Origin of the sequence: Microbacterium sp. R86528, assembly GCF_044596335.1 — a bacterium.
Taxonomy (GTDB): domain Bacteria; phylum Actinomycetota; class Actinomycetes; order Actinomycetales; family Microbacteriaceae; genus Microbacterium; species Microbacterium marmarense.
Genome location: NZ_CP138996.1, coordinates 399,834 through 514,181, shown reverse-complemented (window position 1 = coordinate 514,181; position 114,348 = coordinate 399,834). Strand labels below are relative to the sequence as shown.

Annotated in this window: 108 protein-coding genes, 6 tRNA genes and 2 pseudogenes (2 of these 116 running past the window's edge); 41 read left to right on the top strand and 75 right to left on the bottom strand. The window is 62.5% G+C overall.

The features are described 5' to 3' along the window. The 6 genes from aceE to SJY18_RS02535 form a co-directional block, all read left to right on the top strand. Positions 1-1,165, top strand: partial view of a pyruvate dehydrogenase (acetyl-transferring), homodimeric type gene (gene aceE / locus SJY18_RS02560; RefSeq protein ID WP_396668290.1) — the 3' end only. The gene continues 1,565 nt to the left of window position 1, outside the view; the window shows 1,165 of its 2,730 coding nt (coding positions 1,566-2,730); the start codon falls outside the window, past its left edge; its stop codon occupies positions 1,163-1,165. An 8-nt stretch (positions 1,166-1,173) separates the two neighbouring features. Beyond that, positions 1,174-2,391: a helix-turn-helix domain-containing protein gene (locus SJY18_RS02555; protein WP_337337978.1), complete on the top strand. Its 1,218-nt coding sequence runs from the start codon at positions 1,174-1,176 to the stop codon at positions 2,389-2,391. A gap of 83 nt (positions 2,392-2,474) precedes the next feature. Then, positions 2,475-3,389, top strand: coding sequence for an ACP S-malonyltransferase (locus SJY18_RS02550; protein WP_396668289.1), 915 nt, complete (start codon positions 2,475-2,477; stop codon positions 3,387-3,389). Positions 3,390-3,403: 14 nt separating this feature from the next. Then, the gene (locus tag SJY18_RS02545) at positions 3,404-4,405 is read left to right on the top strand and encodes a beta-ketoacyl-ACP synthase III (protein WP_396668288.1); all 1,002 of its coding nucleotides are present in this window, start codon (positions 3,404-3,406) and stop codon (positions 4,403-4,405) included. Positions 4,406-4,477: 72 nt separating this feature from the next. After that, complete coding sequence (locus SJY18_RS02540) at positions 4,478-4,726, top strand: acyl carrier protein (RefSeq protein WP_337337981.1); 249 nt, start codon at positions 4,478-4,480, stop codon at positions 4,724-4,726. A 60-nt stretch (positions 4,727-4,786) separates the two neighbouring features. Next, complete coding sequence (locus tag SJY18_RS02535) at positions 4,787-6,025, top strand: beta-ketoacyl-[acyl-carrier-protein] synthase family protein (protein WP_396668287.1); 1,239 nt, start codon at positions 4,787-4,789, stop codon at positions 6,023-6,025. Positions 6,026-6,175: 150 nt separating this feature from the next. Here the strand turns inward: SJY18_RS02535 and SJY18_RS02530 are convergent, their stop codons facing one another. Continuing rightward, positions 6,176-6,679 carry a DUF3145 domain-containing protein gene (locus SJY18_RS02530; RefSeq protein ID WP_337337983.1) on the bottom strand — a complete coding sequence of 168 codons (504 nt, stop codon included), beginning with the start codon at positions 6,677-6,679 and terminating at the stop codon, positions 6,176-6,178. A 199-nt stretch (positions 6,680-6,878) separates the two neighbouring features. Next, positions 6,879-7,652 carry a hypothetical protein gene (locus SJY18_RS02525; RefSeq protein WP_337338413.1) on the bottom strand — a complete coding sequence of 258 codons (774 nt, stop codon included), beginning with the start codon at positions 7,650-7,652 and terminating at the stop codon, positions 6,879-6,881. Positions 7,653-7,822: 170 nt separating this feature from the next. Between SJY18_RS02525 and SJY18_RS02520 the strand changes: the two genes are divergently transcribed. After that, on the top strand, positions 7,823-9,841 hold the full coding sequence (locus tag SJY18_RS02520) for a DUF262 domain-containing protein (protein WP_396668286.1): 2,019 nt from the start codon (positions 7,823-7,825) through the stop codon (positions 9,839-9,841). 43 nt (positions 9,842-9,884) lie between these two features. Here the strand turns inward: SJY18_RS02520 and SJY18_RS02515 are convergent. Then, positions 9,885-9,958: transfer RNA gene (locus SJY18_RS02515), tRNA-Ile, on the bottom strand. A gap of 34 nt (positions 9,959-9,992) precedes the next feature. After that, positions 9,993-11,075, bottom strand: coding sequence for a DMT family transporter (locus tag SJY18_RS02510; RefSeq protein WP_337338414.1), 1,083 nt, complete (start codon positions 11,073-11,075; stop codon positions 9,993-9,995). Between the two features lie 45 nt (positions 11,076-11,120). Between SJY18_RS02510 and def the strand changes: the two genes are divergently transcribed. Further along, positions 11,121-11,687 (top strand): peptide deformylase, encoded by a 567-nt coding sequence (def, locus tag SJY18_RS02505; protein WP_396668285.1) that lies wholly within the window; start codon positions 11,121-11,123, stop codon positions 11,685-11,687. 183 nt (positions 11,688-11,870) lie between these two features. On the opposite strand, the gene SJY18_RS02500 is transcribed toward def, so the two are convergent. The 5 genes from SJY18_RS02500 to dusB all read right to left on the bottom strand — a co-directional run bounded on the left by SJY18_RS02500 (position 11,871) and on the right by dusB (position 17,205). Then, positions 11,871-11,943, bottom strand: a tRNA-Asn gene (locus SJY18_RS02500). 64 nt (positions 11,944-12,007) lie between these two features. Next, positions 12,008-12,796, bottom strand: a complete 789-nt coding sequence (locus SJY18_RS02495) for an ATP-binding cassette domain-containing protein (protein ID WP_396668284.1) — start codon at positions 12,794-12,796, stop codon at positions 12,008-12,010. 41 nt (positions 12,797-12,837) lie between these two features. Continuing rightward, positions 12,838-14,709: a DNA primase gene (dnaG, locus tag SJY18_RS02490; protein ID WP_396668283.1), complete on the bottom strand. Its 1,872-nt coding sequence runs from the start codon at positions 14,707-14,709 to the stop codon at positions 12,838-12,840. After that, positions 14,709-16,049 (bottom strand): deoxyguanosinetriphosphate triphosphohydrolase, encoded by a 1,341-nt coding sequence (locus SJY18_RS02485; RefSeq protein WP_396668870.1) that lies wholly within the window; start codon positions 16,047-16,049, stop codon positions 14,709-14,711. Before SJY18_RS02485 ends, dnaG begins: the two co-directional genes overlap by 1 nt. Next, the gene (dusB, locus tag SJY18_RS02480; protein WP_337337989.1) at positions 16,039-17,205 is read right to left on the bottom strand and encodes a tRNA dihydrouridine synthase DusB; all 1,167 of its coding nucleotides are present in this window, start codon (positions 17,203-17,205) and stop codon (positions 16,039-16,041) included. Before dusB ends, SJY18_RS02485 begins: the two co-directional genes overlap by 11 nt. 60 nt (positions 17,206-17,265) lie before the next feature. Between dusB and SJY18_RS02475 the strand changes: the two genes are divergently transcribed. After that, a complete protein-coding gene (locus tag SJY18_RS02475; protein WP_396668282.1) occupies positions 17,266-17,775 on the top strand; it encodes a glutathione peroxidase in 510 nt (169 codons plus the stop codon). Positions 17,776-17,783: 8 nt separating this feature from the next. Here SJY18_RS02475 and SJY18_RS02470 read toward each other — a convergent pair whose 3' ends face one another. From SJY18_RS02470 to recO, 3 genes are read right to left on the bottom strand one after another with little or no spacing between them, the layout of a single operon-like run. Next, positions 17,784-18,458, bottom strand: a complete 675-nt coding sequence (locus tag SJY18_RS02470) for a DsbA family oxidoreductase (protein ID WP_337337991.1) — start codon at positions 18,456-18,458, stop codon at positions 17,784-17,786. Between the two features lie 43 nt (positions 18,459-18,501). After that, the gene (locus SJY18_RS02465) at positions 18,502-19,332 is read right to left on the bottom strand and encodes an isoprenyl transferase (RefSeq protein WP_337337992.1); all 831 of its coding nucleotides are present in this window, start codon (positions 19,330-19,332) and stop codon (positions 18,502-18,504) included. Further along, entirely contained in the window at positions 19,329-20,072 is a 744-nt protein-coding gene (gene recO / locus SJY18_RS02460) for a DNA repair protein RecO (RefSeq protein ID WP_396668281.1), read from the bottom strand. The genes SJY18_RS02465 and recO overlap by 4 nt, the downstream gene beginning before the upstream one ends. Positions 20,073-20,159: 87 nt before the next feature. Between recO and SJY18_RS02455 the strand changes: the two genes are divergently transcribed. Continuing rightward, positions 20,160-20,846 (top strand): TRIC cation channel family protein, encoded by a 687-nt coding sequence (locus SJY18_RS02455; RefSeq protein ID WP_337337994.1) that lies wholly within the window; start codon positions 20,160-20,162, stop codon positions 20,844-20,846. Between the two features lie 54 nt (positions 20,847-20,900). Here SJY18_RS02455 and leuA read toward each other — a convergent pair whose 3' ends face one another. The 9 genes from leuA to hrcA all read right to left on the bottom strand — a co-directional run bounded on the left by leuA (position 20,901) and on the right by hrcA (position 30,048). Then, positions 20,901-22,661 carry a 2-isopropylmalate synthase gene (gene leuA, locus SJY18_RS02450; protein WP_396668280.1) on the bottom strand — a complete coding sequence of 587 codons (1,761 nt, stop codon included), beginning with the start codon at positions 22,659-22,661 and terminating at the stop codon, positions 20,901-20,903. Positions 22,662-22,842: 181 nt separating this feature from the next. Next, positions 22,843-23,739, bottom strand: a complete 897-nt coding sequence (gene era, locus SJY18_RS02445; protein ID WP_337337996.1) for a GTPase Era — start codon at positions 23,737-23,739, stop codon at positions 22,843-22,845. Continuing rightward, positions 23,736-25,187, bottom strand: coding sequence for a hemolysin family protein (locus tag SJY18_RS02440; protein ID WP_396668279.1), 1,452 nt, complete (start codon positions 25,185-25,187; stop codon positions 23,736-23,738). The genes era and SJY18_RS02440 overlap by 4 nt, the downstream gene beginning before the upstream one ends. Beyond that, positions 25,184-25,651: an rRNA maturation RNase YbeY gene (gene ybeY / locus SJY18_RS02435; RefSeq protein WP_337337998.1), complete on the bottom strand. Its 468-nt coding sequence runs from the start codon at positions 25,649-25,651 to the stop codon at positions 25,184-25,186. Before ybeY ends, SJY18_RS02440 begins: the two co-directional genes overlap by 4 nt. After that, positions 25,648-26,673, bottom strand: coding sequence for a PhoH family protein (locus SJY18_RS02430; RefSeq protein WP_337338415.1), 1,026 nt, complete (start codon positions 26,671-26,673; stop codon positions 25,648-25,650). Before SJY18_RS02430 ends, ybeY begins: the two co-directional genes overlap by 4 nt. A 40-nt stretch (positions 26,674-26,713) precedes the next feature. Next, the gene (locus SJY18_RS02425) at positions 26,714-27,061 is read right to left on the bottom strand and encodes an HIT domain-containing protein (protein ID WP_337337999.1); all 348 of its coding nucleotides are present in this window, start codon (positions 27,059-27,061) and stop codon (positions 26,714-26,716) included. A 46-nt stretch (positions 27,062-27,107) separates the two neighbouring features. Next, on the bottom strand, positions 27,108-27,842 hold the full coding sequence (locus tag SJY18_RS02420; protein WP_396668278.1) for a 16S rRNA (uracil(1498)-N(3))-methyltransferase: 735 nt from the start codon (positions 27,840-27,842) through the stop codon (positions 27,108-27,110). Positions 27,843-27,848: 6 nt separating this feature from the next. Continuing rightward, positions 27,849-28,958 carry a molecular chaperone DnaJ gene (gene dnaJ, locus SJY18_RS02415; protein ID WP_337338001.1) on the bottom strand — a complete coding sequence of 370 codons (1,110 nt, stop codon included), beginning with the start codon at positions 28,956-28,958 and terminating at the stop codon, positions 27,849-27,851. 49 nt (positions 28,959-29,007) lie between these two features. Then, positions 29,008-30,048, bottom strand: coding sequence for a heat-inducible transcriptional repressor HrcA (gene hrcA / locus SJY18_RS02410; protein WP_337338002.1), 1,041 nt, complete (start codon positions 30,046-30,048; stop codon positions 29,008-29,010). A gap of 123 nt (positions 30,049-30,171) precedes the next feature. On the opposite strand from hrcA, the gene SJY18_RS02405 reads away from it, so the two are divergent. Next, on the top strand, positions 30,172-31,614 hold the full coding sequence (locus SJY18_RS02405; RefSeq protein WP_396668277.1) for a carboxylesterase/lipase family protein: 1,443 nt from the start codon (positions 30,172-30,174) through the stop codon (positions 31,612-31,614). Between the two features lie 2 nt (positions 31,615-31,616). On the opposite strand, the gene hemW is transcribed toward SJY18_RS02405, so the two are convergent. The 3 genes from hemW to lepA all read right to left on the bottom strand — a co-directional run bounded on the left by hemW (position 31,617) and on the right by lepA (position 35,411). Then, a complete protein-coding gene (gene hemW / locus SJY18_RS02400; protein ID WP_396668276.1) occupies positions 31,617-32,834 on the bottom strand; it encodes a radical SAM family heme chaperone HemW in 1,218 nt (405 codons plus the stop codon). A 10-nt stretch (positions 32,835-32,844) separates the two neighbouring features. Then, positions 32,845-33,495 carry a DUF1990 family protein gene (locus SJY18_RS02395; RefSeq protein WP_337338005.1) on the bottom strand — a complete coding sequence of 217 codons (651 nt, stop codon included), beginning with the start codon at positions 33,493-33,495 and terminating at the stop codon, positions 32,845-32,847. Between the two features lie 65 nt (positions 33,496-33,560). After that, entirely contained in the window at positions 33,561-35,411 is a 1,851-nt protein-coding gene (gene lepA / locus SJY18_RS02390; protein ID WP_337338006.1) for a translation elongation factor 4, read from the bottom strand. Between the two features lie 105 nt (positions 35,412-35,516). On the opposite strand from lepA, the gene SJY18_RS02385 reads away from it, so the two are divergent. Both SJY18_RS02385 and rpsT read left to right on the top strand, forming a co-directional pair. Further along, on the top strand, positions 35,517-36,236 hold the full coding sequence (locus tag SJY18_RS02385; protein WP_337338007.1) for an alpha/beta hydrolase: 720 nt from the start codon (positions 35,517-35,519) through the stop codon (positions 36,234-36,236). Positions 36,237-36,350: 114 nt separating this feature from the next. Then, positions 36,351-36,611 carry a 30S ribosomal protein S20 gene (gene rpsT / locus SJY18_RS02380; protein WP_337338008.1) on the top strand — a complete coding sequence of 87 codons (261 nt, stop codon included), beginning with the start codon at positions 36,351-36,353 and terminating at the stop codon, positions 36,609-36,611. Positions 36,612-36,713: 102 nt separating this feature from the next. Here rpsT and holA read toward each other — a convergent pair whose 3' ends face one another. The 5 genes from holA to SJY18_RS02355 all read right to left on the bottom strand — a co-directional run bounded on the left by holA (position 36,714) and on the right by SJY18_RS02355 (position 44,825). Beyond that, on the bottom strand, positions 36,714-37,751 hold the full coding sequence (holA, locus tag SJY18_RS02375) for a DNA polymerase III subunit delta (protein ID WP_396668275.1): 1,038 nt from the start codon (positions 37,749-37,751) through the stop codon (positions 36,714-36,716). Positions 37,752-37,801: 50 nt separating this feature from the next. After that, positions 37,802-40,150, bottom strand: a complete 2,349-nt coding sequence (locus SJY18_RS02370) for a ComEC/Rec2 family competence protein (RefSeq protein ID WP_396668274.1) — start codon at positions 40,148-40,150, stop codon at positions 37,802-37,804. Between the two features lie 3 nt (positions 40,151-40,153). Beyond that, on the bottom strand, positions 40,154-40,777 hold the full coding sequence (locus SJY18_RS02365) for a helix-hairpin-helix domain-containing protein (RefSeq protein WP_396668273.1): 624 nt from the start codon (positions 40,775-40,777) through the stop codon (positions 40,154-40,156). Between the two features lie 90 nt (positions 40,778-40,867). After that, positions 40,868-43,438 (bottom strand): leucine--tRNA ligase, encoded by a 2,571-nt coding sequence (gene leuS, locus SJY18_RS02360; protein WP_396668272.1) that lies wholly within the window; start codon positions 43,436-43,438, stop codon positions 40,868-40,870. Between the two features lie 55 nt (positions 43,439-43,493). Next, complete coding sequence (locus SJY18_RS02355) at positions 43,494-44,825, bottom strand: anthranilate synthase component I family protein (RefSeq protein WP_396668271.1); 1,332 nt, start codon at positions 44,823-44,825, stop codon at positions 43,494-43,496. A gap of 42 nt (positions 44,826-44,867) precedes the next feature. On the opposite strand from SJY18_RS02355, the gene SJY18_RS02350 reads away from it, so the two are divergent. After that, a complete protein-coding gene (locus SJY18_RS02350; protein ID WP_396668270.1) occupies positions 44,868-45,530 on the top strand; it encodes a DedA family protein in 663 nt (220 codons plus the stop codon). A 4-nt stretch (positions 45,531-45,534) separates the two neighbouring features. After that, complete coding sequence (locus SJY18_RS02345) at positions 45,535-46,584, top strand: App1 family protein (RefSeq protein ID WP_396668269.1); 1,050 nt, start codon at positions 45,535-45,537, stop codon at positions 46,582-46,584. Here the strand turns inward: SJY18_RS02345 and SJY18_RS02340 are convergent. Then, positions 46,546-47,226 (bottom strand): SOS response-associated peptidase family protein, encoded by a 681-nt coding sequence (locus SJY18_RS02340; RefSeq protein WP_396668268.1) that lies wholly within the window; start codon positions 47,224-47,226, stop codon positions 46,546-46,548. The genes SJY18_RS02345 and SJY18_RS02340 overlap by 39 nt on opposite strands. Before the next feature lie 491 nt (positions 47,227-47,717). On the opposite strand from SJY18_RS02340, the gene SJY18_RS02335 reads away from it, so the two are divergent. Beyond that, positions 47,718-48,185, top strand: coding sequence for a hypothetical protein (locus tag SJY18_RS02335; protein ID WP_396668267.1), 468 nt, complete (start codon positions 47,718-47,720; stop codon positions 48,183-48,185). Here SJY18_RS02335 and SJY18_RS02330 read toward each other — a convergent pair whose 3' ends face one another. Next, entirely contained in the window at positions 48,186-49,397 is a 1,212-nt protein-coding gene (locus tag SJY18_RS02330; protein ID WP_396668266.1) for a glycoside hydrolase family 3 N-terminal domain-containing protein, read from the bottom strand. It abuts the gene before it with no gap. 156 nt (positions 49,398-49,553) lie between these two features. On the opposite strand from SJY18_RS02330, the gene SJY18_RS02325 reads away from it, so the two are divergent. Further along, positions 49,554-50,441 carry a rhodanese-related sulfurtransferase gene (locus tag SJY18_RS02325; protein WP_396668265.1) on the top strand — a complete coding sequence of 296 codons (888 nt, stop codon included), beginning with the start codon at positions 49,554-49,556 and terminating at the stop codon, positions 50,439-50,441. A gap of 27 nt (positions 50,442-50,468) precedes the next feature. Here the strand turns inward: SJY18_RS02325 and SJY18_RS02320 are convergent. From SJY18_RS02320 to SJY18_RS02295, 6 genes and pseudogenes are all read right to left on the bottom strand, one after another. Next, positions 50,469-50,544 (bottom strand) — tRNA-Ala (locus SJY18_RS02320). A 274-nt stretch (positions 50,545-50,818) separates the two neighbouring features. Next, the gene (locus tag SJY18_RS02315; protein ID WP_396668264.1) at positions 50,819-52,117 is read right to left on the bottom strand and encodes an ABC transporter permease; all 1,299 of its coding nucleotides are present in this window, start codon (positions 52,115-52,117) and stop codon (positions 50,819-50,821) included. Continuing rightward, positions 52,114-52,845, bottom strand: coding sequence for an ABC transporter ATP-binding protein (locus SJY18_RS02310; protein ID WP_396668263.1), 732 nt, complete (start codon positions 52,843-52,845; stop codon positions 52,114-52,116). The genes SJY18_RS02315 and SJY18_RS02310 overlap by 4 nt, the downstream gene beginning before the upstream one ends. 74 nt (positions 52,846-52,919) lie before the next feature. Continuing rightward, positions 52,920-53,562: pseudogene (locus SJY18_RS02305) on the bottom strand (response regulator). Then, positions 53,559-53,891: a sensor histidine kinase gene (locus SJY18_RS02300; RefSeq protein WP_396668262.1), complete on the bottom strand. Its 333-nt coding sequence runs from the start codon at positions 53,889-53,891 to the stop codon at positions 53,559-53,561. The pseudogene SJY18_RS02305 and the gene SJY18_RS02300 overlap by 4 nt, the downstream one beginning before the upstream one ends. 35 nt (positions 53,892-53,926) lie before the next feature. After that, a complete protein-coding gene (locus tag SJY18_RS02295) occupies positions 53,927-54,739 on the bottom strand; it encodes a histidine kinase (protein ID WP_396668261.1) in 813 nt (270 codons plus the stop codon). A 191-nt stretch (positions 54,740-54,930) separates the two neighbouring features. Between SJY18_RS02295 and SJY18_RS02290 the strand changes: the two genes are divergently transcribed. The 7 genes and pseudogenes from SJY18_RS02290 to SJY18_RS02260 all read left to right on the top strand — a co-directional run bounded on the left by SJY18_RS02290 (position 54,931) and on the right by SJY18_RS02260 (position 58,647). Then, the gene (locus tag SJY18_RS02290) at positions 54,931-55,299 is read left to right on the top strand and encodes a DoxX family protein (RefSeq protein ID WP_396668260.1); all 369 of its coding nucleotides are present in this window, start codon (positions 54,931-54,933) and stop codon (positions 55,297-55,299) included. After that, positions 55,296-56,195 (top strand): VOC family protein, encoded by a 900-nt coding sequence (locus SJY18_RS02285; protein ID WP_396668259.1) that lies wholly within the window; start codon positions 55,296-55,298, stop codon positions 56,193-56,195. The genes SJY18_RS02290 and SJY18_RS02285 overlap by 4 nt, the downstream gene beginning before the upstream one ends. After that, positions 56,192-56,833: a GTP cyclohydrolase II gene (gene ribA, locus SJY18_RS02280; RefSeq protein WP_396668258.1), complete on the top strand. Its 642-nt coding sequence runs from the start codon at positions 56,192-56,194 to the stop codon at positions 56,831-56,833. Before SJY18_RS02285 ends, ribA begins: the two co-directional genes overlap by 4 nt. Positions 56,834-56,870: 37 nt before the next feature. Further along, positions 56,871-57,377, top strand: coding sequence for a MarR family winged helix-turn-helix transcriptional regulator (locus SJY18_RS02275; protein WP_396668257.1), 507 nt, complete (start codon positions 56,871-56,873; stop codon positions 57,375-57,377). A 148-nt stretch (positions 57,378-57,525) separates the two neighbouring features. After that, on the top strand, positions 57,526-57,825 hold the full coding sequence (locus SJY18_RS02270) for a transposase (protein ID WP_396668256.1): 300 nt from the start codon (positions 57,526-57,528) through the stop codon (positions 57,823-57,825). 87 nt (positions 57,826-57,912) lie between these two features. Beyond that, positions 57,913-58,470, top strand: a pseudogene (locus tag SJY18_RS02265) (IS3 family transposase); the annotation flags it as partial. A 6-nt stretch (positions 58,471-58,476) separates the two neighbouring features. Continuing rightward, positions 58,477-58,647, top strand: a complete 171-nt coding sequence (locus tag SJY18_RS02260; protein WP_396668255.1) for an IS3 family transposase — start codon at positions 58,477-58,479, stop codon at positions 58,645-58,647. A 161-nt stretch (positions 58,648-58,808) separates the two neighbouring features. Here the strand turns inward: SJY18_RS02260 and SJY18_RS02255 are convergent, their stop codons facing one another. After that, positions 58,809-59,861 (bottom strand): LacI family DNA-binding transcriptional regulator, encoded by a 1,053-nt coding sequence (locus SJY18_RS02255; RefSeq protein WP_396668254.1) that lies wholly within the window; start codon positions 59,859-59,861, stop codon positions 58,809-58,811. A gap of 124 nt (positions 59,862-59,985) precedes the next feature. Here SJY18_RS02255 and SJY18_RS02250 point away from each other — a divergent pair, with 124 nt between their 5' ends. The 4 genes from SJY18_RS02250 to SJY18_RS02235 all read left to right on the top strand — a co-directional run bounded on the left by SJY18_RS02250 (position 59,986) and on the right by SJY18_RS02235 (position 62,915). After that, a complete protein-coding gene (locus SJY18_RS02250) occupies positions 59,986-60,909 on the top strand; it encodes an EthD family reductase (protein ID WP_396668253.1) in 924 nt (307 codons plus the stop codon). Next, a complete protein-coding gene (locus SJY18_RS02245) occupies positions 60,906-61,745 on the top strand; it encodes a shikimate 5-dehydrogenase (RefSeq protein ID WP_396668252.1) in 840 nt (279 codons plus the stop codon). The genes SJY18_RS02250 and SJY18_RS02245 overlap by 4 nt, the downstream gene beginning before the upstream one ends. A gap of 49 nt (positions 61,746-61,794) precedes the next feature. Next, positions 61,795-61,932 (top strand): helix-turn-helix domain-containing protein, encoded by a 138-nt coding sequence (locus tag SJY18_RS02240; RefSeq protein WP_396668251.1) that lies wholly within the window; start codon positions 61,795-61,797, stop codon positions 61,930-61,932. 545 nt (positions 61,933-62,477) lie between these two features. Continuing rightward, positions 62,478-62,915 carry a hypothetical protein gene (locus SJY18_RS02235; protein WP_396668250.1) on the top strand — a complete coding sequence of 146 codons (438 nt, stop codon included), beginning with the start codon at positions 62,478-62,480 and terminating at the stop codon, positions 62,913-62,915. A gap of 95 nt (positions 62,916-63,010) precedes the next feature. Here SJY18_RS02235 and xerC read toward each other — a convergent pair whose 3' ends face one another. The 12 genes from xerC to rplU all read right to left on the bottom strand — a co-directional run bounded on the left by xerC (position 63,011) and on the right by rplU (position 71,298). Then, positions 63,011-63,934 (bottom strand): tyrosine recombinase XerC, encoded by a 924-nt coding sequence (gene xerC, locus SJY18_RS02230; RefSeq protein WP_396668249.1) that lies wholly within the window; start codon positions 63,932-63,934, stop codon positions 63,011-63,013. A gap of 86 nt (positions 63,935-64,020) precedes the next feature. Continuing rightward, on the bottom strand, positions 64,021-64,254 hold the full coding sequence (locus tag SJY18_RS02225; RefSeq protein ID WP_396668248.1) for a helix-turn-helix transcriptional regulator: 234 nt from the start codon (positions 64,252-64,254) through the stop codon (positions 64,021-64,023). 157 nt (positions 64,255-64,411) lie between these two features. After that, positions 64,412-64,487: transfer RNA gene (locus tag SJY18_RS02220), tRNA-Ala, on the bottom strand. A 73-nt stretch (positions 64,488-64,560) separates the two neighbouring features. Next, on the bottom strand, positions 64,561-64,911 hold the full coding sequence (gene rsfS / locus SJY18_RS02215) for a ribosome silencing factor (protein WP_337338021.1): 351 nt from the start codon (positions 64,909-64,911) through the stop codon (positions 64,561-64,563). 23 nt (positions 64,912-64,934) lie between these two features. Continuing rightward, the gene (locus SJY18_RS02210) at positions 64,935-66,146 is read right to left on the bottom strand and encodes a hypothetical protein (protein WP_337338022.1); all 1,212 of its coding nucleotides are present in this window, start codon (positions 66,144-66,146) and stop codon (positions 64,935-64,937) included. Then, positions 66,143-66,739, bottom strand: coding sequence for a nicotinate-nucleotide adenylyltransferase (gene nadD / locus SJY18_RS02205; protein ID WP_337338023.1), 597 nt, complete (start codon positions 66,737-66,739; stop codon positions 66,143-66,145). The genes SJY18_RS02210 and nadD overlap by 4 nt, the downstream gene beginning before the upstream one ends. A 9-nt stretch (positions 66,740-66,748) precedes the next feature. Further along, the gene (locus SJY18_RS02200) at positions 66,749-66,973 is read right to left on the bottom strand and encodes a hypothetical protein (protein WP_337338024.1); all 225 of its coding nucleotides are present in this window, start codon (positions 66,971-66,973) and stop codon (positions 66,749-66,751) included. Between the two features lie 54 nt (positions 66,974-67,027). Then, positions 67,028-68,287 carry a glutamate-5-semialdehyde dehydrogenase gene (locus SJY18_RS02195; RefSeq protein ID WP_396668247.1) on the bottom strand — a complete coding sequence of 420 codons (1,260 nt, stop codon included), beginning with the start codon at positions 68,285-68,287 and terminating at the stop codon, positions 67,028-67,030. 36 nt (positions 68,288-68,323) lie between these two features. Next, the gene (proB, locus tag SJY18_RS02190; protein ID WP_396668246.1) at positions 68,324-69,106 is read right to left on the bottom strand and encodes a glutamate 5-kinase; all 783 of its coding nucleotides are present in this window, start codon (positions 69,104-69,106) and stop codon (positions 68,324-68,326) included. Further along, positions 69,103-70,611: a GTPase ObgE gene (gene obgE / locus SJY18_RS02185; protein WP_337338027.1), complete on the bottom strand. Its 1,509-nt coding sequence runs from the start codon at positions 70,609-70,611 to the stop codon at positions 69,103-69,105. The genes proB and obgE overlap by 4 nt, the downstream gene beginning before the upstream one ends. Before the next feature lie 101 nt (positions 70,612-70,712). Then, positions 70,713-70,970: a 50S ribosomal protein L27 gene (gene rpmA / locus SJY18_RS02180; protein WP_337338028.1), complete on the bottom strand. Its 258-nt coding sequence runs from the start codon at positions 70,968-70,970 to the stop codon at positions 70,713-70,715. Positions 70,971-70,989: 19 nt separating this feature from the next. Then, on the bottom strand, positions 70,990-71,298 hold the full coding sequence (rplU, locus tag SJY18_RS02175; RefSeq protein WP_337338029.1) for a 50S ribosomal protein L21: 309 nt from the start codon (positions 71,296-71,298) through the stop codon (positions 70,990-70,992). A gap of 202 nt (positions 71,299-71,500) precedes the next feature. On the opposite strand from rplU, the gene SJY18_RS02170 reads away from it, so the two are divergent. After that, positions 71,501-71,776 carry a DUF4031 domain-containing protein gene (locus SJY18_RS02170; RefSeq protein WP_396668245.1) on the top strand — a complete coding sequence of 92 codons (276 nt, stop codon included), beginning with the start codon at positions 71,501-71,503 and terminating at the stop codon, positions 71,774-71,776. Positions 71,777-71,780: 4 nt separating this feature from the next. Here SJY18_RS02170 and SJY18_RS02165 read toward each other — a convergent pair whose 3' ends face one another. Further along, a complete protein-coding gene (locus SJY18_RS02165) occupies positions 71,781-74,162 on the bottom strand; it encodes an Rne/Rng family ribonuclease (protein WP_396668869.1) in 2,382 nt (793 codons plus the stop codon). A 304-nt stretch (positions 74,163-74,466) separates the two neighbouring features. On the opposite strand from SJY18_RS02165, the gene SJY18_RS02160 reads away from it, so the two are divergent. Next, positions 74,467-75,069 carry a vitamin K epoxide reductase family protein gene (locus SJY18_RS02160; RefSeq protein ID WP_396668244.1) on the top strand — a complete coding sequence of 201 codons (603 nt, stop codon included), beginning with the start codon at positions 74,467-74,469 and terminating at the stop codon, positions 75,067-75,069. A 22-nt stretch (positions 75,070-75,091) separates the two neighbouring features. Here the strand turns inward: SJY18_RS02160 and ndk are convergent, their stop codons facing one another. The 8 genes from ndk to SJY18_RS02120 all read right to left on the bottom strand — a co-directional run bounded on the left by ndk (position 75,092) and on the right by SJY18_RS02120 (position 85,885). Next, positions 75,092-75,505, bottom strand: a complete 414-nt coding sequence (gene ndk / locus SJY18_RS02155) for a nucleoside-diphosphate kinase (protein WP_337338032.1) — start codon at positions 75,503-75,505, stop codon at positions 75,092-75,094. Between the two features lie 23 nt (positions 75,506-75,528). Continuing rightward, positions 75,529-75,927 (bottom strand): DUF4233 domain-containing protein, encoded by a 399-nt coding sequence (locus SJY18_RS02150; protein WP_396668243.1) that lies wholly within the window; start codon positions 75,925-75,927, stop codon positions 75,529-75,531. Positions 75,928-75,947: 20 nt separating this feature from the next. Further along, positions 75,948-77,306: a bifunctional folylpolyglutamate synthase/dihydrofolate synthase gene (locus SJY18_RS02145; RefSeq protein WP_396668242.1), complete on the bottom strand. Its 1,359-nt coding sequence runs from the start codon at positions 77,304-77,306 to the stop codon at positions 75,948-75,950. Beyond that, entirely contained in the window at positions 77,303-80,677 is a 3,375-nt protein-coding gene (gene ileS, locus SJY18_RS02140; protein ID WP_396668241.1) for an isoleucine--tRNA ligase, read from the bottom strand. The genes SJY18_RS02145 and ileS overlap by 4 nt, the downstream gene beginning before the upstream one ends. Positions 80,678-80,924: 247 nt before the next feature. Beyond that, positions 80,925-82,451: a dipeptide ABC transporter ATP-binding protein gene (locus tag SJY18_RS02135; protein WP_396668240.1), complete on the bottom strand. Its 1,527-nt coding sequence runs from the start codon at positions 82,449-82,451 to the stop codon at positions 80,925-80,927. Then, positions 82,448-83,260 (bottom strand): ABC transporter permease, encoded by an 813-nt coding sequence (locus SJY18_RS02130; RefSeq protein WP_396668239.1) that lies wholly within the window; start codon positions 83,258-83,260, stop codon positions 82,448-82,450. The genes SJY18_RS02135 and SJY18_RS02130 overlap by 4 nt, the downstream gene beginning before the upstream one ends. Beyond that, complete coding sequence (locus SJY18_RS02125) at positions 83,257-84,243, bottom strand: ABC transporter permease (protein WP_396668238.1); 987 nt, start codon at positions 84,241-84,243, stop codon at positions 83,257-83,259. Before SJY18_RS02125 ends, SJY18_RS02130 begins: the two co-directional genes overlap by 4 nt. Before the next feature lie 28 nt (positions 84,244-84,271). Further along, entirely contained in the window at positions 84,272-85,885 is a 1,614-nt protein-coding gene (locus SJY18_RS02120; protein ID WP_396668237.1) for an ABC transporter substrate-binding protein, read from the bottom strand. A gap of 167 nt (positions 85,886-86,052) precedes the next feature. Between SJY18_RS02120 and valS the strand changes: the two genes are divergently transcribed. Together valS and SJY18_RS02110 are read left to right on the top strand one after the other, a co-directional pair. After that, positions 86,053-88,632: a valine--tRNA ligase gene (valS, locus tag SJY18_RS02115; protein ID WP_396668236.1), complete on the top strand. Its 2,580-nt coding sequence runs from the start codon at positions 86,053-86,055 to the stop codon at positions 88,630-88,632. Between the two features lies 1 nt (position 88,633). Further along, complete coding sequence (locus SJY18_RS02110) at positions 88,634-88,879, top strand: hypothetical protein (RefSeq protein WP_337338041.1); 246 nt, start codon at positions 88,634-88,636, stop codon at positions 88,877-88,879. A 20-nt stretch (positions 88,880-88,899) separates the two neighbouring features. On the opposite strand, the gene SJY18_RS02105 is transcribed toward SJY18_RS02110, so the two are convergent. Continuing rightward, the gene (locus tag SJY18_RS02105; protein ID WP_396668235.1) at positions 88,900-89,109 is read right to left on the bottom strand and encodes a hypothetical protein; all 210 of its coding nucleotides are present in this window, start codon (positions 89,107-89,109) and stop codon (positions 88,900-88,902) included. Then, a complete protein-coding gene (locus tag SJY18_RS02100; protein ID WP_337338043.1) occupies positions 89,106-89,711 on the bottom strand; it encodes a helix-turn-helix domain-containing protein in 606 nt (201 codons plus the stop codon). Before SJY18_RS02100 ends, SJY18_RS02105 begins: the two co-directional genes overlap by 4 nt. A gap of 83 nt (positions 89,712-89,794) precedes the next feature. Between SJY18_RS02100 and SJY18_RS02095 the strand changes: the two genes are divergently transcribed. Further along, positions 89,795-91,846, top strand: a complete 2,052-nt coding sequence (locus SJY18_RS02095; RefSeq protein WP_396668234.1) for a M3 family metallopeptidase — start codon at positions 89,795-89,797, stop codon at positions 91,844-91,846. Here the strand turns inward: SJY18_RS02095 and clpX are convergent. The 5 genes from clpX to SJY18_RS02070 all read right to left on the bottom strand — a co-directional run bounded on the left by clpX (position 91,843) and on the right by SJY18_RS02070 (position 96,309). Further along, positions 91,843-93,111: an ATP-dependent Clp protease ATP-binding subunit ClpX gene (gene clpX / locus SJY18_RS02090; RefSeq protein WP_396668233.1), complete on the bottom strand. Its 1,269-nt coding sequence runs from the start codon at positions 93,109-93,111 to the stop codon at positions 91,843-91,845. The two genes, SJY18_RS02095 and clpX, sit on opposite strands and share 4 nt — an antisense overlap. A 168-nt stretch (positions 93,112-93,279) precedes the next feature. Then, positions 93,280-93,951 carry an ATP-dependent Clp protease proteolytic subunit gene (locus SJY18_RS02085; protein ID WP_337338046.1) on the bottom strand — a complete coding sequence of 224 codons (672 nt, stop codon included), beginning with the start codon at positions 93,949-93,951 and terminating at the stop codon, positions 93,280-93,282. Positions 93,952-93,980: 29 nt separating this feature from the next. Then, the gene (locus SJY18_RS02080; RefSeq protein ID WP_337338047.1) at positions 93,981-94,577 is read right to left on the bottom strand and encodes an ATP-dependent Clp protease proteolytic subunit; all 597 of its coding nucleotides are present in this window, start codon (positions 94,575-94,577) and stop codon (positions 93,981-93,983) included. Between the two features lie 144 nt (positions 94,578-94,721). Beyond that, positions 94,722-96,167 (bottom strand): trigger factor, encoded by a 1,446-nt coding sequence (gene tig, locus SJY18_RS02075; RefSeq protein ID WP_337338048.1) that lies wholly within the window; start codon positions 96,165-96,167, stop codon positions 94,722-94,724. Positions 96,168-96,235: 68 nt separating this feature from the next. Next, positions 96,236-96,309 (bottom strand) — tRNA-Pro (locus SJY18_RS02070). A 186-nt stretch (positions 96,310-96,495) separates the two neighbouring features. Here SJY18_RS02070 and SJY18_RS02065 point away from each other — a divergent pair. Together SJY18_RS02065 and SJY18_RS02060 are read left to right on the top strand one after the other, a co-directional pair. Continuing rightward, a tRNA-Gly gene (locus SJY18_RS02065) sits at positions 96,496-96,569 on the top strand. A 204-nt stretch (positions 96,570-96,773) separates the two neighbouring features. Next, complete coding sequence (locus tag SJY18_RS02060) at positions 96,774-97,679, top strand: alpha/beta fold hydrolase (RefSeq protein WP_337338049.1); 906 nt, start codon at positions 96,774-96,776, stop codon at positions 97,677-97,679. On the opposite strand, the gene SJY18_RS02055 is transcribed toward SJY18_RS02060, so the two are convergent. Together SJY18_RS02055 and SJY18_RS02050 are read right to left on the bottom strand one after the other, a co-directional pair. Next, on the bottom strand, positions 97,676-98,212 hold the full coding sequence (locus tag SJY18_RS02055; RefSeq protein WP_337338050.1) for a gamma carbonic anhydrase family protein: 537 nt from the start codon (positions 98,210-98,212) through the stop codon (positions 97,676-97,678). The genes SJY18_RS02060 and SJY18_RS02055 overlap by 4 nt on opposite strands. Before the next feature lie 26 nt (positions 98,213-98,238). Continuing rightward, positions 98,239-100,344: an acyltransferase family protein gene (locus SJY18_RS02050; protein ID WP_396668232.1), complete on the bottom strand. Its 2,106-nt coding sequence runs from the start codon at positions 100,342-100,344 to the stop codon at positions 98,239-98,241. A 174-nt stretch (positions 100,345-100,518) separates the two neighbouring features. Here SJY18_RS02050 and SJY18_RS02045 point away from each other — a divergent pair, with 174 nt between their 5' ends. After that, complete coding sequence (locus tag SJY18_RS02045; RefSeq protein WP_396668231.1) at positions 100,519-101,004, top strand: Dps family protein; 486 nt, start codon at positions 100,519-100,521, stop codon at positions 101,002-101,004. A 69-nt stretch (positions 101,005-101,073) separates the two neighbouring features. Here SJY18_RS02045 and SJY18_RS02040 read toward each other — a convergent pair whose 3' ends face one another. From SJY18_RS02040 to SJY18_RS02025, 4 genes are all read right to left on the bottom strand, one after another. Then, positions 101,074-102,579, bottom strand: a complete 1,506-nt coding sequence (locus tag SJY18_RS02040) for an amidohydrolase family protein (protein WP_396668230.1) — start codon at positions 102,577-102,579, stop codon at positions 101,074-101,076. 118 nt (positions 102,580-102,697) lie between these two features. Next, a complete protein-coding gene (locus tag SJY18_RS02035) occupies positions 102,698-103,699 on the bottom strand; it encodes an Fpg/Nei family DNA glycosylase (RefSeq protein ID WP_396668229.1) in 1,002 nt (333 codons plus the stop codon). Between the two features lie 6 nt (positions 103,700-103,705). Continuing rightward, the gene (locus SJY18_RS02030; protein WP_396668228.1) at positions 103,706-104,218 is read right to left on the bottom strand and encodes a ribose-5-phosphate isomerase; all 513 of its coding nucleotides are present in this window, start codon (positions 104,216-104,218) and stop codon (positions 103,706-103,708) included. A gap of 40 nt (positions 104,219-104,258) precedes the next feature. Beyond that, complete coding sequence (locus SJY18_RS02025; RefSeq protein WP_396668868.1) at positions 104,259-105,419, bottom strand: ferrochelatase; 1,161 nt, start codon at positions 105,417-105,419, stop codon at positions 104,259-104,261. 182 nt (positions 105,420-105,601) lie between these two features. Between SJY18_RS02025 and pepN the strand changes: the two genes are divergently transcribed. The 4 genes from pepN (at position 105,602) to SJY18_RS02005 (ending at position 111,508) form a co-directional block, all read left to right on the top strand. After that, positions 105,602-108,148, top strand: coding sequence for an aminopeptidase N (pepN, locus tag SJY18_RS02020; RefSeq protein WP_396668227.1), 2,547 nt, complete (start codon positions 105,602-105,604; stop codon positions 108,146-108,148). A 66-nt stretch (positions 108,149-108,214) separates the two neighbouring features. Next, positions 108,215-109,330, top strand: a complete 1,116-nt coding sequence (locus SJY18_RS02015; RefSeq protein ID WP_396668226.1) for a mechanosensitive ion channel family protein — start codon at positions 108,215-108,217, stop codon at positions 109,328-109,330. Then, positions 109,327-109,806: a globin gene (locus SJY18_RS02010; protein WP_396668225.1), complete on the top strand. Its 480-nt coding sequence runs from the start codon at positions 109,327-109,329 to the stop codon at positions 109,804-109,806. Before SJY18_RS02015 ends, SJY18_RS02010 begins: the two co-directional genes overlap by 4 nt. A gap of 37 nt (positions 109,807-109,843) precedes the next feature. Then, entirely contained in the window at positions 109,844-111,508 is a 1,665-nt protein-coding gene (locus SJY18_RS02005) for an FAD-binding dehydrogenase (RefSeq protein ID WP_396668224.1), read from the top strand. Positions 111,509-111,514: 6 nt separating this feature from the next. On the opposite strand, the gene SJY18_RS02000 is transcribed toward SJY18_RS02005, so the two are convergent. Further along, positions 111,515-112,186 carry a hypothetical protein gene (locus SJY18_RS02000; protein ID WP_337338059.1) on the bottom strand — a complete coding sequence of 224 codons (672 nt, stop codon included), beginning with the start codon at positions 112,184-112,186 and terminating at the stop codon, positions 111,515-111,517. A 134-nt stretch (positions 112,187-112,320) separates the two neighbouring features. On the opposite strand from SJY18_RS02000, the gene SJY18_RS01995 reads away from it, so the two are divergent. Further along, the gene (locus SJY18_RS01995; protein ID WP_337338419.1) at positions 112,321-113,166 is read left to right on the top strand and encodes an acyl-CoA thioesterase II; all 846 of its coding nucleotides are present in this window, start codon (positions 112,321-112,323) and stop codon (positions 113,164-113,166) included. A gap of 7 nt (positions 113,167-113,173) precedes the next feature. On the opposite strand, the gene SJY18_RS01990 is transcribed toward SJY18_RS01995, so the two are convergent. Together SJY18_RS01990 and ettA are read right to left on the bottom strand one after the other, a co-directional pair. Next, on the bottom strand, positions 113,174-113,692 hold the full coding sequence (locus tag SJY18_RS01990) for an acyl-CoA thioesterase (protein ID WP_396668223.1): 519 nt from the start codon (positions 113,690-113,692) through the stop codon (positions 113,174-113,176). Further along, positions 113,685-114,348, bottom strand: partial view of an energy-dependent translational throttle protein EttA gene (gene ettA / locus SJY18_RS01985; protein ID WP_396668222.1) — the 3' end only. The gene runs 1,016 nt beyond the window's last position; the window shows 664 of its 1,680 coding nt (coding positions 1,017-1,680); its start codon lies off the right edge, out of view; the stop codon is at positions 113,685-113,687. Before ettA ends, SJY18_RS01990 begins: the two co-directional genes overlap by 8 nt.

Below are 114,348 nucleotides of genomic sequence, written 5' to 3'. Positions count from 1 at the left end.
GAAGGACTTCGGCCACCGCATCGTGCCGATCATTCCCGACGAAGCACGCACTTTCGGCATCGACGCGTACTTCCCCACGGCGAAGATCTACAACCCGAACGGCCAGAACTACACGTCGGTCAACCGTGAATTGCTGCTTGCCTACAAGGAGAGCCCGCAGGGCCAGATCCTTCACGTCGGCATCAACGAGGCGGGTGCTGTGGCCGCGTTCACCGCCACAGGAACGTCGTACTCAACGCACGGCGAGCCCTTGATCCCGGTCTATGTGTTCTACTCGATGTTCGGATTCCAGCGCACCGGCGACGCTCAGTGGGCCGCTGGCGACCAGATGGCTCGTGGCTTCATCATCGGCGCCACCGCAGGACGCACCACGCTCACGGGTGAAGGCCTTCAGCACGCGGACGGTCACTCGCACCTGCTCGCATCGACTAACCCGGCAACGGTGTCGTACGACCCCGCCTACGGCTACGAAATCGCTCACATCGTGCGCGCCGGCATCGAGCGCATGTACGGCGGCGAGCACTCCGATCCGAACGTCATGTACTACATCACCGTGTACAACGAGCCGCTGGTGCAGCCAGCTGAGCCCGAAGACGTCGATGTCGACGGAATCCTGCGTGGAATCCACCGCATCTCGGTGGGCGAAGGCGAAGGTCCTCGTGCGCAGCTACTCGCTTCGGGAGTGGGCGTGCTTTGGGCAAAGGAAGCGCAGCAGCTGCTTCGCGATGACTGGGGTGTGATTGCTGACATCTGGTCAGTGACCTCCTGGACAGAGTTGCGTCGTGATGGGCTCGCTGCCGATGAGCACAACTTCTTGCACCCCGAGGAAGAGCCGCAGACCGCGTACATCACCAAGAAGCTCGCTGGCGCTGAAGGACCCGTCGTCGCAGTGAGTGACTTCATGCACGCGGTGCAAGACCAGATCCGACCCTGGGTGCAGCACCAGTTCGCCACCTTGGGCGCAGACGGCTTCGGCTTCTCTGACACCCGTGCGGCTGCTCGCCGATTCTTCAAGATCGATGGGCCTTCGCTGGTTGTTCGCACGCTTCAGGCGCTCGCCGCCGAGGGCAAGGTCGATCGCTCGCTATCGGCTCAAGCTATCGAGAAGTACAAGCTGCACGATGTGACCGCTGGCACGAGCGGCAACGCGGGCGGCGAGAGCTGATCGCATAGATGCCCGCCTCGACCGACCCCAAGGCCAAGGCCGAGACCCTCGCCTGGCTCAGGCGGATCTCGGGCGAGATTGCCACCACGACGATCAAACGACTTGACGATACCCTTCCGTGGTACGCCGAGATGCCGCCCGCGCGGCGATCGTCTGTGGGGTTGGTCGCACAGGCGGGCATCGCCGCGTTCATCCAGTGGTACGACGATCCCGGGGGCACACCGTGGATTGCCGCCGATATCTTTGCGGCAGCACCTCGCGAACTGCTGCGTAGTGTGAGCTTGCAGCAGACGCTGCAGCTTATTCGTGTGACAGTCGAAGTCACCGAAGAGCGCGTCCGCGGGCGCGGCGACGATTTGCGCGAGGCGATTCTGCTCTACTCGCGCGAGGTAGCCTTCGCGTCTGCCGATGTGTATGCCCGTGCGGCCGAAGCACGAGGACTTTGGGATGCTCGGCTCGAGGCGCTCGTTGTCGATTCGATTCTTACCGGTGAATCTGACGAAGAACTACCCAGTCGTATCGCGGCGCTTGGCTGGCACGGGCATGGTGAGGTCGCGGTGCTGGTGGGCACCACCCCCTCGCAGTTCGACATCGACCAGTTGCGGCGTACCGCGCGCAAGCTGGGCGTTGATGTGCTGATCGGTGTGCAAGGGTCACGCCTCGTGCTGGTTGTCGGGCGCTCCGACGCGCCTAATTCCTCCGAGGACCCCGAAGGCGAGTTGGCCTTCGTGGAAATCGCGAAACGACTCGAACCCGGCTTCGGCGCTGGCCACCTGGTGCTGGGCCCGACGGTTCCAGCGCTCGTCGACGCGGGTCAGAGTGCCCGAGGCGCGCTCGCGGGTTTCGCGGTCGCACGCGCATGGCGTCATGCACCTCGGCCGGTAGAAGCCGACGACCTGCTGCCTGAACGCGCGCTCGCAGGCGATCCGCTTGCGAAGCAGACTCTCGTAGAGCGCATCTATCGTCCCCTGCAATCGCACAGTGCAGACCTGGTCACCACGCTGTGGAGCTACCTCGACAATGGCCGCTCGCTTGAAGCGACGGCACGTGAGCTGTTCGTTCACCCCAACACGGTGCGTTACCGGCTCAAACGGGTTTCGGATGTCATCGGCTGGGATGCGACCGGTCCGCGGGAGGCGCTGATCTTGCAGACTGCCCTGATTCTGGGCTCGGTAGGGTCAGAAGCACACCGGCGCCGCATGCCGACACGCCGTCAGTCGCACTGACTGTATATCTCGTACAAAGGTTCTGGAGATTCTTGTAAGAGCATCGCCAGAGCGGCCTCGACTGTGCCTGACAGTATGGATAGGTGAAGATCGCCGTATTCCCTGGACAAGGTTCGCAGTCTCCCGGGTTTCTCGCCCCTTGGCTTGAGATCGACTCCGCTCGGGAGCGGCTATCTCGCTACTCCGACTTCGCCGAGATCGATCTCGTCGCGGCCGGAACCGAGTGGGATGCTGATCGAATTCGCGACACACAGGTCGCGCAGCCACTCATCGTCGCCGCGAGCCTGTTGTCGTGGAATCTGCTGACTGATCACTCTGCGATCGGAGCTGTCGCTGGCCACTCGGTTGGCGAGTTCGCAGCCGCGGTCGCCGCCGGAATTCTCACCGACGAAGACGCGCTTCGTCTCGTGGGAATCCGTGGACGAGCCATGGCCGAAGCCGCGTCACAGACCGCGACCGGCATGAGCGCCGTGATTGGCGGAGACGAAACCGCAATACTCACACGTCTTGAAGAACTCGATCTCACGCCCGCCAACTACAACGGTGGTGGACAGCTCGTCGTTGCCGGCGCTGTCGAAGCGCTCGCCAACCTGGCCGCCAGCCCCGTTGCCGGCACGCGGGTCATCTCTCTCCCGGTCGCCGGAGCATTCCACACGCGTTACATGTTGCCCGCAGTCGATGCGCTGCGCGCTGCGGTGACCACAGCAGCGGTGTCAGCACCCGCGCTCATGATCCATACCAACAAAGACGGTTCGGTCGTGACCAGCGGAGAGGAGTTCATCGATCTGCTGGTGGCACAAGTTGCATCTCCGGTTCGGTGGGATCTCTGCATGTCGGCGTTTGCACAGGCCGAGGTTTCGGGCATTGTGGAACTGTCGCCCGCAGGAGCTCTCACCGGCTTGGCGAAGCGTGCACTTCGCGGCGTTCCCACAGTGGCCGTCAAAACCCCCGATGACCTTGAAGCGGCCGAAACGTTGCTCGGCGCCGTCAGCGAATAACAGGAAGCCGTTCCATGAACCCCACCCTGACCCAGCCCACCGGTCCTGCCCACACTCGTATCTACTCATACGGTGCCGCTCGAGGCGAGATCGCAGTGACAAACGACGAACTGGTCGGTCCCATCGACTCAAGCGATGAGTGGATCCGTCAGCGCACCGGCATCGTCACACGCATGCGCGCCGTCGCTGATACCGACGCGATCGATCTGGCCACCGATGCGGCTCGCGAAGCGATCTCTCGATCAGGTGTCGCGGCCGACAAGATTGACGTCGTGATCGTAGCGACGATCAGCAACCCAAAGCAGACACCCTCCGTTTCTGCGATCGTGGCCGATCGGGTGGGCTCGAACCCGGCGGCCGCCTACGACGTGAACGCTGCGTGCGCGGGATTTGCGTACGGACTAGCTCAGGCCGACGCTCTTATTCGCGCGGGAGCCGGTCACTACGCGCTTGTCATCGGCACTGAGAAGCTCAGCGACGTAGTTGACCCCACCGATCGCAGCATCTCGTTCCTCCTGGGAGACGGTGCAGGAGCAGTCGTCGTCGGCCCAAGCGACTTTGCAGGCATCGGCCCCACGGTCTGGGGTTCAGATGGATCAAAGGCAGACGCTGTCGCCATGAATCACACACTTACTGAGTTTCGCGACGGTCTTTCGCCCTGGCCTACTCTCCGACAGGAAGGTCCCACTGTCTTTCGTTGGGCGGTGTGGGAGATGGTGAAGGTCGCGCGACAGGCGCTCGAACAGGCGGGAGTGCACGCGAGCGACCTCGCAGCGTTCGTTCCGCATCAAGCCAATATGCGCATTATCGATGAGTTCGCAAAGCAGCTGAAGCTGCCAGAAAGTGTGATCATCGGGCGAGACATCGAAACCACGGGCAACACCTCTGCGGCATCCATTCCGCTGGCTACCCACCGCTTGCTTGAAGAGCACCCGGAGCTCAGCGGCGGACTGGCTCTGCAGATCGGCTTTGGTGCAGGACTCGTTTTCGGCGCACAGGTCGTCGTGCTGCCATGAGTTGAAGGCGCACGACTCTAGACTGATTCCCGGCCCGTCAGGGCAACCGACCCAAGAAAAACAGGAGAGATCATGGCATTCAGCACAGAAGAAGTTCTCGCAGGGCTCGCCGAGCTCGTCACGGACGAGACAGGAATCTCGGCCGACGAGGTTGCGCTCGAGAAGTCCTTCACCGAAGACCTCGACATCGACTCGATCTCGATGATGACAATCGTCGTCAACGCAGAAGAGAAGTTCGGCGTCACGATTCCGGACGACGAGGTCAAGAACCTCAAGACCGTGGGCGACGCTGTCACCTTCATTACGTCGAACCAGGCGTAGCGCCATCCCGGTGGGGGCGGATGCCCCCACCGGCAAACGATCACGGAGAATCTGCATCTCATGACCATGTCTCGCATCGTTGTTACCGGCATCGGAGCTTCAACGCCGATCGGCGGTACAGCTAGTGACAGTTGGGCCGCACTGCTAGACGGCGCTTCCGGTGTCAGCAGCCTCGAATTCGACTGGGTAGCCCAGAATGATCTTCCCGTCACCTTTGCCGCGCAGGCAGCAGTTCGCCCCGACAGCGTTCTCGAACGTCCGGAGGCGAAACGGCTCGATCCGTCTGCACAGTTCGCTCTGGTAGCCGCGCGTGAAGCATGGGCCGACGCCGGAAGCCCCGAAGTAGAGCCCGAACGGCTGGGCGTCGACTTCGCGACCGGTATTGGTGGACTCTGGACTTTGCTCGACGCATGGGACACGCTTCGAGAGAAGGGGCCGCGGCGCGTCATGCCGATGACGGTGCCGATGCTGATGCCAAATGCTGCGGCTGCGGCTGTATCGATGCATCTGAACGCCCGGGCGTATGCCCGCACGGTAGCTTCGGCATGCGCCTCCAGCACGGAGTCGATTGTGAACGCCGTTGAGCATCTCCGTCTCGGACTTGCCGATGTCGTCATCGCGGGTGGCGCGGAGTCAGCCATTCACCCGTTGACGATGGCCGCGTTCTCGTCGATGCAGGCGCTGTCAAAGCGCAATGACGACCCAGCGACCGCTTCGCGCCCGTACAGCATCGATCGCGATGGCTTTGTCATGGGCGAAGGTGCAGCCGCGGTCGTGCTTGAACGTGAAGATGACGCTCGCGCGCGCGGCGCCAAGATCTACGCCGCCGTCGTCGGCGGCGGGATCACCGCTGATTCATACCACATCACGGCTCCCGAGCCTGAAGGGCTGGGCGCATCCCGCGCTGTGCGGCTCGCGCTCGAAGAGGCTGACGCTTCACCCGATGATGTGACGCACATCAATGCGCACGCCACATCAACGCCAACCGGCGACATCGCCGAGTATCGGGCGCTGCGCAGCGTTTTCGGAGACCGGGTACACGAGATTCCGGTGTCTGCCACCAAGGCCTCCACGGGCCACCTGTTGGGTGGCACAGGCGCGTTGGAAGCGGTGTTCGCTATTCTTGCGATTCGAGACGGGATCGCGCCCCCGACGATCAATATCTCAACTCAGGACCCAGAGATTCCGTTGAGGGTTTCCGGCACGGTGTCTCCGCTCCCGTCGGGCGACCAGCTCGTGATCAGCAACTCCTTTGGATTCGGTGGCCACAACGCGGTAGCCGCTTTCGCTTCCGTCTAGGAAGCAGCCTTTGACGGACGAACGCCCTGCGCTCCTTGCGAGGAGTACAGGGCGTTTGTCGTGTCAGGCGACGATTCGTGTTTCCGTTCCCCAGGACCTGAGTCTTCCGAGTGTCGGTAATAGCGCCTTATCGCCTGAGGCTACGAAGGGCTAGCCCACTTTGTGAAGCCAGACCACGGATGCTTCGTCACTCGCGTGACGGAAAGGTTCGAGTTCTTCGTCCCACGCAGCTCCGAGGGCGACGTCAAGTTCGCGTTGCAGTTCGAAAGCATCGCCTGCCGCAAGTTCGATCGCGTAGCGGATGCGGTCCTCACCGATCACGACGTTGCCAGCGGAGTCGGTCTGGGAATAGTGGATGCCGAGCCCGGGCGTATGCAGCCATCGCCCGCCATCGCTGCGTGGTGTGGGGTCTTCGGTGACTTCGAAGCGCAGATGCTCCCACCCACGAATTGCGGTCGCCAGAGCTGCACCAGTGCCAGCGACGCCCTCCCAGTAGAACTCAGCACGACGACTCCCCGCCAAGACCGGCTGTTCAGCCCAGTCGAAATTGACCGCGCGCCCGAGGGCGCGACCAACAGCCCACTCAAGGTGCGGGCAAAGTGCTCTGGGCGCAGAGTGAACAAAGATCACTCCACGCGCCTGTGGTGTCGTCATCATCATCTCTCCGTTTCATCAGGTGCGTCTTCCCCTACGACCTGCCGAATTGATGCGGTGACTGCTGTTAAGTTCTGCCGCCATTATCGCCCAGTAACCAGCCAAATAACAACAGTGTTATTCGGAAACGCCGCAAACGCGGCAAAACAAAGTGCGGGGCCCCGAGAATCGGGACCCCGCACTCTGTTGGCAGTGGCGATCAGGCTTCGCTCATCGCCTGCACTTCCACCTGTCCTTTGGCCGCATAGTACGCGGCGCGAGCAGCATCCCGCCTGGCCTGTTCAACCTGGCCGGCCTCGAAGACCTCGGGAGAGATCTCGACCTGGTCGGTGTGCGCCTTGCCGTTGTACTTCGCGATGTATGCGTCAAGTTCGGGGCCAGAGGTCCACGAGGTGATCAGGCAGTAACGCGGCTCATCGCCGTTGTGAGTCGCGGCGTGCCAGAGACGCTGGGTATCGACGATCAACTGGGCACCAGCGGGCAGCGCAATGCGGTATTCCAGGCTGGGATCGGTGCGGTTCTCGCGAAGGACGAAGTAGCTGTCCTTGTCGTCGGTCAGATTGAAGAAACCTCGCACGACCCAGCCGGTGCCGTCCGGGTTCAGGCGATTGTTGTCGTCTTGGTGAAGGTTGTAGAGGCATTCGCCGTAAGGAGTCGGCTGCAGCTCGATGATGCGGCAACGCCCCACATTCGCTCCGGGTTCCTGTGCGCGGCGGGCCAGGTTCGGGGCCTTTTCAACCTGCGAATCGATCCAGACACCGTCTTTGTCGGTACGCGGCGGCTTGTGGTTCCAAAAACCATTGCACTCGATGTCGCCGAACGCGCTCGCAAGTGGAGCGAACCGCGTGTCGCCCGACGATTTCCAGTCGTTGTATTCGACGTCGAGCCATTCCTTCGGATCGAGTTCCTGGTTGTAGGAATCGAGCACTACAAAGCCGGTCTCTTCGAGAGCGGCAGACTTGATATAACCCATGAGTGAATCATGCCTTTCGTAGCGGGCCAGCACGTTTTTACAGGCCCTACTTAGGCAAGCGTACCGCTCGCGCAATAGCGGTTGTAGGGCAGGACACACCGTAGACTCGATCGACGGATGAGGTCTCCCTGCTGGGGATTCAGCAGCGCCAGGAGGGACAAAGACACACGATGCTCAACGCGACAAACATTGACGCAACCGCAACCAACACGATCACCTGGTTGGCGACGGGGCATTGGAGCATTGTCGTTCCGGTCTATCAGCGGCAGTACCGCTGGGATATCGGCAGTTGTGAGCGCCTTCTCGTTGACGTGCGCGCCGCAGCGGATTCCCCCGCCAGCCACATGCACTTCATCGGTTCCATACTTTCGAGCCTCAGCGGCGACGCGGGATCAGGCGCCGGTGCGGAACTGGTATTGATCGACGGGCAGCAGCGACTCACCACCCTGATGTTGTTGATCTCGGCGCTTCACCACACCGTGCGTCCCACCGATCCTGAACTGGCTGACGAACTGTTGCAGGTATTGGTCTCCCCCGCAGACGGCCGGCGAACGAAACTGCGTCCGCATAGTGCCTGGGCCGAAGTGTTCGAAGACGTCGTGCTCGATCGGACGCCCGCGCAAGGTGCGCACCGCGAGTCGCGATTCGATGACAACTACGCGTTCTTTCGCAGCCAGATAAGCGTCGAGGAGGCGCCTCGAATTTGGCGGGGCCTGCAGAAGCTCGAACATGTCGCCATCACTCTGGGTGTCGGTGCCAACGCTCAGCAGATCTTCGAGAGTCTCAACTCCACGGGCGAGCCGCTGCGAGACCACGAACTGATTCACAACTACATACTGATGGGCTTGTCTCATACCGAGCAGCGACAGATCGAAGAACAGTACTGGATTCCGATCGAGCGCAACACCGGAGACTCGATCGCCGCATTCTGGCGACAGTATCTGGTGATGGTCACTGGGCGCGAGGTCTCGGTTGCGGGTGGGCGCGGTGTCTACGACACGTTCCGTCAGGTGTTCCCGCGCATCGAAGCTGCCCAGCTGCGCGCGTATGCGCATGAGTGGCGGTCATACTCTGAGGTGTATCGCACACTGATGAATCCCGAAGAGGCTCCCGATTCGGAGCTTTCTCGGCAACTCCACTTTGCCAAGACTTTTGGCTCAAGCATGTACCCGTTGATCATGCGTGACTACGCGGACTTGCTCGATGGAGCGCTTGCGCGCGAGAGCTTCATCTCGCGAATTGAGAATGTGCAGTCGTTGGCGCTGCGACGTGCGGTTGTCGGGTTGAGCAATGATCGACTTGTTGCCCGACTCTGTCGAGCACGAGACAGCGGCGCACAGGCGCTAGAGCGGGCGTTCGAACGCGTCACACCGTCGGATGCGCGGGTGCGCGTCGCGCTGAAGTACTCACCTCTGCCCTACCCTGCGTACGTGCTCGGTCGCCTCGCTGATCTCCACACCACCAACGGCCTGGGCATCGAACACATCGTTCCCGCTGCTCCAGCCGATTCGTGGAGCGGCGATGGAGTACGTACTTGGGCGGAACTCTCCGACGATGAGCAGAATAGCCACCGCGCTCTCGCCGACACCATCGGCAACCTCACCTTGCTCGAAGATGAGCTTGCGCTCAGCGCGCTCGACAAGTCGTACGCGGCAAAGCGCCGCCTCTATGCGCGCAGCACCGTGACCTTGACGGCTGCACTTGACGCTGTTCCTGCCTGGAACACGACAGCGATCGCCGCGCGCTCAACCGCGCTCGTCGAGCGTTTCATCGAAGTCTGGAGGCGTCCTGGTGAGCTGGCGATTGACGACGACGGACTCACTCCGATCCTCGACGCCGTTCGTCGCCGCGGCTGGCCTGCGGGATGGGAACGAGAGTTCGCCTACGTGGAGTATCGAGGCGAGCACTGGGAAGTTCCAGACATCAAGTACCTCTTCAATCGCGTGTTCAAACGGCTCTGGGCTGATTCGCGTGACGCCGTGATCTCGTACAACGCTCGCCGCGGCGGTCCGGTGTACGAAGCCCGGTCATGGAACGGCCAGTGGGACCAACTCGACGATAGCCACCACCTCTACATGGGGTGGGATTCGAGCTATATGTTGACGGCCGTGCAGGGCGTGCTAGACGAAGCCGGCATCGCCGCGGAGGTCTTCCTCAAGTACTCCTACATCGGCGATGCGATGCGCTAGCGAAATGCAGAAGGAGCCGCCCACAGGACGGCTCCTTCATCGGTAGGGCGGGTGGGACTTGAACCCACGATCGTCGGGTTATGAGCCCGCTGCCTTGACCAGCTTGGCCACCGCCCCGTACATCTCCAGCCTAACGGGAGTATGGCCCTGCTCAATGCGAGGACGTACCGTCGCCTTTGTCCTTTATCGGCGGGTCGGGCCAGACCTTCGCTACCGCCTCAGTGACGCGAATCGAACCAGTCTTGGGCTGCCCTGAATCAGAGAAGGGCTCAGACCCGCGTTCGATAGGGAGTTCCGCGCTCGCACTGACCACCTGCGGGTGGTATCGCGCCAACTGGAACACGCCCCACACCGCGACAGCACCCACGACGGCGAATGCGATGTGTACCCACACTGGCGCACCGTCTGCTTCGCCGAGCACAAAAATCCCAATCAGAATCGCCACGATCGGATCAACGACGGTAAGCCCCGCGATCACGAGATCTGGCGGGCCGGATGAATATGCCGTTTGCACAAAGTAGGCGCCCAGGATCGCACCGACTATCAGTGAAGCCAAACACACGAAAGTCAGCCACTCGAAGTCGCCGGTCTGGATCCTGCTGATGACGACTTTGGCCAACGTCGCGACGAAGCCGTAGATCACGCCAGCGGCGACGATGTAGAACAGCGCGCCCATGCGCGAACGCAACCAGACCCAGAGGATCGCGAAAACGATCGTGACCGCTGCGAGCAGGAGCAGAATCGTGATGAGCTGGCGGTCTGTGACAGGGCTCTCTGTGGCGAAAAGCGCTGCGAGGGTAACGAAGACGAAGATGCCGCCCACGCATGCCGCGATTGCAGTGAGCGAGCGACCTGTGGGCTTGTGACCGCTGATGCGCGCGTTGAGCAGAGTCGTGATGACGAGTGCGATCGCCCCGAGGGGCTGAACCACAATCAGCGGCGCATATGACAGCGCAGCGAGCTGGCACACTATCGCAAGACCGAGCATCAGCGAGCCGATCACCCAGGAAGGGCGTGTGAGCAGGCGCGCCATTTGGGCACCGCTCAATCCCTGCGCCGCGGCGGAACCGCTCATCTGCTCGACTTTTGTGACCCCACGGTGTTGGTACTGCGCACCGAACGACATGAAGACAGCACCCAGCAACGCCAACGGAATTCCGATGAGCAAATCCGGACTCGCGAAGACACCGACGAGTTGGTCACCCACGCTGTCGAACCCTTCTGCTGCCCACATCACATGACGACACTAGCCGTTGCCGTTGCTCGGTAGGCTTAAGGCGTGGCAGTTCTTCCGATTCGCATCATGGGCGATCCCGTACTTCATGCACCTGCGTCGCGCGTAGAAGCGATCACCGACGAGGTGAGAAGTCTCGTGGCTGACATGTTCGAGACGATGGATGCTGCACCCGGCGTCGGCCTGGCAGCACCGCAGGTAGGTGCAGGACTGCGCATCTACACGTATAACTATGAAGACGATGACGGCAATCCATGGCGCGGGGTCATCGTCAACCCCGAGTTGTGGATGAAGCCACTTGAGCCCGGGCATCCTGATCCTGACGAGGAGTCAGAGGGATGCTTGTCTTTTCCGGGCGAGCGTTTCGCGCTTCGTCGTTCCGAGTCTGTGATCGTCACCGGCGCCGATCTCGAAGGCGAATCGATTCGCATCGAGGTGGATGGGTGGCGTGCGCGGATCATGCAGCACGAGTTCGACCACCTCGACGGCATTCTGTACATCGATCGACTCGATGATTCCGACTGGAAAACCGTGCAGAAGATCGCGCGAAAGCGAGGATGGGCCAAGCCCGGCGCGGCGTGGACACCCGGCATCGACGACCTCGACGCTTAGAGCGATAGCGCGCCGCGGCATCTCTGTGCCCTTCGCGGCATCTCTGTGCGCTCTGCGTGATCGCTTCGCGATTCCTTGTCCGAAATACGAGCGGTCCACCGAAACCCGTGGGCGAACGAGAAAGACCCGGGGTGGAAGCCCGGGTCTTAGGTGAGGGCCCACGCAGATGACGTGGACTTCTCGCTCCCCCACTTGGACTCGAACCAAGAACCTACCGGTTAACAGCCGATTGCTCTGCCAATTGAGCTATGGAGGATTATGCCTTGCTTGCGCGGTGGCAACCCAACTATCCTAGCAAAGCTCTGAGGGTGCTCGTGACATCAAGGCACCAAAAGTTTCCGTTCGGACTCTTCACCCGGAGTCCACTCCACATGATCCACTCCGGGGCCGAAGCCAATGGTGTGGCCCGCGCGCAACACCATCACGTTCGTCTCCAGCTGGCGCAACACGTCGACGTCATTTGTCACGATGACCGATGACATGCCGTAATCGTGCTGCCGCTGGGCGATCGCATCTATTGCGGTCTTGCGCACCTCGATATCCATGTTCGCGAAAGGGTTGTCTGCGATGAAAACGCGTGGCTGCAACACCAGAGCACGGGCAAACGCAACGCGCTGGCGCATTCCCGCGCTCAGCTCGTATGGATACTTGGTGGCACAGCCGAGGGGCAAGAGCAACTCATCGAGCAGCGTCGCGACCCGCACGGCCAACGCACGCGAGTTGACGTTCCGATCGCGACTCGTGATCGGATCGCTGATCACCTCCGACACGGTTTGACGCGCGGGAAGGCGGGCGCCAGCGGATTGCTGCAGATAGCCGGTGAGGTAGGTGAGAACGCGGTGAGAGCGGCCAGGTCGGCGCACCGAAATTCCCTCGACCTCCGCGTCACCGCCGGCGACCGAGAGCGCTTCTTCTCGTGTTCCAGACAGCACACGGGCGAGTGACGACTTGCCCGAGCCGGTGGGTCCCATCACCGCAATAGCCTGGCCGTGCGGCAACACGAACGAGACACCGTCTATCACGCGTTGGGAGCCTCCGAGGCGGCCGGCGCGTGAAATGGAGAGGTCCATGCAGCGAATCGCTACCTCGGGGTCTTTAGGTCTGCCCATCCACTCATCCTGCCTTGGCTCGGAAGCGATTGCCAGCGGGACTAGGCGTCGTTGTGCAGCCGCTGACGCTCAGCGTCGAGCTCCCGCAGCTGCATGCGAATTGCTCGACCCTCCTCAGAAGAAGGTGCGACTCGCTGAATTGCGCCGAGTAGTTCGCTCTTGTGCCGATCGATGGAGCGAAGCACGAGCCGTCGCGCGAGTGCAATGGTGGACGCAACTGCGGCGGCATCGGTGAGCGCCGGAAAGTCGGCTGCCAACAGTTCACCACCGACAGAACGATACGGCTCGCGCACAGTGCCCACTGCGTCGGCAGCCCATCCAGGCCTGTCTAGATCGTCTGCTGCCGCGATAGCCTTTCGCACGGCATCCAAAGCTGGGTGTGCGAAGTCAATCGCCACCGCGCGAGCCAGGAGTTCGGCATCCATGCGATGCCCAAACTGCAGAAAACCCATGAGAGCGTCTCGCTCGAGAGCCACGTCTGAGGTGCGCGGCAATGATGCGAGCGTGATGCGCGCGACGGGTTCGGCACCGTCAGATGACGAAGCGTCCGCTGAGGCAGTTCTGCGCGTATTGCGCTCCGCGCTGCTGTCACGACCTGCGCGCGATGCGCGTTCGACTTCTCTGCGCACATCTTCGGTGTCGAGGCCCAATCGTCGGGCCAGCACGCGCACGTACTCTGGCTGCAGGAGCTGATCGCGCAATTCGGCGACAACGGGTGCCGCAGAGCGCAATGCTCCGACTCGCCCCTCGACACTCGCGAGATCAAAGCCAGCAATGCGCTGATCGATCACGAACTCAACCATGGGGATTTTCGTTTCTATCACGCTGCGCACAGCGGCATCGCCGCGCTGCAGGCGCAAATCGCACGGGTCCAGACCCTCAGGGCCGGTCGCCACATAGGTCTGCGCATTAAAGCGCTTGGCGTCAGCGAAAGCCCGCAAGGCTGCCTTCTGGCCAGCCGCGTCCGGGTCGAAAGTAAAGACGACTTCGCCCGCTGTAGAGTCATCGCCCATTACTCTGCGCAGCACGCTGATGTGATCTGAACCGAAGGCGGTGCCGCACGTTGCCACCGCCGTGGTGATACCAGCGAGATGGCAAGCCATGACGTCGGTGTACCCCTCGACAACAACGACTCGATGCTGGCGCGAGATGTCACGCTTGGCGAGATCCAGACCGTAGAGCACCTGCGCCTTGTGATAGATCGTCGTCTCAGGAGTGTTCAGATACTTGGGGCCTTTGTCGTCATCGAAAAGGCGGCGTGCACCGAATCCGATGACCTGGCCGGTCACGTCGCGAATCGGCCAGACGAGGCGTCCGCGAAACCGGTCGTATACGCCACGTTGCCCCTGAGAGACCAGGCCAGCGTTGGTGAGCTCTTCGTCTGAGAAACCCTTGGCGCGCATCGCCTGGTGCAGTGACGACCATCCTTGTGGGGCGTACCCAACGCCAAAGTGTGCAGCGGCACCCGCATCGAACCCGCGCTCACCGAGAAAGCGGCGCCCCGTGTCGGCATCGGGGCTGGAGAGCTGCGCTCTAAAGAACTCAGCTGCGGCGGCGTTCGCGGCGTACAGGCGCGCGCGTCCGGACTGTTCCGGGGCCGCTCCCCCGTCTTCGTAGTGCAGAGTGAGCCCGACTCGCCCCGCGAGTCGCTCCACAGCCTCAGTAAAAGACAGGTGGTCCATCTTGCGCAGGAACGAGTAGACGTCGCCCGATTCGCCACAGCCGAAGCAGTGGTAGAAGCCCGCTTGGGGTCGAACGTTGAAGCTCGGGCTACGCTCGTCGTGAAATGGGCACAGCCCCTTCATGGCGCCCACGCCCGCCGACTTCAAGGCGACACGCTCGCCGATGATCTCGGAGATATCGGTCCGGGCTTTGACTTCGTCGACGTCGCTCTGACTGATGCGTCCTGCCATCAGGAACCCACGTGCGGTCGCGCGATGGGCGACCAGATACCGACGGCCGCGGGGTCGATTTCGCCTACCAACGTGGTGTGCCATGCGATGGCCACCTGATCGGTGAGACTGGCTACCTGATCGATGATCACGCGGCGCCGCGCGGCATCATTGGCAGCGTGCTCGAAATCTTCGGTGTGGAGGGTGTCGAGTTCACCCGGCGATTCCCATAGCGCCGTGGCCAGTCGTTTGAGCATGCGCCGCTGCTCTTTGTAGAGCTCCTTGCGGCCTTCGATTGACACAACGAACGCGCCGATGATTCCTTTCAGAACCGCCATCTCGGCTTCAATGACGCGCGGCACCACTACGTGTGCCTGATAGCGCGTCAGCACATCAGAGGCGTAGGCCTCGCGGGTTGCGGTCGTCGAGGCGCGTGCGAAGCGGCCGATGAGATCCGAGGTGAGGTTCTTGAGCTGCGAGAGCGACGCTCGGGTGCCGTCAAACGAATCAATCCACACAGGCATGCTGGTGAGCCTGAACAAGGCATCGTTCAGCTCATCGCGAGCAAAGTCGTACCCGACCCAGGTCTGAATGGCGGTGAGCAACGAATCATGGTCAGCGGTGTTGGTCAGCGTGGCCGGATCGAGGTAGCCATTGACAATCGCGTCCTCAAAGTCATGGACAGAGTAAGCAATGTCGTCCGACAGATCCATCACTTCGGCCTCGATACAACGCACTCGGCCGGGGGCGCCCTCGCGCATCCAGTGAAAAACATCCTCGTCGTCGGGATAGACACCGAACTTAAGCCGACCGCCCGGATCAGGTATCGGGTTGTCCAGCGTCCACGGATACTTGCATGTGGCATCAAGGCTCGCGCGGGTCAGGTTGAGGCCGTGGGTACGGCCAGCGTCATCGAACACCTTCGGCTCGAGACGCACGACGATGCGCAGAGTTTGAGCGTTGCCCTCGAACCCGCCGATATCAGCGGCCCAGTCGTTGAGCGCTCGCTCGCCGTTGTGGCCGAACGGAGGGTGGCCGAGGTCGTGATTCAGACACGCAGTGTCGACAACGTCGGCAGCCAGGTTCAACGAGGTGGCCAATTCTCGCCCTACCTGCGCCACTTCGAGTGAGTGAGTCAGCCTGTTGCGTGCGAAATCAGCGGGACTAGCGGGACTCAGCACCTGTGTCTTGGCCGCCAGGCGGCGAAGAGCGGCTGAGTGCAGCACCCGCGCGCGATCCCGAGCGAAGTCGTCTCGCTTCGAGCGATGGTGCTCGCTGAAAAAGCGAGCGGCGTCGTGATCGTCGTACCCGGCGGGACGCTGTGACGCTGTGCCAGCCGCAATCGACGGATCAACCACCACTGTTGTCCAGCTCCGCTTCAGCAAGCGTGCTCGTCGCCTCAGCACCGAGCGCGCGCGAGTCAAGCCAACCTTCGGGCAATGCGGGGCGTTTGGGCGTGCCAGCTCGCCCTCGCTGCCCTTCGGCTGCAGCGCCGGGATAGGGGGCATCCAGATCAAGTTCTTCGATCAGCTCATCAACTTCGGCAAGCGTCGATACCGTCGCGAAGCGTGCGCGAAGCTCCCCGCCGACGGGATAGCCCTTGAAATACCACGCAACGTGCTTGCGGATGTCGCGACAGCCGCGGCCTTCGTCGTCGAAGAAGTCGACGAGGAGCTCAGCGTGTCGGCGAAAGGCCTGAGCCACGAACTTGAGCGTGGCATCGACGGGCGGGCCTGCTGCGGCATCCGGACCGCCGAGAGCGCGAGCGAGGTCGCCGAACAGCCACGGTCGACCGAGACAGCCTCGACCGACAACCACGCCATCGCATCCCGTTTCGGCCATCATTCGCGCAGCATCGTCTGCGGACCAGATATCACCGTTGCCGAGAACTGGAACATCGGTGAGTGCTTCTTTGAGCTTCGCGATGGCCGACCAGTCCGCCGATCCCGAGTAAAACTCCGCCGCGGTGCGAGCGTGCAGTGCAACCGCCGCTACCCCGGCGCCTTCGGCGATGCGGCCAGCTTCGAGGTAAGTGAGGTGATCGGAGTCGATTCCCTTTCGCATCTTCACGGTGAGCGGAACGTCACCGGCCGCACTCACGGCCCGGGTGACGATCTCGCGGAAGAGCTCAAGCTTCCAAGGCAAGGCAGCGCCGCCACCTTTGCGGGTCACCTTGGGCACCGGGCAGCCGAAGTTCAGATCAATGTGGTCGGCACGGTCTTCTTCGACGAGCACTCGTATCGCGGCCGCAACCGTCGTCGGATCCACACCGTAAAGCTGGATCGACCGCGGGGTTTCTGATTCGTGGTGAGTAATGAGCCGCATCGTGGTGTCGTTGCGCTCTACAAGCGCGCGTGAAGTGATCATCTCGCTGACATACAAACCAGCGCCATACTCACGGCAGAGACGCCTGAACGCAGTATTCGTGATGCCCGCCATCGGTGCGAGCACGACCGGCGCATCGAGAACGATCGGCCCGATGCGCAAAGAGCGCGCGGGAGCGGCAAGAGTAGTCACGTCCACTATTCTCCCAGAGGAAACCGGCCGTTCGCACGTTCCAGGGCTTAGCCTTTTGATATGACTGAGGCGACGCTGACTGACCCGCGCAATATTCCGTTTCTTGGAGCCGACGGCAACGAGACGTCTCTCGCAGACTTCGGCGACAAAGCCGTGCTCGTCGTGAACGTTGCATCCAAATGCGGTTTGACTCCGCAATACGCTCAGCTCGAAGAGTTGCAGCGCACCTATGGTGACAAGGGTTTCACTGTGCTCGGCTTTCCGTGCAATCAGTTCCTGGGCCAAGAGCCCGGCTCGATGGAAGAGATCCTCGACTACTGCGCCGTCACGTGGGGCGTCAGTTTTCCCATCGCTGACAAGGTTAAGGTCAACGGCGGCGGCGCGAGCCCCCTCTACAAAGCCCTGAAAGAGTCGCGAGACGACAGCGGTAAAAAAGGGCGCGTGATGTGGAACTTCGAAAAGTTCCTGGTGACACCTTCGGGTGAGGTGGTGCGGTTTCGCCCGAAGACGGTGCCGACCGACCCTGCTGTCATCTCAGCCATCGAAGCAAACTTGCCTGCGAAAGGCTAGAACTGCTGTTACGCGTCGACCGTCTCGACTCGCTCATTCCAGACTTGGCGCACTATCTGCGCGAAGGCGTCGGCGGGCTGCGCGCCTGATACGCCGTACTTTCCCTCGATGACGAAGAACGGAACGCCGGTGATGCCATATGCCTGCGCTTGTGCCTGATCGGTTCGTACCGCCTCGAGAAACTGTTCGCTGCGCAGGGCGTCACGTGCCTTGTCGGTATCTAGGCCTACTTCGCCAGCCAGCGAAACCAACTCGTCTTCGCGACCTAGGTGGCGACCTTCGGTGAAGTAGGCGCTCATCAGGCGCTCTGCAAGCTCGATCTGGCGTCCCTCTGCCTTCGCGAAGTGAAGGAGCTCGTGGGCCTTCACAGTGTTTGTGTGCTTGAGAACGTCGAAGTTGTACTCAAGCCCCGCTTCGGCGGCGACCGACGTCACGCGTTCGAGCATCTCAGAGACCTGTTTGCGCTCCATGCCCTTGTGCGTGGCGAGAAACTCAAGTTCATCGCCATCAAAATCGACCGGAGTGTCGGGCGACAGCTCGAACGAGTGGTACGTCACCTCTACGACCGGAGCGTCCTCATCAGATGCGGTCGCGGCGATTCCGCTTTCGAGGTTCCGCTTGCCGATGAAGCACCACGGGCACGCGATATCGGACCACACATCAATTTTGAGGGAATCAGTCATGCTTGGTCGAACGCCAGAAACCGGTCTCAGTATTCCGAATAGCTCAATCTTCGGGTGAAGGCACTTGCTTCGAGGCACCGGGTGAGTCAATTGCTCCGCCAAAACGCCGGTCCCGCCCGAGGTAGCGATCGATCGCTTCCCAGAGGTCGACGCGAGAGAAGTCGGGCCAGAGCGTGTCAAGAAAGACAAATTCCGCGTACGCAGATTCCCATAGCAAGAAATTGGAGGTGCGTTGTTCCCCGCTGGAGCGGACGAAGAGATCTACGTCAGGCATGCCGGGCTGATAGAGCCGCTTCTGAATGAGCTTCTCAGTCACAGCAGATGGCCGCAGCCTGCCCGCAGAGACATCGTCGGCGATCGAGCGCATCGCATCCACGAGTTCCACGCGTCCGCCGTAGTTCACGCACATGGTGAGGGTCAACACGTCATTGTTCTCAGTGAGTCGCTCGGCGTGCTGCAGCTCCTTGATGACGCTTCCCCACAAACGGGGCTTTCGACCTGACCAGCGAACTCTCACACCCCATTCGTTGAGCTGATCACGCCGGCGGTGCAGGACTTCTCGGTTGAACCCCATCAAGAATCTCACCTCGTCAGGTGAGCGCGACCAGTTCTCGGTCGAGAAGGCATACACCGAGAGATGCTTGACGCCTGCCTGTATCGCCCCGGCGACCACATCGAGCAACGCGGCTTCACCCGCGCGGTGTCCCTCGACACGGGTGAGACCGCGTCTGTTTGCCCACCGACCATTGCCGTCCATCACTACGGCAACATGTTCGGGAACAGCGCCCTTCGGATACTCCGGGGGATACAGTCCCGTCCAGTCGATCGGACGATACGCAACTGCGTCGCGATGCGTATAGGGCTTGGGGGTCATCGAATACTCTCCTGCCGACGAGACGACATCTGACTGAGTGAGCGAATACCGCGCTCAAGGTGCCACTGCGCGTATGCCGCGATGAGGCCGGATGCTGCCGCCGAGGCTCCTGCACCCGCAGCATCCACCTGGTCCCACTCCCCCGCCATGAGCGCTTGCAAGAGAGTGGCAGTGGAAGGGTGCACCCGTGCGGCGCCCGTGGGTGCACAAGAGTCGCACACCATACCGCCCGACTGCGCAAGGAAGGTGTCGTGGGGCCCTGGGGCACCGCAACGTGCACACTCGGTCAGCCCCGGCGCCCAGCCTGATAGCGCCATCGCGCGCAAGAGGTAAGAATCGAGGATGCTGCGCGGCGCATGCGCGCCCTGGGCGAGAGCCCGCAGACCGCCCACGAGCAGGAGGTATTGCTGGGGTGTCGCTTCAGCTTCGTTGAGGCGGTCGGCCGCTTCGACCATGGCGTGCGCCGACGTATAGCGGTCGTAGTGCACCACGATTTCGGCGCCGTACGAACCCAACGACTCTGCCTGCTGAATGATGTCGAGGCTGCGGCCCCTGTAGAGCTGCACATCAGCCACCATGAACGGCTCCACACGAGCACCGAACCGCGATGAGGTGCGCCGGACTCCCTTGGCCACCGCACGAATCTTGCCGTTGCGCTTGCTCAACATCGTGACAATGCGGTCGGCCTCGCCCAGTTTGTGGGTGCGGAGCACGACGATCTCATCGCGATAGGTGGGCATCCATCGATTATCGCTCTGCGCAGAGACATCGCGGCGCTCCGCGCCGCCGCGGCGACTGAAAAGGTGCGCGTCACCGAGAATGGAACGGTGAACGAGCCGACTTTTGTCATTCCGCTGTGGGCGGACCTCATCGCCGTGGGACTCGGCGGCATTCAGGGAGCACTATTTGCGTCGGGCTTCCGCGGGGAGCGGCGTTTGGATCTGCTGGGCGTTGCCATCATCGGGGTTGTGATGGGTATGGGCGGTGGTTTGATCCGCGATCTGCTGTTGAACACCACGCCGGTCACGCTGCAGAGCAACTGGTATCTGTTGACCGCAACGCTGGCTGCCCTTGCAGGAATGTTGATGGCCGGGTTGTTTCACCGATTGAACGCCGCGATCGTCGGCCTCGACGCGGTCGTGATCGGCCTGTTTGGCGCATTCGGAACGAGCAAGGCGTTGACGCTCGGCCTGCCGATCGTTCCCGCGGTCTTCGTCGGCGTCTGCTCCGCCGTCGGCGGGAGTATTCTTCGCGACGCGATGATGGGGTTGCCGACCGCGCTCATGCATGTCGGCTCGCTCTATGCCGTGGCGGCGCTCGGGGGCTCGCTGGTTCTTGCGGGTAGCTATGCCGCCGGGCTCGACCTGACCACCGCGTCAATCATCGGCATCGCGGTCACAACGGTCATCAGGCTGCTCGCCGTCATTTTCGATATTTCGCTGCCTGAACAGCGTGCGCTCTATCGCCGCAAAGTCGCCGTGGAAACCTCGGCGATTCCGATCGTCAAGTCCTGAATTGCGTGGTGGGCGGCCAGCAAACCGTGACCGCCCACTCAAACCGCTTCGAACTCAGACCGCTTCGAGCACGCCTGCCTGTTCGCGCGTACGGATGGCACGGTTCACGCACGAGACGATTGCCTTGAGCGACGCAGTGGCGATGTCGCCGTCGATGCCGACGCCCCAGAGCCGTTCACCGTCGACTTGGAGTTCGACGTAGGCGGCTGCCTGTGCGTCGCCGCTGGCGCTCAGCGTGTGCTCAACATAGTCATAGAGCGTGACGTCGAAGCCGTGCGTTCGAAGAATTTCAAGGAACGCTGCCACCGGCCCGTTTCCGACACCAGACGCTGCGTGTTGCGCGTCGCCATCGCGAAGTGTGATGTCGAGTGCAACTTCTCCAGACAAGTCGCTCTGCGTGCGGGTCGAAACCAACTCGAAGCGACCCCAGCGGCGATCCGCGTCGTCGGCGGGAAGATACTCGTCGCGAAAGATGGACCAGATCTGATCGCTCGTGACTTCGCCGCCCTCGGCATCAGTCTTGCCTTGCACTACGCCCGAGAACTCGATCTGCAGCTTGCGGGGCAGGTCAATCGCGTGATCCGTCTTGAGCAGGTAGGCAACGCCACCCTTGCCCGACTGCGAGTTGACGCGAATAACCGCTTCGTAGGAGCGACCGAGGTCTTTCGGGTCGATAGGCAGGTAAGGAACTGCCCACTCGATTTCGTCAACTGACACACCCGCGGCAGACGCCGCCGCGTCCATTGACTCGAAACCCTTCTTGATGGCGTCCTGGTGCGAGCCGCTGAACGCTGTGAAGACGAGATCGCCCGCCCACGGGCTGCGCTCGTGCACCGGCAATTGATTGCAGTACTCGGCGGTTCGCTTCACCTGATCGATATCGCTGAAGTCGATCTGCGGGTCGATGCCCTGGGTCAGCAGGTTGATGCCCAGCGCGACAAGATCGACGTTGCCCGTTCGCTCACCATTGCCGAATAGACAGCCCTCGATACGATCGGCACCCGCCATATAACCGAGTTCTGCAGCAGCGATTGCCGTACCCCGATCGTTGTGCGGGTGCAACGAGAGAATCACATTCTCACGGTGAGCAAGATTGCGACTCATCCACTCGATGGAGTCGGCGTACTGGTTGGGCGTTGCCATTTCGACGGTCGCCGGCAGGTTGATGATGACTTTGCGATCAGGGCTCGGCTCGAAGACCTCAATGACCTGATTGCACACATCGACGGCGTACTCGAGTTCCGTGCCGGTGTAGCTTTCGGGCGAGTACTCGTAGAAGACCTTGGTCTCGGGGATGCGCTCCTCGAACTTGCGGCAAAGACGAGCGCCCTCGAGGGCAATGTCGATGATGCCCTGCTTATCAGAGCGGAAGACAACTTCACGCTGGAGCACACTCGTCGAGTTGTAAAGGTGCACAATCGCCTGTTTCGCACCGACGATCGACTCGTAGGTGCGCTCGATAAGGTGCTCGCGCGCTTGAGTCAGCACCTGAATCGTCACATCGTCAGGAATGAGGTCTTCTTCAATGAGTTGGCGGACGAAATCGAAATCAGTCTGACTCGCAGACGGAAAGCCGACCTCAATCTCCTTGTAACCCATGCTGACGAGAAGGTTGAACATCACACGCTTGCGCTCGGGACTCATCGGGTCGATGAGAGCCTGATTGCCATCGCGGAGGTCTACGGCGCACCATCGTGGCGCAACCGTGATGTGCTTGTCTGGCCAGGTGCGGTCAGGCAGCGAAACGGAGAATTGTTCGTGGTACGGGCGGTACTTGTGGATGGGCATCCCTGAGGGCTGCTGAGCGTTGTCCATGATTATGCTTCTCTCTCGGCAAAAAATTAGAGGGGCCGACGACAAGCTCCGCGACGAGGATGGCCCTAAATCGAGGCCTCGTCGCGGCAGCTAAGAAGAAGCAGAAAGCCCGCACGCACGTTTACAGGGTACACCGGGTTGCATCATTTGACGCACAGACCCGTTCGCGAAGCGACGCCAGCTAGAACCCCAGCCGTCCCAGCTGTTTCGGGTCACGTTGCCATTCCTTCGCGACGCGTACATGCAATGACAAAAAGACGCGGGAGCCGATCAGCGGCTCGATCTGGGCGCGGGCGCGCGCACCGACGTCGCTCAGGCGCGAGCCCTTCTTGCCGATGATGATCGCCTTCTGGCTGTCGCGCTCGATGACGATGTCGGCGAAGATGTCGGTCAGATCGCTGCCCTCGCGGGGCGCAATCTCTCGCACCATGACGGCAATCGAGTGTGGAAGTTCGTCGCGCACGCCATCGAGGGCGGCTTCGCGAATGATCTCAGCGATTCTGTCGTCGATGCTCTCATCGGTGACGATGTCTTCCGAGTAAAGGGCCGGTCCCTCCGGCATCAAAGCGAGAAGCTCATCCGAAACCACGTCGAGCTGGTCGTTCGTGAGAGCGGAGATCGGGATGACCGCTGCCCAGTCCTCGCGCAGCGCGTCGACTTCCATGAGGCGCTCGGCGATTTGGTCGCGGCTTGCTGCGTCGGTCTTGGTGACAATGGCCACCTTCTTTGCACGTCCGTACCCGCCGAGTGACTCTGCGATGCGGCGATCCCCCGGGCCAACCTTTTCGGTGGCGGGAACACAGAAGCCGATCACGTCGACGTCGCCAAGCACCTGCTCGACCAGATCGTTGAGGCGCTGGCCCAGCAGCGTACGCGGCTTGTGGAGACCCGGCGTGTCGACGATGACCAGTTGTCCCCCGGGACGGTTCAAGATACCGCGTATCGCGCGCCTCGTTGTTTGAGGTTTATCGCTCGTGATCGCTACCTTCTCACCCACCAGAGCGTTTGTGAGAGTCGATTTGCCCACGTTCGGCCTGCCGACGAACGTGACGAATCCTGATCGGTTGGTATCGGTCATGACCGATCCCCCTTCTTCGACACCTTCGCGTCTTTGGATGGCTTCGCGTCCTTCGACGCTTTGGGGTCCTTCGAGTCCTTGGACGCCTTGGTGTCTTTCGCGTCTTTCGACGTCTTTGGATCGCCGTTGCGAGACGGGACGGTGCGAATCTCACCCGTCCGCGGTGAACGAGAGGTCGATGTCTCCTCTTCGGGCAAAGACCCTCGTTCAACGAAGACGGTGGATATTCCGCGGCCTTGGCCACGTGACGCGCCACCGGTCATCGCGATGCCGCCGAGCTCGGCTGACGCCCCCGGTTGTGGAACGCGTCCCAGCGCCTTGCCAAGAAGCCCACCGATTGAATCAACATCTTCGTCGTCAAGTTCGAGTCCGAACAGATCGCCGACCGCGTCCAGTCCGAGTCGCGCGCTGACACGGTACTGACCAGGAGCAAGCTCGGTGACTTCGTCGATGCGCGCGTCGTACTCGTCTGCGATCTCGCCTACGAGCTCTTCAATGAGATCTTCCAAAGTCACGAGGCCCGATACCCCGCCGTACTCGTCGATGACCATGCAGAGGTGGATCGCGTCACGCTTCATCTGCTGCAGAAGGGTTTCTGCTTTCATCGATTCGGGTACGAACATAGCCGGCCGCGAGATACGGCTGACGGGAGCATCCCGCCATCCGCTTTCGTCGCGGAAGCCGAACTGCACCAAGTCTTTGAGGTAGAGCACGCCGACTACATCATCGGCGTCACCGTCGACAATCGGAGCGCGCGAGATTCCGGTCTCCAGAAACACGCGCATTGCATCACGGGTATCGGACTGGGCGTCGATCGAGACCATGTCGGTGCGAGGGATCATCACAGCGCGAACGAAGGTGTCGGTGAAGTCGAAGACGGAGTGGATGAGCTGGCGATCGTCTTGCTCGATGAGCTCGTTCTCGGCAGCTTCATCGATGATGCTGAGCAGCTGTTCCTCTGACGCGAAAGACGTGCCGCGGCTGGCGCCGGGCGTGATGCGCGTGCCCAGGGCGACCAGGCCGTGCGCGAGCGGTCCCAGAATGATGCGCACGCCGCGAATGATTCCCGCTGCTGCGCGCAGCAACCCCTTCGCATGCTGGCGACCGACATTTCGAGGGCTCGCGCCGACCACGACGTAAGAGACGCCCGTCATCAGCACGGCGGCGGCGAGCACAGCCCACCAGATGTTCTCGAAGACGAGCGTGAACGCGACGGTGACGAACACGGCGGCCGTGGTCTCTGCCAATACCCGGATGAAAATGACTGCGTTCGCGTGGGCGTCCGGGTCATTGGCGATCTTCTCTAGAGACGAGGCGTTGCGGCCAGACTCCGCAAGCTCGAACAGGTCCGCTCGCGAGGTGACGCCCATGGCAGCGTCGATCGCGACCATGAGAAACCCGAAGGCAAGAAGGAGAACTGCAAAGACGAGAAGAAACAGCGGAGTCATGCGCGTCGTCGTCGCTCGGCTGCGTTGAAGCTCACGATGAGCTCTCGCTGCAAACCGAACATCTCACGCTCTTCTTCGGGTTCGGCGTGGTCGAACCCCAGCAGATGAAGCAATCCGTGCGTGGTGAGCATGATCAGCTCGTCCATAGTGGAGTGTTTCGCCGCTACGGCCTGGCCTTCCGCGACCTGCGGGCACAGCACGATATCGCCCAACAGACCGGGAGGCGTTGGCTGATCTTCCGTGCCGGGGCGCAGCTCGTCCATGGGAAAGCTCAGCACGTCGGTCGGGCCTGGCTCGTCCATCCACTGCACGTGAAGAGCTTCCATCGCGCCCTCGTCGACCAGCATGATGGCGACATCGGCATCGTTGCTGACGTTGAGCTGCATCAAGTTGTGCGCAACGAGCCGCAGCAGAACGGCTTCCTCGACCGCTATGCCGGATTCGTTGCCGATCTCGATTGTCATGAGTGTCCTCGCTTGGGAAGGTGATCTCTCGGCCCCGGCTTGCGACCGCCGCGGCGCTCCACGCGTGACGCGAACTCTGAGGCTTCGTCGCGCTCCCGCCTCGCTGAGAGCCGTGACTCGTCGTACTCGGTGTAGGCGTCCACAATCCGTCCCACCAGAGAATGCCGCACGACATCTGCGCTCGTGAGGCGCGAGAAGTGAATGTCTTCGATGTCTTTCAGCACGCGCGTGACCAGGCGTAGGCCCGAGGTTCCCTGGGGAAGGTCCACCTGAGTGATGTCACCCGTGACCACCATGCGGGTGCCGAATCCAAGACGGGTCAAGAACATCTTCATCTGCTCAGGAGTCGTGTTCTGGGCTTCGTCGAGCACCACGAATGAGTCGTTCAAGGTGCGGCCGCGCATGTAGGCGAGCGGCGCAACCTCGATGGTGCCCGATGCCATCAATTTCGGCACGATCTCAGGGTCGAGCATCTCGTTCAGAGCGTCATACAGCGGCCGCAGATAGGGATCGATTTTGTCGTTCAGGGTGCCGGGCAGAAAGCCCAACCGCTCCCCGGCCTCTACCGCGGGTCGTGTGAGGATGATGCGGCTGACTTCTTTGCGTTGCAGCGCCTGCACCGCCTTGGCCATGGCGAGGTAGGTCTTCCCAGTTCCTGCTGGCCCGATCCCGAAGACGATGGTGTTCTCTTCGATCGCGTCGACATACTCCTTCTGGCCAATCGTCTTTGGGCGGATGATGCGCCCGCGCGACGAAACGATTGCCTCACCCATAACCTCGGACGGCCGTGGGCCACCGTCCGTGCGAAGCATGCGCTCGGAAGAAGCGACATCGTTGGGAACGAGGTCGTGACCAGATTGGGTCATTGCCAGCAGTTCATCGACCAGCCTTCGCGCGGCCTGAACAGCTTCGCGGGAACCCGAAAGTGTGATCTCATTGCCGCGCACATGCACGTCGACCTCAGGGTGTTCCTTCTCGACGACGCGCAGCAGGCGATCCTGAGGTCCGAGTAGCTGCACCATGGCCACGCCATCGGCAAATACTCGGTCGATTGTTGGTTCGTCAGGCACCGACGCTCGTTTCGGTCAGTTCACCGCAGAGCACATGCGCATGAACGTGGAAGACAGTTTGGCCAGCGGTTTCGCCGGAGTTGAATACCAGCCGAAACTCGCCGTTCGCGTGCGTAGCGGCTAGCTCTTTGGCCAGCGCCACCATTTCAGCCAGCAACGCGGGATCTCCAGCTGCGAGCTCGGCGACATCACGGTACTGCTGTGTCTTGGGGATCACGAGCAGATGGACCGGTGCCTGAGGGGCGATATCGCGAATCGCAAACACGTTGTCGGTCTCTGCGAGGATCTCCGACGGAATCTCACCCCGGAAGATGCGTGTGAAAATCGTGGGTTCGCTCATCACTGCAGTCTACCGGCGGGTGGGACCATCGGAAGAGAAACGCTTCTCACCAGCGATCGAGCCGCGCGCTCAGCACCGCGAGCGCCGCCGGGCCCGCGGTTGAGGTGCGCAGCACAGTCTCGCCCAGTCGAACGAGGTCGGCGCCAGCGCCTATCAGCGCGGTGATCTCGTCGGGACTGATGCCGCCTTCCGGCCCGACCACCAGCAGCAGATCGCGAGGATCGTCCTTCACCTCGAACGTCGAGAGTCGCTGTGTAGCAGTGGGCTCGAGCAGAACGACTCGCGAAGACTGAGCACGGGCAACCAGCGCAGCAGTCGTCACAACATCAGAAACCTCGGGCACCCAAGCGCGATGGGCCTGCTTGGCTGCCTCGCGCACGATGCTCGCCCAGCGAGCTCGCCCCTTCGCCTTCTTTGCCGCGTCCCATCGAGATACGCTGCGAGCTGACTGCCACGGCACGATCGCGTCGACGCCGAGTTCAGTGGCTGCCTGCACCGCGAGTTCGTCTCGGTCGCCTTTGGCAAGCGCCTGCACAAGGATCACGCGAGGGTGGGGTTCTGCAAACTGCTGGCGTTCCTCGACCGCGATGCACACCTCTTTGGGCGCGACCGACATCACGGTGCCGCGAAGCCAGCCGCCCCGACCATCGCCGACGGTCACTTCTTCGCCCGCGCGAACGCGCCGCACCGCAGCAGCGTGATGGGCCTCCGGTCCGGTGAGCGTGACAGTTTCGCCCACTCCAGCCGACAGCGGATCATCAACCAAGAAGTGCAACGCCACGTCAGATCATCCTCGGAAGCGGTCGCGGAGCTTAGAGAAGACTCCCTGGTGGAACTCCGAGAGCTTGGGGCTTGGCGCGCGGGTGCGCTTGGCGAAGTCTTCGATGAGGGCGCGCTCTTTCGAGCCGATGCGCGTTGGCGTCACCACATGCACGCCGACTCGAAGGTCACCGCGGTTGGACCCGCGCAAGGGAGTGATTCCACGGCCCTTGATCGTGAGCACGTCTCCGGACTGCACGCCGGGACGGATCTCAAGGTCTACGGAGCCGTCGAGAGAGTCGATGGTGGTGTTGGTGCCCAAAATCGCGTCGCTCATTGACACCTCCAATGTCGCGAGCAGATCATCGCCGTCGCGTGAGAACACGTCGTCGTTGTTCACGGTGATCTCCAGGTACAGATCACCATTGGGCCCACCGGCTGGACCCACTTCGCCCGAGCCCGGCAACTGCAGTCGCAGACCGTTCTCGACGCCAGCAGGGATGTCGAGAGACACCGTGCGACGCGAGCGCACTCGACCTTGACCCTGACACGTAGCGCACGGATAAGGGATCGTGGTGCCGTATCCAGAACACACGTTGCACGGCTGGTTGGTGACCACGTTTCCCAGCAGGCTTCGCACCTGACGCTGCACGTGACCCGCTCCGTGGCAGATGTCACATGTCACCGGAGACGTACCGGGCTGGCAGCAGGAGCCCTCGCACGTCTCGCACAGCACTGCGGTATCGACTTCGATGTCTCGGTGAACACCGAAGACCACGTCAGCAAGATCGAGAGTCACCCGCACCAGTGCATCTTGACCACGCTCGCGTCTTGAGCGCGGGCGACCGCCCCGCGAACCACCTGCGCCGCCGAAGAACGTCTCGAAGATGTCGTTGAAGCCGCCGAATCCTCCTGCGCCGCCAAAGCCTGCGTTATCACCACCCATGTCGTAGCGGGCACGCTGCTCATCGTTGCTCAGCACGTCGTAAGCGTGCGTCACAAGCTTGAAGCGCTCTGACGCGTCTTCGCCCGGATTGACATCAGGGTGCAGTTCCCGGGCAAGTCGGCGATATGCCTTCTTGATCTCATCGAGGGATGCTTCTCGGGAAACCCCGAGGACTTCATAGTGGTCAGCCACTTTCGCCTTCCTGCCGCGCACGAGCGCGGGATCGTATTGCGAGCGCGCTTCAGCGGCTCGTGTCGTCTTCTTCGAGCATGCGCGTGAGGTAGCGGGCTACCGCTCTCACCGCCGCAAGGTTTGTGGGATAGTCCATTCGCGTGGGTCCGAGCAATCCGACACGCGCTCCCGCGCCGGTCGCGTCATAGTCGCTTGTCACAACGGATGCTTCGGCGAGTCCGAATGCTTCGTTCTCACGACCGATGCTGGCGGCGAGCCCGTGCTCATCGGCCACCATCTCCCCCATCAAGCGAACCAAAGTCACCTGCTGTTCGATTGCTTCCAAGAGCGGATAGATGCTGCCACGAAAGTCCGACTCTCGTTTTGCGAGGTTCGCGCTGCCTGCCAGCACCAGGCGATCTTGCCGGAATTCTTCGAGGTCTTCCGCTACGGCACGCGCGAGCACGCGGGTGGCGGCATCCCATGGCTTGGTGGGATCGTCGTGCAGCGCCAGGTGGGTTTCGATGCGATGGAGGCCGTCACGCACAGATCGACCGACCAGCAGCGTGCTGAGTTCAGCGCGCATGCGGCCAAGGTCCGTTTCATCGAACTCGTCTTGAACATTGCTGACCCGTTGCGATACGCGGCCTGTGTCGGTAACGACGATCACGAGCATCCGACCACTGCCCAATTGCACAAGTTCGACGTGAGACACATTCGCTCGCTCGAACGAGGGGTACTGCACGATCGCTACTTGGCCGGTGAGCTGTGTCAGGGCGCGCACGGTGCGGCTGAGTGCGTCATCGAGGTCTACCGGGCCCTCAAGAAACGAAGAGATCGCGGTGCGCTGGGCGGGAGTAAGCGGGCGAACCTCAGCAAGGTGATCCACGAACACGCGGTATCCCTTGTCAGTCGGGATGCGTCCCGACGAGGTGTGAGGGGCGACGATGAGCTCCTCATCTTCGAGGAGAGCCATATCGTTGCGAATCGTGGCCGCTGAGACGCCGAACGCATGACGGTCGACGATCGTCTTGCTCCCGACCGGCTCGCGCGTGTCGACGTAGTCCTGGACGATGGCGCGTAGCACTTCGAGCCCACGTTCGCTGACCATGACGTTCCTCCCCGCTGGCACTCCTCAACCGTGAGTGCCAATTCTAGACCGGCTCGACGCCTGACGCGTCAGCGTAGCCCGTGCGTGTGGCATTTTTCCTCGTGCGCACCTACGCTGACTGCGATGAGTGATCCGCAGAGTTCAACGCCGAAGCTCCACCTGACCGCCGGAAACGTGCGTGGAACCGAATCCGAGGGCATTCGTCGCTTTCTCGGTATTCCGTACGCTCTGCCGCCTTTCGACGAGCGCCGGTTTCGGCTGCCCGAGCCGGTTCCCCCGTGGGAGGGAGAGCGGGATGCGACCCAATTCGGTGCGACTGCGCCGCAGTCACCGTATCCCGGCGCTCTCGGCGAATTGCTCTCGTCTGTCGAGATTGCGGGCGACGACATTCTGACGGCGAACGTGTGGACGCCCGTCGAGGCGCACTCCTTGCCAGTGATGGTGTGGTTTCACGGCGGGGCTCTTGAAAGAGGAACGCCCGCGCTGAGCGCGTATGACGGCTCAGCTTTCGCACGCGATGGTGTCGTGTTCGTCTCAATTGCCTACCGGGTCGGCTCTGAAGGGTTCTCAGTGCTCGAGGGCGCCCCATGCAATCTCGGACTCGCAGACGCCGCCGCCGGGTTGCGTTGGGTTCACGACGAGATCACGCACTTCGGCGGAGACCCGAACCGCATCACGATTGTGGGAGAGTCCGCTGGCGGCGCGATCGTAGCGGCATTGCTCTCGCGCCCTGACACCGTCAAGTTGGTTGCAGGCGCAGCGATCGAAAGCGCCCCGCTGGTGGCCGATTCAATGGCGCGCGCCGGCCGCGTGACCCGAGCGTTGGCCAAGCGGCTGGGTCTTCCCGCGACCCGAGATGCGTTCGCGCAGATCACGCCGAGGATTCTTCTCGAAGAGAGAAGGCAGCAGTCCGCGGGCGGCTCCCCACTGGGCGGGGCACCTGGTTTCGCGCTGGCCATTGACGCTGATACCTTGCCGCTGTCACCCCATGAGGCGCTGGTGAACGTCGAGGTTCCCTTGCTGATCGGCACAAACACCGACGAGTATCGATTGTGGTTTCCGCCGGCAGCGCTCGCTGCCATCACAACCCTGAAGTTCCAGCTCGGTCGCCTGGCGCTGGGCATTTCGTCACGAGCAGTCAAGCTGTATCGGGCGGCATGGCCGCACGCGTCTACCGGAGAGCTCTTTGGGCAGATTGCCACCGACGTGCTTCTGCGCAAGGCCGCTGTCTCCGTTGCCGAAAAGCGCCGGGCGAACTCTTTCGTCTATGAGTTTGCGTGGCAGAGCCCGGTGCGAGAGCTCAAAGCGGCCCACGCGATCGAGATTGGCTTTGTCTTCGATCAGCTGAATGCCGCAGATTCGGTGCGCATGGCGGGCAGGCTTGCACCGCAGGCGCTTGCCGACCAAATGCACGCGGACTGGGTGCGTTTCATTCGCACAGGTGATCCCGGGTGGCCTGCCTATGGCGCACAACGCACGACCCAGCTGTACGACACGGCTACCACGGCTGTTGCCCTGCGCCGCGCCGACGCCCTCGATTCGCTGCCCGCACCGAAAGTGCGCTAAGCCTAGTCGGTGAGCCGGCGAACGACCGCGTCTGCCAGCAGCCGTCCCCGCAAGGTCAGTACGACGGTGCCGCCGAGTGCCGAGGCGCCATCGATGAGCCCATCAGCAATCAGTGAAGCGATATTCGTGCGAGATGCACTCTCGATCTCGTCGATCGGCAGTCCTTCGCGAATGCGACTTCGAAGCAGCACAGCCTCGAGAGTGCGCGCCTTTGCGTCGGGAATCTCTCGCCCTGCCGCTGGCGAATTCTGGTGCTCAAGGCGCTGAGCGTATGCGGCTGGATGCTTCACGTTCCAAAAACGCACGCCAGCGATGTGGCTGTGGGCGCCAGGGCCGAAACCCCACCAATCGGAGCCCTGCCAGTACGCGAGATTGTGCCGCGATCGCTGCGAAAGATTGCGGGCCCAATTCGACACCTCGTACCAATCGAGTCCGGCAGCGCTGAGGCGGGCGTCGACGTATTCGTACATGTCAGCTTGCACGTCATCGTCGGGTGCCACCACTTCGCCGCGCTTGATCTGTCGAGCAAGCTTCGTGCCGGCTTCGATGATCAAGGCGTACGCCGAGATGTGATCGGGTTCTAAATCGAGTGCGGCGTCGACCGAGGCGCGCCAATCATCGAGGGTTTCTCCCGGTGCGCCGTAGATGAGATCAACGCTGACGTTCAAGTTAGCGCGGCGTGCCGCGGCAACGGCTGTTGTGACGTTCGCGGGGTTGTGTGTTCTATCGAGCGCGGTCAGCACTCGCGGGACTGCTGACTGCATTCCGATCGATAGCCGAGTGACACCCGCCGCGGCGAGTTCCTCTGCCACCGCATCGGTCACTGTGTCGGGGTTTGCCTCGACGGTGATCTCGGCGTCGTGTGCTACCCCGAATGCGTCCCGCACGCCGTTCAACATGCGGGCAAGGTCTCCGGGTGGTAGCAGTGTGGGGGTTCCGCCACCGAAGAACACAGTGGATGCCGCACGAATGCCGCCAGCGCGGCTGAGAACACTGCGCGAGAACTCCACTTCGCGCAGCAATGTGTCGGCGTATTGATCCTGCCGTGCGCCGTGCAGTTCTTCAGAGGTGTAGGTGTTGAAGTCACAGTAGCCGCAGCGCACTCTACAAAACGGAACGTGCAAATAGACGCTGAAGGGGGTCGCGAGATCTATCTGTGTGTCAGGGGGCAGGGAGCCGTCTTCAGGAACTGGCTCGCCGTCGGGTAGTGCCGAGCCCACTAGCGAGCCCTCACGCGGGAGTGTTGTAGAGCGGCGAGATCGCTCGCAGATAGCGCGTGAAGAGCTCTCGGCGACGCCGCCGCGTGAGCGCAGGCACCATGCGATACAACAGCGACGTTGGCGCGTCGAATGCGCGAACGGTGAACCACACTTGATCGTTCTCGTACCACTCGATCATGAAGGATTCTTCGCCGCTGACGACCGACTCGCCGACGGTGCCGAGCGCGAAGCCAACCCGTCGAGGTTCGTCGATCGTGAAGATAACCCGCAGTTCGGCGTCGGCGCGCATTCCGCTGACTCGGCCGTGAACACGGACGGTGGTCCCGGGGGCGACGTACGGGGTGCCGTCCGCGTCGTAGCGAAGGTCTGCCTCTGCGCGACTCGGAGCGATCGGAGTGCCGTCGGCGTCGAAGCTCACCCCGGAGTACATCGGGCCGGACGCGGGACGGACATCTGTGAGGGCCAGCCCGGCTCCACGTTGCGCGGTCCACGACAGCAGCGTCTCACTCGCACCCCGAAAACGTGTCTCGCCACTGCCAATGCGCCACGACTGCTCCGCAGGAATGCTGCGTTCAGGCGGAAAGTGCATGAGATCCGCCGCCTGGGTAGCGCCCACGGCCGCATAGTCGACTGTGTCGTCTTTGAAACTCCCGCGGCGCATGTCGAATAGCCTACTTCGCGTTGCGGGTGCGATGCGGGGCCAGATTCGTGGGTCGCAGCATCCGACTACTTCTTTTCTTTGCCCTCGGTGTCACCAGAGAGCGCAGCGATGAAGGCCTCCTGGGGCACCTCGACGCGACCGACCATCTTCATGCGCTTCTTGCCCTCTTTCTGCTTCTCAAGGAGCTTGCGCTTGCGGCTGATGTCGCCGCCATAGCATTTCGCGAGAACGTCCTTGCGCATTGCCCGGATCGACTCGCGAGCGATGATCCGCGCGCCGATGGCCGCTTGGATGGGCACCTCGAACTGCTGGCGGGGAATCAGCTTTCGCAGACGCTCAGTCATCAGCTGACCGTAGGCGTAGGCCTTCTCACGGTGCACAATCGAGCTGAAGGCATCAACCTTGTCGCCCTGCAGCAAGATGTCGACCTTGACGAGGTCAGCCTCTTGCTGCCCGCTTGGTTCGTAGTCAAGGCTGGCGTAGCCCTGCGTGCGGCTCTTGAGCTGATCGAAGAAATCGAAGACGATCTCGCCAAGCGGCATGTTGTACCGCAGCTCCACTCGCTCCTCGCTGAAGTACTCCATACCCAACAGCGTGCCGCGACGTGCCTGGCACAGCTCCATGACGGTGCCGACATAGTCCTTCGGAAGCAGGATCGCTGCCTTCACCATCGGCTCCGTCACTGAGGCGATCTTGCCGTCAGGGTATTCGCTCGGGTTGGTAACGGTGATTTCAGCGCCGGCATCGGTGCGCACCTCGTAGGTGACGCTCGGTGCGGTCGTAATCAGGTCGAGGTCGAACTCTCGGGAGAGGCGCTCGGTGATGATCTCGAGGTGCAACAGTCCGAGGAATCCGCAGCGAAAGCCGAATCCAAGAGCAACGGATGTTTCCGGTTCGTACTGAAGTGAAGCATCCGAGAGCTTCAGCTTGTCGAGAGCTTCACGCAGCACGCCATAGTCGCTGCCATCGATCGGGTAGACCCCAGAGAAAACCATAGGCTTCGGGTCGGTGTATCCGGGAAGCGCCTCGGTGGCCGGCTTGCGAAAGTGCGTGATCGTGTCGCCCACCTTGGACTGGCGCACATCCTTCACGCCCGTGATCAGATACCCGACCTCGCCCACTCCAAGACCCTTTGACGGCACTGGCTCGGGGCTGGTCACGCCGATCTCCAGCAACTCGTGGGTTGCCCGCGTCGACATCATCTGAATGCGCTCGCGCGGCGCCAGCGCTCCGTCGATCATTCGCACATAGGTAACCACGCCACGGTATGCGTCGTACACCGAGTCGAAGATCATCGCTCTTGCGGGTGCGTCGGGATCACCCTTCGGCGCGGGGATCTCGCGCACCAAGCGATCAAGCAGCTCCTCAACGCCCTGACCCGTTTTGCCGCTCACTCTCAGCACGTCGTCGGGGTCGCCACCGATGAGACCAGCGAGCTCGGCGGCGAAGCGGTCAGGGTCGGCAGCGGGAAGATCGATCTTGTTGAGCACCGGAATGATGTGGAGGTCATTCTCGAGCGCCAGGTAGAGGTTGGCGAGAGTTTGCGCTTCGATGCCCTGCGCAGCATCCACCAGCAAAATGGCGCCTTCGCACGCGGCGAGGGAACGACTGACCTCGTAGGTGAAGTCCACGTGGCCGGGGGTATCGATCATGTTGAGTGCGTGCACTTGATCATCAAGCGACCACGGCATGCGCACCGCTTGCGACTTGATGGTGATTCCCCGCTCGCGCTCGATGTCCATGCGGTCGAGGTATTGCGCACGCATGTCACGGTCAGAGACCACCCCGGTGATCTGCAGCATTCGATCGGCCAACGTGGACTTGCCGTGGTCGATGTGGGCGATGATGCAGAAATTGCGAATCTGCTCCGGTGGGGTGACAGACGGCTCGAGAGGCTTCAGGGCGCGGGGTGACATGGCTAGTCGATTCTATGGTGAACGGCTGGATGTCCCGTACGAAGCCGTTTTGACCTGCGTGTCGAGAGGTGCACGGCACGGTTGCGGTGCAATAGCCTCTGTTGCATGGCGGTCGAGGTCGTCCTGGTACACGGGATTCGCACATCAGCGACGATGTGGCGCGCACAGGTGGGCTATCTGCGTGACCGCGGGAACAACGTCGTCGCTGTCGACCTGCCAGGACACGGCTCTCGAATGAGCGACGAGTTCACGCTGGAGGAAGCCTTCGCCACGATCGATCGCGCTGTGCGCGACGCCGCCGCGCGCGGTCCAGTGCTGCTCGCCGCCCATTCGATGGGAGGACTGCTGTCGATCGAGTACGTGGGGCGTCAAGACGCACCGCCTGTTGCGGGCTTCATCGCGGCCTCATGCACGGCAGTTCCGCGTGGTCTCGGGCTCTCGACATATCGCACGCTCGCGCGCGGGTTCGACTCACTGCCCGACCGAGGAATGTGGCTCACGGATCGAGTGCTAGAGCGCACGCTGCCGCCGCACACTCGCGCCGACTTCGGTGCCGGTGGCTACGCGTTCGACACTCAAGATGAGGCGTTGCGCAGTCTCTCCGTGCTGAACCTGCTCGAGGCGCTCGGGCGCATCTCGATTCCACTTTGGTTCATCAACGGCCAATACGACCAGCTTCGTGTCAATGAGCGTCTGTTTGCGAGGGTTGCACCGCACTCAGAACTGGTAGTTGTTCCACGCACCTCTCACCTGGTGACCGCCATGCGGCCTGACGTCTTCAACGCACTACTCAACCTGGCGCTCACCACACTCGAACAGACCTGATAGACTCGGACATTGACTTGCGCGTGTGGGCTTCCCATTCCACACGACCGCTGGAACGCACCCCTCTACTGCGAACCGGCATTTCTCATTCACTCTGAACGAAAGACGTCAAACGTGGCGAATATCAAGTCGCAGATCAAGCGCAACAAGACCAACGAAAAGGCCAACGAGCGCAACAAGCGCGTCAAGAGCGAGCTGCGCACCGAGGTGCGTCGCACCCGCGAAGCGGTCGCCGCTGGCGACAAGGCCGCTGCTGAAAAGGCACTCGCAACCGCGTCGAAGAAGCTCGACAAGGCCGTGAGCAAGGGCGTCATCCACGAGAACCAGGCAGCGAACCGCAAGTCGGCAATCGCGAAGCAGGTCTCGGCTCTCTGAGGCTGAAGAACCCCGGGAGTCATCGCGTCAAAGGCTCGACCCTTCGGGGTCGAGCCTTTCGTTTTTGGTGACGCTCGTGTCTTGACGAGCCTTTGCGACGTTCTATTCGGCGAAGGGAGCGCGCGTAGCGATCACAGTCACGAGGCGCTCGAGCGCAAAGACGGGATCACGCGAGCCGCCTTTCACCTCGGCGTCGGCGCGCGCAGCTGCGTGGATAGCCATGCCTAGGCTCATCTCGTTCCACCCGGTCAGATCGCGGCGCGCACGATCGACCTGCCAGTCTTTCAGGCCCAGCCGTGCGGCGAGGGCTTTCGCTGGCTCGCGATTGCCTGCCACTCGGGCCATGGTGCGAAGCTTCGACGCGATTGCTGCAACCAGCGGCACCGGGTCGGCGCCCGAAGCGAGCGCGTGGCGGAGCGAAACCAGCGCATCACCGTAGCGCCCAGCAATCGCGGTATCGGCAACCGTAAACGCCGACGTTTCGACACGCCCGCCGTAGTAGCGCTCAACCACTTGTTCCGTGATGTCACCGTCGACATCTGCAATGAGCTGTTGGCACGCGGCCGCCAGTTCGGTCACATCCTCTGCAAACGCAGACACCAAAGCGCGCAGCGCTACCGGGGCGATACGACGACGAGCAGCCTGAAACTCCCCCGCTGCGAAATCGAATCGGTCTGAGTCGCGCTTGATAGCTGGACACGTGATCTCGATGCCGCCGCCAGTGCCCGCGCGAACCGCATCGAGGAGCTTCTTGCCGCGCACACTTGAGCCGGTATGGCGCAGTACGACCGTTGCTCCCTCTTGCGGCATATCGAGGTACGACACCGCCTCAGACAGGAACACGTCGGAGCACTTCTCGACGCCAGTGACTCGAACCAAGCGAGGTTCGCCGAACAGCGACGGCGAAGTCAGCGCCAAGAGTGTGCCGGCGGTGTAATCGTCGGCTCGGACGTCTGAGACCTCCAGGCTCGCATCGTGTGCGCGCAGTTGTTCACGGATTCCCGCAATCGCGCGCTCAGCGCAGACATCTTCAGGGCCTGCGACCAAGACGATGGCCGCTGGTCGGGGATCGCGCCACGACACTTGGGGGATGCTGCTGCGAGCCGGGCGAGTGGCGGGTCGGCGCGCGGAAGATGGCATGAGACAAGACTATCGACGGCGGATGACATTGCCCGTGAAGGTGGGAGCGATCACCCGCCACGATCACGCCAGATCTGCGCGCCGAAATCGGTCGTTGTTACAGCGACAGTGCCCGCGAGATCGGTGCGGGCGATCACCGCGTCGAGGTCATCGAGTACGGCAACGATCTCATCACGAGGGTGCCCATAGCGGTTGTCGGCGCCGACGGTAAGCAGCGCGATTGACGGTGCCGCCTGCTCATAGAGCGCGGTGTACTGGTCTGCGCTGCCGTGGTGCGCGACTTTCACAACTGCGTACGGCGGTTTCAGCACATCAGACGTGAGGAGGCTTTGCTGAGGCGCCGCCGAAAGATCTCCGAGCATCAGCATGGTGGGCACTCCTCCACCCCGCACGTCGAGCACGACACTCGTATCGTTGCCCGGCGCGGCCGACGAGCCGGCTATTGGCCAGAGCACCCGCCAGCGCGAATCCCCAAGAGCGCCATCCATGCCTGCGTGCACTTGCGAAACGAGCGCACCCGAGCGCGCGAGGTCGTCGAGGACAAGCGCGCCCTCGGGCGTAGCTGGGCCGTGAAGAACTGTGCGAGTACGGCCGATCGTTGCTTCCACACCGCCCACATGGTCGGTATCGAAATGTGTCAACACGAGAATGTCGATCTCGCCGACACCAGCTCTCGTCAAGCAACGTTCCAGCAGTGCCGGATCCGGTCCAGTGTCGACCAGAGCGATCATGTCAGCAGACCGCACGAGAATCGCGTCGCCTTGCCCGACATCGCAGGCCAGCACGCTCCAATCGGCCGGCAGCGTCAGTCGGCCGACGCTCGTCGTCAAGAGCGCAACGCCGCCACCGACGCCCGCCACCACCGCGAGCGATATGGTCGCGAGTCCGACGAGGCGCCGCTGCCAACGACGCTGACCTGCCCCGACCAGCACGACAAAGAGGGCGACACCGATCGCGGTGAGAAGCGCAGCTCCCCACAGACCCTCAGCCCACGGCAGCGAGGAGCCGGGCAGCTCGGCAGCGGTTCGCGCGGTGCCAGCGATCCACGAGGCCGGCAACCAAGTCAGTGCGACCAATCCATCCTGTAGCCATGGCGCCCACGATGTGAGGCATGCTGCCAAGCCCACGACGGTCGCCACCGGCGCCGCCGGTGCAGCCAGCAGATTTGCCAGAACGCCATAGATCGGCACCGTAGGCGCGATCAGTATGAGAAGCGGACCGCACACAAGCTGCGCCGACAGTGGTACGGCCAGAGCCAATGCGAGCGCGCGAGGGAGCCATCGTGCCAGCCCGTTGGTGAGCGGCCGAGCAAGCACCAGAAGTGCGGCGGTCGCGGCTGCCGACAGGGCGAAGCCCAGCGAAGCAGCCAACCAAGGATCGAAGACCAGAAGCAGCGAAACCGCAAGACAGAGTACCGCCAACCCTGCACCAGTGCGGGCCAATAGCACCCCGAGCATCGCGACTATCGCCATCGCTGCTGCCCGCACGACACTCGGCTCGGGCGTGACGATGAGCACAAATCCAGCCAGAACCACCAGGCCGCAGACCACACGCACGGCTCGCGAGGCGCAGCATTGCGCCGCCACGAGGAACGCGATGCCCACGACGAGTGCGCAGTTCGCACCAGACACTGCCGTCAGGTGCGATAGCGATGACGTCTTCATCGCCTGGTCGAGTCCAGCGCTCACCAACGCGGTATCACCGATCGCCAGGCCAGGGATGAGCTCGGCTCCGTAGCCTGGTAATCGCGACGCGGACTCGACGAGGTGCTGACGCAGATGTGATGCCAAGGCGAAGACGCCAGACGGTGCTGCCACCACTGAGAGCTCGCGCGACGCGGCGATCTCGAAGAGGGCCCGTGACCCCTCGTAGGCTGGGCGTGCGGTGCCACGCGCAACGATGACCGCGCCGACATCGAGGCCGCTTCTATCCGTGATGTCGGATGACTCGACACGCACGATGATCGGCCCGTGCACGGCATGTTCGACGTCGCCGATTGCGATGACTGACGCCGTCGCATCAAACGCGAGACTGTCATCTGCGCGTCGTTCGACCTTGCCGACGACGGTGGCCTCGACAGCGAGCGCGCGCCCATCATCTAAGCCGAGCTCAGTCAGCTCGGCGCGCAGCGGCGCTGCAAGTGCGACATTCGTCGCGGCCACCGCGCCTGCCGCCGTGGCAATGGTGATGAGTATCAGAACGGTCAAGATCGTTCGCGTGAGCGCATGGCGCTCTTGGTGCATCGCGACCCACGCCGTCGTTGCAAGCGCAACGAAGACGATTCCCCACAGACACGCGGCCGTTGCGCGCGCTGCTTCCGGGACAGCAATCGCGATCGCACAGACGCTCCACGCCACCGCAACGACGGGGATCAGACGCGCTCCCGGTCGCGCCCACACCGCTCAGACCACCACCAGATCACGAAGGGTTGCGAGCATCTTCTCGCCGATGCCCGACACAGCGAGCAGATCTTCGACGCTCGTGAAGTTTCCATTCGTCTCGCGCCATTCGATAATGCGCTGTGCCAACGCAGGCCCGATACCCGGCAACGTATCCAGCTGCGCGAGGTCACTGCTATTGAGATTGACCCGACCGTCTGATGATGTCTGAGCCCCGCCGGCCGCAGCGTTGCTTGCCCCGGGCGTCTTCTCAAGATCCGCGGTTGTCGGCGCGACCAGTTGCTCGCCGTCAGAGAGGAGACGCGCGAGGTTGAGAGCGCTCGGCGCTGCTTCGTCATCGAATCCACCTGCTGCTGTGATCGCGTCGACCACTCGTGCACCTTGGTCGAGAACGTAAAGCCCCGGCGCGGTGACCGCTCCCGATACATGCACGTAGATCACCTCGTTTTCAATGCTCGAGGTGCCTGTTGCATCCGTGATGATGACTTCTTCGCTCGGCTGCACAGTCGAGCGAACGACACCGATTCCGACCGTCACGGCAAGCGCAACGATGACGATGACTATCGCTGCCCCGAGCCCCAGCCGCTGGCGTGGGGAGGACGGGGGTTGATCCTTCGTTGCAGACACCCGCTCACGCTAAGGCGCCTGCATGCTCAAAGCCGCCATGCAGGTTCAATTGTGCATGGCGGCTTTGAGGCCTAGTCAGAGGAGGAGCGCTTATTTGGTGCTGAAGCTGACGACCTTTGGCGGTCGTACGACGGCACGCGTGATTTCGCGGCCAGCTAGCGCCTTCAGCACGCGGTCGTCTGTGCGAGCGAGGTCCTCAAGGGTCGCCGCATCGATCTTCGCGGACACATCGAGCGTCGCGCGCACTTTGCCGTCGATCTGAATAATGGCTTTCGCCGTGTCTTCCACGAGCAGCATAGGGTCGGCAACTCGCCACGGCACCAGACCGACGAAGCCGGTGTAACCGAGCATCTCCCACATTTCTTCGGCGGTGTGCGGAGCGAACAAATCAAGCACCATCGCGGTTGCTTCAGCCGCTTCGCGCACCGCGGGATCGGCGGCACCTGCGCCCGAATCGATCGTCTTTCGGGTTGCGTTGACCAGTTCCATCAAACGTGCGACGACGACGTTGAACTTCGTCTGATCGATAAGCCCCGGTGCATCCGCAAGCAGCCGGTGAGTGACGCGGCGCAGCGCCTGATCGCCCTCGGCCCACACAACACTGGGATCGCTGGTGACGTCTTGGGCGACTCGAAGGGCGCGCGCGAGGAATTTCTGCGCTCCCGTGGTCGAGACATCATTCCAGTCTTTGTCATCTTCAACGGGACCCGCGAACCCGAGTGCGACGCGCAATGCATCTGCGCCGTGCGCGTCGATCTCGTCTTTGAACAGCACAAGGTTGCCCTTGCTCTTCGACATCTTCGAACCGCCGAGAATCACCATGCCCTGGTTGATCAGCGAAGAGAATGGCTCTGTGAACTCGACGTACCCCATATCGAACAGCACCTTGGTGATGAACCTGGCATAGAGAAGGTGCAAGATGGCGTGCTCAACGCCGCCAACGTACGAATCGACCGGTGCCCACTTGTTCGCTTCGGCTGAGGGGAAAGCCTGCGTCGCATCGTTGGGAGACAGGAAGCGCAGGAAATACCAGGAACTGTCGACGAAGGTGTCCATCGTGTCGGGGTCACGCAGTGCCGGCTCGCCAGTCTCGGGGTCGCTCGTCTGAATCCACTCGGTTGCGCCCCCCAAGGGTGACGTGCCCTTCGGAGTGAGGTCTAGACCAGCAGCATCAGGCAGTTGCAGAGGAAGCTGCTCATGAGGAACAGGAACGATGCGGCCATCCGAGGTGTGAATCATCGGAATGGGCGTGCCCCAGAACCGCTGCCGTGAGATCAGCCAGTCCCGAAGACGGTAGGTCTTGGCGGCGCGACCAGTGCCGGCTGCCTCGAGTTGCTCGATGCTGCGTGCAATGGCGTTGCGCTTGGAGAGACCGTCGAGTGCTCCCGAATTGATCATCCGGCCCTCGCCAATCAGGGCCATGCCGGTCTTGGCTGGGTTGAGCTCATCAACCGAATCGTCTGTCCCAGGATCGATCGGGACGCCCTCATCGTCGAGCTCGATGACCGGGATCGCTCCGGTAATAGGGGCTGTGGTGTCGACAACGACTCGAACGGGCAGATCAAAGGCTCGAGCAAAGTCGAGGTCGCGCTGGTCATGAGCGGGGACTGCCATCACCGCGCCGTGACCGTAGTCTGCGAGGACGTAGTCTGCGGCCCAGATCGGCAGACGCTCGCCGTTCACCGGGTTGATCGCGTATCGCTCCAGGAAGACCCCGGTCTTGGGCCGGTCAGTGCTTTGCCGCTCGATCTCGGTTTGCCGCGATACGCCAGCCAGATATGTCTGGAAGCGCTCTTGCACCTCGGGCGTCGCCTCGGCGACGAGTTCTGCCGCCAGGTCACCGTCAGGGGCCAGGACGAAGAACGTCGCACCGTGCAGGGTATCGGGACGGGTAGAAAAGACCGTTACCGCTTCGTCGCGTCCTTCGATCTGGAAATCGATGTCAGCGCCGATTGAACGACCGATCCAGTTGCGCTGCATCTGCAGAACCTTGTGCGGCCAAAAACCCTCGAGCTGGTTCAGGTCGTCGAGCAAGCGGTCGGCGTATTTGGTGATCTTGAAATACCACTGAGTCAGCTTCTTCTTGATCACTTCTGCGCCGCAGCGCTCGCAGCGGCCGTCTACGACCTGTTCGTTCGCGAGCACCGTCTGATCGTTGGTGCACCAGTTGACAGGGCTCTCTTTGCGATAGGCAAGGTCGCGTTCGTGCATGCGCTGAAAGAGCCACTGGTTCCAGTGGTAGTACTCCGGATCGCTGGTGTGCAGCTCGCGACTCCAGTCGAATGACACGCCATACGAACGGAAGCCTTGCTTCTGCTGTTCGATGTTTGCGTAAGTCCACTCACGAGGCTCGACTCCGCGCTTGATGGCAGCGTTTTCAGCCGGTAGGCCGAACGAGTCCCAACCAATCGGGTTGAGCACGTTGTAGCCGCGGTGACGCCATGCGCGCGCGACGATGTCGGAGTAGAGGTAGTTCTCGGCGTGCCCCATGTGAAGATCACCGGACGGGTAGGGGAACATCGCGAGCACGTACTTGCGGGGACGCGTGTCTTCAGCCCCACCGGCGCGGAACGGATCGGCTTTCTCCCAGCGCTCCTGCCATTTGTCCTGGATAGCTTGGGTGTCGAACCCACCGGACTCGGGAAACGGCGTATGACTCACGTGGTGATACCAATCATGGGGTGCACAGGAAAGCGCACAGCGCGCTCTTTCCAGGTTACCCGACGATGTCACACCAACCCGGCGGCAGCGCAGCGCCGAGCGCTGCGAGTGGTCCTCGCGCCTTGATGCCAACTTCGGCCACCTCGTCGGCCGACTTCGAATGCCAGGTGATTCCACCGCCGGCACCGACATACGCTCCGTCGGGATGCGCGACGATCGAGCGGATCACCATGGCGAGGTCCAATCCGCCGTCGTCACCGACCCAGCCGAAGCAACCACCGAAAAGCCCGCGAGCATCACCCTCGAGCGCATGCAGGATTGTCATCGCCGATAGCTTCGGCGCACCGCTCATGCTCCCGGCCGGTGATGTAGCAGCCAGCAGGCTACCGACGGTTGTTTCTGGCGCGAGTGTGCCAGCCACCGTGCTCACCAATTGATGCACTGCGGCGTATGACTCGACCACCAACAGCTCTTCTACCGCGACGGATCCCGGCAGGCAGACCTTTGACAGATCGTTGCGCATCAGGTCGACGATCATGACGTTCTCAGCGCGTTCCTTCTCGCTTTGCAGGAGTTCAGCTCGCAACGCCGCGTCAGCCTCGCGATCGACGCTTCGAGGGCGAGTGCCTTTGATGGGCCGGGTGCGCACCCTCGACTGCGAGACCTCTAAGAATCGCTCCGGGCTCGCGCTCGCGAGTGCCACGCCCGCAGACATGATCAGCCCCCCGTGGTGAGACGGGGTTGCCAGGCGCAAGCGGGCGTAGACATCGTGCATGTCGAGCTGTTCGTTCAGTTCGAGCTCGAAGCGGGTTGTCAAGCACAGTTGATATGCGTCGCCGCGGCTAATCGAGTCACGACAACGTTCGATCAGCGAGGCGTACAACTCCGGAGTATGACGCGGTACGAGCTCCCGATGCAGCGGAGGGGGCAACGGCATAGCCGTTGCGAGCGCGGCCTGCTCCCCCATTTCAACGAAGGTTGCGAGATCATCCGCTGGAGCAAGGGCCCACATCCGACGGCGAGTGTGATCGAACGCAAAGAACTGGGTGGCGCGCAACCAAAGCTGCTGAGGCACCGAGAAGCGATCGGATGCAGAAGGTGCACCAGCACGCGAGGCGGAGTCGTCGTACCCCATCCACCCGACCCAGCCGCCGCGAAACTTCCCGTCGTAGGTGTCGTTTGCCTGGCTATTTGGAACGCAGACGATCTCGTCGACTACTGCGGCATCCGGTTCGGGAGTGCCCAGGCCGACCCAGCTCCACCCGAGGTTTGCGTCTGGACCTGCATCCAACCAAAACGAATGCTCTGAGGTTGCAGACAGCTCGTGGTGCACTTGGGAAGGATCAACCCATCGATCGCAAAGAACGGTTGAGAGAACCTGCGCCATATCCCCAGGCTAATGCGCTCGTCGCGCCCGTAGGATTTTAGGGTGAACGAGTTCTTGACGTGGCTACTGGACTCCGTGCAGTCTGTCGATCCACTAGTTCGCAGTCTTATCGCCGGTGTCGCGATCATGCTCGAGACGAGCGTGCTGATCGGTTTGATAGTCCCGGGAGACACGATCGTGATCGTGGCGGGCACGGCAGTCGCGTCGTGGTCTGAGGGCCTCGTATTGGGGCTAGCCGTTGTCATCGGTGCCCTGATCGGCGAGTCGATCGGGTTCTGGCTTGGCCGCTTGCTTGGGCCACGGATCCGCCGATCGTGGCTCGGACAGCGAATCGGCGACGAGAACTGGGCTCGTTCCGAACGCTACGTTGACCGCCGCGGTGGTCTTGCAATCTTCATTTCTCGGTTTCTGCCGGTCCTTCACTCGCTAGTGCCGCTTACCGTCGGAATGACCCACTATTCGTATCGGCGTTTCCTGGCCTGGACGTTGCCAGCGTGCATCCTCTGGGCGTCGCTGTACATTCCCGTGGCGGCACTTGCCGCCGGAACGTACCGCGAGCTGGCCGATCGCCTGCACTTCGCTGGGTATATCTTCGTCGGGATCATCGTCATTCTCGTGATCGGCGTGTTCGTGATGAAGAAAGTCATTCATCGCCTAGAACGACGCCATATGGAGGACGACGCTCTGGGCGACGTGAAAGACTAGGCAAATGCCCGAGAACGACGCAGCGCCCGCGCGCAAAAAAGCGCTCTGGTTCGCGCGGCTGGAATATCGGCTGCATGCATGGCGGGAGAGGCGCGCGCGCGCTCGCGGCAAAGTGCCAACGATCACGGCATTCCCCGGATACGGCGGCGGCGGCAGCGACACCGGCTGGGCTCGAGTGCTCGGACGCGCCATGATCGTGCCCCCACTGCCGACCGCGGAGAGCGGTGAGCTCGCCAGCGTGCGTGGATGGCGCAGTTTCGCCGCTGTCCCGATCGGCTACGCGCAGGTGACCGTCACGATTGGCGGCGCGACACACGAAGTGGTCACCGACCGCGGCGGAGTACTCGATGCCATGCTCCCCGCGGCGCTCGAGCCGGGCTGGCAAAGGTTCACGATGTCTGTTGAGGGCGGCGAACCGGTAGAGTCGCGTGTTTTCATCGTTGCGCCGGATATTCGCTTTGGCGTGGTCTCGGATGTAGACGACACCGTGATGGTGACCGCACTGCCTCGGCCACTGATCGCCGCGTGGAACTCGTTTGTCGTCGACGTGCATGCGCGCCAACCGGTCGCAGGCATGGCGGTGTTGCTGGGAAAGGTTGCCCAAGCCACGCCGGGAACACCGATGATCTACCTCTCTACGGGAGCGTGGAATGTCGCTCCCACGTTGAACCAGTTCTTGCGACGCCACCTCTTTCCCTCAGGATCGCTCTTGCTTACGGACTGGGGGCCAACTCACGACCGGTGGTTTCGCAGTGGAATCGCACACAAGCAAGAGAATCTTCGGCGTCTAGCGTCAGAGTTTCCCGAGGTCAAGTGGTTGCTTATCGGCGATGATGGGCAGCACGACGATGCGATCTACACCGAGTTTGCGAATGAGAACCCCGACAAAGTTGCTGCCGTCGCCATTCGTCGACTCTCGACCGCAGAGGCGGTGCTGGCGGGCGGGCGCACTGCGGTGAATGACCATGCTGCGTTCGAGGTGCCTTGGCTGACGGAGTCAGATGGTGCAGGACTGCTAGAACAGCTTGAGTCCCTGGGCATCATCCCCCGCTGAGCGAGATGTCGGACGTTCGCCAATGGCGCGTGCGTTGACCCGACGCAGGGCGAATTCGGAGTGAGCAACGGCCTCTTCTATGAGCTCACGTGAAGGTAAATCGCTGGTCAGCCAGTCGCCTGCGAAAGAACGTGGTACAAGCAGCGGTACGCGATCGTGGATCTCGCTTAGCTCTTCTGTCGCGGGCCGCATAACAAGTGAGTAGCACGTGTATTCCGTGCCGTCGGACGTTCGTCCCGGTCGAGTGACCGCGGCCATCGCGAAGAGGGAATGGTCGCCGCCGAACTCATACCAGGTGCGCTGGGGCTTTCGCAGTTCGAACCATCGCGTCGCTGGAACAAGAGCGCGAGAGGGAAGCGCTTCCTTGCGTTCTCGTAGGCGCTCAGCTCTGGTGTTGATGGACGGGAACTTCGCGGGAGCACCGTCGATCAAATACCCCCACCACGCATGTTCAAGAGCTAGGCGACCGCTCCGCGACATAAGAATCGGATTCACGTTTCGTAGGTTCTTGCCGGTAGGCAATAGCGTTGAGCCGTCGTTCGCCAGAGCCCAAGCACTGAGCTTGTCGAACAGATCCTCATCGTCGGCAAGAATCTCGTCCGGATCCGAAAACCGAGGGTCTAGTCCATAGCTTGCGCACATGAGTCCAAGATAGTCGTGGCGTCCGACGCGGCGATGGGATCGGTGAGCCATAGCTCAGCAGCGCAACGTATTGTCGAGGGGTGTCTAATGCTCACGCGCTCGCTTCCCCAGCGCTCGCTCCATCGGAGTGGAATGCTCGCGAGCAGGCGCATCACGAACGCGCAGACGCTCTCACCCTCGATCGGCGTCAACGCGCTTCGCGCGGTCAAACCCATCCTGTCGATGACTTTCTGTACACCTACTACTCATACAAGCCCGCCATCTTGCGGCGGTGGCACCCCGGTGAAGGCGTGCGACTAGAGGCCGCAAGCCACACGGACAGAGCCAGCTGGCGCTGGTACGTTCCAGTCAGCGGGACGAATGCCCTCACAGTTGATGGCGTTGGCTTCCGCCGCAAATACGGTGCGCTGATCGGCAGTATCGATCGCATATTGCGGGCGACAGCTGGGCGAAACGCTAGCTTTCGGTGTTTCGGCCTGCACGAATGGGCCATGACTTACCGCGACGACGAGCATCGGCATGATGTCCCGCTGCGCCTCGGCCAGTCCGGCACCAACGAGGTGGTGGAGTCGCATGAACTGGGCTGCACGCATTTCGATGCCTTTCGATTCTTTACGCCCCCTGCCACCACTCGCAATTCCGTGGAACTGAGCCGGGAAAGCCAGCCCGAGCGTGAGCAGCCAGGATGTCTGCACGCAGGCATGGACCTATACAAATGGTCGATCAAGTTGGGCCCATTGGTGCCTGGCGAGCTGTTGCTCGACACTTTCGACCTCGCTCGCGAGATTCGCGTGGTTGATATGAGGGCATCGCCCTACGATCTAACAGATTGGGGTTTCACCCCGATCAAGATTGAAACCGCGCAGGGCAAGGCCGATTACGTGACGGCACAACGAGAATTCTCTGCCCGAGCCCAGCACCTGCGCCAAGAGCTTCTCGCGGTTATCGCGCGCGGGTGATCAATCCAGAGGGTTGCAGTCCTCGCATGGCGAGAGTCCGCGTCCGTCAGCGCTGAGCTCAAGTCGTAGGGCGGCGACGCGTAGCGCTGCTTCTTCGAGCCGCTCAATAGACAGTGTCCCGTCGTCGGTTGCCGCAACGATTCCGTCGACGATGCGGGGCGCTGTGTTCTCGTTGGAGTTGAGCAAGGTGAGCACCATGTCGTTTCCAGCAACAAGCGCTTCGACAGCGTTCGATACCGGATCGGCGTAGTCAGCGATGCCGGATGCTTCAAGCATTCCGAGGTCATCCGTAATCGCGACGCCCGTGAATCCTAGTTCGTTCCTAGCGATGTCATGCCACTTCGCAGACAGCGTTGCGGGTTCGCTGTCGATCTCGGTGTAACGCAGATGACCGAACATCAGCAACGGCGCACCGGCGTCTATTCCGGCTTGGAAAGGCACCGCGTCAGTCTCGCGCCATTGGCCCAGCGACATGTTCGTCTCTGGAATACCCGCGTGAGAGTCACCGGGGGCTGCGCCGTGTCCTGGGAAATGTTTCAGCGTCGACAACGTCGAAGGCGATTCGCCCAATACCGCTGCCGCGACGCGAGATGCTGCAGCGGAAGCATTCGTGCCGAGCACTCGACGATAGATGAACATTTCAGGATCGTCAGTCTCGTCGGCGACGACGCCGAAGTTGACCCCAATTCCTGCGCGCAGAACGAGGCCGCCGCGACCTGAGAACGCATCATAGGTGGCTTCTGCGGGCTCGTACTTCAGGGTGAGCGCAGACGGAAAGTCATCCCACGGGAGACGCGAGACATCGCCGCCTTCTTGGTCGATCGCCACCAGAGGTACGAAGGCGGGGTCAACAGTCAGCGACGCCGTGAGTGCGCGCAACGACTGTTCAGACGAAGGAACGTTTGCTCCCATCACAATGAACCCGCCGATGCCGGTGTTTTCCATATACGCGCGGAGGGTCGCGGCATCCGTCGACGGGATATGGCCCATAACCACACTCGCCGCCTTGTCGCGCACCGACATCTGCGCGACACGGGCGATAGCAGCAGCGTCGATTGCTGTTTCGGAGGCCGGGTTCACACGCACAACGCCAGTATCTTCACCAAGTCCATCGCTTGGCGTTGCCTCAACAGCACCCGCCGTCGCAGGTGTTGTGAGGCCCACTGCGAGTAGGCCCACAAGCCCGAGCGCAGTGATCAATCTCTTAGTCATCATGAAACTGCGCACGTCGCCTCGGCTAGGCGTTCATTCGACAGCACAAACCGCTCGAGGCAGATATCACCAAACCGCGGGTAAAGGGGCTGAGAACTCACTCACCCACGGTAGCGTTCCGACTGGTCATTCAGCCGCCGCTCGTAGACTTTCTTCGTGCCCGTTTCAAAGATCATCCTGTACTACGCCTTTGCGCCCCTGGCTGACCCCGACGCCGTTCGACTGTGGCAGCGGGATTTGGCAGAGTCCCTTGGGTTGCGAGGACGAATTCTGGTCTCAGAACACGGTCTGAACGGTACCCTCGGTGGACCAATGGCCGCGCTCAAGCGTTACGTACGCAAGACGCGCGAATATGCTGCATTCCGCGACATTGATTTCAAATGGAGCGATGGCAGCGAACTCGATGGCGATGAACGCAGCAGCGACTTTCCTAAGTTGAGCGTCAAGGTTCGTGAGGAAGTCGTCTCCTTTGGTGCCCCAGGCGAACTCGAAGTCGACGCGCACGGCGTCGTTGGTGGGGGGACGCACCTCTCCCCCGACGCGCTGCATCAGCTCGTCTCCGAGCGCGGCGATGATGTCGTTTTCTTCGACGGGCGAAACGCTTTGGAAGCTGCGATCGGCCGATTCGCTGGTGCGGTGGTGCCGAATGTCGAGACCACTAGAGACTTCGTGCGCTTGCTGGATTCCGGTGAGTTCGATGAACTGAAAAACCGACCTGTAGTGACGTATTGCACCGGGGGTATCCGTTGCGAGGTGCTCTCGAGTCTGATGGTGTCTCGCGGCTTCGACGAGGTCTACCAGCTGGATGGCGGAATCGTGCGCTACGGAGAACGTTTTCGCGACAAAGGGCTCTGGGAAGGTTCACTGTACGTTTTCGACAAGCGGGGTTCGATTGACTTCAGCGATGATGCCGCCACTATCGGCGAATGCAGCGGGTGCGGAGCCGCGACGAAGCGCACCGCGAATTGCAGCATCCGATCGTGCGACACCGAATTCGTTGTGTGTGATGCTTGTACTCAAATTCCTTGCGTCGTGCACAACTAAAAAATCCCCGGAATAACCGGGGATTTTTGGTGGACCTGAGGGGACTCGAACCCCTGACCCCCTGCATGCCATGCAGGTGCGCTACCAGCTGCGCCACAGGCCCGGATGGTCTCGCGGATGCCCAAGACCCCGGAAATCTGCGCTTCGGCTTCACTCCGGTGCTGATGACTGCGAGCATACGCGACCGGGCTTCGATCGATCTGGACGCTCCTGGAGAGATCTCGACGCATCTGATCAGCCGAGTAAGTGTCTACATCTCAAGTATGCGCTGCTGCCCCGGAGTCAGTCTTCCCGGTGGGACGTCACCGGCAATGGCCGCGGACCGCGCGTACCCAAGACATCGGGCGGGCTCCCTCTCGGAGCCCGCCCGATGACGTCTACTCGTATCGGAGCGATTCGACGGGGTCGGCCTTCGCAGCCCGCCACGCCGGGATAGTGCCGGCGAGGAACGCAACGACCATGACGACCAGGATGATCGTCGCAATCGAGGTCGGTTCGAATGCGATCAGGGTGAGCCCTGCCAGATCCGAGAGCGCCCCCGCTGACAGTGCCGCGCTGAGCGCGCCACCGGCGATCATCGCGACACCAGAGCCGATGGCACTGCCGAGGAACCCGAGCAGCACCGCCTCGAGGCTGAACAGGCCGAAGACACGTCCGGATCCCATCCCCATGGCCTTCATGAGACCGATCTCGCGGGTGCGTTCCTGAACCGACATCAGCAGCGTGTTCACGATTCCGAAGCTCGCAGCCAACAGCGCGATGATCGCGAAGCCGTTGAGCACGAGCACGATGCCATCGATGACAGACGTGATCGTGCCGAGCTGGTCGGCGACTGTGGTTCCGGTGAAGCCCTCGTCGGTCAGGGCGTTTTTCAACGCATCGACTTCTTCGTCGGTGGCGTCGGGGTCGAACCAGACGGTCGCTGAGGTGTAGCGATCTGCCTCATCGGCGGGGATCCCCGTCGACTGGGTTTCGAAGAGCGTGTCTGCGAGAGAATTGTTGAGCAGAATGCTGGCGCCCGTCGGCGATGCGAGCGTCTCTTCGCTCACTCCCACGACCTCGCCCGAGACGACGTGCTGCTCGCGCACCGCGTCGGTGATGGCGAACTCGACCGTCGCGCCGATCGCGTCGTCAGCCGAGTCGAAACCGAGTGGTTCGACGTAGGTCATAGGGATCGCGACCTCGTAGGCAACGGCATCCGGATCCGGTTCCGCCCCCGCGGTCAGAAGTGTCGACTGCCCCGGCACCAGGCTGCCGACCTGCGCGACATACTTCGTTCCGTTACCGAACACGATGTAGTCGAGGTTGATCGCTCGCGCGGCCTGTACGTCGACTGCACCGTCGATGCCCTCGATGGTGGCGATGTCTTCGGGTGTGAGCGCGATCACGGTCTGACCTGGGATGCCGGTGGAAACGGCATCCGGGTCGTACTCGACTGGCCCGGATGGGCCCGGAGTCTGCGCGGAGCCCTCCTGCACCTTGGTGACGGTCATCGCATCGGACGCGCCGACAGCGCTCACCGTGGTGTCTATGTACTGGTTGATGCCGGTGCCCACACCGCTCGTCAGCGTCAGTGTGAACGCGCCGACGAAGATCGCAAGGATCGTGAGGATCGAGCGGGTCTTCGAACGGAATGTGTTTGCACCTGCGGTGGTGATCAGATCTGCGGTTCTCATGCCGCCACCCCCGCGGAGTCCTGGACGATGCGGCCGTCACGAATGTGGATACGGCGATCGCAGCGGGCTGCGAGGTCCTCGTCATGCGTGACGACGATCAAAGTGATGCCGCGCTCGCGGTTGAGTGTGAACAGGATGTCTTCGACGACCGCGCCGGTGTTCGAGTCGAGGTTGCCGGTGGGCTCGTCGGCGAAGATGATGCGTGGGTTGTTGACCAGAGCCCGGGCGATCACGGCGCGTTGCTTCTGGCCACCCGAGAGGTTCACGGCCTTGTTCTTCGCCTTGTCGGCAAGTTCGAGCTGTTCCAGCGCAGCCATTCCGCGGCGCTTGCGCTCAGCACGACCGACGCCGGCGATCTTCATCGGCAGGATCACGTTCTCGAGCACCGTGTTCGACCCCGTCAGGAAGAACTGCTGGAACACAAACCCGAACGTCTTGTTGCGGGTGAGGTTGAGCTTCTTGCCGCGCAGGCGCTTGGTGTCGGCGCCGTCGAGTGTCAGCTCGCCGCTGTCGGGGGCGTCGAGCAGGGCGAGCAGGTGCATCAGGGTCGACTTGCCTGACCCGGACTTGCCGATGATCGCGACCGACTCGCCCTCTCGGATGTCGAAGCTGATGCCCTTAAGGGCGAGGAAGCGGCTCTGGCCGCTTCCGTAGGACTTGTGTACGTCGCGCGCCGAGATGACGGAGGCACCTGTCGGCAGGCTCGTGACGGTGGTGGAGGTTGTCATAGACCCATGCTCGTCGGCGCTGGGCGCGCGCAAATCCTCCCGTGGCGGCATGCACGTACCGCGCTTGCGGTACCTCAGCGGCCGGGCGCGAGCAGCCCCGACTCATAGGCGGTAATCACGAGCTGTGCGCGGTCATGTGCATACAGCTTGGTCATGATGCGGTTTACGTGGGTCTTGGCCGTGTGGGGCGAGATGAAGCTCGTCGGCGATCTCCTGGTTTGATCGGCCTCTCGCGACGAGCAACAGCACCTCCTCCTCTCGGTCGGTCAGCGACTCGAGCCGAGTGGGGTCGGTGGCGGCAGGCTGCAGATGTTTCGCGATCAGTGCGCGCGTCGCGACCGCCGACAGCAGGGAGTCACCCGCGTGCACGGCCTCGACCGCCCTTACGATGTCGTGGGGCTCCGCCCCCTTCCCGATGAAGCCGCTCGCCCCCGCGCGCATCGCTCGCATGACGTACTCGTCCTCCTCGAACGTCGTCAGGATCAGTACGCGGGTCTCAGCGAGAGCGGGGTCAGCGCAGATCCGCGCCGTCGCGTCGATGCCGTCGAGATGCGGCATCCGGATATCCATCAGCACGACATCTGGCTTCAAGCGGCGGGACGCCTCGACCCCGTCGACCCCGTCGCCGACTACCTCGATGCCGGAACCGCCTCCGAGGATGTCTGTCACGGCCTGCCGGATGAGTACTTGGTCATCGACGACGAGTACCCGAATCATGCTGCACCTTCCTGTGTCAGCGGCAGCCACGCTGTCACCCGCCAGCCGCCGGGAGAGGGGCCGGTCTCGAGACTTCCGCGAACCGTCGCGACGCGCTCGCGCATTCCGGCCAACCCCAGCCGGGAGCCCGGAACGATGGATGCCTCGCCCTGGGCGGCCATCGGATTGGTGACCACGATCGTCAAGGCCACGTCATCCACGGTGAGCACGACGTGGGCGCGATGCTCAGCGCCGTGCTTGTGCGCGTTGGTTAGCGCCTCCTGAACGACCCGGTACGCGACCAAGCTCGTCGCGCCGGTGACCTGCGGGATGTCACCCTCGACCCGCACCGAGACATCCAAACCGACCGTCGCGAACTCGCGGGTCAGTTCGTCGAGCCGAACAAGACTCGGCCCCGGGGCGGTCGCGTCCCCGTCATCCGCGCGGAGCACCTCCAGCAGGCCTCCGATCTCGCCGAGTACTGTGCGGGACGCCGCGCGGATTGTCGCAAGTGACTCCTTCGCCTTCTCCGGACGGTCATCGACGGACGCTGAGGCCCTCCCGCGTTGAGGCTGATCACGGAGATCTGGTGCGCCACCGCATCGTGCAGGTCACGCGCGATCCGCAGCCGCTCCTCCGACACACACCGGCGAGCCTCCGCCTCCCTCGTGCGCTCGGCGCGCTCCGCCCTATCAGTTATCGCCTCGATGTACTCCCGCCGCGACCGTGCGGCATCTCCCAGTGCCGACCCAACAGTGACGGTCAAGGCGAACTGCACAAGCCGAGGATCGGTCGGACTTCCCTGCCAGGCCAGCAGCCCGAGCCCGATCACGAGAACCACGGTGACCACCGTCACCAGGAGACCGTCTCGCCGCGCGACTCGGTTCGTCACAGCGAAGATCGCCACCGCAATCGCGAACGGATGCGCTGGCACGAGGGCACCGAGAACCGCGGCCGCAGCGTATCCGGCGAGCTCCAGCCCGAGAATCGACTGCGGCCAGCGCCTACGAAACGGCAGCGCCGCAGCAGTAAGCGCCGCGAGAACAACGGTGACGTCATCCGGCCAAATGACACCCTCGCTCGGATCGCGCACCAGCGTGAGCGGAACCATCAGAGCGATCAGCAAAACGTCGACGAGCCAGGCCGGCACGCGTGCCCGCGGACCCATCGGCATCACCCTGTTGTCGTCGTCGCTCATGATCCCAGTCTGCCTGGGCAGAACCGCAGTTGAATCACCCCGCTGCGGTATTCGCATCTCTCCGATCTCGCTGGTGCGCCTGCGGGCCCCGATCACTCGCGCAACGTTCTCACGAAACCGGAATACAATGGCACTTTAGTTGTTGCGTCAACTAGTGGTCATGTAACGACCCGACCATCGAAAGGATCATCATGCTCATCGCCTACTGGATCGTCGCCGGTCTCCTCGCCCTCGTGTACCTGGCCGCTGGCGCCACCAAACTCTTCCAGCCGAAGGAGAAGCTCGCCGCATCGATGCCGTGGACGGAGGATTTCTCGGCCGCGGGTGTGAAGGCCATCGGAGCGGTGGAGCTGCTCGGAGCGGTCGGGCTGATCCTGCCGGCGATCACCGGCATCGCCCCCATCCTGGCCCCGCTCGCTGCGGTCGGGCTCGTCGTGGTTCAGATCGTCGCGATCATCGTGCACGTCCGGCGCGGTGAGACCAAGGCCCTCCCGGTCAACATCATCCTCGCCGCCCTCGCCGTCGCCGCCGCCGCCCTCGGATTCGCGGTGTGGTCATGAGCTCGAGCGCACTCGACTGGCGCCCGGCGCCCATCCACACCGCGGGGGCCGCCGCCGACGCCACCCGCATGGACACCGTCGAACTCCTCGTCGGCGACCTCGACGCGCAGACCGAGTTCTATCGCCGGGCGGTCACGCTGGACGTGCTCGATCAGTCGGGCGCCCGCGCGACGCTGGGCCGGGGCGACACCCCGATCCTCACCCTCACGCACACACCCGACCTGCCGCCGTTCGACCGGCACGGCGCCGGGCTCTACCACACGGCGATCGCGTTCCCCGATCGTGCGGCACTCTCGGCGGCCGTGGTGTCCATGGCCCGCCACGCCGGCGAAACCTACGAAGGCGCGACCGACCACACCTTCAGCAACGCCTTCTATTTCCACGACCCCGAAGGCAACGGCATCGAACTGTACTGGGATCTGCCGGTCGACGTGTGGCAGAACAAGCCGGCGGGGTGGATGCCGAGCAACACCGCGATCGACCCGAACGCGTTCCTGCGCGATCATTTCGACCCGTCGCGGGACACGACGGACGAGGCCACGATCGGCCACGTGCACCTGCAGGTCGGCGACATCCCGTCCGCCCGCCGCTTCTACGTGGACATGCTCGGATTCGACGTCTCGATCGACATCGGATCGGCGCTGTTCATCTCCGCCGGCGGCTATCACCATCACATCGGTCTGAACACCTGGCACAGCGCCGGGGCGGGACCCCGTGCGGCTTCGCTCGGTCTGGGGGACGTGCGACTGCGGATGCCGGATCGCAGCGACGTGCTCGCACTGGCCGACCGCGCCCGTCATCACGCCATCGACGTGCAGGACGACGGGCTGAGCCTGCGGCTGCGCGACCCGTGGGGGACACTGCTGACCGTCACACCGGAAGGACCCGACGCATGACGAACCACATCGCGATGCCCGCGCCGCCCCGCGGCGAAGTGCGCACCGAGGTCGAGATCCCGCTGCGCTTCGCCGACGGGTTCGAAGCCGTCGCCCGCGTGTCGACCTTCCACGACCTCGTCGACGGTGCCGACCACCTTCTGCTGACCTTCGGCGGTCCCGCCACCCCAGGGGCGCCGCTCGTGCGTCTGCACAGCGAGTGCCTCACCGGCGACGTCTTCGGCTCGCAGCGTTGCGACTGCGGGCCGCAGCTGCGCGAGGCCGTGGAGCTCCTCGCCGAGGCGGGCGGCGCGTTGCTGTACCTGCGCCAGGAGGGGCGCGGCATCGGACTGTACGCGAAACTCGACGCCTACGCGCTGCAGGACCGGGGCATGGACACGTATGAGGCGAATGCGGCGCTCGGTCACGGCGAGGACGAGCGCGACTACACGGCCGCCGCACAGATGCTCCACGCCGTCGGCATCCGCCGGATCCGCCTGCTGACCAACAACCCGGACAAGGTCGCGCAGCTAGAGTCCCTCGGCGTCACCGTGGAGGACACCGTGCCGACGGGGGTGCACCTGACGCCGGCCAACGCGCGGTACCTTCGAGCCAAGCGCGATCGTACGGGCCACCTGCTGGATCTCCCGGCGGCGTGATCGACCTTCGGGATCCGGCAGACGAGAGGAGCGTGCGATGACCTACCCGGTTCCGCGGATGACCTCTGCGGAGGCTGAGGCGTGGCTCGGGCTCGTCCGCGTGTGCAACCTGTTGCCGAGCGAACTGGACTCCCAGCTGCAGCGCGATTCGTCGATGACCCACTTCGAGTTCGGCGTGATGACCTTCTTGCGATGGATGCCCGAATCGACCGCGTCCATGAGCGAGATCGCCGAAGCCACGAACGCGACCCTTTCGCGGCTCTCGCACGTGTGTTCGCGACTGCAACGAAGAGATCTCGTGCAGAAGTCGACGTCGCCGGAGGACCGCCGGGTCTCGCACGTCTCCCTCACGAACGCCGGCCGACGCGAGCTGGTCCGGGCCACGCCAGGCCACATCGCGACGGCGCGTCGCCTCGTCATCGATGCGCTCACGCGGGAGGAGCTCGCCGAGCTCGCGCGGATCACGGCGAAGCTCGGCGATCGGCTCGATCCAGGACAGCGCTTTGCCACGAAGCGGGAACCGGGCGCCGAGCGACGGGAATGAACGCGGTGGGTGTCATTCCTCCGCGTCTGCGCGAACCGCACCCAACAGCAGCGTGCTCCACAACCTCGACCCACGCATCGATGGGAGCTGAACCCGGTCTTATGGACACCTGATCTGAGCGGCGAGAGTCGTTCGTGAAGGAGTCATCATGCCTGCAGCTCACCCAGTGGAGTTTCGTCGGAGGGCGGTCGCGCTCGCGCGTGCGAAGGAGAAGCCTGTCGCGCAGCTCGCGGCCGATCTGGGGATCAGCGAGTCGTGTCTGGGACGGTGGATGAAGGTCGCCGATGTTGACGAGGGCGTTCAGGAGGGCGTGACCTCGGACGAGCGCGCCGAGCTGGTCCGGCTCCGGCGGGAGAACCGGGTCCAGGCCGCAGAGATCGAGATTCTCCGGCAGGCGTCGGCCTATTTCGCCAGGGAGGTGGTCGGCCCAATAGGGTCTTCCCGGTGATCGACCATCTCGTCGCCACCGGGATAGACGCGGCCCTCGCCTGTCGGGTGCTGCGAGTCTCACGGCCCGGGTACGCGGGTCGACGCGGAGCTCACGGGCACGATCGTCCGGATTCACCAGGACTACCGCACCAGCCACGGCGCGAGGCGCGTGCACGCGGAGCTGCGCCTGAGGCTGCAGATCCGATGCGGGAAGAAGCGGGTTGCCCGGCTGATGCGGCTGTCCGGAATCGCAGGGATCAGCCACCGACGCAAACGCGGGAGGTCCCGCCCGCTCCCGGCGCCCCTTGAGGATCTCGTAAAACGCCAGTTCGTCGCGGACGGCCCGGACAAGCTCTGGGTGACCGACATCACGGAGCATCCAACGAGGACCAGGAAGGTTTACTGCGCGGCCGTCGTGGATGTGCTCTCCCGCCGCGTGGTCGGATGGGCGATCGCCGATCACATCCGGTCGGAGCTCGTCGTCGACGCGCTCGACATGGCGCGGTGGAGACGCAAACCCGAACCCGGCACTGTGGTGCATTCGGACCGCGGATCCCCGTACACGTCCTGGGGGTTCGGGCACCGGCTCCGCCAAGCAGGGCTGCTCGGATCGATGGGAAGAGTCGCGTCCAGCGTCGACAACGGCCTCATGGAATCGTTCTGATCCACGATGCAACGCGAACTCCTCGACCAACACGTCTGGCACAGCCGCGACGAGCTCGCGCAAGCGATCTTCGAATGGATCGAGGCCTGGTACAACCCGAAACGCCGCCACTCCGGCATCGGCGACGTCTCACCACTCGAGTTCGAAAACACCCGTCACGCCGCTATCGCGGCATAATTCAACACATAACCCGTGTCCACCGAGCCGGGTTCAGCTCCATGTGGTTTCTCGCTTGGATTGGCGGTGTTCTGTGCGTGCGGATGGCGGGGTTGGGCGGGGTACTGGACCCCGGCAGAGCAACTTGGTTCGTCCGCGCTACCAGTACCCAGGAACCCGCGTCATAGGCGTCTGGGTCCGCTGGAGGAGCGTTTGACGAGCATGGTTTTGAAGGTGTGGGTTGTTGGCGCTTCTGCGCCGTCGATCAAACCGCGAAGGGTGCGGGCCGCGGTCTGCCCCTTCAGGTCGAAGGGCTGCCGCATTGTGGTGAGCCCGGCACTTCCGGCGGCGGGGATGTCGTCGTAGCCGGTGATGGTGAGGTGGTTGGGCACTTGCACGTGGTGCTCTCCCGCCCAGGCGAGGGCGCCGAGTGCGTAGGTGTCGGCGATGCAGGCGATGGCGGTGATGCGGGGGTTCCGGTTGAGGAGGTGGGCGGTAGCGTCGGCGCCGGCGCCGATGGTGGTGTCCCATCGCTCCTCGATGGTGACGGGATGTCCGAGGCCTTGCTGGAGTCCGTGGATGCGGTCTCGCGGGATGGTGAATCGGGAGTGAGAGGCACGGGAGGGTGAGGCTGGTCCGTTGTGGGGTGCGGTTCCCAGGCGTGAGGTGATGCAGCCGACGTGGACGTGTCCGAGAGCGGCCAGGTGCGCACCCATGGCTTGCATAGAGGCGGTTTCGTCGAGCCCGACCCAGGCGATCCCGGGGACGGGGCTGGGTTGGTCCACTAGGACGGCGGGAGTGCCCCGCCGCTGGAGAAGGCTCAGGGTCGCTTCCCCGCGCGGGAGGGAGTGGAAAATGATCCCGTCAACGGCGCCGTGGTCGATGGGTGCTTGTTGGCGTCGGTCTGGTGTGCCGGCGGGCAGGAGCACGAGGTGGCGCCCGGTGTCCGTGAGGTCTTGTGCGACGCCCGCGAGGAAGCCGGCGGAGGCGGGGTCGGTGAAGACGAAGGGCAGATCGTCGGTGAAGACCACGCCGATGCCACCGGTGCGTTGTCGGCGCAAGCTCCGCGCGAGCGGATCCGGGCCGGCGTATCCAAGTTCTTCCGCCAGGGACATCACGCGATCGCGTACGCCGGAAGAGAGTTTCTCGGGCCGGTTGTAAGCATTCGAGACCGTCGAGACTGACACACCCAGCTCCGCGGCGAGCCGCGCCATCGTGATGCGCGAGCGGGACACCCACCAAGTCTAGTAAATCGTTTGACAAGAAGGCTTCGTCGCTGAGCTCCCGGCGGCGCACCTCTCAGATACACGCGGGCTGACAATGGAAGGCGAAGTGTTCGAACGATGGCGGGAGTGACTGATGATCAAGATGACCATGTTTTTGAAGCGCGCTGCGGGTGTGAGCCGGGAGCAGTTCATCGAGCACCACATCACCGTGCATGGGGCGTTGATGCGTTCGATCCCCGAGGGCAAGCGTCACATCCTGCGTTACACCCAGACCCACCCCACCGCGGACACGTTCTCCTCCGTCGACGTCGCCGGGTTCGATGGCACAGCGGAGCTGTGGTTCGATAGCCCGGCAGGCTTGGACGCCGTGATGGGCTCCGACACCTTCACCACCGTCGTCGCCGCCGATGAGCCGAACTTCCTTGACCAGGCCGCAACGGTCATCGTGGTCGGTGAAGCCGTCGACATCATCGGCAACGCCTCCATGGAATCAACCTCGGTGCTGCCACGCGCGCCCGAGCGGGATCAGTTCGGGGTACTGCCGAGGGGCATCAACCACGCCGGTATCACTGTTCCCGATTTGGACGCAGCGACATCCTTCCTCCGTGACGCGTTCGACGGGAAAGTTGCGTACGACGGACTTACCCCCTCCGACCCGCCCAGGGAAGGTGCGGAGACCGAGCAGCAGCTAGGGCTGCCGTCGGGGGCGAAGATTGTTCGCCAGCGGATGATCCAGATCGGCGTGGGCCCGGGGCTGGAGGTCTTCGAGATTATCGACGCGGCTCAGCAGCCGGCGGCGAAGCTCAGCGACATTGGCCTCAATCACGTGTCCGTCTACGTTGACGACATCGACGCCGCCCTTCGGCGGGCGGTTGCCGCGGGGGCTGAGGCGTTGTCGGCGCCGCACGAGAACTCCCCCCACGAGGACACTGACGGCAACGCCAGCGTGTATGTGCGGGCGCCGTGGGGGACGCTGTTCGAGTTGCAGTCGATCCCGAACGGACACTGGTACGACGACACCGCCGAAACCCGCGTGTGGACCCCGCCCGCCCGATGAACATCGCACCGCATCGGGTCGACGCCGACACGACCATCTGCGTCTCGGTATCGGCCCGACCCACCAGCATCGGCACCCGGTTCCACAACCACCTCTACGCCGAACTGGGGCTGAACTTCCTCTACAAAGCCTTTCGAACGACAGACATCACCGGTGCGATCGCGGGCGTGAGAGCACTCGGCATCCGTGGATGCTCCGTCTCCATGCCCCATAAGGAGAACGTCATCGCACTCGTCGATGCTCTCGAGCCCTCCGCCGAGGCCATCGGAAGCGTCAACACCATCGTCAACGATGCTGGTGTCCTCACCGCGTCCAACACCGACTACATCGCCGTCGACGAGCTCATTCGTGAACGGAATATCGACCTCACCCGCCCGGTGATCCTCCACGGCTCCGGCGGCATGGCCAAAGCCATCGCCGCAGTCCTCCACCATCGAGACGCCGCCCACGTCACCGTCTACTCTCGCAACACCGCAACCGGCGCAGCCCTCGCCAACCGGTACGGCTTCTCCTCGGCCGGTGCTCTCGCTGCCCCCGCCGAAGCGACCCTCATCAACGCGACACCCTTAGGCATGCGCGGTATCACCGCCGGCGACCTCGCTTTCCCCCTCGAACACATCCACGCGGCCAGAGCAGTGATTGATGTCGTCGCTTTCCCGGCAGACACACCCCTCGTCAAGGCAGCAAGAAGCGCCGGAATCGATGCGATTGGTGGAGACGCCATCATCGCCAGACAAGCCGCTCGGCAATTCGTCGCGTATACCGGCGTCACCCCCACCCCCGATCAGGTCCGGCGGGCGTCGCGATACTCGCGAGAGGCGGTCTCGAAAACGTAAAGCTTGACAAGACTCGGGTGCGGGAGGCGCTGACGGGAAGGATGTCATCATGCCCGGTCCCTATCGCCAAGAGTTCCGCGAGGACGTCGTCGCGGTCGCTAGACGTCGCGAGAGCGGCGTCACTATCAAACAGATCGCTACTGACGTCGGGATCAGTGAAGCGACGCTGCAGAACTGGCTCCGTTAGGCCGATGTCGAGGAAGGCAATCGTCCCGGCCAGACCGCGGCGGATGCTGGCGAAGAAGGCATCCGCCGCCGCATCGTTGTGACGCCGCTCCGACGCATGCACCCGGTGCAGTTGACGCTCCGGCAACCCAGCACGCGCCCGACGACGCGCCTGGCGCCGCGCCTCGTTCTCGCGCTCACGATATGTCGCCCGCTGATCGGGAGTGGGCGACCATCCTGAATCGCGGCCGGCCTTTCGGGCACGGTCGACCGCCCGGCGGCGCGCCTCGTTCGCCTTCTTCGGGTCCGCAGCCTCGCGAGCGCCCCGACGCTCGGCGATCGCCTCACGACTCCGGTAGTAGTAGTCGCGCTGAGCCTGCTTGTGCGCCTCGGGATGCTTCTGCTTGTACCGTTCACATGCTTGCTGTCGCTCTTCGGGGTGCTCCTTCGCCCACGCCTTCGCGCGATCGATCTCCTTCTGGCGCTGCTCCTTCTCGTCGCGCTGGCGCTGAGCCTGATCGCGCATGTACTCGCGGTTCTTCCGGCGCTCGTGGCCGAACGGAGCCGATGGCACCCACTATTCGCGCGCAGGAAGGTCCGACGGGCACGTGGAGCCTGCTCGACACGTTCGACCGGGGCTACGGCACCATCGAGCTGCGCCGCGTGAGCGCCACCGACCTCCGCTACCGTGTCGCCTTCCGGGGCGAGGTCATCGGCTGGTCAACAACCCTCCGCCTCGCGCGTGAGCGGCTGCACGCCGAGTTCCTACGCAGCCACGGTCCCAGCGGTGGACCGATCGCAAGCTGGGGCACGGGCAACCGGGAGCGGTATGCCGAGAAGCCCTACGCCGCTTCGATGTCTTCCTCATCAAGGAAGTCGAGCGCCGGAAACTCGGCCACGCCATCATCGTTCGAAAGAAGCGAAGCATCGGGGCTCTCGCGGCGCAGGGTCCGCTCGAGAATTCCCGCAGGCCCTCGATCCACGGTGCGGTTCGGTTCGATGTAGTGCCCCTCCGTGATCGCCGTCGATCCGTGTCCGAGGAAGGTGGCGGCAGCATCCGCACTCGCCCCGCGCGCGATGACGGTAGCGCCCGTCCGCCGTTACCAACGAAGTGTGAACCCCTCCCCCGCGAGATTCGCCAGCTCGAGGAACGCTCGGAAGGTACGTCGCACATTGAACGGGCTCAGTGGCTTGCCCGCACGATTGGCGAAGATGGTCCGTTGAGGGCGGGCGGCCGGGATGCCAGCGAGCCGTGCTCGAAGGACGGTCGCAGCGAAGTCGGGGACCGCGATCCGTGGGATGGAGTGCTCGGTATTCGGGTGGTCTTGACGCACGGCGCCACTGCCCGTGCGCAACACGACCGTCCCATTCACCGAGATCGTCATCCCGCTGGGGCCGTCCTCGACATCGCACACGCGGAGAGCGAGGCACTCGCCGATGCGCAGCGCGGTGCCGAGCAGCACCTCGATGATGTCGCGCACCTGCCCGTCGGGTTTGGGGCCCTTCAAGTCGGGTCCGGTCCGCCAGCGAGCCGCGGCATCGCGGATCGCGTTGATCTGCTCGACGGTCAACGCCTGACGCTCGCCCTTCGGCCGACGCAATGGACTCGTTCCCTGCACCGGATTCCGAGGGATCGCGTCGTGCCGGAGAGCGAACCCAAAGAGTTGATTGAGGATCGTCCGCGAATGGTGCGCACGAGAGAACGACACGGCCCTCTCAGAGCGGAGGAACCACTCCACGCGGCCCGTGGTGATCTCACCGAGCGAGAAGTGCTCGAACTGCGGCCGCACGCGGAGGCGGAGATCATCGCGGTAGTTCTTCTTCGTTCCATCCGACAGCTCACGCATCTCCAGATCCTCGAGCCACAGATCAGCGAGGTCACGGAAGGAGCTGCTGAAATCGAGCAGGCCTCCCGCCCCGAAGCCCGGCCTGTCCAGCAGGCGCTCCTTCAAGCGCGCTCGAGCGGCCGACTCCGTACGTGCAGCACCCGTCACTCTGCGCAGGCGCCCGTCGGCGTCGCGCATGCGCGCCAACGCTACGTACGACGCGCCTCGCCTGGTCACGCTGATGGTTCCGTACGAGCCGATCAGGGTGCGTGGCCGCCCGCCGTTCACGACGCACCGCCGGCGTGACGCCGCTCGTCGGCGAGCTCCATGCGGTGGACCCATGCGTCGATCTCGCTCTTGCGGAACCTCAACTGCGTCCCGACGCGGAACCCACGGGGGCCACGCCCCTTGCTCCGCAGGTCATAGATCGTCTGGACGGAAACCTTCAGCTCGGCGGCAAGCTCGACCAACGAGACGTAGTTCCCATGTCCCGACTCTGAGGTGCCAACACCGTCCATATTTTGAAGGTGCGCGGGCCTTGCCGCGTACCTTCCAGATACTCCGAGAAGGTCCGAGAGCGCACTGCGGCGACCCGGCGAAGTGTCCAGTAAACGACTACCAAACATTCAAGCTCCCTGATCAGGGAGTGAAGATTTGGTGCTTTACCGGGAGTTTTGGTGGACCTGAGGGGACTCGAACCCCTGACCCCCTGCATGCCATGCAGGTGCGCTACCAGCTGCGCCACAGGCCCATCTCGTCGCCGGCCGGAGCCGGGGCAACCCCTCTAGATTACTACATGTTGGAGGAACTGCCGAACACGAGGCTCAGTCAGAACTGCTCTTTGTCGGCGAATCGATCGCGATGACAGGACAGTCCTTCCACAGGCGTTCGAGCCCGTAGTAGTTGCGCTCCTCTTCGTGAAAGACGTGCACGATGAGATCGCCGAAGTCGAGCAGAACCCAGCGCGATTCTTTGCGTCCTTCACGACGAAGACGTTTGTGGCCCGCCTGAAGCAACTGGTCTTCTACCTCGTCGGCGATTGCGGCGACGTTGCGCTCGCTACCGCCAGTAACGAGAAGAAAGGCGTCGGCGAGTGGCAGTGGCTCTGACACATCGAGTGCCACCAATTCTTCGCCGCCTTTCGAATCTGCAGCCGCCGCAGCGATCTGAACCATTTCGTAAGTGGACGTTCTTGCTGTCAAGAGAATACTCCGGTCGCGAATGCGACGATCAGCACGCCTACAAGGGCGAGCGCTAAGACGCCCGCGGTAATCGCGAGCGCCATCATGAGCCGGCTGCCCTTTTCAGGCGCCGGAGGTCGAATTACTTCGCCAGCAGACTTGACCGTGCTGATCGCAGCACTGGCTGCGATCGGCGTGGGCGAAGAATGTGCAGGCAGCTCCCCGTCGATCAGCACGGCATCAGTCTCTTTGCTGTCAGCGGTGCCAACCGCGTGGCCGGTCGATCCCAGGCCTTCAGGCAGCTGAAACGTGCCCGTGACGAGGACTTCACCGGTAGCAGTCACGGCGCCACCGAAATCAGTGGCTGGGTTGTCAGAGATGATGAGCGCGTTCGATGTCGAAACCGCGCCGGTGGATCGGGAGAATATCTGATCGAATGACGCCGGTACATCGCTCTCAGCTGCTTTCGCAGTGAGCAAGTTCGCACCGAGCAGCGGATTGACGACAGCGCGATCTGACTCACTGCTGAGTTCATCACGCGCATCGACATCGTTCTCAACAGATTCGACCAACGGTGCTGTGCCGTCGGCGGCGCGTGACTGAGCCTCGATGCTGTCTGCGGCAACCAAGCTGGCCGCTAGTGCAGATGCTTCTGGCGAAACCTTGACGAACATGTCGCGCCAACCTTCATTGTCTGCGCTCACATCCTCATCAAGAACGGTGGGAGCGAAGTCGCTGTCGTCGAAGGACTGTGCTGCTACAGGAGTAGCTCCGGTGCCGAAGACTGATCTCAGTCCATCATCGTGTCCGCGCTGGGCATCGACATTGGCCGTGACCTGTTCCGCGTCATGCTGCGCGGCGACTTCGGGGGTGATCACCGGGACGGATGCCGTGCGGATGCGCTCTTGCTGACGCGCCTGCCGCCGCGTTAACGGGCTCATTCCCAGGTCGACGCTCGAGTCAGCAACCGGCGCAGGAGCGACATCCACGGGAACTGCGGCCCGTGGAAACGGCGCTGCCGGGGTCTTGGGGGCTTCCGGTATCTCGGGTGCGGATTGCTGCTCCGAGTCGGTTTGCTCCCCCGGCTGTTCCGACACGTCGAGCGCCGGTTCACTCTCGGGCTCGGGCTGCACGTCGGCAGCGATGATGGGCGTGGCTCCGGTGTTGCGGATTTCACGCAGTTGCTTGCGGGTCAGCGGTGGGTTCGCCGGCTGCTCAGGTGTGCTCATTCCTCGCTCCGGTAGAGATCATGCTTTGCAATGTACTGGACGACTCCGTCTGGGACGAGGTACCACACCGGGTCTCCTCGCTGGACGCGCTCACGGCAGTCGGTCGATGAGATAGCCAGGGCCGGAATCTCAAGCAGGCTGACACCCTCGGTCGGCAGCCCGTCTGTGCTCAGCGCGTGGCCTGGTCGAGAGACGGCGACGAAATGGGCCAGGTCCCACAGATCATCATGCTCCCTCCAACTGAGAATTTGCGCTATGGCATCGGCACCGGTGATGAAAAACAGTTCAGCCCCGGGGTACTCAGCGCGAAGATCACGAAGGGTGTCGATTGTGTAGGTCGGTCCGTCGCGCTGAATGTCCGTGCGGCTGACCGTGAACTGGGGGTTGGATGCTGTCGCGATCACCGTCATGAGATAGCGGTCCTCGCCCGGCGATACATCCGATTTCTGCCACGGGCGACCGGTCGGAACGAAAATGACCTCATCAAGGTCGAACGATTTCGCGACTTCGCTCGCAGCAACCAGGTGGCCGTGGTGAATGGGATCAAACGTCCCACCCATCACTCCAATTCTTGGAACCTGCGTCACCGACATTCAGTCGGCCTAGTGGCCGTGTCCCACCTGCTGGACATCGTTCTCGTGAGCCTTTGCGTAGGCTTCCGCCTTGTGCACGTGGCGGTTGGCGACGTTGCGATACGAAAGCGTGACGATACCGAGTGAGGCGAACACTATCAACGCGACGATGCCGTAGCCGACCGTCTCGAGCGCCACATTGCCATGGTGTTCGGACTCTTCAGCTGCGAGGTACAGGATCGTGGCGAGGGTCATGCTTGCTCCGTTCAGGTGTGCCTGTGTCGCGCAGGCTTGTTCCAGTCTAGGTGGTTAGGCTCGCACTTGCCCGGTGCCGCGCGCCAGCCACTTCGTACTCGTGAGCTCCGGCAGGCCCATCGGTCCGCGAGCGTGCAGCTTCTGTGTCGAGATTCCGACTTCAGCTCCGAAACCGAATTCTCCGCCGTCGGTGAATCGTGTTGACGCGTTCACCATCACGACGGCGGAATCGACCTCAGCCAAGAAGCGCTCGGCATTGGTGTCAGACGCAGTGATGATGGACTCGGTATGTCCTGTCGAGTACCGCCTGATGTGCGCCAACGCTTCGTCGAGATCGGCGACTACCTTCATCGACACATCGAGACTCAGGTACTCGGTCGACCAGTCCGCTTCCGTAGCCGGCACGACGTGATCCGCCAACAATGCGACAGCTTCGTCACCGTGAACCGTTACGCCGTGCGCGTGCAGCGCCCCGGCGACGGGAGCTACCAGGCGCTCGGCAGCGTCGCGCACCACCAGCACGGTCTCGACCGAGTTGCACACGCTGGGCCGCTGCACTTTGGCGTTGACCACGATGTCACGGGCCCATTCCAGTGGAGCGGACGCGTCGAGCACGATGTGGACAATCCCCGCTCCGGTCTCAATCACGGGCACCAACGACTCGGTGACCACCGTCTCTATCAGCGCGGCGCTCCCCCGCGGGATCAGCACGTCAATGAGCCCGCGTGCCTGCATAAGCTCTCGCGCCCCATCGCGCCCGAAATCATCAACCGTCTGGATGCCGTCCGGATCGACGTTGGCTTGAGTCAGCGCGCGACGCATCGCCGCGATCAAGGCGGCGTTCGTCCGCTCTGCGGCCGACCCACCGCGTAGCACCACCGCGTTGCCAGAGCGGAGCGCAAGAGCGGCGATGTCGACAGTGACGTTCGGTCGCGCCTCATAGATCGAGCCGACGACCCCGAATGGCACCGAGACTTTCGTGAGAGCGACCCCGTTGGGCATTACCTGTTCATCCAGCACTCGGCCGACCGGGTCGGGCAGTCGTGCGACCTCGCGCACAGCTCTCGCGAGCCCTGATATGCGATGGGCATCCAGGCGCAGCCGATCTTGGAGCGCCTCAGAGAGCCCGTTGTCGCGTCCATGCGCGAGATCTTCGGCGTTCGCGGCCACGATATCGTCTGTCGCGGCCACAATCTCGTCGGCAACACTCATCAGCGCATCGCACTTTTGCTGGTCGGTGAGCAACGAGATCGTTCGCGAGGCGTGCTTGGCGAGAACCATTCTTTCGCGCGCGGTGATGGCCGTAGTGAGCATCAGCCCAGCTTAGCGAGCGGACAGGGCCACGGTGCCCTATCGCTTTGGATGAAACCAGGTGCCGACGCTGTTGCCACGAAGCGCATCGACGACAAGGTCGGCACTCGTGACGAGCACACCAATACCCGAGGCGGCGGCAATCCGCGCAGCCGAGACCTTTGTTGCGGCGCCGCCGGTTCCCACACTGTTGACGACCACAGAACCAAACTCGAATCCTGCCAGCTCATCGCCGTAGGCAACCTCGAAGATGGGCTCCGCCCCCGGCTCGTCTGGCGGTCGGGTGTAGAGGCAATCAATATCGCTGAGCAGAACCAGCGCCTCGGCGCCGATTAGTTGGGCGACCATCGCTGCAAGGCGGTCATTGTCTCCAAAGCGAATCTCGTGCGTCGCGACGGTGTCGTTCTCGTTGACGACAGGCAGAATGCGAAGCCCGAGAAGTCGGTCCATTGCTCGCCGAGCATTGGACCGGGGTGTGGCATTCTCCAGATCTCCGGCAGTCAGCAGCACTTGACCCGCGACGATCTCAAATGGTCGTAGCGCTGCCTGATAGCGGTAGATCAGAATATTCTGCCCGACCGCGGCCGCAGCCTGCTGCGTCGCGAGATCACTCGGCCGCTCATCGAGCGACAGAAAGGGCATGCCCGTGGCGATCGCCCCCGATGAGACCAACACAATCTCGGTGCCTCGACCGTGTGCTTCGGCGATCGCCTCAACGATCGGTCCGATTTTTTGCGAGCTCTCGCCGCTGATTGACGAAGACCCGACCTTGACAACGACACGTCGTGCCGCGGGGATCAGGGCGCGCGCATCTGTGCTCACTCGTCGTCCCCAGCGCGGCTACCACTCTCCGCGATGCGCTCAGATTCGAGTTCGGCGCGAGCCTCAGCTTTCGCGTCCATGCGCTCTTTGTAGTGGTCGCGTCGCTCAGCGGTCGTGCGGCGATTGCTCTGCAAGAGCCGGGGATCGGTGCCTCGCGGCGCGGTCATCAATTCGGCCGCTGAAGTCACCGAGGGCTGCCAGTCGAAGATGATGCCGTCGCCCTCACCGATGACGACCGTGGCGCCCGGCACCGCACCGGCGCGGAAGAGCTCAGTTTCAACGCCGAGCTTCTCAAGTCGATCGCCGAGGAAGCCGACGGCCTCTTCGTTCTGAAAATCAGTTTGCTGAACCCAGCGCAATGGCTTCTCGCCAAGCACGCGATAGAAGTTACCGTACGTGCCACCTTCGACGCGGATGGTGAATTCCTTCTTCGATCCACGCGGCCGAATGACGACGCGCTCCTGAACCGGAGTCGCGGCGAGCGTTGCGCGATGTTCAGCAACGACCTCGCCAAGTGCAAAGGTGAGCTGACGAAGGCCCGCGTGGCTGACGGTGGAGATCTCGAACACTCGGAACCCGCGCTTCTCGACGTCCGCGCGCACGAGATCAGCGAGCTCTTGAGCTTCTGGCACATCGACCTTGTTCAGGGCAACGAACTGGGGGCGTTCAAGCAGAGGCGTCTGGCCTTCTGGAACCGGGTACGCAGCGAGTTCCGCGAGGATGATGTCGAGATCGCTCAGCGGGTCGCGCCCCGGTTCCAGGGTCGCGCAATCGAGCACGTGCACGAGCGCGGTGCAGCGTTCTACGTGGCGCAGGAACTCAAGGCCGAGGCCTTTGCCCTCGCTTGCGCCCTCGATGAGACCTGGTACGTCAGCGACCGTGTAGCGGTTATCGCCTGCCTGCACGACGCCGAGGTTGGGGTGCAGCGTCGTGAACGGATAGTCCGCGATCTTGGGCCGCGCAGCGGAGATCGCCGCGATCAGGCTCGACTTGCCTGCAGACGGAAAACCAACCAGGGCTACATCCGCGACTGTCTTCAGCTCAAGAAAGACATCGCCTTCCCAACCGGGAGTGCCCAGCAGGGCGAAGCCGGGGGCCTTGCGCTTTGGGTTCGCCAATACCGCGTTACCCAGACCGCCAATTCCGCCGGGCGCCACAACGAAGCGCATACCGGGGTCGAGCATGTCGGCCAGTACCTGGCCATCAGCGTCTTTGACTACGGTGCCAATCGGCACCGGCAGTTCGAGCGTCTCTCCGAGAGCACCTGAACGGTGATCTCCCATGCCGAACCCGCCGTTGCCCGCTGAGCGGTGCGGCGAGTGGTGATATGCCAGCAGCGTCGTGACCTGCGGTTCAGCAACCAGCACGACGTCGCCGCCGTGTCCCCCACTGCCACCATCGGGACCAGCGAGCGGCTTGAACTTCTCGCGCTTGACCGACACGCAACCGTTTCCGCCTTTGCCGGCGCTCAGGTGCAACGTCACACGATCGATGAACGTGACCATGCGTTCCTCCCTTTACGGTGCGGTCTGGGTCAAGCCCAGAGTAAATGGAAGGGGCGGGCCGAAGCCCGCCCCTTCTAGAAAAATCTGTGAAACCTACGGAACTACTCCGCGAAGGCCACGATGTTGACGACCTTGCGACCGCCCTTTTGTCCGAACTCGACAGCCCCCGCGCTCAGTGCGAACAGGGTGTCGTCACCGCCGCGGCCGACGTTGACGCCCGGGTGGAAGTGGGTGCCGCGCTGGCGGACGATGATCTCGCCAGCGAGAACTTCCTGACCGCCGAAGCGCTTGACGCCGAGGCGCTGTGCGTTGGAGTCACGACCGTTACGAGTGGAGCTTGCGCCCTTTTTATGTGCCATCTCTGCGTCTCCTGTGGCTCTACTTGATGCCGGTGACCTTGACGCGCGTGAGGTCCTGACGGTGCCCCTGGCGCTTCTTGTAACCGGTCTTGTTCTTGAACTTCTGGATCACGATTTTCGGGCCGCGCTCTTCGCCGATGACCTCGGCGGTGACGGTCACGTTGGCGAGCTTGTCAGCGTCGGTCGTGACAGCGTCGCCGTCAACGAACAGAACGGCGGGCAGCTCGATGCTCGCGCCAATCTTTGCCTTCTGTCGATCGAGAACGACAACCGTGCCGACCTCTACCTTTTCTTGCCGGCCACCGGCGCGCACTACTGCGTAAACCACTTCACACCTGTTTCGTCTTGGGAGCGCACGGCTCCGAGTTGTCTTTATGAGACTGGAAAGTCCTGGTGCGGAAGCAAGGCTCTCGACAGTTTCGCGATCAGTCTGCAAAACGTGACGCACCAAAGGACTACTTTACCGGATGTAGGGCGTATCGGCAAAAGCATCGAACGCCGTGTCTCATGCGAGTGAGTAGGATTCGGGGGTGGCGATCCTGATTGACGACCCGCGCTGGCCAGCCCACGGTCGAGTTTGGGCGCATTTGGTGAGCGACTCGAACCTCGGCGAGCTCCACGAGTTCGCGCGTGCGCATGACATTCCGGTGCGCGGGTTCGACCTCGATCACTATGACGTGCCCGAACAGATACACGCGCAGCTCGTGGCAGCCGGAGCAGAGCACGTGAGCGGGCACGAACTAGTGCGACGCCTGATCGCCTCAGGGTTGCGCGTCACCGCTCGCGAGCGGCGCGCGCAAACCTGAGGGCCTAGTCTTCTGGAACGTGCGCGACAGGTGTGCCGGTGAGGGCAGCCGTGGTCACGCGTCGACGCGCGCGTCCCTGCCCGGGGGCCTTCGGCTCGGGTAGCGCCTCGAGTACTGAATCGAGCAGCAGGTCCTTCTCAGTCTTGGGAGCCTGCTGTTTGGCAGGAGCCTTCGCCACTGGCTCTTTGCGTTTTTTGCGCGGCTTCTTGGCGCGCGGTTCAGTTGCCACGTCGGTTTCCGCAGGTGATTCGTCGGCAACCGACTCATCTGGATGATGAATTGTGGATGCTGCGATTTGGGCAAGCGCGGACTTTACGCCCTCGGTGATGACATGAGTGCCGCCGTTCGCCTGAGCAGGCGGCTGTTGCTGCTGTGCAGCGCCGCGAGAGCGGCGCGGCTGTTGTCCGCCTGAATTCGCACTGCGGTGCTTGACGACCGGGTCGTGGTGCACGACAACACCGCGGCCTGCGCACACGTCACACGCCTCGCTGAACGTTTCAAGCAGCCCGAGCCCCAATTTCTTGCGCGTCATCTGCACGAGGCCCAGAGACGTCACTTCAGCGACCTGGTGCTTCGTGCGGTCGCGGCTGAGGCATTCGACCAACCGTCGCAACACCAGGTCGCGGTTCGACTCGAGCACCATGTCGATGAAGTCGACCACGATGATCCCGCCGATGTCTCGAAGGCGCAACTGGCGCACGATCTCTTCAGCGGCTTCAAGGTTGTTCTTAGTGACCGTCTCTTCGAGATTTCCACCCGTGCCGACAAACTTTCCGGTGTTGACATCAACGACCGTCATCGCCTCGGTGCGGTCGATGACCAACGAACCACCGGAGGGAAGCCAGACCTTGCGGTCGAGCGCCTTCTCGATTTGCTCAGTCACGCGGTACTCGTCGAAGGGATCGCGCTCACCCTCATGTGACTTGACGCGGTCGAGAAGGTCGGGGGCGACCGATTGCAAGTACGTCGTGATCGTCTCGTGCGCCTCGTCGCCCTGGATGAGCATGTGCGTGAAGTCTTCGTTGAAAACATCGCGCACGATCTTGACCAGAAGATCGGGCTCGGAGTGCAACAGCGCGGGAGCGCCGATCGACTGGATTTGCTTTGAGATGTGTTCCCACTGATTTGTGAGTCGTTGCACGTCGCGGGTGAGCTGTTCTTCGGTCGCACCCTCGGCTGCTGTGCGAACGATGACACCGGAAGATTCCGGCAGCACTTCCTTGAGGATCTTCTTCAGACGAGCACGTTCGGTGTCTGGGAGCTTGCGTGAGATGCCATTCATCGCGCCGCCGGGGACGTACACGAGATAGCGCCCAGGAAGCGAGATCTGACTCGTCAGGCGTGCTCCCTTGTGACCGACGGGGTCCTTGGTGACCTGGACCAGAACCTTGTCACCTGACTTCAGCGCCAATTCGATGCGACGTGGCTGATTGCCGGTCTCGACACCGTCCCAGTCGACTTCACCCGAGTACAGCACCGCGTTGCGGCCCCTGCCGATGTCGACGAACGCGGCTTCCATGCTCGGCAGCACGTTCTGCACCCGCCCGAGATACACGTTGCCGATCAACGACGCATCCTGGTTGCGAGCGACGTAATGCTCTACCAACACGTTGTCTTCCAGCACGGCGATCTGAACTCGACCGTTCTTCGAACGAACAACCATGACGCGATCCACTGCTTCACGGCGAGCAAGGAATTCAGCTTCGGTGACGACCGCGCGGCGACGCCCTGCTTCTCGTCCGTCGCGGCGTCGCTGCTTCTTTGCTTCGAGTCGCGTCGAACCCTTGATGCGCTGTGGCTCGGTGATGAGCTCGACGGCTCGCTGACGATGGTGCGGCTGGGTCTGTGCGGAATCCGACTGCTCGCTCGAGTCCTGTCGGGTATCGCCACCCCGCCGGCGGTTGCGGCGACGGTTGCTCCCCCGCGGTCCGTCATTGTCAGCCTGGGAAGGCTGGTCTTCAGCCACGCTCGGCAGAACCGTGATCTCGGGCGCGTAAAACATCAGTTGCGTGGAAACTGCCGACACAAACGTTTCGGGCAACAAGCCCAGGCTCACCGCGGTGACGGGGCCGGAGTCCGGTGCTGTTTCGACCGGCTCGGCTTCTACGGCGTCTTGAGAATCGGAATCTGCGTTCGATTCTCCCGCCGACGCGCTGACCTCTGCTGCCTGCGCGGGCGCGTCGCCAGCGGGAGGTTGTTCTGCAGCAGTGTCATCGCGGGGCGCTTCTTCGGCGGCCGGTTCGCTCGGCTGCCGCTCTGCCGCCGCTGTGGGCAGGGCGTCGGGTGCATCGCCGGGAACCGCCGGTGCAGCGTTCCCAGACTCTTGCGCCAGCGAGGCCTCGGGGGCGGTCGGTGTGTCGAATTCTTCGTTTATGCCATCGGCAATCAAGGGTTTACTCCCTGCGGGGTCGCGCCGCGCGCGACCCGGCAAAATCTTGTGCGGTGCCGCACCTGCGGTGCCGCTCTCTCACTCGGTCTGCAGCACACTCTCAACTCTCGTGGTGAGACGTTGTGCTGCCAAGGGCTTTCGTTGCCCTGAAGTCTTCGGTGATGTGCGCGTCGGCGCGGCCGCGGCACATCAATCCTCATTATCGCACTTTCGCGCGCCGATTGCTCGCCGACGCGCAATACGCGAGTTGACAATGTCGTTTTGTCAGCTCGACGTCAGCGTCAGTGGGATAATCCTGCACATGCCCAATCCGTCGCCTCGCACTCGTCCAACCGCTCTGGCAGTGTGGCTGGTGATCGCCGGCGTCATTGGATGGTGGGCAGCTTTTCAGCTGACAATCGAGAAGTTCCATGCCCTGACGAATCCTGGTGAAGCCGCCTCATGTGACTTCAATCCGCTGGTGCAATGTTCTGCAAACCTCGATTCCTGGCAAGGGAGCGTTTTCGGCTTTCCCAACCCGCTCATGGGCTTGACCGCGTGGGCTGCCCCCATCGTGGTGGGAATGGCGATTCTCGCAGGGGCGCGTTTCGCACGGTGGTTCTGGCTGCTGTTCGAACTCGGGCTTACGCTCGCCTTCGTCTTCGTGATCTGGCTGATCAGCCAGAGCATCTTCGTACTTGGCACGCTGTGCCCTTGGTGCATGGTGACGTGGGCGGTGACCATCCCCACCTTCTACGCGGTAACTCTCTACACGCTGCACACGGGCTTGTTGCCCGCGCCTGCGTCTATTCGACGCGGCGCGGGCAAACTCACGGGGTGGGTTCCCGTGCTGACCGTTCTCAGTTACGCGGCTATCGCCGTCATCGCGCAGCTTCGACTCGACGTCTTAGGCGCGCTGTTCTAAGAGAGCGCTGCCGCGTCATTGTTCAGAACCAGATCTCGAGTTCACGCGCTGCAGATTCTGGGCTGTCGGAACCATGCACCAGGTTCTGCTGAACCTTCAGCCCCCAGTCGCGTCCCAAGTCGCCACGGATCGTTCCCGGAGCGGCCGAGGTCGGGTCAGTGGTTCCCGCCAGCGACCGAAATCCTTCGATGACGCGGTTTCCCGCGAGACGAATGGCCACTGAGGGGCCAGACATCATGAACTCGAGGAGCGGTTCGTAGAAAGGCTTGCCCTCGTGCTCGGCGTAGTGTCGCTCAAGCTTGGCGCGATCTGGTTCGACGAGTCGAACATCGACGAGCGAATAGCCCTTGGCCTCGATGCGGGCCAGGATTGCGCCAGTCAGGCCACGAGCGACGCCGTCGGGCTTGACGAGGACGAGAGTTTCTTCCGTTGACATTTGTATATCTCCGTTCGCCTGAATCAGGCAGGTTCGGTTGGTGATGCAGCTCGCTTGGCGTTGATGCGATCAAGCGAGCTTCCTTTGATGGTGGCATACGCATACATGCCACCGAAAATGATCGCCACGAACAATAGCGCCGGCACCAAGAAGGCGCCGAGTGCGACGATCAGCTGCAGCAGCCATCCCACGGCGATTCCCCAGCGATAGCGCACGAGACCGGCCGTGAGCAGCATCAACAGTGCAACAGCGACACCCCCAACCACACCCCACCACTGCGGCACGGACTCGGGCAGGGCATCTAGCCCAAAGATCGCCAGGCCCCCGAGAAATGCGATAACCGCTTCAAAGGTCAGCACTATCGAGGCGAGCGACTCCGCGGCTCCTCGCGGGCGCCGCGCGCGTGCCGGCTTGGCAGGCACGTTCGAGCTGTCTGGCCCGGTCACTCTTGCCAACCCGACTTCCACTCCTCTGCGTCGGCGAGCACGATGGCCTCACCGGCGAGAATGACCGAGCCCGCGATGATCACGGCGCGCCGGTCTGCCGCTGCGGCCCACTCGCGGGCTGCCATTGCGGCCGCTGACAGATCGGAGTGCACGGTGACGGGCAAGCCCCGCTCCTCCGCGAGATCCGCCACGCTGTCGGCATCGCTCGCTCGTTCAGAAGTCGGCGCCGTCGCGAAGATGTGAGTTGCTGTCGGTGCCAAAGCGTCGACAATGCCGGACGCATCTTTGTCGGCGAGCACGCCCACGACCATGCCCCACTCGTCAAAATCGAACGACTCGCGCAACGCGGCGACAAGGGCTCGTGCGCCGTGCGGATTGTGGGCAGCATCCACCAGGACGGTCGGGTTGATTCCCGCTAGCTGCAGCCGTCCCGGCGTCGTGACCTGGGCGAACGCCTCGGTAAGGATGTCGGGCGCGATTGGCTGTGTGCCTCCGCCCACCAAAGACTCAACGGCGGCAATGGCAAGCGCAGCGTTGAATGCCTGATGCCCGCCATAGATCGGCAAGTACTCGTCGTCATAGGTGCCAGCCAAACCGCGCACCGAGAGGAGCTGACCACCGACCGCGAGACGCTGCTGAGTGAGAGCGAAATCGGTGCCCTCGAATGAAACCAACGCTCCACGAGCGCCTGCCGCGGCTCGAATCGCGGCTTCTGCTTGGGGAGACTGGCGTGCGGAAACAACAGCAGCTCCGTCTTTGATGATCCCAGCTTTTACCTCCGCGATCTCGGCAATCGTGTTGCCCAAGCGGTCGGCGTGGTCAATGTCAATTGGCGAGAACACCGCAACATCGCCATCGGCGGTGTTAGTGGAGTCCCACAAACCACCCATGCCGACCTCGATCACCGCAACATCTACCGGCGCATCGGCGAAGACGACAAAGGCAAGAACGGTGAGCAATTCGAAGAAGGTCAAAGGCGCGTCGTCGGCTGCTGCGAGCTCGGCGTCGACGATCTCAACGAAGGGTTCGATCTCGTCCCACGCATCCGCAACGGCAACGTCGGCGACATTCTCGCCATCCACCATGATGCGCTCGGTGAAACGCTCAAGGTGCGGGCTGGTGAACAGCCCCGTGCGCAGTCCGTGGGCGCGCACCAGGCTCTCAATGACCCGGCTGGTGGATGTCTTCCCATTCGTGCCAGTGACGTGCACAACACGGAACGTACGCTGCGGGTCATCCAAGAACTCCAGCACGCGTCGCGTGCGCTCGACGCGTGGCTGCACCCACTGTTCTCCCTGGCGAGCAAGGAGTGCCGAGTAGACGGCGTCGGCGCGCTTGCGGTCTTTATCGGTCATGCTGCTGCCTCGACTTTCGACACTGCGACGATGAAGTCGCCACGATTCGCATAGGTTCCCGCGCTGAACTCAGCGCGGTGGTCGGCACTCTGATCGGTGAGGGCGCCCAGAGTGACAGCGTGAGAAACAGCGAGAGTCTCACCGGCGATATCAGCGACATCGAACGCGGAACGAACGGCGGCTTCATCGGACGGATCGGTGAATGCCAATTCGAGACGAATGCGATCGCTCACCTCGAACCCGGCAGCCTTTCGAGTGTCTTGCACCGCGCGGATGAGATCGCGCGCGAGGCCTTCTGCCTCGAGTTCCGCGGTCGTCGTAGTGTCGAGCAGAACAAAGCCACCACCCGGAATCAAAGCAAGCGCCTCGCCGTCGGGTCTTCCTGTCGTCTCGAGCACCAGGTCGTACTCCCCCGCGTGCAGCGGCAGCTCCCCGTCTGGGGTAACCACGGTGACGACTCCATCTTGCTCGGTCCAGGCGCCCGTGCGCGATGCCTGGATCGCTTGCTGAACTCGCTTACCCAGCCGGGGACCCGCGGCGCGCGCGTTCACGGCGAGACGGTGGGTGATTCCATAGGCACCAGCGGTGTCATCGCGCAGTTCAACAAGCTCGACGTTCTTCACATTCAATTCGTCGCGCAGAATGTCGTCGAACTGCTCGAGTGCCTGCGCATCGGTCAGCACTACGGTCATCGATGCAAGCGGCAGACGAACGCGCTTGCCTTCCTTCTTGCGAAGCGCGTTTGCGACGCTTGACACCTGGCGCACGGCATCCATCGCACTGCGAATATCGGCGGCAGCAGCAAAAGCGGCCGCATCGGGCCAGTCTTGCAAGTGCACGCTGCGTCCACCAGTGAGCCCCTGCCAGACGCGTTCCGAAAGGTGCGGAATCAACGGAGCTGCGACCCGTGTCAGCGTCTCGAGCACGGTGTACAAGGTGTCAAACGCTTCACGGCTAGTCTCGTCGTCTGACACGCCAACCCAGAATCGATCACGCGAACGACGGATGTACCAGTTGGTCAACGCCTCACCGAACTCGCGCAGTTTGGCGGCTGCCAGAGTTGAATCGAGGGCGTCGAGATCAGCAGCAACGTCACGCACTAGGTCACCGGTGAGGGCCAGAATGTGCCGATCGAGAACGTTTGTCGAATCCGTGCGCCACGTCGCTTCGTACCCCACGTCGCCCTGACCGCCTGCGGCGTTGGCATAGGTGGCGAAGAAGTACCAGCTACTCCACAGTGGCAGCATGAACTCACGCACGCCCGCTCGGATGCCCTCCTCGGTGACAACCAGGTTGCCCCCGCGCAGTACGGGGCTGGCCATGAGGAACCAGCGCATCGCGTCAGAGCCGTCGCGGTCGAACACCTCGGAGACATCGGGATAGTTGCGCAGCGACTTCGACATCTTCTGTCCGTCGTTGCCCAGCACGATGCCGTGGCAAGACACACCGGTGAAGGCTGGGCGATCGAACAGTGCTGTCGACAGCACATGCATCACGTAGAACCAGCCACGAGTCTGCCCGATGTACTCCACGATGAAGTCGGCGGGTGAGTGGGCGTCGAACCACTCTTGGTTCTCGAACGGGTAGTGCACCTGTGCGTACGGCATCGAGGCTGAATCGAACCAGACGTCGAGCACGTCTTCAATACGACGCATCGTCGATGTGCCCGAAGGGTCATCGGGGTTCGGGCGCGTGAGGTCATCGATGAACGGTCGATGAAGGTCTACTTGACCGTCGGCATTGCGTGGCAGGCGGCCGAAGTCGCGTTCCATCTCTGCGAGTGAACCGTATGCGTCGGTGCGCGGGAACTCGGGATTGTCGCTCTTCCAGATCGGGATCGGCGAGCCCCAGTACCGGTTTCGACTGATCGACCAGTCGCGGGCGCCTTCAAGCCACTTGCCGAATTGCCCGTGCTTGACGTTCTCTGGCACCCACGTGATCTGCTCGTTGTTGGCGAGCATGTCGTCTTTGAACTCCGTGACGCGAACAAACCAACTAGACACAGCCTTGTAGATAAGGGGATTGCGGCAACGCCAGCAATGCGGGTAGGAGTGCTCATAGCTGGCAAGGCGCAACAGTCGTCCTGACTGGCGAACCAGGCGCACAAGCGGCGTGTTGGCGTCCATCCACAGTTCGCCCGCGACATCGGTCACCTGCGGAAGGAACCGACCACCGTCGTCGAGACTCATGACGAGCGGAATGCCCGCAGCCTCCGTGATTCTTTGGTCATCTTCACCGAAAGCAGGAGCCTGGTGCACGATGCCGGTACCGTCAGAAACCGTCACGTACTCATCGACGAGAATTCGCCAGGCGTCCTGCGTGCCCCAGGTCTCGGAGTCGGCGTAGTAATCGAATAGCCGGTCGTACGCGACGTCAGCGAGTTCAGCACCGAGTATCGTCTGTTCGATGGCGGCGCGAGCGTCGTCAACGGACTCGTACCCAAGGTCCTTGACGTAGCCAGCCAGCAGGTCCTCGGCAATGAGATATCGATGTGCCGTTGCTTCAAGAGGATCGTCTGCCGTTCCATCGGCGTCACGGTGCACATCGGCAGCACCTGCCGGCCCCCCTGGAATGACCACATAGCTGATCGCGGGCCCAACGGCCAGGGCCAGGTTCGTGGGAAGAGTCCAGGGCGTTGTCGTCCAGGCCAGGGCGCGCACACCGGTCAGCCCGAGAACCTCCGCTTTGGCGCCGACGAGGGGGAAGGTCACCGTCACAGACGGATCTTGACGCATCTTGTAGACGTCGTCATCCATACGCAGTTCGTGCGCGCTGAGCGGAGTTTCATCGCGCCAGCAATACGGCAAGACTCGGTGGCCCTCGTAAGCGAGGTCCTTGTCGTAGAGCTGCTTGAACGCCCAGAGCACACTCTCCATATAGTTCGTGTCGAGCGTTTTGTAGCCGCGTTCGAAGTCGACCCACCTGGCCATGCGACCGACGTATGTCTTCCATTCTTCGGAATACGCCATCACCGACTCGCGCGCCTTGTCATTGAAGGTGGCGATGCCCATTTGTTCGATCTGAGCTTTCTCGGTGATGCCGAGTTGTTTCATCGCTTCGAGTTCAGCGGGCAGGCCGTGGGTGTCCCAGCCGAAGACGCGGTTGACCTTTTTGCCGCGCATCGTCTGAAAGCGCGGAAAGACGTCTTTGGCATAGCCGGTCAGCAGGTGACCATAGTGGGGCAAGCCATTGGCGAACGGAGGTCCGTCGTAGAAGACCCACTCCTCGGAGCTCTCGCGCTGGGCAATGGAATCGCGGAAGGTGTCATCTTCGCGCCAGAACGACTGAACGTCTTCTTCGATCGAGGGAAACCGCGGACTTGGTACGACCGCGTCTACGGCCGGCCCGAATGCGGACTTGGGATACGACATGTCACTCCAGCAGGTTGCAATGCTTCCTGCGAGGACGACGCTCCCGAAAGGAAGAGCCGCGGTACCACCCCGCGTGACGAATGCTGCTGCATCCGTCCTCTCTCACTGTGGCTGTCACGGGCCTGACCCGCTCGGTTCTACTTGGCCGAAACGTTCTCGACTGTTCTTCCGAGAGCTCCCCGGTGATAGCCGGATCGGTGCTGGTAGCAAGATTCTACTCGCACTTTTGCTCTTTCGCTGTGGCTGCTCATGCGCCTGACGCCGTGAGCAGCTCACGCGTGAAGGGATGCTGGGGGTTGGCGAATACCTTCGATGTCACACCGGACTCCACCACGACGCCGTCCTGCATGACAAGAACTTCGTCTGAGATTGACGCGACGACTCCTAGGTCGTGGGAGATGAAGAGCATCGCAAGGTCGCGCTCGTCCTGAATGCGGTGCAACATCAGCAGCACACGCTCCCTCACCGAGGCGTCCAACGCAGACACGGGCTCGTCTAGCACCAGCACGTCCGGGTCTGTCGCAAGCGCCCGAGCAATGGCTGCGCGTTGACGTTGACCTCCCGATAGCTGGCGGGGTCGGCGCGTGAGCACATCGCGATCGAGATCCACGTCCCGCAACAGCTGGGCAATGTGCGCCGGGTGTTCGGTCCGCGCAACGCCCACGGCGTCGAGCGCCTCCTTCAATGAACGACCGATGCTCCAGCGCGGGTTGAAGGCGCCAAGAGGGTTCTGGTGCACGAGTTGCACCCGCACGGGGGAACTGTCGCGCATGCCAGACGGCCAGACATTGCCACCACGAAGTATCTGGCCCGTATCTGCCTGCTCCACTCCGATGAGCAGGCGTGCGAGCGTGGTTTTTCCCGAGCCTGACTCTCCGACCACCGCAAGAGTGCGCCCGCGCGTCAACGCGAACGAAACGTCGCTGACAGCGACTCGATCAAATGCCTTGGTCACGCCCCTAGCCTCGAGCACGATGTCACTTGCCGGCTCGCGTGGGGCACGCGGTGAATGCCGAGCGGCCGCTACAAGCGTTTTGGTATGAGGATGCTGCGGTGCGCTGAGCACCTCGGCAACGGTGCCTGACTCTACGATCTTTCCGTGTTGCATCACCGCAACGCGATCGGCCACTCGTGCGACGGCGGCGAGATCGTGGCTGATGAAGACGATCGCCACACCGCGATCAACGATTTCGCGCAGAAGCGCAAGCACGCGCGCTTGCACCGTAGCGTCAAGGGCCGTGGTGGGCTCATCTGCGATGATCACGGCGGGGGCAGCGGCGAGGGCCGACGCGATAAGGGCGCGCTGGCGCAATCCGCCGGATAGCTCGTGAGGAAACTGTCGAGCGCGCCGCTCGGGATCAGGCATTGCCACCGCACGCAGCAGATCGCTCGAGCGCGATTGCCGCGCAGAGCGCGATAACTGCCCGTTGTGCACTTCGAAGGCTTCGACGACCTCGCGCTCGATGCGCCGAAGCGGATCAAGTGACACGAGCGCGTCTTGCGAGACCAGCGCAATGCGGGCCCCGCGCAACTCTCGCCAGCCGCGTTCGCTCAAGTGTGACGCGTCTATGCCATCGACCTCGAGCGCGGTTGCCGTGACCGCAGCGTCATTGGGCAACAGCCCCAGCAACGCGCCCGCGGTGAGGGATTTGCCTGCGCCCGATTCGCCGACGATCGCGAGGCATTCGCCAGGGCCTACCTCGAAACTCACGTCATCGACCGCCACTCGGTCTTCAAAGGCAACCCGCAGATTATCAACACGTAGCGCCGTCACAGCGATCTTCCTTCCGTTCGAGCGCGCAGAAGTCGTCCCACTACGGTTGCTGCCACGACCGTCAGCGTGATCGCCAGCCCAGGGAACAGCGAAATCCACCACGCCTGGCCGAGCACATTTCGACCGCCCGAGAGCATGAGCCCCCACTCAGGCGTCGGCTCCGTTGGGCCCAGGCCCAGAAACGACAACCCTGCGGCGGCCAGAATGCTCGAGCCGATCCCGATCGTCGCAAGCACACTCAGTGCACCCACCACGCTTGGCGCCACGTGCCTGAGGAACGCAGGAAAAGCACGCACGCCGAGTATGCGCGCCGCCTCGACGTGTTCGGCTTGCAACAGGGTGCGCGTCTGTGCTCGAGCGAGTCGCACGTACACGGGAACCGCGGCGATCGTGACAGCGACAGCAATATTCACTGGACCGGGCCCGAGGATCGCGACCACCACGAGGGCGATCAGAAACTCGGGAAAGGCCAGAAGCACGTCGGTAGCGCGCATAGTCGCAGCATCTACCAACCGAGGGGCGCTACCTGAAAGAGCGCCGATCACCAGCCCGATGGTGAAGGCCAATGTGGTGGCGAGCAGACCGATTCCGGCCGAACGTGATGCGCCGTAGACAACACGCGTGAAGACATCTCGCCCGCTCTGGTCAGTTCCAAAGGGATGCGCAGCGCTGGGGGGCTCGAGGGCTGCCCGCACGTCGGTCGTCAGCGGATCAAGCGACGTGAACAACGCTGGCGCGAGGGCCATGGCGGCAATCACGGCCAGCACGACGAGAGCAATCGTGAGTAGTGCGCGGCGCGCGATGCTCATGCGGCATCCTCCCGCGTGCGGGCCCGTCGCCGTGAGGCGCGGAGGCGCGGATCGAGCAGCGGGTAGAGCGCATCGACGACGAGATTCACAATCACGAACACCACCGCACTGAGCAAGATCACGCCAGTGATCACGGGGAGGTCGCGATCCGTGATGGCGGTGAGCGTCACACGGCCGATGCCCGGGCGGCCGAACACGGTTTCGACGAGCACCGCGCCGCCCAAGAGAGAGCCGATGAGATAGGCGGCCAGTGTGAGCGCGTTCGACGCGCCGTGTCGGGCTGTGTGGCGCAGCGTGAGCCACATTGGGCTGGCACCGCGGGCGCGCACGGTGGTAGCGAAAGGCAAGCGCTCGGCCGACTCGATTCCGTCACGCAACACCTGCCCGAGGAGCGCCGCGACCGGCAGCGCCAGTGTCACCGCGGGCAGCACGAGCGACAGCGGGTCACGTGCTCCCGAGACCGGGAACCAGCCCAACTGGAATGCGAAGACGGCGAGTAGCAGCAGTCCAATCCAAAACACCGGAGTCGACAACACCACCAGTTCAGACGCCGAGGCGATGCCGCGACCGGCAGGCCCTCGCGCGAGAAGCGCCACCGCTGCCGCGATGAGGGCCGCGAGTAGCAGTGCGAGTGACGTCAATTGCACGGTTGACTCAAGCTGTCGACCGATCACATCGATGACGGGCATGCGCAGCTGGTAAGAATCTCCCAGGTCACCGCTGCCGAGCTGCAACAGGTAAGTGACGTACTGTTCGAACGGCGGCCGGTCAAGCCCAAGTTCAGCGCGGATCTGGTCTTTCGCGGCGTCGCTGATCTGCGCTTGCGGCCCGAGCATCACTTCCACTGGATCGCCGGGAATGATCCGTACCGCGACGAAGGCGAGCGTGGCCGCCCCCCAGAGAACGAAGACGATGGATGCGACGTGTCGCCCGACCCATGTAAGAGAGCGCCCCCGCAGGCTGGTGTCCGCGTCCCGCCTCATAGATCCCTCTCACAGCGAGGGCGTCGCTTCACTCGACAGTCACGGAGTAGAACAGCGGACGCCCGTACAGATCGTATTCGAGGCCGGCCACGGTGTCGCCAACGGCGGTGATCAGCGAAGGGCTGTAAAGGGGAACGATGGCATTGTGCTCAGCGTTCCACTCTTGGACCTCGCCGTAGATCGACGCGCGCTGTGCGGGGTCTGTAGCGGAAACCCCACTCTCAAGCAATGCGTCAAGATCGGCGTCGCTCACTTGCGATGCATTCTGAAATCCGTCTGTGTGCAGATGGTTGCGCAGCAGATCCGGGTCGACACCTGAATAGCCCCAGTCGGTGAGATCGAAGGTCTTCGGTCCGTACTGCTCGTTGTAGGCGCCCGGTTCGAGCACTTCGCGCACAATCTCAAATCCGACGTCGCGCAGGTTCTGCTGAATAGCGTTGGCAAGTGCTGCTCGATCATCGGGCACGGGCGTCCACGCGATCCATCGTGCAGAAAGCCGGTCGCCGTCTTTGACCCGGTAGCCCTCGTCGTCGTACTCCGTGAAGCCCGCTTCATCGAGCAGCGAGTTGGCGAGATCGGGGTCAAACGCCCACGTGTCTTCGAGGCCTGCGTTGTAACCGGGCGTCGTCGACCCCAGAATCGACCAGGCCCGTGGGAACTGGTCGAAGAAGATCTCTTCGACGGCAGGCTCGATGTCAATCGCTCGCGAGAAAGCTTCGCGCACGAGCGGGTCGGCGAAGACGCCATACTGCTCGTTGAGATAGAGCGAGTAGGGCAGCCCGGGGTACTCCAACGACTCGACGCTGACGTCATCGCCCAGTGTCGACGCCACGTTCGGGGGCAATTGGCTCGCCAGGTCGGCTTCGCCGCTTGTGACAACGCCTGCGCGCACAGAAGCCTCCGGCAGAATGCTCACGCGCAGCGTTTCGAATGTCGGTGCGAGGGCTCCATTCGGACCCCATGTGTAGTCAGCGTTGCGGGTGTAGATGATCTCCTGGTCCGGGATGTACTCGCTCAGCAAGAACGGTCCAGTGCCCACAGTGACGTCGGGACCACCCGCTTTGAGCTCGTCGGCGTGAGCGTCGAGCACCGCCGGCGAATAGAACCCGAGAAGCGCCGTGCTCGCTGCCTGCAGGAAGGGCGCGTAGGGCTGGGTGAACGAGACCGTCACCGTGTGGTCATCGATCACCTCGGTACCGGCGTAGAAGTCGCCGCCGAGCATGCTCGCTGCTTGCGCCGACTCTGTGGCCGGGTCGACAATCCGATCGAAGTTCGCCTTCACCGCGGTTGCGTCGAACGCTTCGCCGTCCGTGAAGGTCACGTCGTCTCGCAACATGAAGGTGTACTGCGTGGAGTCTTCAGAGATCTCCCACGAATCGGCAAGCCATGGGCTGAAAGTGCCATCGGCCTCCTGGAAGACAAGCGAGTCGAGGACGACGCGCTGCACCATTCCAGACACATCCAACTGACTCGTTTGAGGGTCCATGTGGCCCGCCGAGAGATTCGCGCCTTCGATAGCCCACACCACCTCACCCGTTGCGGGATCAGGTGACTCGGAATCGGCCGTGGCAGCGCACGATCCAAGGATCAGGCTCGCACCGACGAGAGCGGCGACAGCAGAAAGACGACGTAGCGATGGCATGACACAACCTCAGCAGCAGCAAATGGGGGAACATGACAACCGTAGCCCATTATTGGACTGAGTGGATTTACACCGTCGCAGCCGCATGCGAGCTGAGCGGTAAACTGGTGCAGCATCCACACTCAGGCACGCTCACACGGTGCCGCATATACCGGTCGAGGAGATCCATGTCCGACGCGCACATTCCCGATAAGCCCGCTCTTGAAGGCCTTGAGTCCAAATGGGACGCCGCATGGACTGCGCAGGGTACGTACGCATTCGATCGGATTCGTGCCGCAGAAGTGGGCAGGGATGGTGTGTTCTCGGTCGACACTCCCCCGCCGACAGCGTCGGGCAGCCTGCATATTGGCCACGTCTTCAGCTACACGCACACCGACGTCAAGGTGCGTTTTGAGCGCATGCGTGGCAAGACGGTCTTCTATCCGATGGGATGGGACGACAACGGGTTGCCGACCGAACGTCGAGTGCAGAACTACTACGGCGTGCGTTGCGACACCACGTTGTCCTACGACGAAGACTTCACCCCTCCCTTTGAAGGCGGCGACAACAAGAGCAGCCGCGCCGCGGACCAGGTGCCTATCAGCCGTCGCAACTTCATCGAGCTCTGTGAACGACTGACGGTCGAAGACGAGAAGCACTTCGAAGACCTATGGCGCTCGCTCGGCCTGAGTGTCGACTGGACGCAGACCTACCGCACGATCTCTGACGACACGATGCGCACAAGCCAGCGTGCGTTTCTGCAGAACCTGGAACGCGGCGAGGCCTATCAGGCAATGGCTCCCACGCTGTGGGACATCGACTTTCGCTCCGCGATTGCGCAAGCGGAGCTCGAAGACCGCGACCAGCCAGCGGCCTACCACCGCATCGCCTTCCATAAGAGTGATGGCTCGGGCGACGTGCACATTGAAACGACTCGCCCTGAACTGCTTGCGGCGTGCGTCGCGCTCGTCGCCCATCCCGATGACGAACGCTACCTGCCGCTGTTCGGCACGACCGTGCGCACCCCACTCTTCGATGTCGAGGTGCCGGTTTTGCCACACCCCTTGGCACAGAAAGACAAGGGTTCAGGGATCGCGATGATCTGCACCTTCGGCGACGTGACTGACATCATCTGGTGGCGTGAGCTTGACCTGCCAAACCGCACGATCCTGGGCAAGGACGGCCGCATCATTGCCGACGCGCCCGATGTGATTGCGACCGAGTCTGCCAAATCCGCATATGCGCAAATTGCCGGCAAGACCGTGTTCAGCGCCAAGAAGGAGGTCGTAGAGATGCTTCGCGCCTGCGGCGAGCTCGACGGCGATCCCAAACCGTTCACGCATGCAGTGAAGTTCTTTGAGAAGGGCGATCGACCGCTCGAGATCGTTTCGACCCGCCAGTGGTATTTGCGCAACGGCGCGCGCGACGAAGACCTGCGAGACAAACTGATCGCTCTGGGCCGAGAGGTATCTTGGCATCCCGATTTCATGCGCGTGCGGTACGAGAATTGGACGAATGGTCTCACGGGCGACTGGCTGGTGTCGCGCCAGCGCTTCTTCGGAGTTCCGATCCCGGTGTGGTACGGACTCGATGAGAACGCAGAGCGCGATTACAGTCGTGTGCTGACCCCTGACCTCGCGTCGCTTCCGGTAGACCCGACCACCGACGTACCGTCGGGCTTCACCGAGGATCAGCGCGGCGTCGCTGGCGGATTTGAGGGTGAAGGCGACATCTTCGACACGTGGGCGACCTCTTCGCTCACGCCACAGCTCGCGGGTGGATGGGACCGAGACCCACAGCTGTGGGATCTTGTCGCGCCATTCGACGTTCGTCCGCAAGGTCAAGACATCATTCGCACTTGGCTGTTCTCGACCATGCTGCGCAGCGCGCTCGAGGACGGCCGCGCGCCTTGGCGTGATGCGTCGATCTCGGGGTTCATCGTTGACCCAGATCGTAAGAAGATGTCGAAATCAAAGGGCAACGTCGTCACCCCCGCCGACATCCTCGTTCAGCATGGTTCCGATGCCGTTCGATATTGGGCAGCGTCCAGCAGGCTCGGCACGGACGCCGCCTTTGACCCGCAGAACCCGACGCAGATCAAGATCGGTCGTCGCCTTGCAATCAAGATCTTGAACGCAGCGAAGTTCGTGCTCTCGTTCCCCGTTCCCGAAGGCGCAGAAGTCACTCACTCACTCGATGCGTCGATGCTCACCACTCTCGATCGCGTCGTCGGCGAAGCGACGAAGGCCCTCGAAGCATTCGACCACGCACGGGCGCTTGAGGCAACCGAGTCATTCTTCTGGACCTTCTGCGACGACTACCTCGAACTCGTCAAAGAGCGGGCCTACGATCGCAGTGATGTCGGTCAGGCCTCGGCGGCCTTGGCCTTACGTACGGCTCTTTCGACGATGCTTCGCCTGTTTGCCCCGGTGCTCTCCTTCGCGACTGAAGAGTCGTGGTCTTGGTTCAACGAAGGCTCGATTCACACTGCCGAGTGGCCCAAGTCCTCGGGCACCGATGGCGACCCGGCGATTCTCATCGCGGTCGGCGAGGCGCTCATCGGAATTCGTCGCGCCAAGACCGAAGCCAAAGCGTCTCAGAAGACTCCGGTGAGCAGCGTTACGATCGCAGCAACCGAAGAGGTCATCGCACGCTTACGCACGGCCGAAGGTGATCTGAAGGCCGTGGGGCGCATCGCCGAGATCCACTACGCGATCGCCGACGCAACAGCAGTCACCGAAATCGAACTCGCACCGCAGGAGGTTTGAGATGCAGTTGGGCACACGCTGGACGTCTGGCGAGGAACCTCCACGGGCAGTCCCAGAGGGTCTGGCCCGCGGTGTGCGAGAAGTCGATGCCGCATTGCCGGTGGATCCCCTCGGTCAACCACGAGAGCGCTGGACACTCACCTGGCTCGAAGGCCGCCCGATCGCTGAACTCGACTCCGGCGTTATCGTGACCCTTGACGATTCCGGCGAGCCTGTGGTCAGCCACGACGACGACGGCGAGATGTAAGTCCGGTCTGCATGGCGCAGCTAGCGCGGCATTATTCCAAGCCCGCCAGCCGCGCTGGCATCACGGCGCTGGTCGTCCGCGCTCGCGGCAATCGCAACCCGCGAGTCGGCGACCGGTAGCGCTCGTCGTTCCAGACGTCCCGACACGTATTGCTCCAGTCGGGCGGCGGCGTAGAGAACAAGTCGTTCGTATCTCGTCGGGCGCCCGGTCTCGGCGATGAACGCGCTCACTGAAGTTCTCCTCGGTCGGGCAGCGGGAAGACATCGCTGCGGATGGTGACCGCTCGCACGCCTTCACCAGTCTGGGTACGATTCTGAGCAACAACCTCGTCAATGATCGCCATGAGCCGACGGCCGAGCTCGCGGGTCTGTTCGGCGGTGAGTTGCGTGGTGGATGTAGAGATGAGAGTGGCTTCGTGCCACTCGTCGGGCTCTGCGTTAATCCCGCGCCCGACAAACGCCATGAGCTCCTCATTGCGATTGCGCAAGAACTCGCCCATCACCACTTGGGTGGCCGCTCTGCCCGCAGGAGTCGTCATCGCATCGCGGTTCGCGAATGACACTGAACCGACCGGGCGTTCCCACCAGCGTTCCCGTCCCGTGCCGCGACCGTTGCATTCAACGATCAGATCGTGCTTGGCAAGAGCACGCAGGTGGTAGCTCGTCGAGCCGCTCGACTCCCCCAGCTGCTGCGCCAGCGAACTTGCAGTTTGCGGCCCGTATTGGCTCAAGATGTTGTACATCTTGACGCGCAGGGGGTGGGCAAGCGCCCGCAGCGCTCCGGCATCGAGAACACGCTCGGGAGACGAAGAAGCAGCAGATTCGTTGACCATACGGCGATCTTAGCCGTGCAAAGAGAGCTTTGCAAGTGTTTCTTTGCAACAGAACCTTTGGGGTTTCAAGGTAGGCTCATCTCATGCCAACTGACAATCCACTGCTCGTTGACTCTGCGCTCCCCTACGGATTGCCGGATTACCGGCGCGTACGACCCGAGCACTTTATGCCGGCCTTCGAACGGGCGTTTGCAGAGCACCGCGCCGAGATTCAAAACATCACTCGGGTTCGGTCGATGCCGACATTCGAGAACACAATGGTTGCACTCGAACGTAGTGGGGAATTGCTCGGCAGGGTCGCGCGAACGTTCTACACAGTCTCGTCGGCGCATGCGACGCCAGAGATTCAAGAGATCGATGAAGCTCTTGCGCCCCTCATGTCGGCACACCAAGACTCGGTGCAGCTCAACGCTGACCTGTACTGGCGCATCAAGACCCTGCACGATCAGCGTGACTCACTCGTGCTCGAAGACGAACAGCGCTATCTCGTCGAACGGTACTACCGTGAAATGACCCACGCGGGTGCGGGCCTTGACGGCGAGGCGAAGAAGGCATTGACGGCCATCAACCAGGAGCTGTCGATACGCACCAACGTGTTCGAGAAGAATCTGCTCGCAGACACCAACGACCTGGCCCTGATCTTCACCGATGAGGCTCAACTCGACGGCTTGAGTGATGGCGAGCTCTCTGCTGCTGCCCAAGCTGCAGCGGATCGTGGTCTCGAGGGTCAATGGCTAGTGACGCTCACTCTGTTCACCGGTCACCCCTATCTCGCGTCACTCACAAACCGTGAGAGTCGCAAGAGAATTCTGGATGCTTCTCGCATGCGGGGTAGGCGCGAGAACGAGAACAGCAACGGCCCGGTGCTTCTCGAGATCGTGCGGCTTCGCGCCGAGCGGGCAGCCATCTTGGGATATGACTCACACGCGGCGTATGTCACTGCAGATGAAACTGCTGGCTCTCCCGACGCAGTGCACTCGTTGCTGCGACAGCTGGCGCTTCCGGCAGCGTCAAACGCCGCGAAGGAACAGTCGGCGCTGCAAGCGATAGTCGACGCGGAACCGCGACCGTTCCCTCTCGAGGCACACGATTGGGCGTTCTACACGGAGCGAGTGCGAGCGGCTACCTACGATCTCGACCGGGCTGCTCTGCGACCATGGTTCGAAGCCGAACGTGTACTACGAGATGGCGTATTTCGCGCGGCAACAGAGCTGTACGGGGTGACCTTCACCGAGCGTGCGGACCTGCCCAGCTATCACCCTGACGCACGCATCTTCGAACTGCACAATGACGACGGCTCGCCGCTAGGACTGTTCATACTCGACCTGTACACGCGCGACACCAAACGAGGTGGCGCGTGGATGAACTCGATCGTTGACCAATCGACGCTACTCGGCACCGCACCGATCGTGGTGAACAATCTCAACGTATCGAAGCCATCGGCAGGAAAGCCCACCCTGCTCTCGCTCGACGAGGTGAATACGCTCTTCCACGAGTTCGGGCACGCCCTGCACGGCCTGTTTGCAACCGTGACCTACCCGCACTTCGCGGGAACGAATGTGTTCCGCGACTTTGTCGAGTTTCCAAGCCAGGTCAACGAGATGTGGATGTTCTGGCCCGAGATTCTGGCCCAATATGCGCGGCACGTCGAGACGAATGAACCGCTGCCGGCAGATGTGATCCAGAAGCTGCAAGACTCAGAAGCTTTCAACCAGGGGTTCGCAACCAGCGAATATCTGGCGGCCTCATGGCTGGATCAGGCATGGCACTCCCTCAACAGCGACGAGGCGGCAGCCATTGTCGATGCAGACGCTTTCGAAGCGGCAGCTCTCGCCGACATCGGACTCGACAATCCAGCCGTACCCACGCGCTACTCGTCGACATACTTCGCGCACGTCTTCTCGGGTGGGTACAGCGCTGGCTACTACTCGTATATCTGGAGCGAGGTGCTCGATGCTGACACGGTGGAATGGTTCATCGAGCAAGGCGGCCTCACGCGCACGAACGGTGACCGATTCCGACAGCGGCTCCTCGGAGTCGGCGGATCCAAAGACCCACTCGAGGCGTACCGCGACTTCCGCGGCCGCCCCGCTGAGATCGAACCGCTGCTGAAACGGCGAGGACTCGCGGGCTAGGCGCTCTTGCGCTTTTCGCGCACGACGAGCGTCGGCTGAGCGCGTTCCTCGACGGATGCACGGGTGATGATGACCTTGTCGACGTCGTCTGTTGAGGGGATGTCGAACATGATCGGACCCAGCACATCTTCCAGGATCGCGCGCAGTCCGCGTGCTCCGGTCTTTCGCTCTACCGCGAGGTCGGCGATGGCGGCCAACGCACCTTCGTCGAACTCGAGTTCGACACCGTCGAGTTCGAACATGCGCTGATACTGCTTGACCAAGGCGTTCTTCGGCTCGGACAGAATCTCGATCAAAGCGGCGCGGTCAAGCGGCGATACTGACGCGATCACGGGCAAACGGCCAATGAATTCGGGAATCAACCCGAACTTGTGCAGGTCTTCTGGCCGCACTTCACCGAAAAGGTCGAGATTGTCATCCTTCTCTTGCAGGGTGGCGCCGAAGCCAATGCCGTGTTTGCCGACGCGTGCAGAAACAATGTCGTCGAGTCCGGCGAATGCACCGGCCACGATGAAGAGAACATTCGTGGTGTCAATCTGGATGAACTCCTGATGCGGATGCTTGCGACCACCCTGCGGGGGCACCGAGGCAACGGTGCCCTCAAGGATCTTCAGAAGCGCTTGCTGCACACCTTCACCCGAGACGTCTCGCGTAATTGACGGGTTCTCGGCCTTGCGGGCGATCTTGTCGACCTCATCGATGTAGATGATGCCCGTTTCGGCGCGCTTGGTGTCGAAATCAGCGGCCTGGAGCAACTTGAGAAGTATGTTCTCGACGTCTTCGCCTACGTAGCCTGCTTCGGTGAGTGCGGTCGCGTCTGCAACTGCGAACGGTACGTTCAGACGCTTCGCCAGGGTCTGTGCCAGATAGGTTTTTCCGCAGCCGGTGGGGCCCAACAGCAAAATGTTGCTCTTGGCGATCTCGATCTCATCAGCGCGTTGTTCCGCTGACTGGATGGTTCCCTGCGCGCGCACCCGCTTGTAGTGGTTGTACACCGCTACCGACAGCGCCCGCTTTGCCGCGAGTTGCCCGACGACGTACTCGTCGAGGTAGCCGAAGATCTCACGAGGTTTCGGCAGTTCGAACTCGACTACTTCTCCGGAAGACGACTCTGCCATGCGTTCTTCGATGATCTCGTTGCAGAGCTCAACGCATTCGTCACAGATGTAAACGCCCGGTCCCGCAATGAGCTGCTGAACCTGTTTCTGACTCTTTCCGCAGAAGGAACACTTGAACAGGTCGGCACTCTCACCGATGCGAGCCATGAGGCTTCTCCTCGTCTTGCCAGGACGACCCCGGCTTTCAACAGAGCCTAACCGCTGACACCGACAACCACCGGGATTGCGACACGGTCTGTGCATGGTTGTCGTTCGCTGTGCGCGCAACGAAGTGCCCCACCGCCTTTTCGGCGGTGGGGCACTTCGTTCAAGGAACTACTTGGTCAATGCGGCAGGGCCACGCTTGCGCGTGCTCAGCACCTGGTCGATGAGCCCGTAGCTGAGTGCCTCATCGGCCGACAGAATCTTGTCGCGATCGATGTCCTTATTGACCTCGGCCTGACTCTTGCCCGAATGCGCAGCAAGGGTTTCTTCGAGCCAGGTTCGCATGCGCAAGATCTCTGCGGCCTGAATCTCGATGTCGGAAGCCTGTCCGTGTCCGGCTTCGCCGACGGCGGGCTGGTGAATCAGGATTCGCGCGTTCGGCAACGCGAGCCGCTTGCCGGGGGTTCCGGCCGCCAGCAATACAGCGGCGGCAGATGCTGCCTGACCGAGTACCACGGTCTGAATCTGCGGCGCGACGAACTGCATCGTGTCGTAGATCGCGGTCATCGCGGTGAACGAGCCGCCGGGCGAGTTGATGTACATGATGATGTCGCGGTCGGGGTCCTGGCTTTCCAGCACCAGCAACTGCGCCATGACGTCGTCGGCTGACGCGTCGTCAACCTGCACGCCAAGGAAGATGATTCGATCCTCGAACAGCTTGTTGTACGGGTCCTGGCGCTTATAGCCGTACGCGGTGCGCTCTTCGAACTGCGGAAGGACGTAGCGGCTGCCGGGTGACTGAAGCGCCTGGGGCTCGGCGTTTCCGAAGGTGGGGGTGTGCATGTGCGGTTCTCTCTCTTTCGCCTTCGGGATCAGCTTGCGTCTTCAGCGGCCGTGCCGCCACCACCGACGACATCGCTCAGATGTGCGCGGATGTGATCGACGAAGCCATATTCAAGAGCTTCTTCTGCGGTGAACCAGCGATCACGGTCGCCGTCGGCGTTGATCTGTTCAACAGACTTGCCCGTCTGAGCTGCTGTGATCTCGGCAAGCCGACGCTTCATCGAGAGAATGAGCTGGGCCTGCGTCTGGATGTCGCTCGAGGTGCCACCGAAACCACCGTGTGGCTGGTGAAGCAGCACGCGCGCGTTAGGCGTGATGTATCGCTTGCCCTTGGTGCCGCTCGTCAGCAGTAACTGGCCCATCGAAGCGGCCATGCCGATACCCACGGTCACGATGTCGTTCGGCACGAACTGCATCGTGTCGTAGATCGCCATTCCGGCCGTAATAGAACCGCCTGGCGAGTTGATGTAGAGGTAGATGTCCTTCTCAGCGTCTTCGGCAGCGAGAAGCAGAATCTTCGCGCAGATCTCATTGGCGTTCTCGTCACGCACTTCAGATCCGAGCCAGATGATGCGATCTTTCAGCAGCCTGTCGAAGACACTCGTCGCCATAAGCGGTTCTGGCATATTCACTCCTGTTTCGGTGGTCTTGACATCGAATCTACCGGCGCGAGCGCCGTGACCCGCCCGTGTTCGCCCTGGGCAGAGCGGATGAACGAGTGAGGGGTGGATGCCGCAGCATCCACCCCTCACTCTTTGTCGTCTAAACGACTACTCCTTGTCGGCAGCAGGCTTCTTGGCCGGTGCCTTTTTCGCAGCGGGCTTCTTGGCAGCCTTCTTCGGCGCCTCCTCAGCCTCGATCACTGCGTCAGCCTCTTCTGCCGCCTCAACGATCTCTTCAGCCTCGGAAACTACGTCTTCCTCAGCTGCCTCTTCGTCTTCGACCGCAATGAATCCAGTCAGATCGACTGCTTTGCCGTTGGTGTCGACAACCGAGACCTTGCCCAGAGCGACAGCAAGCGCCTTGTTGCGCGCAACTTCGCCGACCATAGCGGGCAGCTGGTTGTTCTCTTGCAGAGCGTTCACGAAGTCCTGCGGCGACATGCCGTACTGAGCCGACGACTGCACGAGGTACTGTGTGAGTTCGTCCTGCGAGACCTGCACGTTGACGCTCTCAGCAATCTTGTCGAGCAGCATCTGAGTCTTGAACTGCTTCTCGCTCGCCTCAGCGACCTCGGCGCGGTGCTCGTCGTCTTCGAGGCGATTCTCACCCTCGAGGTGGTTGTTGACCTCGTCGTCGATCAGCTGCTGCGGAACCGGAATCTCAACGGTCTCAAGAAGCTGCTCGATGAGCTTGTCGCGTGCTGCAGAGCCCTGGGTGAAGACCGACTGCTGACCGACCTTCTCGCTCAGGCTGTCACGCAGTTCTGCGACGGTGTCGAACTCGCTGGCAATCTGCGCGAAGTCATCGTCGGCTTCAGGAAGCTCCCGCTCCTTGACTGCCTTGACGGTGACCGCAACCTCAGCTTCTTCACCGGCGTGGTCGCCGCCAACGAGCTTCGAACGGAACGTCGTGTCTTCACCAGCGGTGAGAGACTCGATTGCTTCGTCGATGCCCTCAAGCAGTTCGCCCGAGCCGAGTTCGTAAGAAACACCCTCTGCGCGGTCGATCTCGTTGCCGTCAATTGCAGCGACGAGGTCGAGTTCAACGAAGTCGCCGGTTGCCGCGGGGCGATCCACAGGCACGAGAGTGCCGAAGCGTGCGCGAAGAGTGTTGAGCTCCTCGTCGATTGCAGCTTCATCGACCTCTACGGCGTCGACCTCGATCGTGGTTCCCTCGAAGGCGGGCAGTTCGAACTCGGGCCGAACGTCGACTTCTACTTCGACCTTGAGGTCACCTGAAAAGTCCTTTTCCGCGGGCCATTCGATGACCTCGGCGTTGGGACGGCCCATGACGCGCAGCTCGTTCGCGGTGACTGCCTCGCGGTAGTAGTTGTCGAGGCCTTCGCTGACAGCGTGCTCGAGAACGGCGACGCGACCGACGCGCTGGTCAATGATCGGAGCCGGAACCTTGCCCTTGCGGAATCCAGGAATCTGGATGTCCTTGGCAATGTGCTCGTATGCGTGAGCGATGCTCGGCTTGAGCTCTTCCGGGCTTACCGTGATGTGGAGCTTGACCCGAGTGGGGCTGAGCGTCTCGACGGTGCTGTTCACCATGCCTATTAGTTCTCCTCGTTTGGACCGCAAAATACCGCGGCGGTTGAAGGTCTGTTCGCTGGATACTGTCGGGGCGACAGGATTCGAACCTGCGACTTCCCGCTCCCAAAGCGGGCGCTCTACCAAGCTGAGCTACGCCCCGGGCGGCTGCGCACACAGCTGTGTACGATTTCGGCCCAGTGCAGTCTAGCCGACACATCTGTGCTGTTGCTCCGCACGCGATCCGCGACAGAACAACGTGTCACGAAGGTGCTCAAGTTGTGATTAGAATTGTGGATGCTGCGGGGATGTCTTTCCCGCAGAAACCCATCCGGCATCCGCCCGATGCGGGGCTGTAGCTTAGTGGTAAAGCCTCTGTCTTCCAAACAGATGATGCGAGTTCGATTCTCGTCAGCCCCTCCAAAGAAAAACCCCCGGTCATGCCGGGGGTTTTTTGTCTGACTGTCGCAACGGCTTCTGTTCTACCGCTGGCTGCGCCGGTCAGGTTCCGCGTCTTGCCATCGCAGTCGACGAATCACCCGATATCGGCGATGACTTGCATGAGTTGCAGTGAAATGATGTGAGCACGCCGCACTGGCCGTACATCTCCTGCCAAAGGATCGCGACATGACCTCGACGAATGGCCCGATCGGGGCCGCGCCCGCTCGCAAGCTCCCCAGGAAGCCCGCCTCCCGACTTGCGGAGAAATGGACACACGTCGACGACGTCGATGTGTTCTACCGCGAGTCCCCCGTGGTGCCTGCGGATAGCCGCGTGATGGCTCATATTCACGGGTTCGGGCTGTCGGGGCGCTATCTGCTGCCCACGGCCGAGATTCTGGCGGACGATTTTCATACCTATGTGCCTGACCTGCCCGGTTTCGGACGAAGCGGACGCAAAAAGGGAATGCTCGATATTCCAGAACTTGCTCATGCCACGGCTTCATTCCTCGACGATCGAGGAGTAGACAAAGCCACTCTGGTCGGAAACTCAATGGGATGTCCGGTCATCATCGAGTTCGCGCACCACTATCCCGACAGAATCGATCGCGCTGTTCTTGTGTCGCCAGCTGGCGGCGCGTTCAACCAGCCATTGCGGCGCGCCATCGGGCAATTGTCAAAAGATGCCGTCCGAGAGCCCACGCGTATGGCGACAGTCGCCGTGCCGGACTATCTGCGTTTCGGAGTGCCGAGCACAGTGCGCCTGTTCAAGGCCCTCACGCAGTACCCGTCGCTCCAGCGACTCCTTGAACTGCGCATCCCCACACTGGTCGTGCTCGGCGAACACGACCCCCTACTCCCCCACGCACATCGAATCGATGAAGTCGCCAGCCAAGTCGACAGCCATGTGCTCGTGGTGCTGCTCGAGGGTGCCGCACACGCCATCAACTTCAGTCACCCAGGGCAGCTCGCACACGTCATCAAGCTCTTCATGGATGACAAGCCGATCCTCAATGACCCCGCCTGGCCCGGACACGTGCGGTTGTATGAGGTGCACCGGGGTGCGAATCATCCGACCGGCGAGGTCGACTAGAGCGCAACCGCTTGCTCATGTGCCGCGAGGTGCTCGCGGTAGTTCTGGGCGTTTCGAAGAATTCCGTCACGCTCTTCAAGCGACAGCTCGCGACGCACCTTGGCGGGAACGCCTGCAACCAGTGACCCGGGCGGCACCACAGTGCCCTCGAGCACGACAGCACCGGCCGCCACCAGGCTTCCCGCCCCGATCACAGCGCCAGTGAGCACCACGCTTCCCATACCGATCAACGAACCGTCACCAATAGTGCAGCCGTGCACAACCGCGTTGTGCCCGACCGAGACGTCTTCTCCGATAAACAGCGGCGAGCCGCGGTCTACGTGCACAGAAACGTTGTCTTGCAGGTTGCTACCGGCCCCGATCGTGATGGAGTCGCTGTCAGCACGCAACACAGCGTTGTACCAAACACTTGCGCCTTCACCTAGAGTGACAGCCCCGATGAGACGGGCGCCGGCGGCAATGAACGCTTCGGCATGAATGTCAGGCGCATGGCCTCCGACAGAGAGGATCGTGGCACCGGCAGCAAGAGTCATGCCACTGACAATACGGGGCGTGACCGCTAGCGCGCAGCTAGCGCGTCGGCTACTGATTGTTCGTACCAGGGCGCAAGGGAATCGGCGAAGGTGACCGTCAAATGATCTTGATCGCGGTAGATATTCGCCCCGCCCACAACGGTGCTGCACACCTCGGGACCGCAAAAGACATCGGTGAAGTCGAGCAGGGTGACCCCTTCAATTCCTCCCGCCGCGCCGCGCAGGGGGTCGTCTTGAACCAACACGTCATCTCGTGCACCGACGCAGGTCGCAGCATCCCTCGTTCTCAAACACTTGTTCGGGTCGGTTTCCCACACTGGGTTGTCGACGACCGTGATGACCGGGATGCCCTCATCGAGCACTTCGGACCATGCTTCTTGGTAGCCAGAAACTGCGGCATCGTATGAAGAATCAAACCCCTGAGCGGAATAGGGGGTTGTCGCTATCGCCGCGGTGAACACTGCGTCGAGGTCTGCATCGGTGATCGCGGCGCGCACCTCGTCGCGCCATTGCGTGCAGGCTTCGCCGAATGCGCCCGGTGTGGAAAGGGGCGTGGTGTTCCACGGGCATGCGCCCTTGAACCACGTCACCAGTTGCCAGCCGTTGGCCTCGGCGAGCTGCTGAAAAGTCGAGAGCAGCTGGTATGCGTGGCTATCGCCCACCAGCGCTACGCGCGGTGCCTCAGGATCATCAGAGCCGAACGTGCATGACACGGGGCGCGAATCGGTCAACTGCACAAAGCACTGCTCGTCGGCCGGCCTGTCCACGCCCGCAAAGCCCGGTGCTGGCAACACGGCGTCACCGAAATCAACGTCACCACACGCTTCATCGAGTACCACCGCTGCGCCAAAACAAGTGGGCGGATCGTCACGGAGTTCTTCTAGCCCGCGTACGCCAGCTGCATAAGCCGGAGCGTTCACACCCCACGCGGCAACAGCAACGACGGCGACGAGCAACATCGCTCCGAGCGAGGAGAACAGCGTCACGCGCGGAGGCCGCGAGGTCAGAACCTTCCAGCGACGCGCGGGGTCTTCCACGAACCGCTTCGTCAGCCACGCAAGCACGAAGCAGAGCACGAGCAGGGCGAGCCGGTGGTAGATCGTGAGTCCCCAAAACGGTACCGAAGGCGCGATGATGATCAATGGCCAGTGCCAGAGATACAGCGAGTACGAGATATCGCCGATGAACTGGGCCGGGCGAATCGCGAGCACTCGTGTGGGGTACCACCAGCGCTCAGTGTTTGACGCTGCAATCACCGCAGCCGCGCCCAGAGTAGGTATTGCCGCCATATACCCCGGGAACGGTGTCTGGCCATCGAACTGCACCGCTGCGTAGAGAATCGCGACCAATCCTGCCCAACCGAGAACAAAGCTCGCCAGCGCGTGCTTCACACGCAACCACGGTACCAGCGCGATCATCGCACCCACGCCGAACTGCCACATCCGGCCGAATGTCACGAAATACGCTGGCGCCGGGTCGGTCAGCGTGAACACAACGCAGAAGACGAATGACGCCAGCGAGATCACAGCGAGTGTGACGATGACCGCCTTTCGGCGCGCGCCCGAAAACCATTTGACGCCGATCCACGCCGCGAGAAGCATGAGCAGCGGCCACATCACGTAGAACTGCTCTTCGAGTGACAGTGACCAATAGTGCTGCACGGTCGTGGGATCACCGGAATGATTCAGATAGTCAGCCGAATTGATCGCCAAGTACCAGTTCTCGACATAAAACGTCGACGCTAGAATCTCGCGCACTTCGTTCGGCAAGGCCGAGGTAGGCGTGAGGTACGGAGACATGGCGACGAGCGCTGAGAAGAGCAGCACGAGAAGTGATGCTGGCAACAGCCGACGGGCCCGGCGGGCCCAGAACTGCCCAAGGCGAACCGTGCCCGTTGCGGTCAATTCGCGCATCAGATGCGCCGTGATCAAGAACCCCGAGATGACGAAGAAGATGTCGACGCCGACGTAGCCGCCTGTGAGACGGCCAGGCCAAAAGTGGTACAGCACGACGCAGAGAACGGCGATCGCACGAAGTCCCTGCACATGCGGCAGGAAGGTCGTCGCGGTTTGGTGTTCGGGTGAGGTTGACACCGCGCGCGCGGACCCAAGCTCGTGATCAGCGGAAGGCACGCCTCGACGTTAGTCGGTGGAGCAACCATTCCAGGTAGCGACTAGCGTCGCGGCACGTTCTGGTTAGCCGAGCCTTGTCTTGCTTGCGGAATTTCCAGGGCTGAGTAGCGTTACACGAGACGAGACAGATCCGCCCCAACCGGGGCCCTTTGATCTGAGATGGAGGCGCTCAACATGAGCAAGACGCAAACTACCGCAGCCACAGCCGCAGACCCCAACACCGCTGCAGCAGCAGCCCAATTCCTCACTCCTGTCGTCATCGGCCTGCAGTCGCTCGCCGTAAACGGAAAGCAGGCGCACTGGAATGTTCGCGGCGCGAACTTCATCGCAATCCACGAGCTTCTCGACACAATTGTCGGCAACGCGCAGAACGGCGCAGATACTGCCGCCGAACGGATCGTCGCGCTTGGCCTTCCCGTAGACGCGCGCGTTTCTACAGTCGCTGACAAAGCCTCTAAGACCGCTGTAGCGGCCGGGTTCTCGCAGTGGGATGACACGGTTCGCTCGGTGATCTCCGACATGGACGCTGTGATCGCAGATGTGAAGGCAGCCGTCGACGGACTGGACGAGTTCGATCTGACGAGCCAGGACGTCGCCATCAGCATCATGCAGTCGCTCGAGAAAGACCGTTGGTTCCTCTTCGCGCACGTCGCGGCATAGCAACACCACGCACGCAGAACGGCCTTCGACTCACGAGTCGGAGGCCGTTTTGCGTTGCCGCACCGCTTTCTAGCCGCGGTGGGTGAGCCGACCCTCGAGCATCGTCGCGAGCACTTTCATCGAGCGCAGTCCAGTCTCGTCTGCAGTCGACGGATCGTGTGCACACAGTACGAGATCGGCGACCGCGCCGGGCTCGATCCGGGCGACGCTGGCGGAGCCGCCGTGGGTGGACGCGCCGAGGGCTGTTCGCACGTTTACCCGCTGGTGATCCTGCCACGCAGGGCGGCCATCTCGAGTACGGAAGACGGCGGCGGCGATCCCCGCCCACGGATCCAACGGTGACACTGGGGCGTCCGAACCGAAGAGCAGGTTGACGCCCCCGTCAGCCAGCGCCCGCAGCGGATACGGTTGCGCCGTTTGCGTCTGCCAGATGGTGTCGGCGAGATCGCGGTCATCGATAGCGTGCTCGGGTTGCACGCTGGCGCCGATACCCAGCCTTGCAAAGCGTGGAATATCAGCGTGAGAGACCAACTGCGCGTGTTCGATTGTTCCCCACGCGCCGGTGGTCGCGAATGCATCGAGGGCGTGAGAGTTCGCCACATCGCCGATGGCATGAATAGCGCAGGCGAGGCCCGAAACCGTCGCTCGGGTCATCAGATCCACGAGTGTCTCGGGATCGATAGTGAGCAGGCCGTGATTGTGCTCATCGTCTGGGTACGCGTGTGAACACGCCGCAGTACGAGTGCCGAGCGAACCATCTGTGATCACTTTCATCGGACCGACCCGTGCGAGATGAGAGTTCGATCCTCGGGCGTCGTCGCCCGTCTGCAGCCCCTCCGAGATGGCTCGATCAAGGTCGTGCGGATAGATTCCAAACTCCACGCGCAAGGTGTCGAAACCCCTGGCCATCCGCCGCGCCCAAGCTTCTTCGTTCCACGCCATATCGAGATCGACGAGGCCAACAACGCCTTTCGATGCCGCCTCTGCGGCCATTCGTGACACCAGCGGGTCGCTCACGTCGGCGGGGACAGCATTCAATCGCCGTGAAATCTCGAAAGCTGGCTCTTCTCGCAGCATCCCTGATTCGTCAGGCTCAAAGCCCTCTCGGCGCCACGCAGCCCAGTTCAGCCACACACTGTGCACGTCGGCATTGATGAGATACGTCGGCACCATTCCGGTCACGGCGTCGAGCGTCTCAAGGCTTGGTTCGTCGGGCCAGAAGGCATCACGAAAGCCACTGCCGACACGTCGGCCGTCGTCTCGAATGGGTGCTGTGCTCATGATCTCTGCTGCTTGGGCCGCCGAAGTGGCATGTCCCAACGGCAGACGCGTGGATTCGAGCGCCCACTGCATGACGTGAACGTGGTGATCCCACAAGCCGGGAATCAACCACGCTCCCTGAGCGTCGAGCACCCCGCCTCTGCGAGCTATGGCGCCGGCCGGTGCGATATCGACGATGAACCCGTGTGCAATGTGAACGTCGACCAGCTCGCTGCCGAAGGGGTCGACCCGCTCCGCGCCGCTGAGGCGCGCGTTCGCGATCACCGACACGTGCTCGCTCTTACCCAGACTCATCGTGCACTCTTTCGCATTTCAAGATCGCGTTTCGCTCGGCATGCGAGACGCAAATCGACGTACGGCGGGCAACATCGCATGCCTCTGGTTGTGCCGCATGCCCACCCTAAGCTTGGCGTCAGGCTTGGCAGCGCGGGCACCAGTAGAGCTTGCGGCCCGCCGTTTGCTCCATCACGATGGCCGTCCCACACACACGACAAGGCAACCCGGCGCGGTGGTAGACCCAGTGCCTGTCATCTCTGCTCGCCATAGCGCGGCGATAGGAATCCGGATCCAGGTCGTCCATGGTCATCATCTGGCCCGTCTCTACACCTACGGCAAGCATCCGTACCCAGTCGCGCCAGATCCCGCGCACGACGTCGTCGCGCACCTCACGGCCGGGGGTATGTGGGTTCTGTTGCGCGCGAAACAACAGTTCAGCGCGATACACATTGCCGATACCGCTGATAACCGACTGATCCATCAGCAGCAGGCCAATGGGAGTGGGCTTGCGCAACACAACCTGGGTGAAGCGATCTTCGCCCTCGGCCACATCATCGACGAGTGGGTCAGGCCCGAGTTTGTCGATCACCGTGGCGACCTCATCGGGGGTCTGGATAGCGCACGCAGTCGGACCGCGAAGATCTGCGCAGGTGCGGTCGGTCAAGAGGCGCAGCCGAACCTGTCCGACGGGTGGCGGCGGCCACTGCTCGCTTTCTTCGTCTGCCAGTCCCTTCGTCTGTTCCGACATGCGCACGCGAACGCGAGCACGCCGAGGCGCTCCGATGGAAGACAACGAGTTCTCGCCCGCCGCGTCCATGATCGTCTCCGCAACCTCGGTCCCCCGCTGGTTTGTCTGCCCCATCCGACCGTTCGCAGAAGCGATCGTAGGGTCGGTGAGGATCTCACCGGCAAAGTCCCACGCGCCGTACATCCCGAGGTGAACGCGGAGCCAGAAGGTTTCATCGAACTCGAGAAACATCTGTTTGCCGACCGCACGCACGGACGTCGCGGTGCAGCCGTCGATCAAGGCGGCACCTTCAGCGAATCGCCCTTGGGGGCTCACCGCGCTGAGTCGGTGCCCTACGAAGTTGCGGTCGAACTGACGGGCGATGCGATGAACCGAGTGCCCTTCGGGCATGGGGGCTCAGCCTGCTTCGGGATCGAAGGAATCGGCTTCGCGCGGATCCGGTTGCAACGAACCATCGGTTTCGAACGCGGCAAGCTGTGCAATACGGCGCGCGTGGCGTTGTTCGCCCGAGAACGGAGTGTTGACGAAGCGGTCGATGAACTGCGCGACCTGCTCGAAGGTATGCTGTCGTGCGCCAATCGCAATCACATTGGCGTCATTGTGCTCCCGTGCAAGCTCTGCCGTGGCAAGGCTCCACACCAGCGCGGCGCGAACTCCTCGCACCTTGTTCGCGGCCATCTGCTCGCCGTTGCCCGAGCCGCCGAACACGACTCCCAGCGCCTCGATGCCGGCAGACTGGTCAGCGACCACGCACTGGGCCGCCCTGATGCAGAACGAGGGGTAGTCGTCGAGAGGGTCATACTCAACGGGGCCATGATCCACGACCTCGTGCCCGCCAGCCGCCAGGTGGTGCTGGAGCTGGGTGGAGAATTCGAGGCCGGCGTGATCGGTCGCGAGGTGAATGCGCATGAACGTAATCCTAGAGAAAAGTGAGCGAATCAGTGCGTTGTCAGGGGGCAATCCCCGCGGCAGCGGGCTTGAAGCCGGCACGAACGTTCTCGCAGCACGCCGGACGACACACATCGAACCACGGACCAAGATTCGTCGCGTGGGGGCGGTCTCGAGCGGCGGTTCCCCTGAGACGTTCCTCCACGAGGTCGACCAGCCCGCTGACAAACACGGGGTCGATCCCCGGCGTCGGTGTGCGCACGGATTTGAGCCCGGCGGCAGCCGCAGCCTCGGTCGCCTCGGTATCGAGATCCCACAGCACCTCCATGTGATCGCTCATAAACCCGAGCGGAACGATGGCGACTGCGGCGACGCCTCTGTTCGGGAGATCCGCGATCACGTCGTTGACGTCGGGCTCCAGCCACGGCTGTGTGGGCGGGCCGGAGCGCGACTGGTACACAAGCTCCCAACCGACACCGGCAGCGGCAGGAAAATCCGCCGTGACCGCCGCCATCACGGTCTCAGCCACCGCAAGGTGCTGCGCCGCATAGGCGCCCCCCTCACCGAAGTCGATGTCGCGCGGCCCGGAGCGATCCGCGTCTGCGGTGGGGATGCTGTGCGTAGAGAACAGCACCCTGATGGCTGCGGGCTCGACACCGTCGTCGACGAAAGACGCCACCGCATCGCGCACGCCGTCAATGAACGGCTGCACGAACCCGGGGTGATCAAAGAACTGACGCACCTTGTCGATCGTCATAGTCGATGCCAGCCCGGTCTCGTCAAGCACCCGAGCGAAGTCCTCCCGGTATTGGCGGCAACTCGAGAACGAGGAGTATGCGCTGGTCGCGAGCGCGAGCAGCTTCCGGTCTTCTGCGGCATCAGCTTCTCTGACCGCGTCGTGAAGGTAGGGCGCCCAGTTGCGATTGCCCCAATAGACGGGCAACTCGATCTCGCGACGCCGGAGCTCAGCTTCGAGCGCACTCTTCAGCGCACGGTTCTGGGCATTGATGGGGCTGATGCCGCCAAAGTGTCGGTAGTGATGAGCTACTTCTTCGAGTCGCTCGTCGGGGATTCCGCGACCACGCGTGACATTTCGCAGGAACGGGATCACGTCGTCTTGACCTTCGGGCCCACCGAAACCAGCGAGCAGAATGCCGTCGTAGGCCACCGGCACCTCAACGTGTGCGGGGCCGGTGGAGGCCGCGGCGGAGGCATAGGGCACGGTGGTGGTGTGCGCTGCTGGTGAGGCTGATTCGTCTTGCTGGTGCGAAGTCACCACACCATCCTGACACCCCGCGCCGACCAGCGGACCGCGCCAAAGGTTTCACGTAGGCTTGTACGGTTGCCGTCGGCGCCAGCAGCGCCTGTTTGCGGCATCCCACCCACACCCACGGGAGCATTTCAGTGCCAGGAGAAAACCTCACCCGCATCGAGGCGCAAGAGCGCCGAGCGATCCTTTCGACCGAATCGTACGAGATCGCTCTCGACCTCACGAAGGGCGCACAGGTCTTCGGATCCCGCACGGTCGTTCGATTCACCGCCACGCCGGGGGCCTCAACCTTCATCGATCTGATCGCACGCGATGTGCATGAGATTGTTCTCAACGGCGTCGCGATCGATGCCGCATCGGCATTCGCTGATTCACGGATCGCCTTGGAGAACCTCGCCGAGCACAATGAGCTGGTTGTCGATGCTTCGTGCATCTACACCAACACCGGTGAAGGACTCCACCGCTTCGTCGATCCCGTCGACGGCGAGGTGTATCTCTACACCCAGTTCGAGGTGCCCGACTCGCGGCGCGTGTTCGCCGCCTTCGAGCAGCCCGATATGAAGGCGACCTTCCAGTTCACCGTCACTGCGCCTGAACAGTGGCAGGTGGTATCAAACTCCCCCACTCCAGAGCCAGCACGCGACGGCGATGGCAACGCGACTTGGTCGTTTTCCCCTACTCCTCGCATCTCGTCGTACATCACGGCGCTCATCGCTGGACCCTACGAGTCCACCTTCTCTGAACTCACCAGTGCATCGGGTCGGGTGATCCCGCTGGGTGTCTTCGCGCGCAAGAGCCTGTGGCAGTACCTCGACGCCGACTACATCTTCGAAAAGACGCGTCAGGGTTTTGAGTACTACGAAGCCAAGTTCGACTACCCGTACCCGTTCGAAAAGTACGACCAGCTCTTCGTCCCAGAATTCAACGCAGGCGCGATGGAGAATGCGGGCGCGGTCACGTTCACCGAGACGTATGTGTTCCGCAGCAAAGTGACTCACGCTGTGAAAGAGCGACGCGTCGTCACGATTCTTCACGAACTCGCCCACATGTGGTTCGGCGACCTCGTGACCATGAAATGGTGGAACGGGCTCTGGCTGAACGAGTCGTTCGCAGAGTGGGCGTCGACGATCGCCACCGCCGAGGCTACGGAATGGACCGAAGCATGGACCACGTTCAACGCGATGGAGAAGACCTGGGCTTACCGTCAAGATCAGCTGCCTTCGACTCACCCGGTGATCGCTGAGATCAACGACCTCGAAGACGTGCAGGTCAACTTCGACGGCATCACCTACGCCAAGGGAGGGTCGGTACTCAAACAGCTCGCTGCCTGGGTAGGCATCGAACAGTTCTTTGCCGGCGTCGCGGCGTACTTCAAGAAGAACGAGTGGTCCAACACAGAGATGTCGGATCTGTTGGTGGAGCTCGAAGCGACCAGCGGTCGTGAGCTCACGACCTGGTCTAAGAAGTGGCTCGAGACCGCTGGCGTGAACACCCTCTCGCCCGAGATCGTGACGGATTCCGACGGCGTTATCACCCGGTTTGCAATCGTGCAGACGGCTCCCGCCGACTACCCGACGATCCGCCCGCACCGGCTGGGCGTTGGTTTCTACAGTCTCAACGACGGCGCGCTCGTTCGCGTGCATCACGTCGAGCTCGACGTAGACGGCGACCTCACCGAAGTTCCAGAGCTCAAGGGGCAGGTTCGCCCCGACCTGGTGCTGCTGAACGACGACGACCTCGCCTACGCCAAGATCCGCCTCGACGACCGTTCACTTGACACCGCAATCAACCATCTCGCGAAGATCAGCGACCCGCTCGCTCGCTCGCTCGTGTGGGGTGCGGCATGGGATCAGACCCGCGACGCGGAGGCTTCAGCCAGCGACTACATCGACCTCGTTCTGCGCAACATCGGCTCTGAGACCGAGTCAACGACCGTGCGCACCACGGTCGGCCAACTTCAGCTGGCGGCAAACTCCTACGTAGCCCGTGAGAAGCGCGCCGCAACCCGCGAGAAGGTCGCGTCGTCGCTGTGGGAGCTCGCGCAGGCTGCCGAAGCTGGCAGCGACAGCCAGTTGCAGTTCGTGACGTCATTCGCGAGCGCTGCCTCCACAGCAGCGCAGTGGGCGACCGTGGCCGGTGTTCGCAACGGCGAAATCGTGCTCGAAGGCCTCGAGATCGACACCGACCTGTCGTGGCAGCTGCTGGTTTCATTGGCGGCAGGCGGAGAGGTGACGGCAGAAGAGATCGACGCTGCCCTCGCAGCGGACAACACCGCGAAGGGAGCGGACTTCGCCGCTCAGGCTCGTGCAAGCATCCCCACTGTTGAAGCGAAGCGGGCAGCCTGGGCGTCGCTCATCGACAACGCCGATCTGCCGAACACGATCGTCAGGGTGATCACCATCGGCCTCACCAGCCCCTCGAGCATCGAGGTGCTGCCGGCATTCATCGAGCCGTACTTCGAGATGCTGCTGCCCATGTGGTCGTCTCGCACCTACAAGATCGCGGAGTACCTGGTAGCCGGGCTTTACCCGGCTGCACTGGCCAGCACGGAACTGCGCGACGCAACGCGCAATTGGTTGATGGCCAACAGCGATGCTCCAGCCGCGCTGCGCCGACTGGTGGCAGAAAACCTCGCTGGCGTCGAACGTGCACTCAGTGTGCAGGCTCGCGACGCACAGTAGAACTCATACGGATGCCTCGGCTCGCACACAGGTGCGGCCGAGGCATCCGTCGTTAGGATCATCACGATGATCACCCTTGATGCGACAGACACCAGCGACGTCACTGACCCGCTGTTCTGGTCAGAGTTCTGGCCGAATGTCGGTGCGTTTTTCACCGGGCTCGGCCTGATGCTCGCCACCGTCGCGATGATCGTCCTTGGGGCGTTCCTGCTGTCGTGGATTCTGCGCGTGATCATTCGTCGCGTCGTAGCCAGAATCGTCAACGGAGCGAAGACCAAGGCGCGAGTAGAAGACACCCAAGCGCTGGAGCGTTCGCCACTTGCTTCGGTGCGACTGGTTCAACGAACTCGCACGCTCGGGTCGATTCTGATGAACATCGGCAACGTGGCGATCCTCATCGTCTCATTGCTTCTCATCGTCGGGGTGCTCGCGCCGAACGCGCTAACCTCTCTCACGCTGCTGTCTGCGGCGATCGGTGCAGGGCTTGGCTTCGGCGCGCAGAACATTGTCAAAGACGTCTTGAACGGCATGTTCATCGTCGCGGAAGACCAGATCGGCATCGGCGATGTTGTCGATCTCGGGCTCGCCTCGGGGATCGTCGAATCGGTGAGCGTGCGAGTGACTCACGTGCGGGATGTCAACGGCACGCTCTGGTATGTGCGCAACGGCGAGATCACACGCATCGGCAACCTGTCTCAGGGCTGGTCTCGTGTGATCATCGACCTCGGCTTGCCCGTTGATGCAGACATGGATGCTGCCGAGAAGGCCCTGCTCGACGCGGCGATAGAGCTCGCACACGATCCCAAGTGGCGCACGCGGATCATCGAACAGCCTGAGATTTGGGGCCTCGAATCCGTGACGGGCGATGCGCTCATCATCCGTCTCGTGATGAAGACGCGTGCGCACGCCAAAGACGACGTGGCCAGCGAACTGCGGCGCAGATTGAAGAGCGCCGCCGATGAACTCGGCCTCACTCTGCCGGGCATGAACACGGTGATGCCCACCGGAATCGACGGTGCGCAACGTGTGCGTGGCGCGCACCCGCCAAAGACAAAGCCGCAGCCGGTCGCGGTGCCCGCTTCGTCCAAGCCAGTATGGAAGCCGAAACGCACTGCCAAGCCCACACCAGAGTCGGCGGCCGAAAGCAACGACACCAACGCCAGTTCGAAGGACCAAACATGACATCGGACGCAGACCCCATGCGCTCCTTTTACGAAGAGATCGGCGGACACGAGACCTTCGTGCGTCTCGTCGACAGCTTCTACCGCGGGATCGCCGACGATGACGTGCTGCGCCCCATGTATCCGGAGGATGATCTGGGGCCGGCAGCGGAACGCCTGACGATGTTTCTCGAACAGTATTGGGGCGGCCCAAGCACCTACAGCGAGCAACGCGGACACCCCCGACTGCGGATGCGTCACAATGGCTTCCATGTGAATCCCGACGCCCGCGATCGTTGGCTGCATCACATGCGTGCCGCGGTCGACGAGCTCGAACTGGCGCCGCTGCACGATGCCACGCTGTGGGACTACCTCCATCGCGCCGCCTTCGCGATGGTAAACACCTTTGAGCCCACGGGCATCGGACCCAATGCCGCCGGCCGCACCGCAGCATCCATTCCCCTGATCGCTGAACCGCCGCAGGACGAATCTCGCTAACTACCCCCTGCCCCACCACCTCGACACTGGAGTCGATATGCCGACCAACACTTACAACACCGACATTCTCGTGATCGGATGGGGCCTGGCCGGGCTCGTTGCCGCGAGTGAAGCGCTCGCTGCGGGCAAACGGGTCGTCATCGTCGACCAAGAGCCACGCACAAACCTGGGCGGTCAGGCGTGGTGGTCATTCGGCGGCCTCTTCTTCGTCGACTCACCCGAGCAACGTCGCATGGGCATTAGAGACTCCCTCGATCTTGCGCGCCAAGATTGGTTCGCCACCGCGGGCTTTGATCGCGATGAAGACGCATGGCCGAAGCGGTGGGCAGAGGCATATCTGCATTTCGCGCACGCTGAGAAGCGCTCGTGGTTGCGAGAGAAAGGCGTCGGATTCTTTCCCGTCGTCGGCTGGGCAGAGCGTGGCGGCTACACCGCACTCGGCCCGGGCAACTCGGTGCCGCGGTTTCACATCACCTGGGGCACCGGGCCGGGCTTGGTAGCCCCGTTCCAAGCGGATGTGGAAACGGCAGAGGCACAGGGCAGAGTCACCATTCTTCCCCGGCATCGAATCAGCTCGCTCACTGTCACTAACGGCACAGTGGTCGGGGCCGAGGGCGAGGTGCTGGCGCCATCAAGCGCCGCGCGTGGCTTCGCTTCGTCGCGTGAAGTCGTTGGTTCCTTCGCTATCACCGCCGCAGCGACAGTCGTCTCTGCTGGCGGTATCGGCGGCAATCACGAGCTTGTTCGCAAGAGCTGGCCATCACGACTGGGAACTGCGCCCGAAAAGATGATCACCGGCGTGCCCGCCTACGTCGATGGTTCGATGCTGTCCACCTCCGAAGTTGCGGGCGCGAATCTGATCAACACCGATCGCATGTGGCACTACGTCGAAGGAATCGAGAACTTCAATCCCGTGTGGCCCCAGCACGGCATTCGCATCCTTCCCGGGCCCTCCTCACTGTGGCTGGACGCCACGGGCAAGCGACTACCGGTACCGCTGTTTCCGGGCTTCGACACACTCGGCACCCTCGCACATCTGCGCACAACCGGTCATGACCATTCGTGGTTCGTGCTCTCGAAAAAGATCATCGAGAAGGAGTTCACTCTCTCGGGCAGCGAGCAGAACCCTGATCTGACCGGCAAAGACATCTCGCTGTTGCTCAAATCGAGGCTCGGCAAAGGGGCCGCAGCTCCGGTGCAAGCGTTTATGGACAACGGCGCCGATTTCGTCGTGCGTGACACCCTCGACGAGCTGATCAGTGGCATGAGGGCGCTTCCCGGCGGCGACGCTTTGGATGCAGCGACTGTTCGAGCAGAGCTCGAGGCTCGTGATCGCGAACTCGACAACGACTTCACGAAGGACGCTCAAGTCGCGATGCTCCGCGCTGCTCGCTCCTACCGCGGTGACAGGCTCGTTCGCACCGCCGTGCCGCATCGGATCACCGATCCAACGGCCGGTCCCCTGATCGCGGTGAAGCTGCACGTGCTGACAAGAAAGTCGCTCGGTGGGATCGAAACAGACCTCGAATCGCGCGCACTCTCTGCAAACGGCGAACCCATACCCGGCCTCTACGCGGCGGGCGAGTCAAGCGGCTTCGGCGGTGGCGGGGTGCACGGCTATCGCGCGCTCGAGGGAACGTTCGTTGGGGGCTGCTTGTTCTCTGGACGCTCAGCGGGCCGGTCGATGGCTGCCGCGGTCTGAGGCTGGTTACGCCCGACCTGTCGAGCGCACTTCGGTGAGCCCCATACGTTCGGGCCTGCGAATCAGCACGTGGCCGCGATCCAAGGTGATTCTCGTCCAAGACGCGGCTGTCCTCACCCGCGCTTGCTCTTCGCCGGCGATGAAACCGAGCGCGAACGCAGCGAACGCTGCACCGAGCGGTAGACCATTCAGTTCGTCGTCAGCCGCGCCCCAGACCGCCGCGCGTACGGAGCGAACAACATCCTCGCCGGGGTTGGCGGGAAGGGATTCTGCCACGGTCGTGATTCCCCACTGGGCCCGGGCTGCCAGAGTGGCCGCAGGAATGTCGTCGGCTGTGACCCACCCTGCTCTGGGCGGCGTGACCCCTGCCCACGGCTCCGACACCGCCGTCTCGGGCAGCTCGATCGATGTAGCATCGTCCTGAGCGAGCTGAAGAGTGGATGCTGAAACCGTCAGGTCGCACACAAGCTCAGGATCGACCGCCAACACTCTCATCGCCAGGATGGTCGGTGTGGCGTCGAAAAGGCCACGTGGCGCCAGCGGAGCAGAAGTCATGACCAGAACTCCGTCCGAGGCACGCAATCGGACTGCGCCGTCTCCTAGGGGACTCGAGCGACCTGCAAATGTCATGGCATCGGCTGCGGCGTCGGCTTCGTTGAATATCAAGCGCTGGGGCATCCGCCTAAAGTATCAAGGGAACGCGCGTGCCCCGTTGCGCGTCAAGACCCAGCGAAATGGAGTTTTTCGTGTCGAAGGCCGCCCCCAGCGCTCCTGACAGTTTCGTACCCGACCCCGATCCGGTTGGATCGCTCATGGATGTTCTTGATCTGTCGGGTTCCGAAGCGCGCACTCGCGAAGATATCTTCACCGGCTCTTCGCAGCAAATGCCGTTCGGCCGAGTCTATGGCGGCCAGGTGCTCGCTCAATCCGTGGTTGCAGCTGGGCGCACCATCGCCGACGGTCGAGCGGTGCACTCCATGCACGGCTACTTTCTTCGGCCAGGTGATTCATCCCGAGGCATCACCTTCTCGGTCGACCGAATTCATGATGGGCGGTCATTCTCTACTCGGCGCACCCAGGCCTACCAAGACGGGGTACCGATATTCTCGATGATTGCGTCATTCCAACAAGAGGACCCAGGCTTGGAACACCAACTCGACATGCCGACGGGCATAGCCGCTCCGGAAGACCTTCCAGACATCGAGTCAGAGGTCGCAGCTTCGCACCCGATCTCCAAGCGCCTGTTTATGAACCGCCCCGTGGAGTTGCGCCATGTCGCTACGCCGATCTATCTCACGGTCGATGGTGAGCCGAAGCCGAGTCAAGCGGTATGGATGCGGATCAAGAAGCGTCTTCCTGACGATCCTGCACTGCATCAAGCGATCCTCGCTTACCTCAGCGATATGACGATTCAGGAGCCGATTCTGCGTGCACACGGCATCGCGTGGTCTACCCGAGGGCTGAAGGTGGCAAGCCTCGACCACGCGATGTGGTGGCACCGCCCTGGACGCGTCGATGAGTGGATGTTGTACGTGCAGGAGTCGCCGAGCGCGCGCGGAGGACGCGGACTTGCCAGCGGCCGGATCTATGCGCGCGACGGATCATTGCTGGCAAGTGTCGCTCAAGAGGTGATGGTGAGGGTGCCCACGGGCAACTAGCACCCGTTCAGGAGCGATGCGCGAACACGATGCTCTCGCCGAGGTAGGGGCTCCAGACCGCCCTCTCGATCGCGCTCAGACGCAAAGGTCGTCCGGTCGCCGCGTCGACTTTCGCGATGACCGCGGTTGCACGGGCGTAGACGAGTTGTGAACGTGCTCCCGAGAGGGAAACTGGACTGCACACCTCGTAGTTGACGTGCACACTCGAGCCGCCCACTTTGCCGAACCACATCTGCACGTCGAGCGGATCGCGTTGGTAGGGCACCGGAGCGAGGTACTCGATTTCTTGGCGAGCGATCAACGTCAGCACACCCGATTGCAGGCTCGAGTCGAGCACCGCGGTCTCGGGAGCCTGCTCACCTTCCAACGGTGCCCAGAATGCTCGCACTCGCGCTTCTTCGAGCAACTTCAGCATCGAGGTGTTGTTGACGTGATTGAACGCGTCGAGGTCGCCCCACCGCAGATGGATGGGGATGTGGAGGCGACGACCAGTTGCCGTCGCCTCCGTGCGGGCGATCTCAGTCACGCGTCAGCTTGCGGTACGTGGAGCGGTGAGGCGAGGCCGCTTCGGCACCAAGGCGAACGATCTTGTTCTCTTCGTATGCTTCGAAGTTTCCCTCGAACCAGTGCCAGTGGTCGGGGTGCTCGTCTGTGCCCTCGTAGGCGAGGATATGGGTGGCGATCCGGTCGAGGAACCAACGATCGTGCGTGATGACCACAGCGCAACCGGGGAACTCAAGAAGAGCATTCTCCAGGGACTGCAGCGTCTCGACGTCGAGGTCGTTGGTCGGCTCATCGAGAAGCAGCAGGTTGCCGCCCTCTTTCAGCGTCAGCGCAAGGTTCAGGCGGTTGCGCTCACCACCGGAGAGCACCCCCGCCTTCTTCTGCTGATCGGGGCCCTTGAAGCCGAACTTCGATACATATGCGCGCGAAGGGATCTCGGTTTTGCCGATCGTGATGATGTCGAGCCCGTCAGACACGACTTCCCAGAGCGACTTGTTCGGGTCGATGTTGGATCGGGACTGATCCACGTAGCTGATCTTGACCGTCTCACCGATCTTGAGAACGCCGCCATCGAGCGGCTCCAGCCCAACGATCGTCTTGAACAAGGTCGTCTTTCCCACACCGTTGGGACCGATCACGCCCACGATCCCGTTCGGCGGCAAGCTAAAGCTGAGTCCG

Bases quoted from the DNA above. Each gene is read 5' to 3' on its own strand.
- era (WP_337337996.1), bottom strand. From the start codon at position 23,739: ATGACCGATACCAACCGATCAGGATTCGTCACGTTCGTCGGCAGGCCG.
- ribA (WP_396668258.1), top strand. From the start codon at position 56,192: ATGACGAACCACATCGCGATGCCCGCGCCGCCCCGCGGCGAAGTGCGC.
- obgE (WP_337338027.1), bottom strand. From the start codon at position 70,611: ATGGTCACGTTCATCGATCGTGTGACGTTGCACCTGAGCGCCGGCAAA.
- SJY18_RS02200 (WP_337338024.1), bottom strand. From the start codon at position 66,973: ATGACCCTCGCCACGATCCTGTACCTCGCAGCTGAAGAGTCCGAACAC.
- SJY18_RS02535 (WP_396668287.1), top strand. From the start codon at position 4,787: ATGACCATGTCTCGCATCGTTGTTACCGGCATCGGAGCTTCAACGCCG.
- SJY18_RS02395 (WP_337338005.1), bottom strand. From the start codon at position 33,495: ATGCGCCGCGGGAGTTTCAAAGACGACACAGTCGACTATGCGGCCGTG.
- SJY18_RS02555 (WP_337337978.1), top strand. From the start codon at position 1,174: ATGCCCGCCTCGACCGACCCCAAGGCCAAGGCCGAGACCCTCGCCTGG.
- SJY18_RS02060 (WP_337338049.1), top strand. From the start codon at position 96,774: ATGACCTCGACGAATGGCCCGATCGGGGCCGCGCCCGCTCGCAAGCTC.
- lepA (WP_337338006.1), bottom strand. From the start codon at position 35,411: ATGTCACCCCGCGCCCTGAAGCCTCTCGAGCCGTCTGTCACCCCACCG.
- SJY18_RS02010 (WP_396668225.1), top strand. From the start codon at position 109,327: ATGACATCGGACGCAGACCCCATGCGCTCCTTTTACGAAGAGATCGGC.
- SJY18_RS02340 (WP_396668268.1), bottom strand. From the start codon at position 47,226: ATGTGCGCAAGCTATGGACTAGACCCTCGGTTTTCGGATCCGGACGAG.
- SJY18_RS02030 (WP_396668228.1), bottom strand. From the start codon at position 104,218: ATGCGCATTCACCTCGCGACCGATCACGCCGGCCTCGAATTCTCCACC.
- SJY18_RS02245 (WP_396668252.1), top strand. From the start codon at position 60,906: ATGAACATCGCACCGCATCGGGTCGACGCCGACACGACCATCTGCGTC.
- SJY18_RS02130 (WP_396668239.1), bottom strand. From the start codon at position 83,260: ATGAGCATCGCGCGCCGCGCACTACTCACGATTGCTCTCGTCGTGCTG.
- SJY18_RS02275 (WP_396668257.1), top strand. From the start codon at position 56,871: ATGACCTACCCGGTTCCGCGGATGACCTCTGCGGAGGCTGAGGCGTGG.
- dnaG (WP_396668283.1), bottom strand. From the start codon at position 14,709: ATGGCAGGACGCATCAGTCAGAGCGACGTCGACGAAGTCAAAGCCCGG.
- SJY18_RS02510 (WP_337338414.1), bottom strand. From the start codon at position 11,075: ATGTGGGCAGCAGAAGGGTTCGACAGCGTGGGTGACCAACTCGTCGGT.
- SJY18_RS02295 (WP_396668261.1), bottom strand. From the start codon at position 54,739: ATGAGCGACGACGACAACAGGGTGATGCCGATGGGTCCGCGGGCACGC.
- SJY18_RS02250 (WP_396668253.1), top strand. From the start codon at position 59,986: ATGATCAAGATGACCATGTTTTTGAAGCGCGCTGCGGGTGTGAGCCGG.
- leuA (WP_396668280.1), bottom strand. From the start codon at position 22,661: ATGGACAACGCTCAGCAGCCCTCAGGGATGCCCATCCACAAGTACCGC.
- SJY18_RS02465 (WP_337337992.1), bottom strand. From the start codon at position 19,332: ATGACCCCCAAGCCCTATACGCATCGCGACGCAGTTGCGTATCGTCCG.
- SJY18_RS02470 (WP_337337991.1), bottom strand. From the start codon at position 18,458: ATGACTGATTCCCTCAAAATTGATGTGTGGTCCGATATCGCGTGCCCG.
- SJY18_RS02195 (WP_396668247.1), bottom strand. From the start codon at position 68,287: ATGCTCACTACGGCCATCACCGCGCGCGAAAGAATGGTTCTCGCCAAG.
- SJY18_RS02100 (WP_337338043.1), bottom strand. From the start codon at position 89,711: ATGGTCAACGAATCTGCTGCTTCTTCGTCTCCCGAGCGTGTTCTCGAT.
- SJY18_RS02235 (WP_396668250.1), top strand. From the start codon at position 62,478: ATGGCACCCACTATTCGCGCGCAGGAAGGTCCGACGGGCACGTGGAGC.
- SJY18_RS02225 (WP_396668248.1), bottom strand. From the start codon at position 64,254: ATGGACGGTGTTGGCACCTCAGAGTCGGGACATGGGAACTACGTCTCG.
- holA (WP_396668275.1), bottom strand. From the start codon at position 37,751: ATGCCATCTTCCGCGCGCCGACCCGCCACTCGCCCGGCTCGCAGCAGC.
- SJY18_RS02270 (WP_396668256.1), top strand. From the start codon at position 57,526: ATGCCTGCAGCTCACCCAGTGGAGTTTCGTCGGAGGGCGGTCGCGCTC.
- SJY18_RS02080 (WP_337338047.1), bottom strand. From the start codon at position 94,577: ATGCCAGAACCGCTTATGGCGACGAGTGTCTTCGACAGGCTGCTGAAA.
- ybeY (WP_337337998.1), bottom strand. From the start codon at position 25,651: ATGACAATCGAGATCGGCAACGAATCCGGCATAGCGGTCGAGGAAGCC.
- nadD (WP_337338023.1), bottom strand. From the start codon at position 66,739: ATGTCGGTGACGCAGGTTCCAAGAATTGGAGTGATGGGTGGGACGTTT.
- SJY18_RS02355 (WP_396668271.1), bottom strand. From the start codon at position 44,825: ATGGCGCAGGTTCTCTCAACCGTTCTTTGCGATCGATGGGTTGATCCT.
- SJY18_RS02260 (WP_396668255.1), top strand. From the start codon at position 58,477: ATGCAACGCGAACTCCTCGACCAACACGTCTGGCACAGCCGCGACGAG.
- hrcA (WP_337338002.1), bottom strand. From the start codon at position 30,048: ATGGTCAGCGAACGTGGGCTCGAAGTGCTACGCGCCATCGTCCAGGAC.
- ndk (WP_337338032.1), bottom strand. From the start codon at position 75,505: ATGTCAACGGAAGAAACTCTCGTCCTCGTCAAGCCCGACGGCGTCGCT.
- SJY18_RS02475 (WP_396668282.1), top strand. From the start codon at position 17,266: ATGACTGAGGCGACGCTGACTGACCCGCGCAATATTCCGTTTCTTGGA.
- SJY18_RS02525 (WP_337338413.1), bottom strand. From the start codon at position 7,652: ATGGGTTATATCAAGTCTGCCGCTCTCGAAGAGACCGGCTTTGTAGTG.
- SJY18_RS02125 (WP_396668238.1), bottom strand. From the start codon at position 84,243: ATGAGGCGGGACGCGGACACCAGCCTGCGGGGGCGCTCTCTTACATGG.
- SJY18_RS02345 (WP_396668269.1), top strand. From the start codon at position 45,535: ATGCCCGAGAACGACGCAGCGCCCGCGCGCAAAAAAGCGCTCTGGTTC.
- clpX (WP_396668233.1), bottom strand. From the start codon at position 93,111: ATGGCTCGCATCGGTGAGAGTGCCGACCTGTTCAAGTGTTCCTTCTGC.
- SJY18_RS02315 (WP_396668264.1), bottom strand. From the start codon at position 52,117: ATGAGAACCGCAGATCTGATCACCACCGCAGGTGCAAACACATTCCGT.
- SJY18_RS02040 (WP_396668230.1), bottom strand. From the start codon at position 102,579: ATGAGTCTGGGTAAGAGCGAGCACGTGTCGGTGATCGCGAACGCGCGC.
- SJY18_RS02035 (WP_396668229.1), bottom strand. From the start codon at position 103,699: ATGCCCGAAGGGCACTCGGTTCATCGCATCGCCCGTCAGTTCGACCGC.
- valS (WP_396668236.1), top strand. From the start codon at position 86,053: ATGTCCGACGCGCACATTCCCGATAAGCCCGCTCTTGAAGGCCTTGAG.
- SJY18_RS02430 (WP_337338415.1), bottom strand. From the start codon at position 26,673: ATGGTGCAGCTACTCGGACCTCAGGATCGCCTGCTGCGCGTCGTCGAG.
- ileS (WP_396668241.1), bottom strand. From the start codon at position 80,677: ATGTCGTATCCCAAGTCCGCATTCGGGCCGGCCGTAGACGCGGTCGTA.
- SJY18_RS02385 (WP_337338007.1), top strand. From the start codon at position 35,517: ATGGCGGTCGAGGTCGTCCTGGTACACGGGATTCGCACATCAGCGACG.
- SJY18_RS02290 (WP_396668260.1), top strand. From the start codon at position 54,931: ATGCTCATCGCCTACTGGATCGTCGCCGGTCTCCTCGCCCTCGTGTAC.
- SJY18_RS02530 (WP_337337983.1), bottom strand. From the start codon at position 6,679: ATGACGACACCACAGGCGCGTGGAGTGATCTTTGTTCACTCTGCGCCC.
- SJY18_RS02545 (WP_396668288.1), top strand. From the start codon at position 3,404: ATGAACCCCACCCTGACCCAGCCCACCGGTCCTGCCCACACTCGTATC.
- recO (WP_396668281.1), bottom strand. From the start codon at position 20,072: ATGCCCACCTATCGCGATGAGATCGTCGTGCTCCGCACCCACAAACTG.
- rsfS (WP_337338021.1), bottom strand. From the start codon at position 64,911: ATGGTTCAGATCGCTGCGGCGGCTGCAGATTCGAAAGGCGGCGAAGAA.
- SJY18_RS02005 (WP_396668224.1), top strand. From the start codon at position 109,844: ATGCCGACCAACACTTACAACACCGACATTCTCGTGATCGGATGGGGC.
- SJY18_RS02120 (WP_396668237.1), bottom strand. From the start codon at position 85,885: ATGCCATCGCTACGTCGTCTTTCTGCTGTCGCCGCTCTCGTCGGTGCG.
- SJY18_RS02045 (WP_396668231.1), top strand. From the start codon at position 100,519: ATGAGCAAGACGCAAACTACCGCAGCCACAGCCGCAGACCCCAACACC.
- SJY18_RS02540 (WP_337337981.1), top strand. From the start codon at position 4,478: ATGGCATTCAGCACAGAAGAAGTTCTCGCAGGGCTCGCCGAGCTCGTC.
- xerC (WP_396668249.1), bottom strand. From the start codon at position 63,934: ATGCGCGACGCCGACGGGCGCCTGCGCAGAGTGACGGGTGCTGCACGT.
- SJY18_RS02310 (WP_396668263.1), bottom strand. From the start codon at position 52,845: ATGACAACCTCCACCACCGTCACGAGCCTGCCGACAGGTGCCTCCGTC.
- SJY18_RS02145 (WP_396668242.1), bottom strand. From the start codon at position 77,306: ATGACCGATAAAGACCGCAAGCGCGCCGACGCCGTCTACTCGGCACTC.
- SJY18_RS02095 (WP_396668234.1), top strand. From the start codon at position 89,795: ATGCCAACTGACAATCCACTGCTCGTTGACTCTGCGCTCCCCTACGGA.
- SJY18_RS02085 (WP_337338046.1), bottom strand. From the start codon at position 93,951: ATGCACACCCCCACCTTCGGAAACGCCGAGCCCCAGGCGCTTCAGTCA.
- SJY18_RS02335 (WP_396668267.1), top strand. From the start codon at position 47,718: ATGACTTACCGCGACGACGAGCATCGGCATGATGTCCCGCTGCGCCTC.
- SJY18_RS02425 (WP_337337999.1), bottom strand. From the start codon at position 27,061: ATGAGCGAACCCACGATTTTCACACGCATCTTCCGGGGTGAGATTCCG.
- SJY18_RS01995 (WP_337338419.1), top strand. From the start codon at position 112,321: ATGGATGTTCTTGATCTGTCGGGTTCCGAAGCGCGCACTCGCGAAGAT.
- SJY18_RS02240 (WP_396668251.1), top strand. From the start codon at position 61,795: ATGCCCGGTCCCTATCGCCAAGAGTTCCGCGAGGACGTCGTCGCGGTC.
- SJY18_RS02330 (WP_396668266.1), bottom strand. From the start codon at position 49,397: ATGACTAAGAGATTGATCACTGCGCTCGGGCTTGTGGGCCTACTCGCA.
- SJY18_RS02440 (WP_396668279.1), bottom strand. From the start codon at position 25,187: ATGACTCCGCTGTTTCTTCTCGTCTTTGCAGTTCTCCTTCTTGCCTTC.
- tig (WP_337338048.1), bottom strand. From the start codon at position 96,167: ATGGTGAACAGCACCGTCGAGACGCTCAGCCCCACTCGGGTCAAGCTC.
- SJY18_RS02000 (WP_337338059.1), bottom strand. From the start codon at position 112,186: ATGCCCCAGCGCTTGATATTCAACGAAGCCGACGCCGCAGCCGATGCC.
- SJY18_RS02285 (WP_396668259.1), top strand. From the start codon at position 55,296: ATGAGCTCGAGCGCACTCGACTGGCGCCCGGCGCCCATCCACACCGCG.
- SJY18_RS02160 (WP_396668244.1), top strand. From the start codon at position 74,467: ATGCCCAATCCGTCGCCTCGCACTCGTCCAACCGCTCTGGCAGTGTGG.
- SJY18_RS02495 (WP_396668284.1), bottom strand. From the start codon at position 12,796: ATGGGCAGACCTAAAGACCCCGAGGTAGCGATTCGCTGCATGGACCTC.
- SJY18_RS02210 (WP_337338022.1), bottom strand. From the start codon at position 66,146: ATGAGCACACCTGAGCAGCCGGCGAACCCACCGCTGACCCGCAAGCAA.
- rpmA (WP_337338028.1), bottom strand. From the start codon at position 70,970: ATGGCACATAAAAAGGGCGCAAGCTCCACTCGTAACGGTCGTGACTCC.
- SJY18_RS02055 (WP_337338050.1), bottom strand. From the start codon at position 98,212: ATGACTCTTGCTGCCGGTGCCACGATCCTCTCTGTCGGAGGCCATGCG.
- SJY18_RS02110 (WP_337338041.1), top strand. From the start codon at position 88,634: ATGCAGTTGGGCACACGCTGGACGTCTGGCGAGGAACCTCCACGGGCA.
- SJY18_RS02520 (WP_396668286.1), top strand. From the start codon at position 7,823: ATGCTCAACGCGACAAACATTGACGCAACCGCAACCAACACGATCACC.
- SJY18_RS02405 (WP_396668277.1), top strand. From the start codon at position 30,172: ATGAGTGATCCGCAGAGTTCAACGCCGAAGCTCCACCTGACCGCCGGA.
- SJY18_RS02015 (WP_396668226.1), top strand. From the start codon at position 108,215: ATGATCACCCTTGATGCGACAGACACCAGCGACGTCACTGACCCGCTG.